Below are 85,074 nucleotides of genomic sequence, written 5' to 3'. Positions count from 1 at the left end.
ATCGGTACTGGCCTCCTCCCAGCACCAAGTTTGAATCACTGTTCGGACGGAATGGGAATCCCCTATCGATTCAAACCGCTAGAAATCTGCTCTAGCAATCGCGGTTCGCACGTGCCTCCCGGAGCGGACCTCCGAACGTTTGACGTCGCTATGTCGCTGAGTGAACCACACCCCTCTGTTTATGGGTTGACAAGCTGTCATACGTTCGTGCGAATAGCGCTGTTATCGAGGGGAGGTAAAATGCGAAGCTTGATCATTGGCGCCGCGCTGGCGAGTGGGGCTCTGGCACTATGCACCACCCAGGCGCAGGCACAAAATTTCCCATCCCATCTGAAGGGTTGCAAAAAGCTAACCCCATTCGAGCGCGTTGAGGCTGAACATGTCGTACCTTTTGCAGACGGGGGTGGCGCGGGCGTCGTTCAGGTCACCTCGCGCAACTATGAATGCAAGGACACCACCGATCGCCTCCTGACAACACATAAGATTTACGGCCTGAAGGACGCAGTGGGAAAACTGATCGTTCCTTACGACTACGCAAGGGTTCTCCCGTTTTCAACGACGGGAGCCTTGGTGATCGACCATGGCAACGGGCCTCATCCCGGCGGCCTGAAGTACCGGACCTACATTGCCGGGAAGGGCGAGGGGAAGGAGCGCTTCGAATTGCAGGAGGCAGGCATGCTTGTGCCTAGCGGCGGCTGCAAGACGATAACTACGGACACGTCCCCTCGCAGTGCTGCGGCCGTTATGGGTGAAACCTGGATTCGGGGCGGAAATGGCAGGACCGATGTCACCCTGTTTACTCCCGACGGTCGGGCGCGCAAACTTTCGAACATGGGCGGGGATAAGATCCGGCCGTCGGTGCGCCGGGTCGGCAACGTCCTGTTAGCGCGCTGGCGCGACGACCAGGGCGTGCTGCGCTCGGGTCTTCTGGACCTCTCCGGTCGCCCGGTGACGCCAGTGCTGTCCAATGCAGCCCTGTGGGTTACCTCGGAACCAGCGGAAATAAATATAGATCGAAGCAGTTGCACCTACGTGCCGACAACACTGTTCATCGAGGGACCGTCACTGGACTGGGATCCGGCACAACCCTTCTTTGGTCCATTATTGCTCCCTGCCGATGACGATGGCCAGCCCCTGCCTCTTCCCAAAGGCGCAGTCGGCATGTTCCCGGCGTTTCCGCGTGAGCATGCTTCTGCGTACAGTGACGCCGTCAAGGACTTATCCTGGACCTGGGCTGTGGTGTTCCCTAAAGGCGACGGCTTCGAATTCACCCTGCATGTCGGTACGCCAGCTGAAGCGCTTATCGCGGCCCCAACTGGAACGCGCTACACCACAATGGCGCGCGATTTCAGCAATGGCGGGCTCATTATTGCCCAAGCAGCGTTGGACGGCAAATGGCGGACATTCCGCCGAGACTCGCTCGAAATTCTGGGACAACCAGACACGGATTACGATCGCCAGCGCGACCGCGCCATCGCAATCCTGGAGGCAGAATCGGCACAGATGCAGCAGGACTTGGCAAATGCGCGCAAACAGCAGGCCACCCGCGTCGCCGAAGAGCGCCGTGCAGCGCGCGCAGCAGCTCGTGCCGCTTCTCGGGCGTCGGGACGCATATGCGACTATAGTGTCGACGCCCAAGACACGCGCCAGGACGTTGAAGACTACATGATGAACTGCGGGACTGGTCGGCTTCCGGGCCTGGTGGAGCTCGCGCGCGCCAAAGGTATACCCGAGGAGACCATACAGCAGGCGATCAACGCCGAATGGAAACGCCAAATGGATCAGGCGCGCGGTCAGGCTTTAGCCGAAGAAGAGGCCCGTTTGCGCCGTATGCAAACGGCCAACAAGGACCCTAGTGCCGGCTACATCCCCGGACAGTGGGAATCTGCGATTCGCAACGCTGGAAACAGTGCGGTCGAAGAAATTAATGCATCGTCCGATAACTGGCTTCAGCAGCGGCGCGATCAGTACCGCGCCGACTGGCAACGCTCGCAAAGGGCATATTGACGGAATCGACCTAGCTGGTTTGGTCCATGGAAATGCCGATTAGAGCACCGATCACGTGCTCGTTGCCTATGATTGGAGAGGAAGTCTGAGCTTTATTGCATAGCTTCGTACTGCGCCATTGCATCCGGGACGGTCGAAAGCAACAATGTCGCCGCTGGACGCAATAGAATTCCGGTTTCTTGAGTCTGAGGCTGCTCGTTCTCTAATTCATCCGTCAGAACCACTTCACTTGGATGATGCCCATAGTGAGGACACGCATCGAGCGACAGTCCCTCGACACATTTGCCGCTTTCTGTGACGCGGCACTCCGTGTTTGCACATATGCGTTCTTCGCCGGCGCTTATTTTCTACTAACCGAAAATAAGGAGAAGGCGTTCTCTATAGACGTATGAGTATTAATGTGTTTGCGCCATATAGCCCGCTGCTTTGGGGAGGAACATCTCGACGTATGTAGTGATGCAATCACATCACCCCATGGGCCCGTTGGAACTGAGGTCACTTCCGCTTTTTCAACGCCCATACTTGGCCACGAGTCGCCTAAGGGCCACCAGCAGACGAAAACGCCGTCACAATGTGACGGCGCTTCCATATGTTCTAAAGCTATCGGTTAGGCGTTGACCTTATCCTTCAATGCCTTCGCAGGGACAAACGTCACCTTCTTCGATGCGGCTATTTGGACTGTAGCACCCGTCGACGGGTTGCGGCCCTCACGCGCTGGGCTTTCCTTTACCTTGAATTTGCCAAACCCAGGCAAATTGACCTCTTCGCCGGCGACGGCGGCCTCGGTGATCGCCTTCAGCACGTCGTCGACGAGGGACTTTGCAGTGGTTTTCGTCAGTCCCTGGGCGGAAGCAAGTTTTTCGGCGAGTTCGGTTGTGTTCATGGGGAGGCTCCTATGTTGTCCGCGCTTTCGGCTCGGCCGAATCGCGCGTTTCCCTTATAACATAAGGCAAAGGCAAGCTACGCCAACTCCTGTTGACTACTGTCAACTGACCAAGCTTGGACGGTCACTTACCAGCGACGATAGTGATGCGGGCCGCGGTAGATGTTGCGGTAGCCGTAATGCGGGCGCGAGGTGAAATAGACGGTGACGTAGCCGCGTGGTGGCGCAGGCGGCGCGTAGTAGCCGTCGTCGTAGCTGTAATAGGCATCCTGGTAGCATTGCACGCTATCGTCACCGAGCGACCGGCCCATCATGCCGCCGATCATGGCGCCGCCCAGGGTGTTGCCGCCGCGGTCCCAACGGTTCGACAGGCCATTGCCTATCAATCCGCCTGCGATCGCGCCGTAAATGGTGCCGCTGGTGCGGGCGCTGGCCTTTCGCTGGTAGCAGTAGCCATCTGCCCGTTCACCGTCTTCGTAGGCGTCCCGACGCGAATCCCTGCGGCCCTGCGCATAGGCGCGATCTTCCGCTTCGTCGGCACGGCCGCGCTCATAAGCGCGCTGTTCCGCCCCGACCTCGCTATAAGGACGCATTTGCGGCTCGGCCTGCCTGTCTTCGGCCTGCCGCGGCTCAGCTTGATAGGATTGTGCAAGGGCGGGTTGGGCCAGCGCGACAGCGGCGCCGGCGATTAGGGCGGCCTTGGCCAACACCTTGGTCATGGGTACTCTACTCCGGAGGAACGCAACTGAGCCTTATCTATCAATGAATTGTGTCGGCAAATGGGTAACAGCCGCCTCACCTGAAATCCCGACTTGAGTGCTTCAAACTGCCGTCCTGCACGAACCCGGGCACGCGATGATCCCAGTTTGGACCGCCGTTGCGGAATTCGTCACCTGGCTGCCGCGGTGCCTTAAGGGCGATATCGCGCTTGCCGACGGTGGCGAGCATCGGCGAGAAGTCCGCGAGGCTGCGGGCGATAAGGTGCACCACCTCCCCTTCCCTTTGAATGTAGCCAGTCACCAGCATCATGGTTGAGCCATAGAGCGCGGTCTTGAATGTTTCACCCGTCTTTTCCCAGACGACGATGTTGGCGTCGCCACTTTCGTCCTCGATCGTCATGAAGACGACACCGTTGGCCGAGCCCGGCCGCTGGCGCACCAGAACCATGCCGGCGACCTGAACGTGGCGCTTGTCCTTCGAGCGCATGGCATCCTTGCAAGTGATGATGCCGCGGTCGTTAAGCTCCTCGCGCAGGAAGCTTATCGGATGCGGCCCAAGCGTCAGGCCGATATGGTTGTAGTCCTCAACGACGCTGGCGCCGGCCGTCATCGGCTTCAGGTCCATGAAGGGTTCGGTTACGCCCGGTGCACTGTGGCTCGTTCCGTCAATTAGCCGATCAAACAGAGGCAGTTCGCCGTCGCCAAGAGCGCGGATGGCAAACAAGGCGTCACGCCGCTCCAGCCCGAACGCCGGCTTGAACGCATCGCCCTTGGCCAGCCTTTGGAGCGTCGCGGTCGTTGTGCTGGCCCGGCGCCAAAGCTCAGGAATGGATTTGAAGGGCTGGTCGTCGCGGTAGAGGATCATCTGCGCAACATCCTGACTTCGAATGCCACTGATCATTCGGAAGCCGAGACGCACCGCAAACCGTCCCCCCCTGCTTGTCGGTTCCAGCGTGCAGTCCCAACGCGAGCGGTTGACGCAGATCGGCCGAACCTCGACGCCGTGCTCTTGGGCGTTCCTGACGATCTGCGCCGGCGCGTAGAAACCCATGGGCTGGCTATTCAACAGGCTGGCGCAGAACACATCGGGATGATGGCATTTCATCCAAGACGAAGCATAGGCGATCAGCGCGAAGCTGGCGGCATGGCTTTCCGGGAAGCCATACGATCCGAAGCCTTCCAGCTGGGCGAACAGCTGCTGCGCGTACTCCTCGGAATAGCCGTTGCTCATCATCCCTTCGATGATCTCATCATGGAACTTCGAGACCCCTCCGGTGTGCTTGAACGTTGCCATCGCGCGGCGGACCAGATCGGCCTTGCCAGGGCTAAAGCCGGCACAATCAACGACGACCCGCATCGCCTGCTCCTGGAAGAGCGGCACGCCCAGCGTCTTACCAAGGATGGCTTCCAGTTCGGGCTTCGGAAACGTCACATCCTCCTTACCTTCACGCCGGCGCAAATAGGGGTGAACCATGTCGCCCTGAATTGGGCCTGGCCGCACGATGGCGACTTCGATGACGAGGTCGTAGAAAGTCCTGGGTTTAATCCGCGGCAGCATGGCCATCTGGGCACGGCTCTCGATCTGGAATGTGCCTAAGGTGTCGGCGCGCCGGATCATGGCGTAGGTCTTGGGGTCCTCCGACGGGATCGTCGCTATATCGATGTTGATGCCTTTGTGCTCGGCCAGCAGGTCGAATGACCGCTTCATGCAGCTCATCATCCCCAAAGCTAAGCAATCGACCTTCATGAACTTCAGGACGTCGATGTCGTCCTTGTCCCATTCAATGACCTGCCGGTCCTTCATGGCCGCCGGCTCGATAGGTACGAGTTCGTCCAGCCGATCATGGGTCAGCACGAAGCCGCCGGGGTGCTGCGAGAGATGGCGCGGCACATTCAGCAGGTCGCGGTGAAGGGAGATAGCCAGCTGGAGGCGTCGGTCTTTTAGATTGATGCCGAGGCCGTCCGCATCCTCTTCCTTGAAGCCCCCACGGTGCCAGTGATGGATCTGGCTGGAAATCGTCTTGATGGTGTCTTCGGGATATCCCATCACCTTCAACACGGCGCGGATGGCGCCGCGGGTACGGAAGCGGGTGACGACAGCCGTCAGGGCCGCGTGGTTGCGGCCATAGGTCTTATAGACCCACTGCAAGACTTCCTCGCGGCGCTGGTGCTCGAAGTCGACGTCGATGTCCGGCGGCTCGCGCCGTTCTTCAGATATGAAGCGCTCGAACAGCAGGTCGTTGCGGTCCGGGTCGATCGATGTGATGCCAAGCACAAAACAAACACAACTATTCGCGGCTGAGCCACGACCTTGGCACAATATGTCCTTAGAGCGCGCGAACTGGACGATGGAGTTTACCGTCAGGAAATACGGTGCGTAGTCCAGCTTTTCGATCAGCTGAAGCTCATGGCGCAGAAGACCAATCACCTTGTCTGGCACCCCTTCGGGATAGCGCCATTTGGCGCCCTGCCAAGTAAGGCGTCTCAGTGCTTCGTTGGCCGATAGGCCTGGCAGTAAGCGCTCTTCGGGATACTGGTATTTGAGCTCCGTCAGCGCGAAGCGGCAGCGATCGGCGATTTCCACCGTGCGATTCAAAGCCTCCTTGTAATTCGGGAAGAGCCTTGCCATCTCATCGCCCGCCTTAAGGAACCGGTCGGCATAAAGATGGCGCAGGTCGCCCATGGTGTCGATCGTGCAGTTGTGCCGGATGCAGGTCACCACGTCATGCAGCATGTCGCGGTCGTGGACATGATAGAGGACGTCATTTGTCACCACGGTCGGCACGCGATGTCTAAACGCCAGCTGCGATAGGTCGTGCAGACGCAGCTGGTCGTTTTGCCGACGGCGTAAGGAAAGCGCCATGTAGGCCCTGTCAGCGAACAATGCCTTGAACTTGCGCAGGCGTTGGGCAAGCAGTTCGTCGGCCTGATCCGGGACCAGGACAGCGATCAGACCTTCGTGGAAATCCTCGACGTCCGACCATTGCAAGTCGCACTTGCCCTTCCCTGCGCGGCTTTTGCCCAGAGATAGCAAACGGCAAAGGCGGCCGTAAGCCGCGCGGTCGGTCGGATAGACCAGAAGCGACATGCCATCCGTCAGTTCCAGCCAGCAGCCGATGATTAGACGCACGCCGGTAGCCTCGGCCGCCACGTGAGCGCGGACAATGCCGGCCAGCGTGTTGCGGTCGGCGATGGCCAAGGCTTCCATGCCCAGCGCCTGCGCCTGGAAGAACAGCTCGTCGGGCGAGCTGCAGCCGCGCAGAAACGAGAAGTGCGAAGCGCATTGCAGTTCAACGTAACCGGCCATCGCCCTACTCGAACTTGCCGTGGAGGTACCAGCTCAGCGCGCCGGTATCCGTGTGCTGCCCGTCGCCGGTCCGAAACACCCAGAAGCGTTCACCATTTGCGACCTCGAGGATGAAGTAATCGCGAACCTTGCCGGCCTCGCCTTCGCTCTGCCACCATTCACCCTTGATGCGTTCGGGGCCGTCGGCGCGCGACACCTGGAAGCGCTGGCCGCGCCAGGTAAACTGACGTGGCGGATGATCCGGCAGTTCGGACAGCGTCTGGATGGCCTCGGGCCGGTTGAACAAACGGGTGGGGCGCCGGAAATCAATATTCCGGCGAGAGCCAGTCTCGGTCGAGGTCGGCGGCAGCCGCCTGATGGCGCGCTCCGGAATATCGGTCGCGACCGACACCGCGCGGTAGAGGCGGTCGCCGCCATAACGGTTGGCCAAAATGTCCCATAAATCTTCGACATCGGCGCGCGACGGCTCGGCGAAGGCGGCGCCGATCTGATTATAGGCCAGGGCCTCGGCATGGACCGCAACCATCACCATCTTCTCGATGCCAAAACCGGGATCGACCGTCTCGATTTTGTCGCACAGAAGCTTCTTCAGCCGTTTGGGCTCCCGCACCGGCTTGGCGGTTGCCACTGATATGGCCTCGATCCGATTGTCGATACGGACGAAGTGCAGATCCAGGCGTCTGGCGCCTTGGCCCACCTCTTCCAGGCGCTCGCACATCTGTTCGACCAGACGGCGGGTGTATTTCTCGAGCGTCTCTGGCGCGCCGATCGGTTCTGCGAACACACGAGTTATGGATATCAGTTCAGGGCACGCAACGGACATTATGGGCTCGGCCACGCGGCCGAAGGCTTGGTCGATACGCCGGAACATGCTTGGCCCATATCGCCGGGCCAATGGCGCGCGCGGCTTGGCCGCCAGCTCACCGACCGTCTCGATGCCGAGCAAAAGCAGCTCATCGACCAAGTCACGATCCAGCCGCAACGCGGCGACGGGCAACTTGATGATGCTATCACCCGTTTTCCCGGGAGGAACGATGGCGACCGCCTGATCACCAAAACGCGCCAAGGCATGGGCCGCGCCCCAGGTGTCGGCCAGCGCGGCGCAAGTGCTGACTCCAACTTCCTCCAGCCGTCGGCGGATGTCTTTGATAAGCCCTTCCTCGCCGCCGTGGAGATGGTCGCAGCCGGTAACGTCCAGAACGAGGCCGTCGCGCGGATCGACCGCGACGATCGGCGAATACCGTTTCAAGACCCATCGCGCCAGCTTCTCCAGTGCGACGGAATCGGCTTCAAGATCGGCGTCGACGAGCTGCAGATTCTCGACCAGGACCTGCGCCTTGGCGACCGGCATGCCGCGGTAAAGCCCAAGCTGACGCGCGAAGTCGTCGACTGCGGAGATAATCCGCTTCGACCCGACCTTGGTTTTCAGCGCAAGCGGCACGTCACGAGGCAGCGCGTCGCCAGTCGTCCGCCGCAGCCGGTCTGTCGGCCAAGTCGGCAGGAATAGCGATAAAACCCTTGGCATCACACGCCTCGACTTCAAACTCTGCACATTCGCCGCCGCGGCAGCGCATAAGTTCCAGGAACCATCTGGCGCGTCCGACACCACGGACCGGCAATGGAGTTGATTGTGTTTCGGTGACGCGCCAGCGGGTATAGGCAGCCGTAGGCGTCCCGAAGTCCCTGGCATCGACCTGGCGCTTCCAGCGACGCACGATAAGTGCCATAGTGCCGGTCGCCTCCGCAGCCATTTGCAGGCGCTGCGACGATACCCGGGAGAGTTTTGCAACCTCACCCACAACGGCGCTAAGTCCGCCGTGCCGCAAAGCCTCCTCGCAACAGCCCAGGATCGCGGTATCGTCCGGCGCTTCGAAAAAGACGACGCGGTCTTCGCCGAGGCCATTGCGCGCAAGCGCAGGACTGAAGAGGTCGGCCTGGCTGTAGCACCAAAGGACTTGCCCACCTGTTCTGGCAGCTATACCCGCAACAAAGGCGATCGCCGCAGCCGCATCTAACGCTCCATTGGCGCCCCCGGCCACCTCATGGACGGCGCCGATAGCAAGCCCGCCCTTCGGAAGCCGCCGGTCGATCTCGGATATGCCGAAGGGGAGAACGGTGCGTGTGCGGGTAACGACACCACTGATCCGTTCGATCTGGTCTCGGAGCTCTGTGATGCGGGCAGCATCTCGTTGTGACATAGCATGTATGATCCTTTCTGGAGCGCGCTACGGACACCTGCTGGGCGGCTTATGGAAATATGTTCTCTTTTTGTTCTCGATTTCGGCAAGGTGTCAATAGGGCATCCCTTGGCAGGCGAGTCGCGAACCTGACATTGAGGTTGAACGCCGCAGGTAAAACCACAGTCCGCGCAAGACGATAGATGCTTACCGACGACCTCAATCTGGGCCGCAAAAAATTTGTGGACGGACTAAGATCGAGCGTTACTTGTCTCCGATTGGCGGCGAGCGAGATGGTGCATGATTGGGGTGCAAGCCTTCGCGCGACAGCGATGCGATTACGTCGAATAAGCATCCCTGCCGCTTGAAAATCATGTTTTGTTCTTGTTGGCGGATTCGACGTATGATAACCTAGTGCATTGACTCCATTCGGGATTATTCGACATGGCCATCAACATCCTGCACCGTGTAGACAAGGACCGTAACATGGCCCGGCGCTATGAGTTGTCGGTCCAGCTCGGCCTTTTCGGCGACGTTGCCGTTGTCAGACATTGGGGACGCATCGGCGCCACAGGGCAGACGAAGGAATATTGGTATCCGACCGAGGGCGAAGCCGATGTCGCCGCCAATAGAGTCCTTCGCCAAAAGCAGCGCCGTGGTTATGAGCTGTTATCCCCAGGTCCGGACGCCCTCCCCGCTTGAAACGCATCACAAATTTATATGCGTTCTGACAACTATCGAAAGTGCCCCTCCGGGTGCAAAATAGACGGGCCGGTCTTCATCGCCCCCCTAGCCTAAGCCCGGCCCGTCTACTTAGGATCGCTCGCACACCGGCCTTGGCCGGTTTTTTTGTGTCGGATCAGGTACGACCATGCCCGCGTTCGTCAGAATTGCTCTGATCCTGGCCATCGCAACGATTGCGGCATCGCTGTCGGCAAACGCGCAGCGTTTTGGTCCGGATCAGGGGATCTATTGCGATATCGGCAAGATCAACGGCATCGATGTCTATTGCCCGAAGCCCAAGCTTAATGGTGGTTGGCCGGCTCCGTTTCTGTTCGATAAGCCGGGGATTTCGGTTGAGGGCAAAGTTGGTTTGCTCGAGGACGACTTTCGGCCGGGGCCCTTCGTGGCGAATGTAAGCTTCTATCTGGTCATCTTATATGCGCTCGAACGAAGCTGGATACGTGTTCGCCGCCGCCGCACATGACGCGCTTACCTTAACAGTACAATGCCATGCCACGGACTTACGCCGGCAGGCTTATCCTGATCTCCTCTCACCATCCAAGGAGGATGACATGCCTGAAGACCAGAATTCACAACGCCAATCCGGCGCCAACCCCGATCTCGTCAACCAGTTCCAGGGGCAGGCCGGTCAACAGCAGGGCAGCACGGCGCCTGACTCGGTCGATACCGGGATCGATACTGAAAATGATGGCGACATGGGCAGGGGCAACGATGTCATCGGAACCGATGGCTCGGTCCTGCAGGACGATGGTTCCGCAGCCGGCGAGAATGTCGCGGATGAGGACGACCAGGACCTGTCGGATAACAGCGAAGCAGAGGACGATCCTCAAGCCAATCTGGAAGAGCAGCAAGCGACCTGAGCAGATTTCCCGCCGAAATGAAGGCGCGCTTCGGTGCGCCTTTTTTCGTGCCCCTTTGCGCCCCACATCTCAACTCACAACTTCAGGATACCGAATGTCCGCATCAGAAAAATTCGCCAACGATCTCGAAGCGATCCTGGAGACTATCAAACAGGAACGTATGGGGCTGATGAACGGCAGCTATCCCAAGGAGATGCGGGCGTTGATTTGCGAACGCCTGCGCTACCTGGCCAATGAGGCAAAGTCGCTCCTTACGGAAATAGACCGGATCGACGAGCAAGGCAGCTAATAGCATTATGAGGCTTCTTAACCGTCAGTGCCTTCTTCCTTCCTAAGTCAATGGCCCGGAAGTCCGACTGAAATTTTACGCCTCGGCTGCTAGCCCTGTGAGTCGGTATTCACCTCGCAAAACTCGAGGGTAAAATGGCAGTACGGCCTTATTGGAGCGGCACCATCCGTGTGTCGCTGGTTTCATTGACCGTGGACATGTTCACGGCGATCGACGCGAAGGGCAAGATCGCCTTTCACCAGATCTACAAGCCGACCGGTGAGCGGGTTCGGCAGAAACTTGTCGCCGGCGGCGTCGAAGTCGAGCGCGCCGATATCGTCAAGGGCTACGAGATCGACAAGGACGAGTATGTCCTGTTCGATCCAGAAGAGATCAAGGATCTGAAAATCCCGTCGAGCAAGACCATGGAACTGGTCCGCTTCGTCCCGTACGACGCGGTCGACGCTGTCTACTACGATACCCCCTACTACCTCGCCCCTTCTGGCAAAGGTGACCTAGCGACCTTTGCAGTTATTCGCGACGCCATGCGTGAAGCCAAGGTCATGGGGCTCGGGCAGATTGTCATTTCCGGCAGCGAGCGGCTCTGTGCCGTGAAGCCCTGCGGCCCGGGCCTGCTGCTGGAGACACTGCACTATGCCGACGAGATCAAGAAAAGCGGCTTCGTGTTCGGCAACATCAAGGATGTGGCGGTGGATGATGACGAGAAGGACCTGGCCACCCAGCTGATCCGTCGCAAGATCGGGAAGTTCGTGCCCGAAGATTTCCACGATCGCTACACCGACGCCCTGAAGGAATTGGTTGAGGCCCGAATCGAAAACCGCGAACCGGTGAAGCAGGAAGAACGACCGGCGGCCAAGGTCGTCAATCTGATGGATGCCCTGAGGGCCAGCCTGAAAGAGTCCGGCGCGGCGAATGACGACGATGCGAAAAAGCCCGCGAAGCCCGCGCCGAGGGCCAAGGCGAAGCCGACCTCCCGGAAGGCCGGTTAGTCATGGATGACCAGGGTTATCGCGGCAGGAAAGCCGTCGCAAAGGCACTTTTGCAGTTTCGTGAACTTGAACTGGCAACCCTCGCCGATGCCGTCCCCGCAGGCCGCGAATGGGTGCACGAGGTCAAGTTCGATGGTTACCGCACCCTGACAGTTGTCGAGGACGGGAAGGTCACCATGTTTTCCCGCTCCGGTCTCGACTGGACGGCGAAATACGCGGAGATCGCGCGGCGGCTGAAGCGCCTGAAGGTCCGCAACGCCATTATCGACGGCGAGATCGTCGCCCTGAACGAGCACGGCGCCTCAAACTTCTCAAAGCTGAAGGACGAGCTGGGTGCCGGGCGAAGCGAAAACCTGCAATACTACGTCTTCGACCTTTTGGTAATCGACGACCAGGACATCACCGGCAAGCCGCTTATCGAGCGCAAATCGAAGCTTCACGAGATCATCACCGCCCAGGACTTCGAAAATCATATCATCTACAGTGAGCACTTCGCCGAGAACCCGGACTTTCTGCCGCACCTGTGCCGCCTGGATATGGAAGGGATTATCTCGAAACGGATAGATTCCGTCTACAGCGGCCGTCGCAGCAAGGCCTGGCTCAAAATCAAATGCCATAAGCGCCAGGAATTCGTAATCGTCGGATTCACCGAGTCGGAGCATGCGGCGCGCGGCTTCAGGTCATTGCTGTTAGGCTATTATGACGACGGCATTCTTCAGTTCGCCGGGAAGGTTGGCACCGGCTTCAACCGGGACAGCCAATTCGAAATCCGCAAAAAGCTCGATGCGCTGAAGATCGTTCCCAAGCCTTTCAAAAAATTACCGCCGGACGTCGGCCGCGGGATCTGGGTCGAGCCGAAGCTCGTCTGCGAGGTCGAATTCACGGAATGGACGCCCGAGAACCGTTTGCGTCATCCGTCCTTTCAGGGCCTGCGCGAAGACAAGCCCGCCAATGCGATCGGCCGCGACCAGGCCACACCTGTTCAGGTCGCGGAAAAGCAGGCCGACGCAGAGGTCAGAACGCAGACACCGGCAGCAAGGCGCCGGCATCCCTCAGCACCCTTGAAGCCATCGAAGGCGGGCCGCGTGGATGTCGGAGGCGTTAGCGTATCGCATCCGGATCGCGTCATCTTCCCGGAACTCGATCTGACGAAACTCGACCTCGTCCGGTATTACGAGGCTGTCGCCGAGCGCATTCTTCGGCATGTCGGCGGCCGCCCGCTCTCGCTCGTTCGGGTGCCGGACAATGTCGATGGTCAGCAATTCTTCCAGCGCCATCTCCCTGAGCATGGCGGGCTGTCGAACGTCTTAGTCGTCACGGTCCCGATCAAGAACCGCACCGAAGACTACATGATGATCGAAGACGCCCTTGGCCTATTGTCACTAGCGCAGTGGGGCGGCGTCGAGTTTCATCCCTGGGGCTGCAGGGCCGACAATCCTCTCCTGCCTGATCGCATGATCTTCGACCTCGATCCGGATCCAGGTGCGCCGTGGAAGAATGTCATCGACGGCGCGGCCGAGGTGAGAGAACGAATGACCGAACTGGGGCTTCAGAGTTTCCTCAAGACAACCGGGGGCAAGGGGCTGCACGTCGTGGTGCCGATCGAGCGAAAATTCGGATGGCCCGCCGTCAAGGCGTTTACGCGGGCGGTTGCCGAATCCATGGCGCATGACAGCCCCGACCGCTTCATCGCCAACATGTCAAAGGCCAAGCGGCAGGGCCGCATCTTCATCGACTATCTGCGCAACGACCTCACCTCGACCGCAGCTGCGGCCTTTTCGGTCCGCGCCCGTCCGGGCGCCGGTGTCTCGATCCCGCTCGACTGGAAGGAGCTCAAACCTAGCCTTCAGCCGTCGGCCTTTAATCTGAAGACGATCATGAGCCGTCTTAACGCTCAAAAGTCGGACCCATGGGCAGACTATTTTTCCCTGCGCCAAGGTCTGCGTGCGGACGTCTTGCAAGCACTTAGGATTGAGGCGCGATAAACCGGGCGATCTTAAGCGCGGTAGCTTTCTGATAACGCTGATCGGCACATTGATTTTTTATGGCCTGGCGAGACTATTTGGCGCTCTCCTAATATAGAGCAGCGTCATGCAGACACATCCCACACTTATCGAACGATCAGTTGGTTCAACTCTCTGCGCCTTTAAGGCTGGCCGCCTGACATTGGACGAGGCCGCGCTCGACCTGGTGGAGGTCGTCGCAAGCCAGATCGTCGGCCGCACCAATTACGCCATGGCCGTTATCGGCTACTACGTACGCACCGCGCTTAAGGCGCTCGCTGACAAAAAGCTCGACCTGCCTGACGTGTTCGACGCGGTTGTTGACGCAGCGATGGAAGGTCCACGTGGTCATGTCGCGGCATCTACCAGATTGGCTCAGCCGATCTCCAGACTGGCATCATAGCCTCAGCCTATTGCCTGATTATGCGCAGGTGTCTGGCAGCCCTGGATTCCATCGGGCTGATCACTTTTGACACCTCGGAAAGCACCGTCCAGCCGAGCGCCTCATAAAACGGCCGCCCCTCCGCCGTCGCCAGAAGCACGCCACGCCTTGCACCGCCTTTGCAAGCGGACGCCGCCAGAACGCCCATGACGGCCGAAGCGAGACCCTGCCGGCGCGCTGCGCGTTCCGTCACGACCTGATCGAAGACGGCATCATGGTCGCTCAGTTTGCAGACGCCTCGGGACAGCGGATGCCCATCCTCGTCGACACAGCTTGCGCGGATTTCCGTACCCTCCAAGTCCAGCAAGAGCTGGTAGCCGCCGGGCAGCATCGTCGTATAGGCCCCCGTGATGATCACAGTCATCAGATATTCCGGAGCGGCAAGACTCCAGCCCGCGGACAGGACCTGTTCAGCGACGGACCGCGCCACTGGCAACTCAAAGTGCACGGCCGTGTCTGTGACCCGCTCCGCCAGTTGCTGTAAAAGAGAAATATCGCTGTTACGCAAGATGTACCGGCCGGATTGCTGAGGCTTGCCGACGTCAATCCACCAGCCGTGCTCGAAGGGCTCAAGGGGCAGCTGTCTCAGGTCGCTATAGGCTTTCACCCATGTGGCCCAGGTCTGTGACAATTTCGTAGCTTCCGGGTCCGACATGTCTCGACACTTCGAAATCGAGGTGATCATTTGTCAGGTTCGGCGATTGCGCAATGGAAAAGTTAGGGATCGCCACAGAATCTTACGGCTTTCCAATACCTTGCCGCTTAAGTGACTCCTGACTTCTTACCACATGAAGCGCACCTTGCCCGATCGTCAAAGGAGGATTGTCATGGTCAAAGAAGGTCTTTACGTAGAACCCCGCGCCCAGGGCGATTTTGCCGTCCGCCGCGAAAATTCCAAACGCGCCAGCGCCACGGCGCCGACGCAGGCGGAGGCGATCGCCCGCGCCAAGGAAATCGAACCTGACGGTGAGATCCACGTCGCACGTGTTCGCAAGGGCGGCGACGGTCCGGACAAGTTCCGCAAGGTCTAGGTCGGTCCGATGTGCAATGACTATGAGCAACACATCAAATGGCAGCTGTACAAGGACGCGCTGGAAAAGCTGAACCTTGCGCTGCCATCCGATCAAACCGAAGCGGAAGTGCCGCAAGCTGACGACATTCGGGTTGGAGAATCCGGCCCCGTCGTCTGGGCGGCGGGCAACGGCGTCGAACTGATCCAGATGACATTCGGGTTCCCGCCGCCGAAGCCCAAGCGCCCGCGGACCTTCAACTTCATTTCCGAGAAGCGCGATTTCTCCGATAGCAAACGTTGCGGCATCCCAGCCTCGGCGTTTTTCGAGTTTACCGGCACCAAGTATCCCAAGGCCAAGCATCGCTTCACGTTGAAGGACGAGCCGTTCCTTTTCGTCGCCGGCCTCTGGCGTGAAAACGAAGGCGACTTGAGCTTCACGATGCTCACCACCTCGCCTGGCCCCGATATCGAGCCCTATCACGACCGCCAGATCGTCGTGCTACGCCCAGAAGACCTGCCCCACTGGCTCTACCTAACCAAACCACAATCTGAGCTTCTGCGTCCCCTGCCCTCAGGCTCCCTGTCACATGAGCTGGTACGCGCCGGCAGCGATTAGGGGGCGCCTCCGACCTTGCCGTTGAGCAGTCTTGCGCCTATCACTACCGTCCTTCCCGTGGACGCGTATCATGACATTCAAAACGACACTTGCTGCCTGCCTGACCTCTGTTCTGGCACTGACCACGCCCCTGGCCGCATCCGCGCAGGACGCGCCACGCCTGACCGTCATGACCTACAATGTCGAGAACTTCTTCGACGCGGTGGACGATCCGCGTATGCCCAACGCCGATAGCGCAGAGGTCATCAATTCGGAGGCCTGGGTGCAGGCCAAGGCGTCGGCCGTAGCAAGGGTCATACAAAGGTTTGATTTCGGCAAAGGCCCCGACGTGCTGGTTCTGTCCGAGGTCGAAAGCCAGCAGGCGCTCGACGCCATCAAGGCCGCCCTGCCCGATGCCGGTGCCGCCTATGTCACCGCGGTCCTCGTCGATGCCGATCCCAACCGCCCTGATCCGAAGCCCGACCGCCGTGGCATCAAAGTCGCCGTCCTGTCCAAGCTGGCCACAGCGTCTCAGGCTGTCAGCTTTCCTGTCGATCTGATAAAGGAACCGAGCTGTCTGAGCCGCGACGGCGCGCCCGGCACAACGCGGGACATTCTGCAGGTCGACCTCGCCATGCCCGATGGCGGCGAGATGACAGTCTTTGCCGGACACCTGCCTTCGGGCGGAAATCCGCTCGTCTGTCGCGAGATCGCGGCCAAGACATTGGTCGCCCGGGCGAGTACGCTGCCTGCCAATCGCCTGGTGATCGCCGCCGGCGATTTCAACTTCAATTGTGCGCCGGCGGAGCGCAAAGGCCTCCACAATGCGTTGGCGGGTTGGATCATTCCTCAGGATCTGGAGAACGGATGTCGCGGCAATGGCAGCCAGTTCTATTACAAGGAAAAGACCTGGTCCTACCTCGACGTCATTGCCGAGCGGCCGTCGAAATCAAACTGGACACTGGATCCGCAAACCTTCCGCACGGTTCTCGTCGACTTTGAACAGTTCTTTTGGGACGAACGCGACCAGGTCATGCGGCCTAAGGCGTTTCGCTTGAATACAACGACGGGGAAGGCTTCAGGGACGTCTGATCATTGGCCTGTCGCCGTCGACGTCGTTCGCAAACCATAGGGTTACGCCGCGCGGCTGATCTGGAACGCGTCGTCTCCCCACGGCGTTTCCAGTTCGAGATCGGCGCCCCCCAGCCACGCCTCAAAATCCTCCGGTTCCAACACGACCGGTTCACGATCATGGATTTCCTGCATGCGCTTGCCCGGGGCGCGGGTCAGCATGGCCGCCGACAGGATCGGACCTTCGGCAGCATAGCGCGCATAGTCCCAAATGCCTGCGACACCAAATGGCTTGTCATCCGCGCGCTTGATCGCCACGCGCACCATGCCGCGCGATGTTCCGAACAAATCCGCCCTCGCCTTCGTTTTTTCGACGAAATGCTCCAGGGGAAAGATAACCCGTCGTTTCCTCGCCCAGGCATTCTTGAAGGAGTCGAGGGTCGCAACCGTTTCGAGCCGCGCGTGCGTAGTCGATGCCGTCCACGCCGACGCGAAGCCCGCATAATGCGCGGGTATCAGGCCGAAACGCATCTCCTTGACGACGTTTTGCCCCTGTCCGTTCTTCACCAGTACGGGTGCAACCCTTGTGTCCATATCCGTTCTCAGAGTATCGATACAGGAACAAATATAGAACATCAACAGCGATCGATCAACAGGTCACTATGCTCGGAGCAAGGCCTAGCCGCTCAAATCGCTGCCACCTATCGGACCTTTGAAGCAGCAAAGCCTCCTGCCAATATCAAGCGCCCGCCAAACTATTCTCTTTGCCTAATCAGTCTTTTGCGCTTTGATTGGCCTGTGAAGTTACGAGGATCGCGATGTGTAATCTCTACTCGATGATGTCCAACCAGGAAGCCATACGGGCGTTTTCGAAGTTCCTGAAAATCGCGACCAATGCGGGCAACCTCCCGCAAATTGACGGAGTGTTCCCCGACAAAATGGCGCCGGTCGTCCGGAACACGGCCGAGGGCCGCGAACTCGCCATGGTGCGTTGGGGTCTGCCGACACCGCCCGAGAAAATCATAGGTAATTACGACAAAGGCACGACGAATGTGCGCCGAGCCTGGATCTCGCACTGGCAGCAGTTTCTCGAGGTCGAAAACCGATGCGTCGTGCCTGTGACCTCTTTTGCCGAGCCCGATCAGGCAAGCGGGACCAAGATCAATCACTGGTTTGCCCTGGGCGAAGACCGGCCGCTTTTCTTCTTCGCCGGCTTTTGGACACCACAATTCACGTCCGTGCGCGCAGTGAAGGAAGGACTGACAACCAACGACCTCTATGCCTTTATGACCACGGATGCGAATACGGAAGTCTACGCTATACATCCCAAGGCCATGCCGGTAATCCTGCGCACGCCCGAAGAGGTCGATGCCTGGATGACCCTTCCTTGGAAGGAAGCGAAGAAAATGCAGAAGAAGCTGCCTGATGGGTCGCTCAAGATAGTCGGGCGCGGCCGTAAAACCGACGCTCCAGGCATGCCATTCGAATCGCCGAGAGCAGAAAAAACCCCTGAAGAGCCCGTGCCTGTGCAAGAGCCTCCCGCACAGGGTAGCCTTTTCTGATCAACCTGCCGCCAACAGATCCAGCGTTGTCTGATCGCGCTCGCCTTGGCACCAGCGGTCCAAAGCCTGCGCGTAAATGCTGCCCGAATAATCCGCCGCCTTCTCGAATAGCGTCATAGACGATTTGAATTTCAAATCGTCTGGTGAACCAAACAAGACATTCAGGGATGTCGCAGGGGCATCGAGCGCAGCCAGCGTTATCTCTTGCAGGTGCTGACCGAGGACAGGATGCGCCAGATAGGCCTTGGCCTCATCCAGGGAAACCAAGCCGTAGTGCTGCGCCGTCGAGGAACGGCCCAGGCCTCTCAACTGGGGGAAGACGAACCACATCCAGTGGCTTCGCTTGGCGCCCGCCGTAATCTCTGCCAGCGCTTCGCGATACGATGACGCCTGCGCATCGACAAAGCGTTGGAGGTTGAAGGGGTCATCCGCCGGCATGGCGCGTCAGTCCCTGTTCAGTTGCGCCAGGCATTCCGCGCTCGGATCGTTCGCCACCACGGCAGCAATCATCTGGTGGATGTCAGCCGCGGCCGTCTCGTTCGAGATTTCGTCGCATGCGACACGGCTCAGCATGCCATCCAGATATTTGAGGAGCGCCCGAGACAAGGATTCGTCCGGGTGGTCGTCAAAGAGCATCCGTAGATCGCCTTTGGCTTCCTCTCTTGTCAATTCGTGGCGCCTGTATTCGTCGAGCGTGAGCAGAATGGCTTTGTCGTCGTCCGCGACGACCAACTGGGCGGGCATGATGGTCATTGAAAAATCCTGGGCTGGAACGGCTTCTGCCACAGGGGACACGCGCATTTTCGCGGCGCTCATCGCAAGACGGTAACCGGTGCCTCGTAAAATTTCAGTCGGGTTGAGAGCCGTGACAACGCCGGCATCTCTTTTCGCAAACTTGTGATACGATGGGCCATGGCCGAAAACGCGATCGACTTCGAAACCGGCAGAACCCTGAACGCCCTCATCCGACGCATGGGCGGCATGGACGAATGTCTGCGCCTGGGCTTTATCTATCAGGATCCAAATGGCGTGATGTCGCCTTCCGCAGCCGGCATGGCTTATCTGATGTACGTCGTTGCACGTGACATCAAGGATCCTGCGGAGGCATTTGCTGCTGGTTATGAAGCAGCCGTCGAGCTGATGGCGCCGGATGACCAATCTAGCCCCGACACGTGAGCGCCACATCTATCACATGGCGACGGCCGCCGATGAGGCGCAACGGCGATTCGGTCTGCTACCGTTCGCAATCAAAGAGACAGGATGTTATCTCGGCTCGGCTTTTTATCTTTAAAGAAAACGATCCGTTGATCAACGATGGCAGCCGTCTTGCCCGTTTTGAGGTTCACGATGTCCGCCAAGAATTGGTGATTAAGCTTCTCGCGCGTGACCCGGAGGTCGATACGGTACTCATCGTCCGCAGTGAGGAAATTCTTGTAGACAATATGCGCCTCCATCACCACGGGCAGGTAGATATTAGGATCCACGCCACGCGACCGGAGGAAGTCCAGGCGAGCGTCCTGCGTCCACACCAAATAGATCGGGTTGTTGACGCCGCCGTGCATATCGACTTCGTTGTAACGAACCCTGTCCGCCCTGGCGAACATGACCGGACTATCGGCCTGCGATACACGCATCTTTTCAGTCTTCCTATACAGTTATTCCGCCGCTTGGCGCATTTGGTGGCGCCGACGATCGATCAGCCATTCCCGGCCGGCTTCCAGACTTGTCACGATCCTGAACTCCCGTCCTGGCCATAGTTCCTGGTAGCCGTCCAATCGTTCATGGATCAAAGGATTCACAGAAAAAATCGCCACGCCGCGTCCGTCATCCTTGCGCTGGACGAGATCGGCCCAAGTGTCCGCAAATGCTTCTAGGTGCTCCCAAGGCACGAAGCCATCGAACTCCGACATGTCCGACAGAAGATCGTAATCCCAAGGCTCCTCAAGTGCCTGAAAGTTCTCCAGGATAATCTGTGGAACATTGATATTGGGATTAAGGTTTGGGAATCTCAGCTGAACAATTTTATGAATATGGTCAACCGCCACTTCATGTTTAGTGAGTTTGGAAACGTCGAGTCGCTCAGTCATAAACTTATCTCGAAAATTGCTGCCAATTTACATCTTGTTACATCTTCACTCGCCCCGAGGCGGCGTTGTGAATAACAATCAAACAGGTGGCAAAATGTTTCGTGCACCCGTTGCATGATTTCAAATGCAACTTATGGGTTTATGCGGCAATGGAACTACTTTTTGTACCCGATGCCTTGCCAGCTTTCCGGCGTTTGAGCATGTCCTGAGATGCTAACGCATAGCCTATCGGCAGGCTAATTATAGCGGATCCGGATGTCTCGACGTCGCAAACGCACATTGTGCACTCGAATGCAACTGACGGCGCCAGTTGAACGGCATCGATCGTCAGGCCGCCCCCCTTGCCAGCAGATTGAAGGTGCCAATCTGCCGTATCGTCTCTGACGATGCGGACAAACGTCCGCCCCCTCTCTTCAGCAAACTGCAGCCTGGCCGGACCAGGCGCCCAGCTAAGTTGATCGACTATCGTTCTGCCGATTTTAATCGATAGCCGGTCACCTGATCCAGTGACTTCGACCTTGGGCTTGAGATCCTCATTGCTGAGTAATTCGAACCATTCCATTCCCCACCTCTCCACGTATGCGAGCATAAATCGTGAAACACTGTAAATATCGATAATCGCTTGGGAATATCCATGTCAAGCGGTGATTGATCACGTTTGCGCTCGCTCTTGAATTGCATCCATAATGCGGTTATATGACCAAAGACGAGATGGTCAGGGAGCGCTCAGATGTCGAATTCGGAAAAGCCGGAGCTGTCCCCCGAAGCCATAAAAATGCTCAATGAAATGGCGGCCAATCGTACAGATGAGCCGGAGCTCACTCCGGAAGCGAAAGCCAATCTAGCGAAGCTTGGGAGTTTCCATCTGACGCATACTTTCAAGGCCTACAAGAACTCTTACCGCACAATTGCGATGGTGATGGCCGGGCTTGCAGTAGGCGCTCTATTGTTCGGGCTGGATTATTTAGTGAGGAACCCAAGCCATGCGAGCGAACATATGGCTGGCCTTCCTCTCCTGGCATTGATCCCGCTTGGTCTATTGGCCGGGGCCTACCATTTTTGGGGCCTGTTCCGGAAACTATAGACAACCATCGACTATTCTCCTTTCTTTTTCGTAGATCTGGCCGCTCTGCGTATGGCCGTTGCCGGACCCATGCCGGGTACGGCATAGCCGAGTGGTGAATTTGCGACTTTGTCCGCCGTTTCCATCATGTTGTCAGTCGCATACTGCTTTGTGTCGATGTCCTGGCCTTGGAGGCGGTCGAATTCAGAATCAACCCCCCAGCGACCGCTGCGAATCTCCTGACCGCGGTTTGCCATCACGCTATCAACGTTGTGAGCTACGTTCGACCAAGACAGGTCAGCTTGCCCCTCAGGGTTCTCGGCACCGGAGGCGCCGTCGTTTGCTGGACCCGTCTCTTTCTTCCGTGATTTGGCTGGCCGGCGTCGGCTAGCGCGACCTGGGTCCGCAGCCGGCATGACGATTTCGCCTGCATTCGACGTGTTACGGTCATCAAGGGTATCCGCTCGCCGCAGATCTCGAGCAATCTCATCGGTGTCGACCGCTTTTGGCGCGGGGGTGCTGCTCCAGTCGGCACGCAAACTGCTGTCGCCAAGCGCAACCGCTTTCCAGTCGAAATATTCGACGCCAAGGGCTCGGCCCGTTTGCAGTGCTTCCGGCGTGACGCCGGCAGCGATCTCGCTCGCCGCCATACGGTCTATTCCCTTCGTGTTGACCAACCAGTCGTAAAAGGCTCGGGTCTCATCGGAGGAAATCGACTGACTGTTTGACTGCACATTGGAGCGCTCCTCGCTGAGCCGTTTTCCAGCGTTCTGGTACGCGTCAGCCGTGTCGGAAATCGAGCGCGTGCTGGTCCACGTCGTGGCGTTAACGTCGCGGCCCCCCTTCCCTGACGACTTGTAAGTCGAATAGGACTTCTGTGCCTGGTCAGTGGCAATGCTTTGGAACGTATCGCTGACCGTCTGATTGAAGCGTTGATCAAGACCCGCGTCGCGGCCGCTTGACTTCGATTCCGTGCCTGTCGTCTGGCCGGTTTTGGACGCATTCGCGGTGATCGATGCGCTGGCATCGGCGCCCTTCAGTTTCCCGCCGACCGTACCGATGCTTCCTTCGGCCCCTACCCCCATTGAGCCGGCGGCGATCTGTGCCTTTGCCTCGGACTCGCTTTCACCGTACCGGGTCTGGCGGTATTTCACGGCTTCGTCAGCGACGGACAGCATTTTGCCAATCTGTGCCTGGTAGCCGGTGTTGTTGGAATTGCGCCATTCCTTGCCCTCGGCCCAGTTGGAGAAGGCCTCGCTGATATGCGATTTCGCGACCGAATTGCCGACTTGCACGGAGTGACGTAGCCCTGTTCCCGTGTCCTGGTAGGTCTGCCCCGTCTTGCCAAGGCTTTCAGACCATGCCTGGTTCGACAGCAACCCCGTCGCCATCTTCGACATATTAGCTACCATGCCGGTCGACCCATTGGCGCCGTGGAAGGTCTCATTGCCATAGCCATCGACCGTCCGCATGTTACCATGGTCGTAGCGCGCGCTGGTCACCTGCTGGTTTCCGTGGATGTTGTTGAAACTCATCGTGTCGAGGCTGACATTGCCGTAGCTGAAGTTCCCCGTTGTCTGCGACGAAGCAGCGGATTCCGCACCGGATCGGAAATTGCTAAGCAACGCTTCGCCTTGCGCGCCTACAGCCATGGCGCCCTTAGTGAGCATTCCCGCAATCACAGGGATCATCAGCATCATTGAACCGGCCAGCGCGCAGACATCATCATTCGCTTTGGACACGGCATCGAGGTTCATCAGGTTGAGCTCTGTGCCCGCCCCCGGAATGTACATTGCCTCGGCCGAGCGGTTGACCGCATTGAACATCATGATCTTGTGCAGAATGACGTACATTGGGCCCCAAAGCTGGAGATAGACAAAGCCGGACAGGTAGCCCTTGATCATGCGAGGGCCGACATCAGGAAACAGGAAAATCGGGAAAATCGTCGGGAAGATGCCGATGAACAGGAGATCGATCAGGATCTTCAGATTGACCACGGCTTTTTCCCCGATCACGCCCAGAAGCTTCTGCGCGTTATGTGTCTGGATTTCGGCCTGGGCACTCGCTAACGCGTCCGAGGTCGTCGGGCTGTTGCCCAATCCATCCTTCAGCATGTTCGCGATAACAGCCTGGCGAAGGACATCGGTCGAGTTCTGCGACGCAACCCCCATGGCCGTCAGCATTGCGCCGCTGGCGCCGGCGTTGCGTGTGGTCAAGGTCGACTCAATCGCATACGGGTCGACATTTTTCTGGATCACCTTCTGCACGTTCGTCAGATCGGCAGCGATGAGAGGTGCGAGCAAGCCGGTAGCTCCGTTGCCGACCTCATTGCAAGTCTTAATCTCGCTGGTTCCGCCTGTGTAATAGAGCATGGTGCGCGCGGGGTTGGGGCTGGAGGATATCAAAGCCCATAGATTGTTCGACTTTCTGAGGGTGTCGGGCGCAATCGTCCCATCGAGAACGTCGTAGAATACGCAGTCCTGAATGTAGGCCTTGAGGTTCACATAGAGCTGTTGGTCGATCGGCCGCGCCTCGGAGATCCGCGAATACAGTTTCGATCCGAAGACCATGCCATAGGTCGAGTACTGCAGGTCAGCTGGATCCGAGAACGCGGTTTCCGTCAGCTGGATGACGCGATCCCCAACCCGGCTGATAAGCGACGCGGTGACACCCACCCCCAACGGAACATTGGCGACATTGGCGTAGGTCACGGCCGGATTCAAACGATCCACGACCTGGACCGTCACCTTAGGCACCCAAAGTACGCCATAAATGACGGCGCACATGAGGTACCACTTCAGAATCTTTCCGATGTTGACGTCCCAGACGGCCTTGATGATGCCGAAAATCAGGCCGAGCATCATGGCCAAGGCAATCATGGAACTGGCCGCGTCCATGCTGGTCATCAATGCGACGGCGTTGAAGATGCTGCGATAAAGCTCTCCCCCGCCGTAGACGGCAACTTCCCACATTGTCTGCCCCCTAGTTCTTGAAGGTGCTGGAGAACATCAGGCTCTGCGCGATGCGCGAATTGCCTTCGGCGAAAATGATCTTCTCGACCTCACGGGTTTTGGCGATGATCGATTCCATCGCAACGATGCGGTCCTGCACGAGTGACTGCCGGTGGAAGAGTTCTTGGCGGGTGGCCTGAACGTTGTCCTGCCACTGCAGGAGCAATTGCTCATCGACGCCGGCTAGGTTCTGCGAGGCGTTCGTCATCTCCTCCATGTTCTGCGACATCCAGGTCAGGACGAGGTCGAGAGCGACGACATCGGAATACCGATCCATTTCGATGGAAGCGAAGTTGCCCTGATAGGCGACCTGGACGCTGGCCATCTTGTAGACCGGCAGGCTCACCAGACCCAGGAACGATTTCTCCTCCTCGGTCAGCGCCGAGCGCGTCCGGATCTTGTTCACGATCGAGAGCAGCATGCCGGAAACACGCTTTTTGATGCTCTTGGACGGTTCCAACGTGATCTCACGTGCGAACTGATTGACCCTGGTACATTCCGTATTGGCGCATTCGTGGACGCGGAACGTGCCGCCATCGAGCAGCTTGGTGATCATGCCGTCATTCTTGGCAGCGGCCGGTATGACCAACACACTGGGCGGGGCACCACTTTCGGCGGTGATGACCACACTTCCGGTCAACGTCATCATGGTGAGGGCAAGTTCGGTATCCGATTTGAAAAGCGGATGCTTCTGGATCGCCTCCCAGGCCACGTTCCTGTTGACCGGTCGAGTGGCAGCCGGCGCCGAGGCCGCGGTCGTTTCCGCCTGCCCGCCTGCGCCACACTGTTCCTTAGCCTTCGCCCAATCGCTGAATAGTCCGCTCGTCGTGCCCACCTCGGTGCAGGCCTTCGATTGCGCCGCCTGAATGCGGTTTACGGTGCCGGCGACCAGGTTTTGCGCCGCTTCGCAGCTGTTGATGTTGACGCCGTTGAGGTCCTGCATCTTCTTGAAGGCATCCTTCATGTTCGAACCGAGCAGTTCGGACAAGGAATCGACGGCCATCTGGAACAGCAAGCCCAGCGCATTTTGGGCGATCGCCTTCATGCTGGCGACGATCTGATCGGAATTGATGAAGCTGAACGACCCACCGTAGATGTCGATACCTCCGCATCCCGATTTCACAGACGGCATGCCGACTGAGGCCACCTGCGTATTCATCTGGGGGGCGCGATAGCTGAAATTGCCGAGTGTGTAGTAGCCGGCCGCCTGCCCCTGGTACACCGAAGGGCCAGAGCCATTGGTGGCGGACATGGCGTCGTTCCAGAAATTGTCCATGGCTCCGTCCACATTGGCGCGGGCGGGCACGGCCGTCACCAAGGCCAGGCCGAGACAAAACAGGGCACCTGAACGCTTAGACATGGGTCCTCCTAGAAATCCTGGCCGGGTTGGGTGGCAAGAGTGACGAAAAGCCGATCCGCCAGTTCGTCGACCGACAGGACACCGGCGCCGAGATAGGTCAGGCAGCCCTTCGGATTGCGGCATGGCCTCAGCGAAAAGACCTTGCCGTCAGTGACCTTGAATTTGACGGGTTTCAGCACGCCGCGATCCGAGGCGGTCGGCTTCTGAAAAATCATGTACGCCGGCGTGACACCGGAGGTCAGTCCCCACGCTTTCAGCTGTCCCTTGTCGACCTGAGCATCGGGAAAGTGCGTGTTGGCTCCGCCATCGGCCGAAATGGCGCGTACCGATACACCGTACCGTGCGGCAAACTCCTTCACGATCGGAGACGCGACGCGGCAAGGCCCGCAGTCTCCCCGGTAGATGTAGAAGATGCCGATCTGCTCATAGGCTGCGCGAAAGAACAGGTCGCGGTCTGTGTTGCGCGCCTGAAGCCACTCTGACTTGCCCGCCGCATTGATCGGCCGCTTCAGCGTGTAATCCATATCCGGATTTTCCCAGATCATCCGCCGCCATGTGTCCGCGAAGGTCCCCCCCTTCTCGAGAACCAGTTGCTGATAGGCGTAATAGCGCTGAATGTTTTCGGCCGAGGGATTCCAGACCGCAATGAGCCGCGCCTCCTCCATATCCTTCTTGAACTGTTCAGCTGCTACCAGGTCCGGATGGCGCTCCGATCCCGTGGGTGCGCCCGCCTTTGGCTTCTGCTTCGGCCTGGGTGCCGGAACAGGCGCTTCACAATAGAACCATTGCCCCAAGCGCCGCTCGCAATAATCGGTCTGTGCGGCCGCGGAGCCTACCTCCGGCGGAGTGTCCTGCGCGCGCGCCGGCATTGCGCCAAGGGCGGTCGACGCGATCAGACAAAGGGTGGCTAAAAGCTTTTTGCGGGTCATGTGTCACTTCTTCGGTGAGCCGGAGCCGTTCAGGGTTTCGATGGAGGCGGTGATGGCAGCGACGGTCGAGGCAGAGTCGGTTTCGGCAAGCTGTCCCAGCTTCTCGTTATAGAAATCGGAGAAATCGACGTTGGTCAGATCGAGCTTCTGGAAGTCCTCGACGCTGAAACCGGCGCAGTTGGGCGATTTGGCGCTGCCCCACCTGATGCCAAGCTGCGCGTGGCCGGCCTCCTGGATAATGCGCGCCAGACTGTTGCCATAGCAGCAATAGGTCATGCTTTTCTGGAGGCAACCGAACAAGCTCTTGTTGCTGCAGTAGGTTCCAACGTAATGGCAAGCCTTCTTTTTCTGGCTCTCCATCAACTTCAGCTCGTTGCTGTCACATTCGGCCAGGCCAATGTCCGTTCCCCAGCCACTGTCCTTGCAGCAATTGGCGAAACCGAGAACGGCCTTTCCGCACCGTAGGTCCTCACCCTTGAAGATCGACATTTCGGATTCGTAGCTGTTCGAGGCGCTTTTCACGGCGTTCAAAGCGGAAACCGCTGCGGCGATATCCTGGTCGGGATCGTCCTTTGCCTCGATGGTCGTCGTGCCCATGACCCAGGACGCATCGCAGACCGATGCGTCGACCGGGGTGGTCACCGCCTTCTTGCATTCGTAGGTGTATTCCCAGCTCTGGCACGATCCGTCGTCGGTTGCCGTCTCGTCGATGCAGGTCTGAGATCTGAAGCTGCAGCTCTCATCCGGTTCGCAATTGCTTCCCGTGCCTGATATGGCCTGGCAATAATAGGCGAAGCTCGTCGACAAGCAGTGATCGGGAGCAAAGCCGAAATAGGCCATGATTTCCGGGACCATCGCGGCTGTTTGCGTGCAGTTTGAGGACGAGAGCGTGCAGGTGGGATTGGCGAGCAGCTCCGCGCACCCGCTGTCAGCCGTTCCAAGGTCCTGGAATGATCCGGCATCGCATAGGTAGCTGCGCTCTTCCCGTTCACAGAAGCCGGCGCCAAAGCTGGAGGTGCAGGTGGAACTCTGCAGCGAACACGCAGCTACATCGCTGCAAGTCTCTTCATAGAGACCGACATAGGTCACTTTGGTGCGGCCGGTGATCGTCCGGTTGCAGATGGTCGACCAGTCGGGACCCGATCCATATGTTGGCAGGCACGCGCCCGACGATCGGAGATAGGCGCACCCGTTGTCCGGATCGGTAAGATTGTGGTGGGTGATCGCCCGCTGGCAGCGATAGATATATTTGTAGGCCTCGGGTACTGAGCCGTAGTGCGCCGTGTACGCGCTCGTCACGCATCCTTTTGTGACTGGATCATTTTTCCTGAAGCTGCGCGTTTGAGAGCAGCTGTAGTCGCCCTCACCTATGATATTGCCACTTTCGCAGGTGTAAAGCGTCGTCTCGGACGTAGTCGTGGTCTGCAGATGGCAGGCGTTCGATCCGCCGCCGACAGCATCTCCAGCGGTCCCATTGGGATCATTGGCGACGCCGAGGGCATTTTTGACCCACTCGGCGTTTTCGTCGATCTTGTTCGCCGTCAGAAAAGTCTGGTTCGTGGCAATGACGCCGGTGAGCGTATTGGATGATGACGCGGTATATCCCTTGGCATTGAGATCCGCTGGTGCGTCGCCCGCGTGCGCCTGCAGGTCGGGCGCATCGCCCTTGTAGCCAGGCAATGTCTCAGCGAGGTTGGAGGTGTTGATTGCCGCATTCGATGCGTTAAGCGCGCCTGCAAAGTCCTCCCGGCTTGGCGATTGTGCGCTCGCATATGCCAGTGGGAGAAGCAGGCTGACCAGAGCGGTCGACAGCAGGGCGCGCTTCATAGCGGATCCTCCAGCCGATCGAGCGCCTTGCGCGCCGCGGCCGGTGCGGCGTCACCCTTCTCGGCAATGAGCCTCAGGGCCGTTGCCAGACTGATGTTGCCCTTGACGCTATCGAACGGCACATTCGGACGCGTACACTCCAGACCACCATCTTCGCAGCTTTGGACAGGTCGCTCGGCCGCGATGAATGTGGGCACGCGCTCGACGTGGTACTGCTGGAAAACCCTGGGGTCGATGAGGATACCGGCGGCTTCCTCCTGCCTGAAGGTGCGCATGAGCACCAGCTGGGTCTTTTTGAAACTCCCGTCCAGGAAACCCCGTATGACGAGCACGGCGCCAGACTTCTGCGCATCCGCCGATAACTGTCGAAGCGCACTGCTCGGCATGGAGAGCGAAATGGCGACATAAACCACGCCGCCGTCGACGATAATGCCGTCATCAAAAAGACCGACATCGTATTCCGTGCCAAGATAGGTCAGGCCCTTGCGCAGGCGGTCCCGATTACCGTTGGCAAGAGTCGCGGCCTCGGCCGTATATCGCCGAGACTTCTCCACGGTACTTTCCTCCATTCCAAGAAGGTCGGCCTTCATCGCGTCCGAGCGCGCCTGAGCGTCTGACACCAGTTCGTCCAGGTTGAAGATACCTTGTTGTGCCGGCGTCACGTTCGCCACCGCCAGGGCACACAGGGCGCAAAGCAATCCGGATTTCAGTTTAGAGCGCACAGCAATTCCTCTTTCTCCAGACGAGATAGCCGATGTCTTCTCCCTTCACCGGAATGACCTTGAACTGCTCGTAGGGCACGGTTGACTTACCGATCGCATTGCAGCTCAGCACGTTCTTATGGGCGACGGGCGTGACCAGCTGGAACCTGTACTGAAGCTTGTCCATGGAGGGCTGCGGGATCGGCTGACACAGAGAAAGCGATCCGCGCGTCCCCCACGACAGAAGCTCGCGATGCAGCTTCGCCTGGAATTTCTCGGCGACGTGCAGAGAGCCGGTAAGCGGGCCGTAGTCCCCAGCCACCTGCCCGGTCATCGGGTAAAGGCTGCCCTGACAGCCGGCGCACCAGAACAACTGCTGGATAGGACGGCCAGTCGTCGTGGCTGCGACACAGTCGGCGCTGCAGGCGAGCTGCGCAATCGGGTTTGCGAACAGGAAGACCTCTGGATTGATAATCGCGCTCAGTTCGTCGGAATTCCACAGCGGATCGAACTCGGTCATGTAGACAATGTCGAAGCCAGAGGCCTCCATGCACACGAAGTCGGTGAGGATCTGCAGCCAGGACAATAGCGGGTAGACATAGTAGTGGGCGTGGTAGGCGGTTCGCGCGGCGCCGCTCTCCTGCCGGTATTCGCTCTTGCCGGCGTAACCGAAGCCGGGACTGATGCTGAGGCCGCCGAGATTGGGAAAACAGAAGGGCTTTTGCGTGACGTCCATGAGCCGCGACGGCTCCCAGTAGCCGATCGTCAGCCCAATACGCGGGACAGGCGTGCCACAGGCGCAGATCGGGCTCGAGGGATTGGGAGCATCCACGCGCACGCCCTTGCCCCGCCAGATGGGCACCGAGCCGATGGTCAGCGGGAAGATACAGTCCCAGCACGGGGCCGTGATAGGGTTGACGAAGCGGCCCGTGCAGTGGCGAAGCGCATCCGCTGGCGAGGCCAGCGCTGCCGGTGCCGCGAGCAGGGAAAGGATCAGAGAAAGAAAGGCTGCCAGTCTCATGGCATGACCTCCCTGACCCTGAGCAGGGTTCCCTCTTTTTGCACCAGTGCTGGGACCTGGGTGATACCGAACTTGCTGGTTAGGGTGCCCATCTGGTCAAAATAGAAGACCTGCTTGTGTGCGCGCATCGTGGCCATGGGCGATCCATTGACCAGGATCAGGACTGTCCGGTCATGACCTAACTTGCGCGCCTGCGCGACTGCGAAGTCGACTTGGCGCGGGTCGCGGCCGTCGAGAAACACCATAACCTTGTTGAAGCTTGGCAATCGTTCCAGAGGATTCATCCGTTCACCCTTCCGGGCAAACACGCGTCCCTTGTCGTCGGCATAGTCCTGGGGCACGATGATCGACGGATCGTACAGCCAGGTTCGCGCTTTCGAAGTCGTGACGATGCCGGCAACCGGTGTCGGGTTTTCGACGCGCTTCCGAGTGGCTTCAGCGAATTGCTTGTTGAGGGCGCCGATGCTTCCGTCTGCCTCGGCCTTCTTCAGCTTGCCCATTATCATCTTGAGCAGATCGGTCTCCGCTATGGGGAAGGTCTCCCCGTAGGTACCGAGATCGCCCGCGTTCGAGGTACACATGGGTCCGCCGGCAATGAGGAGGCATGCCAGAACGATAATTGGTCGTCCGCCCATCACAGCACCGGATAGGCTTTCCCGACGAGCATCTTCCTGTCGATCAGACCAATGATCGCGTAGCGGCTGTCGAATGAGTCCTTGTGCGGCGTGACGACAAAATATCTGCCTGCCGGAATAGTGCCAGGGGCAGACATCTGAACCGGCGTGCCCTGCTGATCGTGCGTCTTGGCCGTGCCCGCGAACTGACCATTGATATAGAAATCCCGCCCGCGGATGGTCACATGATCGCCAGGGACACCAACCACCTGCTTGGCGAAACGAAACGATGGCGGATAGTAGGGGTTCGCGGGCGGGACAAATGCGAAGTAGTCGCCACGCCTTGGCTCCGTGTGATTCTTGTCGACCCAAAACGCCCAGTTCGGCAGGCTGTCCGTTTCGTTGAGAAAGAACTGGTAGTCGTCGGCGATCGCTGTGCCGACCTGTGACAATGCGAGTGCAGCCGCGATCGCCCAGATGATTTGCGCGGTCTTTGAAATACGGGGCAAGACATTACTGAGCGACGACATTGGCGACCCCTTGAATCGCAGGCGATTTCGTGGCCGCCAACTGCGCGCTCAGTGAACTGGCGAATTGCTGGGTCAAATCGACGTCCTCACCCTTCAGGACACACTCCCGGGCCAGGAGGATGACGTCGCCATCGGAAGTCAGGCGGTCGATTTCCTTCTGGCCCTCGGCCATGAAGAGCTGCGTTCGGATTTGAAGAGCCTCGGGCGTGATGTTGGGGTCGTTGGCCAGCGTCTGAGCGTAGTTCCTGGCGAGGCTCGTCAAGCCGACCGTGGCAATGACAGGGCGCTTATCCGATACCACCCTGAACCAGAGCGCGCCGGTGACCAGGAGATTGATGGCCAGCAATCCCATCAAGACATGCCGTCCCTCGATGCGAGGCAGATTCGCGGGCACCGGAATGCGTATCGATTTCGCCGGACTGGGACTTGGTGCGGTGATGGGTGTCGCGTCAGCTGGCTTTTCCATCTGCGTGCCTCCTCGGGCGCCTGGCCAGCCAGATCACGGCGAACAGGCTCAGATAGGTGAGAGAAATGACAAGGTTCACGGGCGTTCGCGCTTCAGCGGACGCGGCGGAGTAGTGCTTCAGGAAGTTCGCCCATTCGTGCACCCAGGCCTCGAAACGGAACGCGAGAGCAACAAGGGTAAGCCCGACAAAGGCCGTAAACGCGATGGCCGCGGTCTCGCATTGTCGGAACAGCCACGACCACGAGGGCAGCCATGCCGGCTTGGTGAAGCGCGTCGCGGCGAGACTACTCAGCAGCCGCGACATAGCTGTCTCCTGTTTCATTGAAAAGGCGATGTGCGAAAATGCGGCGTTCCCGGCTCGTCATCGCGCCATAGCGCGCAATGAAGGGTTTCAACTCGCCGTCCCCCATCAATAGCTCGGCCTGGGCGATCTGTTCGCGCGACCAGGTGACTGGCGTCGCTTGTCGGAAGGCGACAGCGCGAACGGCCTCCTTTGCCGATTGTCCGGCAGCCATAAGGCGCTCCACGGCATCCAGCACCTCGGGCTTTGTGGAATACAAGGTCAGCGAATAGGGATCGAGGACCAGCCGCCCGATGAATTTCGTTCCGGCGCCGCGGACATAGGCTTCGGAATATTCGCCCTGGGAGGTGAACAGGGAACGGATCAACTCGAGCTCTGCCTCCGAGGCGCGCAAAATACCTTCACTGGCAAACGCATCCACGGACTCCGGCTTCAGCTTGAGGATGATGTTCCATTCGGAATTTTGGATGCAGGCGCGGCCGCCGGCGGTCCGCTGATAATCCTCAAGGGACTGGGTGCCCGTGATAAGTGCGCCCCCTTCCTTTCTGCAACGACGCGCAAAGCCTTCGATGAAGGGACCCGCGGCACCGTCGCCCAGCAGTTGCCAGGCCTCGTCGATGAAGAGCGCTTTCTTTCGGGCGCGTCCACCAAGCTTCATGCGCTGCCGGATGACCATCAACAGCGAAAGGATGACGACCGCGCGCAGGTCCTTCTTGCTTTCGAGTGGTGACAGCTCGAAGACGGTGAACGGGTTGTCGATCTCCAGGTTGGCCCGGCCATTGTAGAGCTTGCCGTAGGAGCCACGCAGCCGGTACGGCGCCATGGCTATGGCCATTCCCCGACCCGGCTCGCCAAAATGCGTCTCCAGGTACACGGCGACATCCTCGATATCGCCCTCCACGCCCTTCGTGTCGAAGACCTCTATGACCGCACGTTCGATCATGCCGAGTTCTTCCTTCAGGTAGCTGTCTTCGCCTTTCGCCATCTGGAGGACCGTATATTTGATGGCATTGACGGAGTCGGTCTTGTACTCCTCGTCCATTCCGGCCTCGTCATAGTCGACGAGCGAGAACGGATTGATGTTCAAATTGCTGGCCAAGCTGAACTCGATGAACTGACCCCCCTGGATCTTGCAGGTGTTGCGGAAGGAGTATCCGTCATCGAGGACCATGACATCGGCTCCGCTGCCCCTCAGCCCAGCGGCCATCTCCTGCAACAGCACGGACTTGCCTGAGCCGGAGGCGCCTATAACTGAAGCATTGTGATTGCCTCCGCCCATGCCCTCGTCTTCGTTCGCGAAGGGCGAGAAGAAGAACGGCTGGCCACGCCGGCCGAGGAACAGCATGTCAGGTCGCTGCAAGCCACGAAACTCTCCCTGGAAAGGCGCCAGCATTGCCATGCAGCTCGTCGGCATCCGCCGCAGCCGCTTGTGTGTCTTGAAGTCGTCTCCCAGCCCGTCACCCATCGTCAGCGGCAGAGCGGCCAGCAGCGTTTGAAGATGCAAAACGTCGGATCGGCCGAGTTCGAAACCGGCTCCACCCCATACGGCCCGCAACTGCCGTTCAGCGCGGTCAGCCTCGGGCACGGAGGTGGTCGAAATAGCAAACATACCCATGTGACAAAGCTTTGCCCCCATGGACACGGCCTGGTTCGCCGCTGCCCAGTCGTCGGCCGCACGCTGAATCGCCGGGAAGAACTTTGCGGTCGGCGACGAAGCCTGCTGGCTGGTGCGCATCGTCTTCATCTCGACCGTAGTCTTGCTGTCATCAAGCGACATCGGTGCGAAATAGAGCACCGTCAGGGTAGAGCCGACTGTCTGAAGCTGGTTGTTGAAGAAGTCGCCGATCAGCCGTGACACAATGGCCTGCGAACTGTTTTCGGGATAGCGAACGGGTGAAAAGGCCCGAAGTTCCCACTGTTCGCGTCTGGCGTCGCTCGATATTAGTGCGTGATCGTAGGCGTCGCCCGGGCATGCCGTTGTCGCGACGAGCCGATCCCGATATTGCGTGATCGTCGTGTCCTGCCGGACGATCTGCTCGTTCAGCCACCTCTCCCTGTCGTAGACCAGGCGGTCGTAGTCCATTGACGAGGTCGGGTTCAGAATAGCCGAGCAGAACGACAGCAGTTGGTCCGGCGTTAGCGTATAGGCCGCGCCCCCCATGGAGGCGAGCGTGCCTCGGATGACTTCCCGCAATTCGGACAGCTGGTCGCCGGCCCTTCCCGCAACATCGCCCTTTAGCTCCACCGCCAGGATCACGCGATAATCGCGCATCGAGAACGGCGCCGATTTTGAAAAGGAATTCCACACGCCGTCGATCAGGTGTTTGCGGCGATGGCGGGCCAGTTCGTCAAAGATCTCGCCTCCGGCCGACCGGCTCCGGGCCCACGCGTCGGTGACATAGCCACACCGCGGCGACGCGAAGTTGATGATCTGGACATGCGCACCGCCAGGCAGGCCGTCGTTGAAGACCTGGGCGAGCAAACTGTGCTGGGCTTCCGTGGCGCCGAGCAGAGGCGTCAGTTCCAGCACCAGGCCCACAGTCGTCTCCTGGACGTAGAGCTGCCGGACGTCGTCAAATGATCGATAGGGCAGATAGGCCGACAGCGCAGGCGGAAACTCGCGGCTAATGCCGGTGTCGACCGAGGGCATGTCGCCAAAGATCTTCTCTGCGATCAGTCTCTGTGCCGCCGAAAATACCTCCCGGCGGACGGCTTCGAGGTTAAGCTTCATGGCGTGTCCCCCGATTTACCGGTCGAGGTATCGCCGGCCTTCTCGGATGCCGAGCTCGAGGGCTGCGCAACGGGTGGGCTCAACCACCATTGCGCCTTGCGGACAACCGCGAAGATCTCGCTTCTGCCATGGTAATCGCCCTGGGCATCGACAAAAGGCGCGATCACAACCCGCATGACCTGGTCACTATCACGCCGAGGGTCCAAATCACGCGTTGCCGTGCCCGGAGCATTTGGCTCCCACCAGCGAGCGGGCTTGGCATCGAAGATCACGCCACCTGCATTGTGAGGCTTGTCGGTTTCCTTGGCGTCAGTCTCCGCAATGGAACTGCAGTGGTCGCCTTCCGGCATGCAAGTCCAATGTGTCGATGTATTTCTGGTTGCGCAGGCACCGACCAGAAGCGGAAGCATCAGGATCGCGAGGGGCCTAAACATTCTTGCCCTCCAGGAAGCGGACGAGCTCGGCAATGGGCAGGAAGCCTGCATTGACCGTCCCGTCGGCGCGAATGATGGCCGGCGTGCCGTTGATGCCGTTTTTCTGGGCAAAGCTGGTATTCTGCGCCACGACGGCGTCGAACCGAGAGCAGTCGCCCTTGGTCTTGATCGTGCCGCCCGCGTAGGCAGCCTCCGAGGCGGCAACCCTGTCGTCCGAGCACATCACCAGACGCGCGCGTTCCGCAGACTGGGCGCCGAGAATGGCGATTGGATACTCGGTTATCTCGATATTCGACCTGCCGGCGAGCTGGGCGAACAGCTGGTGACAGTAGCCGCAGGCGTAGTCGCCGAAGACGGTCATCTTCAACGGCGCACCGGGGTTGTGGACGACGGCATTTTCCTTGGGCAAGGTGACCGAGACCTTTTCAATCCGTGCACCCGGCGCCGCCTCGCGGACGACCTGCCCGCCCGTAAGTTTGGCGGTCGCGGAATCGACCGCGGCCAGTTCCTTCAACCGCTGATCTGTCAGATCCTTACGGGCTTCCAGGTCGAGAACGGCGCCGACGACCACGTACCTTGCGTCCTTTGTGGCGTAGAGAAGGTTCTTGCCCATCACGACCTCGCACAAGCCGATCGCGGTCTTGCACGATACGGAGCTGACAGTCGTTTTCGGGAACTGGGCGGCGATCTTCTTCTTGATCGTGGCTTCTGGCGAGAACGGCTGCATGGCTATGGCGAGCGCCAGGATGGCGACTGTGGCCACACCAAATGCCGCTGGCACAACAATATTGGTATTGGATTTTCCAAGCATGGATCACCTAGTTCTTCAGGGTTTCTTTGAAGCGGAAGCCGGTCAGGAAGACGATCTCGACATCGATGCCCGTGGGCATTTCGATGACCGGCTGGTATTGCTCCGCGCGTTTGATGTAGTAGTCGGCCAGCATCCCGGAGGCGCCGCTGATGCCCGAACCCACAGACGCCTGTCCTATTTCACTAGAGGTGAGCGGACGTGTGTTGATGATTGTGCTGGAACCCTCATCCCCGGAATAACCGGACAAGGTGTTCTGGACGTTACGTTCCATCGCCTTGCCAAGCCCCTGGAACGTGCCGGCGACAAACGCCTTGCTGGCGTAATCGCCTTCGCGCCGGACGACCGTTCCGCGCACGCCTGTCTTGCCCTTGAAGGTGACATATCCTTCGACCGGGGAGGTCAGAAACCGGCCGTTCTTGGCCTCGCACGTAATGCGCTGAAGCTTGATGTAGACCTTCTCCGAGCTCAGTTCCGCGTAGGCGGCGCCATTGACGGTGCATCCACGTAGATCGGAAGACTGGAACTTGCCGTTGGCACCAACACCCACGGCTGGACTTTTGATGCGCAGGAGGACAGGTTTTGGATCCGAGTTGCCGCTGACGCCTGTCTGCATGTCGACGCCCACGAGAACCTTCGCAGTGGCGTAGGAGTTCGGCGGCACGAATTCGTTAGGGTCGAAAACCTCCATGCGATCGGAAACGGCACCTGGCCGCTGCTGGCCTGGTTGCGACTCTGCGGTCGCGGGTGCCGCGCTGGTTTGCCCAAACGAGACCGTTCTGAAGGCGCGTTTTGGGCCTGAACGGCCGTTTGACTGATCACCTCCCAGGGTCGACGGTGCCGAATTCAAGTTCGGGGAGAACCCGGCACCGTCTGGCGTTCCCGTAGTCAGCGGGCGGCTAGGGTGCGCGCTGCCGTCACCGGAACGATCTGTATTCTGTTGGATCATGCGGTACGCGTCTTCACGGTCCTGAAGGTTTCGAGCGTTCAGGCTTTCTTTCTCGGCCTGCAGGGCTGCGTTCTCGCTTTCCAGCTGGCGCAGCCGCGCGTCGAGGTCGGCACGCTCTGTCTTGAGCTGCGCGTTCTCGGCTGTCGGCGAAATGGGAACCCCACTGGCAACAGAGGCAGTGCCCTGGATACGCACGGCGTCTTCCTTGGACAACTTTTTCTGCTGCGTGGCCTGCGGCGGAAAGACCGTACTGTAGACCGCAAAGCCGCCAAGCACCGCGGCTATGCCGATGATTGACGCCCATAGGAGCGTCGAGTTTTTCTTGGCTTCGGCATTGGGGGAGACGATCCGCTCATTGCTTGCCTCTTCGGCCTGGGGCGTCGAGATGCCATCCATCACTTCGCCTCCTCCACAATGTAAACACGAGCGTCCTCGCCAGGCGAAAGCAGCTCGTCAGTGATTCCGACAGCGAGGACCTGACGCACGAGAAATCCGTCGGCGCTCAGCGATTGCGGAACCGTCGACGTGTTGCGAAAGTGAAGTACGGTGCCGCTGATGCCCTCGGCATCACACCGCTCGATTGTCCAAACCTTGAAGTTGGTGGTCTGGGTCGCGGCCTGCCGGCCCTGCCGGCACACAACGCCTTCCGGTCGCTCGGCGTTGAACAGGAGTTTCACGAACGCCGCCATCGTTTCAGGATAGCCGTTACGTTTAAGCTGGATGGCGCCTGGGGTCGAAGCCGACAACGTCCCTTCGAGCTTGAGTTCAAACGTCTTCGCCGCGTCGTCGATCGGATGCAGGATCAATTGAACAGTCCGGCCGCTTTCGGTTGTCAGAAAGGCGGAAAACGTTTGGCCGGAAGTTTCGCCGTCGAAACCGATATAGACATCCCCCGTGCTTTCATCGCGTTCCAGAAGGAGTTCAACGCCGTCCGAACCTTGCAGGGTCCTGACTGAAGCAATTCGCTCACCGAGGACATGCACGCGTGACATCTGAGACGACGAAACTTGCAGCGTCGCCTGGTCGGACCTGACATTGACCGGTTCAGCGAAGGCAGCGTGGGAGAGCGCCAGTAAGCAAAGGCACCCGAGAAATAGGGGTTTACGCATGACCCTAACCTTCCGAATTGAGTTGAATGGGTTTGACCTTTTCACCGCGGGACTCATCGGCCGCGATTTCAGTGATGCTTCGCAGGCGGACCAGCTGCCCGTTCTTCGAAAAGGTCAGTGCGTAGATCTTGTTCTGGGCATCGACATACTGACCGCCCTGCTCGATGCGAACGACCCCGCGGATCTCAACGTAGAGGGTCTTCGGATCGACATAGAAGTCGTTCGGGAACCAGGCCTGGGACCGGTTTTCGCGCATCGCTTCCTGACGATCCTTGACCAGGATCTTGAGCATCTCCTGGTAGGCCGTTGGCTCCATGATCTTCTGGGCTTCGCGCTGGAAATAGAGGAGCGTCTCCGGCGAGCGATTGAGGAAAAGGAAGGATGCGTCGCGAGCGAATCGCTCGAGGTACAAAGGATCGGCCGCGCCATAAGCGTCGATCGACACCTCCGCCGGGATTGTCGGTACGATCAGGGTGCGCGACTGGCCGACCAGAACCATGGCCAGGCACGCATTTGTTCCGATACTGACCGCTGCGACGACCGTCATCACGGAAAGCCGGGACGCGAAGAGCTTGCGCTCCTGCTGTGTCTTGCTGAAGTCCATCTCAGCCCACCATCAGCCGGTGCTGAGCGGGCGGCGTCTTTTTCAGGCCTACCACCTCGTAAGGAAGGAGCCAGAACATCAGCCACAGGAGCTTGGTCAGTGAGCCCCCTTTCTTGAGCCGGCGCAACGCCCAGAAACAGGCGAAGCCAACAACAAGGCCAACTACAAAATTGGCGACTACAGTGAGGAGGCCGAGCGGAACGACGACGACAATCAACTCGTCGGGCGTGAAAATGAAATAGCGTTCAGGCTCGTCCAGATATTGCGGAATCCGCGTGTCCATTGATTTGTCCCTAGCAAGGTCTGAGACATCAGGGCCCCGATCGCCGCGATGGTCAGATAGCGAGTGTCCAGGCCCGGCGTGCGCTTAGGCAGATGGAGGCCGGATAGGATGGCCGGAGAAGTGCGCCCTCCCCGGCCGGCGTTGGAATGTGATGGCGTCGCGGAACGACTAGAAGATCGCGGACGTCAGGGCGGACACGATGCCCGGGCCGGTCGAGGCCGTCAGGCCAATGCCGGCGGCGCCGGCAATCAGACGCCAGTCGAACTTCATGATCAGACCGACAAGGGCCGCGGCGATGCCGGCAACCGCCGACATCTTGCCCAGTGAGCCGGTCGACCAGTTGGTCAGGACCGTGGTCGTGGCGTTGAAAGTGGTGTCAGTACCAGCTTGGGCGGCGACAACGGCGATGCCGGCCATGGCAACCAGGCCAAGGACGGCTGTCAGGTCGCTTTTGATCATCAGGTTCTTCTTCATCGGAGTTCCTTGGCGAATTGAGACAAAATCAATTGTTTGCCTGTAAGGCCGCCAAGAAATTCACTACCTGTTTACTAATGTCAAAAATGCAAAGTAGTATAAAGTGTATCAAATGATAGGAATGCTCGATCGTTTCGAATATTTTTTGCATCGATTAAAAAAGACGCTTCACTATGTCTATTTTTCGTTTCTACAATCAGAGCGCTTATTGAATTTTGTGAAACAATATTATTTTTCTTTCGGCTGATCGAGTATTTCTTTCATCGAATCGATCATTCCGGTCATTTTTCGCTAGTAGGGTCTGAATCCCAGCCAAAAAGCCGGATAAATCGCCGCTTGACTTGCCGGAAGGCTGCAAGGGCGGTAGCAGTAGCGGCCAGGACCCAACTGCCGCACGATTCTATGACCGCTACCAAGGACGATACCGACACGCCGGAAAGCGTAAGCGCAACTGCCCCCGTGAAGCGGAAGAGGTGGTCGCGCCGGGACGCAGTTGGGCCGCTCGCGAACGGTCAGCGCGTCGTCCTGAACCTTATTGGGGATGAGGAGTTTCGAAACGTCGTAGATGAAGGACTTGCGGAGTATATCGGCCGGTACCGCACCTCTGCCTCTACCAAGAGCATCCTGCCTGAAGCGCTGCAGTACATATCCAGCTTTTCCGGTGACGAAGTGTGGCATCGCGTCCACGACAAATATACCTACGATCAGCAAAAGAAGCTGGGGATCAACCTAAGCCCGGAGCTCAATGCGAAGCTCGAAGAGACGGTGGATCGTTTGAAGGACTCCAGCCGTGACACGACGGTTCGCGAACGCTGGAGCAAGCGCACAGTTGGGGTTGCCGCAATCTATCTCTACTGCCTTTATCTGATTGTCCATAACGGCAACAAGTACGTCATGCCGCACGATCAGGTTGTCGAGTACATTGGCGAGAATCGCAAAGCTTAAGATGCGGTAGCAATTACATGGCGTCCTTTCCAAGGACGCGCTTGATTTGAATCTACTTAAACATGGCGTTCGCCGTCTCGCACGTACTCCTGAAAGACTCTGAGGGCCGCTCCGCTACTTTATTTTATTTGCACAGGCCGGTTCATGCGCCGCCTTGCGGCTTCCAGTTTGCAATACCAAATCAAGCGGCGCTTGATTTGGTATTAAAGGTGTGCCAAATCTGCATGATCATACGGGGATGATCATGATGACATATGCTGTCGAGGGCGCTTTAGACGCCCAGGAATTGCAAGTCCGTTTGTCTAAGGTGTTGAAAAGTTTCATCCGAATGCGTTCAGTTGCGGATCCGAACGCAATGCGGAGCGGTACGATCTGTACAGAACTGTGTATGTCGCCGCCGACCCTGAAGAAGCTCCTCAGTGGCGATGCAGGCAAGGTGGAACACCTATTCGCCCTGACGCAGTACCTCTCCGTCTCCAACAGGGACATTTTTGAAATTGCCGAGTCCTATTCGTCGAAGGAGGATTTGGCGTATCAGGTTTCACTTCTCGTCCAGCGGCGTTTCATGACACACAACCAGGTGGCGCATGCCGTTCAGCAAACTGCCTGAGCTGCTTATGCTTTCAACGGTTGCTATGGCTCAGCCAAGCGGATCCGAAGGGTGCGGTTCCCATTGCCCGCCGCGCGACCCTATCGTCTATCAGCCGGACGCCTACGCAGCGTTCTTGAATGAAATGAGTATCGAGCCTTCGGTCCGCGTAACGATTGCCGAGGGGCGCCTGACATACCTGACGGTCTACACGGACACCGCTTCGACGCCGGCGACGGCAGCCCCGCCTTCTGTCCGCCGAACTGTTGTTTCCAGGCGCTCTGTGGCATTCAGGGATCGGCAGAGGGAAAACCAGGATCTCGTATACCGCACAGCTGTCTCGTTTGCCGTCGATCCTGCTTATTTCGTCGCACTTGCCGGCCGGGAAAGTCGGTTTGACCACCTCGCCAAGGCCCCGACCTCGTCGGCGACGGGACTTTTCCAATTCACCGAGAATACGTGGTTGTGCGTGCTAAGACAGTATGGCCGAAGGCACGGCGTTGCAGAATCCCTGCTGATCAAACGCGGCTGGGATGGGCGCTGCCGGGTCTCGAGTAAGCATTCGCGCTGGCGCTTGTTGGCCCTACGCTATGACCCGCAGCTGAATGCCACCATGGCGGCGCTGCATACCCACGATAATAGCGCCTTGCTGAGGGCCATCCTCGGTCGAGAGCCGACATCGGGGGAGCTCTACGCCTTCCACTTTTTTGGCGCCCGCGAGGGCGAGACCTTTTTACGTGCCCAGGCTGATGCCATTGGCGCCCGCGTAACGCCCAGAGCCGCGAGCAGCAATCGGTCACTCTTCTATTCGAAATCCGGCCGGCCGCTTCTGGTATTCGAGATCGAGCGCGGGCTGGCTAGCTCCTTTTCGCCCCTATGATCCCCTGCCAGAATAAAAAGCGATGCCCAAGTCCCGTCAAACCAAATCAAGCGCTGATTGACTGAGGCCGGAATCGCCACATAATCCGGCGCTCTGACCGGATGCAGCCCAGCATTTTTTGGGATTCCGCAGAATCAGAGAATAGTATCGTACATCTCAACTCCCCTCAAAACAGAAGCAAATTCGGAGGGTTGTTGGGCCAAGCTTATTGTCAAAAGTTTTTGACTTCTATCCGTCAACCGGAGGTGCCGACAAAGAGAAACCGCCACAGCAGAGCCGTGGCGGGGGAACTAGCCTAAAGTTTAAATATCACACCCTAAAATAGCTCCCCCCTCACCGTCCTGTCAATTGAAAAGCGCTCAAAATGAGCGACGGCGGAGCTTTGCCTGAATCCTCCATTCAACGAGGACACCATGAACGGCAAAACCGGGCATCGATCAGTCACGCCTAATAGTCTGAAGGGCGAGCTTCTTGCAAAGGGCTTCAAAGGTCTACCCGAGGGGATGACCTATAACCAGGCGCTCAAATTGGTGCGCAGATATATCAACGGCTGCAATGAACTGAGCCTGCGTGCCAAGTTCCTAATGCAGGCCTTCCTGCAGCTTCAGGCGAAGGCCATCGTCGAGGTTGATGGGCAATTCGACCTGGTCAACGACATGACCCAGTTCACCGTGTTCGCGAAAAACACGACCCTCCAGGACATGCTCGACATGAGCCGGCGGACTGTCCAGAAAGCCCTTGCCGAGCTGCGCGAAAAGCTGTTCGTCTGGTGCAACGACAGTCCGAGCCGGAATAGGTCGCGAGGACACGGCATTTGTCTGCTTCCCACTTTTGCGAGACTGGCCGAACTCAACGCGGCCGCTGCCGATCGCCAGGGCCGCATAGAGACGGTGCGGTTCATGCAGAGCCAATTCACATCTACGCGGATCGAGCTGGAAGGCATGAAGCGTCTATCGTTGTTCACCCACCATCCGCTTATCGACGACCTGATCAAGGTGTGCGACGTCATGCGCCGTTCCACGAACACCGAAAAAGGCCTGGAACGGCTGCTATTCCTCAAGCAATCGGTCGATGAACTGAAGGCGCTTGTCGTCCTCGACATCGAAATGGGTAAACAGGAGTCACCCCAGGGCGATCAATCGGACACCCCTATTACGTACAAACTGAATAAGATTCATAAAGATGTAGAGGCTTGGCAGGAAGTGGAGTCGGGGTCAGCCTGTGTGCCGGACCCGGAAGCGGGCGTAAATTCCAATAGTGAGGGCGTTACAGTCCTTGGACCAGAGGCCGAGAAGATCGTTCCCGTAGTCGAGGCCGCGTTCAGAGCTAGATCCTTGATCACCTATGAAGACCAGGGCCTGCCGCCGAAAAGACGGCTGAGGCTATACGGCAATTCCGCAGCCGGACTGATCAAGTTGCATAGGTCTGCGGTGTCCGAACTAAAAGTTCGCTACGGGGAGGTCGGGGCGTCCTACATCCTCATCCAGGCCGCATTCGACCCAGAAGTTAGAAATCGTGCCGGATGGGCCAGGTCCTTCCTGCGAGCCAACCTGCAGGGCACTGTCGTCGACACCAGAGGCTCGTTCCACCGGTGGAAAACATCTGTGGAATCCGACGCTTTACTGCAGTGATTTGAGATGCCGGCGGCGATGAAGAGATCAGGGATCTATGGTGAACCTAGCAGCCTCGACCGCCAGTTCGCTTCGTTCGGCTTCGGTCTGCCGGTGACGCTGGAAAGTGTGCTGCGCGGCCTGGTCGCGGTGTTCGTGTTGAAGAGGCTGAAACTGCGCAGATAGACAGTCTGCTACGCCGCTTGTAGGTGCAGTTGCAAGTCCAAGACAAGAAAATGCCCGCCTCCTGACGGACGCGGGCACCCTCATTTCAAGCCGGCTTAGTTATGACCGGCATGGCCTTCATGACCGTCCTTTTTGTCGGCGGCCTTGTCCTTGTCGCAGCAGCAGCACTTTTCCATGGCTTCGCAACAGGACTTGACGGCGTCCTTGACCGTTTCGGGCGCGGCGGCATAGGCGCCTCCGGCGGCGAACAGGGCAAGGGCCGAGACGATGATGATATGTTTCATTGGTATAACTCCATAAGATGATTGAATGTGTTCGATCTTGTGGAGCGTCAGCGTGGCGGAGGCGCCTGCGGGGAATAGGACAGGCTGGCAAAGTCGTCCTGGTGCAGGTCGAAGCGGAGCGGAATGGCGCGCACGGCATGTTCAAAGCGGAAATCAGCCTGGGCGATCATCGGACATTGCTGGCCACACGCCTTGGCCGTTGCAGGCGCCTTTTGCGGGCAGCACGGCATGTCCGCCATAGCCGCAGAAACCTGCGTCCCGTGATGCGCAGCAGACCCGGCCATGGCAGGCGCGGCCATGCACAGCAGCAGGGCCAAAAGACCCGCGATCATCGAAACGGCTTTGATCAGACGCGCGTGCATGCAGCAATGATATCGCGCGCCGTCACTGTTCGCAATCGATCAAACCCGATACGACATACAGACAGCACTCGCCGGGCACAGGCTGGCAAATTCGGCCGAAGCAGCTATGGCGGGCGGCGCGTCGGCGCGGTCGCGCACCGTCCAGCCCAGACGCGCAAAGAAGGCAGCCGCCGTATTGGTCAGCAGCCACAGCTCTGCCACACCGGCCTCGGCGACGATCTGCGCGACCAAAGCCGCTCCGTGCCCCCTGCCCTTGTGGTCCGGCAGGATGACAAGGGACCGCAGCAACGCAGCATCACCATGACGCTCTATGCCGCCATAGCCCACCGCCTTGCCGTCCACGACGTCGCACCACATCCGCTGATGATCCGCGCCAAGGTCGCTGACCGGCAGGCCTTCGTCGGCAAGGGCGGCGCGCAACCCGGCATCGAGAGGATCGACAGATATCAGCATTTGCACGTCGCCGGCGTCAGGCAGGCGACCGGCCTCGGAGCCACCTCCTTGCGCTCCGAATAGCGATCGACCAGATAGTCCGCGCTGTCGCGGGTCATGAGGGTGAACTTGACCAGCTCCTCCATAACGTCGGTGATGCGGTCATAATAGCTGGACGGCTTCATGCGGTCGTTTTCGTCGAACTCGTCATAGGCCTTGGCGACCGAAGACTGGTTGGGGATGGTGATCAGCCGCATCCACCGCCCCAGTATCCGCAACTGATTGACCGCGTTGAACGACTGCGAGCCGCCAGACACCTGCATGACGGCCAGGGTCTTGCCCTGGGTGGGCCGGATCGCGCCCAAGGCCAGAGGAATCCAGTCGATCTGCGCCTTCATGATGCCGGTCATGGCGCCGTGGCGTTCTGGCGAACACCACACCATGCCTTCGCACCACTGCACCAGATCGCGCAGTTCCTGCACCTTGGGGTGCGATGGCTCCGCGTCATCGGGCAGGGGCAGGCCGGACGGATCGAAGATGCGCGTCTCGGCGCCAAAGGCTTCCAGCAGGCGCGCCGCCTCCTGCGTCACCAGGCGACTGAACGAGCGCTTGCGCACCGAGCCGTAGAGCAGCAGGATTTTCGGGGCGTGGGTCGAACGGACGTGCGGAAACAGGGCCTCGGGGTCAATGGCGTGGAAACGCCCTGCTTCGATATTGGGCAGATCGTCAGCCACGGTTGCCCTCCGCATCGATCATGACGCCGCCATCTTCCTTGAGGAACGGCCCCTTCGGCCAGGTATCGAGCAGGTCCAACACGGCTTCGCTGGGGCGGCAGAGCTTCACGCCCCTGTTCGTCACGACAAACGGCCGGTTGACCAGGACAGGCGTGGCCAGCATGGCGGCAAAGATCGCTTCGTCGCTGACGCCCTCTTCCAGAAGCCCCAGGTCCTTCGCGGGCGATTTCGTCTCGCGCAAAGCCTGACGCGGGCTCAGTCCGGCCGCCGTCAGCAGGGTCAGCAGCAGCTCGCGCGTCCAGCCGACGCTCAGATATTCGACCACGACCGGCTGGTATCCGGCGGCTTCGATGACGGCCAGGACGTTGCGCGACGTGCCGCAGTCCGGATTGTGATAGATGACGGGCGTCATGCGGTTGCCTCCGAGGGTTTCAGGAACCACGCACAGACAATAAGAGCAACCAACGCCCCGGCGATCTGTGCGGCGATAAAGGCCGGCGCATCTACAGGCCGGATACCGGCAAAGGTGTCGGACAGCGACCGCGCCAGCGTCACGGCCGGATTGGCGAACGACGTCGACGCCGTGAACCAGTAGGCCGCCGTGATATAGAGCCCGACCGCCACCGGCACGAGATCAGCCTTGGCGCGATGGGTGGCGAAGATGGTCAGGATCAGCCCGCAAGTCGCCACGCCTTCCGACAGCCACTGCGCCGGGCCGCTGCGCACCTTGAGCGAGGTTTGCAGGATGGCTTCGCCGAACATGGCGTGGGCCAGCCACACCCCGGCGACCGCGCCCGCGACCTGGACAGCCATATAGGCAGCCGCCTCACTCACGGGCAGCTGTCGCCGGGCCGCGATCAGCAGCGTCACGGCCGGATTGAAATGCGCGCCCGATATGGGCGCCAGCATGGTGATCAGCACGACCAGCATGGCGCCGGTCGCCAGCGTATTCCCCAGCAGCGCCACAGCGACATTCCCGCCAGCCAGGCTTTCGGCCATGATACCAGAGCCGACGACGGTCGCCAGCAGCAGGAGCGTGCCGGCAAATTCGGCAAACAAACGACGATCCAGGCTATACATCAGCAGCACCGCATCTGGTCGAGCACGGGCTGGCACAGGTCCTTGCGGCCGCCGCAGCAGTCCTTCATCAGAAAGAGGAGGATGCCCTGGATCGCATCATAACTGGCGGCGTAGCGGATGATCCGGCCTTCGCGCGTGCTGGTGATCAGCCCGGCCTGGGTCAGGATCTTGAGATTGACCGACATGGTGTTCTGTTTGATCCCCAGCCGTTCGCCGATCTCTCCGGCGGGCAGGCCCTCAGGTCCGGCCTGAATCAGCAGGCGTAGGGCATCGAGGCGGGTTTCCTGGCTGAGGGCGTCAAAAGCACTGAGTGCAAAGGTCTTATCCATACATCATGATTAAATGATGTAGTTGCCTCAGTCAACTTCCCCGTACACCCCAGACGCATTGGCTCCAAAAAGGGTCATAGGAGCTCATTGCCCAGTCGATCCGTGTGCGGAAATTAAGCACGTGAAACAGTGCCATACACTGTCGGCACCGCGACTACCTGCCACCTTTAGCCTTGCTCTTGCAGAAACCGATAAAGGCTGCGTCGGCCGATTTGAATTCGGGCTTGCCCGAGCTCCGCCAGAAGTCGATCCATTCGATTTCGAGAGCGTACACGTCCAAGCCGGGCGCAGCCTTGCGCGCCTTGGCGTAGGTGTCGGGGTGAAGTTGCGGCCGGCCGCTGATTGCGTGTTCCTTGCGTGGCGTCAGTTCGGACCGCGGCTTGCGCTTGAACACCAGGCTGTCGCCTTCGATTGCGATCGAATAATCCGGGAAGTGGTCGGACTTTTCGTTATCTTCGATGATTTCCTTGACCATGCGGCGGAATTCTTTGAGCTGCCCCTTCGAGCCTGCCTTTTTCATGCAGTTCGCGAGTGTTATGACCCACTGGGGTTGCCTGCCGCAATGCTTGCGGGCGAGTTCGTACAAACGGCGCTCCAGGGGCCGTCGCAGCCGGAAGTAGTCCGGGTGGAGCGTCAGCACCTCGGAAGACGTGATCCCCTTGAACAGCCAGTCCGAAAGCTTGATCTCCAGCTCCTGCATCCGGCCGTCGCGCGTTTCGCTGACAATTTGGCCGTGTTCGATCAAGCCGAATGTCTTCCACTCCTCCTGATCTCCGGTCTTGATGTTCGTCGTGATGCGCGTTCCGCTCAGCCGGGTAAGCGTGTCGCGCAGCGTCATATACGCGACCCCTCCCCTGCTCCGATTGGCAAAGATCAGAAAATCATGGGCCGTAAGACGCACGGTTTGCGACACTGGCCGGCCTTCGTTCACCGCGCGCACGATGTGGCTGGTGCAGTAAAGGATCAGATCCTTGTCGTAGATGGTGGCGCGGCCTTTCGACGACGGCGCGATTTCGATCCAGTTCCCGTTATGCTCGTAGCGAATGACGTCCTTGTCGATCGACTTGCTCAACGAGTAGACAGGGTTCTCCATCGTGGCCATGTCATCCTTGAGGATGACTTCCAACGGCTCAATCATGAAGAACATCAGGTCTTCTTCTCGCCGGTTCGGAAGCAATGGCTGCCGTTTTACGGCCGGCGCGTCGGAATCCAGATGCCCCCCTTCTCCAACGCCTTCCGGCAGCACTTCGGCGGGCGCCGGCTCCAGGTTCGCTGCCTGGGTAGATGGAATTCGGAACAGATCGACGTTGTCATCGCCTGTGGATATCTTTTTTTTCCTTGGCGCCATTCCGCTATCCATCGGTCCACAAATTCATTCGTCAAATCGCCCACCAGCGGTTCGTCAAATCACCCACCTGTCGCGCGCATTCGTCAAAACGCCCACCCTGTCGCCACAAAGTTAATTGCGTTTCGTCAAATCACCCACCGTGCGGACGCAAATGCCGGCGACGACAGAGACTTGAGTTTCCTCGAGCAGAATCGAACGCGAGGAATCGGTTAATAGCATTCGTCAAATCACCCACCAAAGCAAGACTTTTTTCGTCAAATCACCCACCGCACGGGCCGACGTACCGTCGAGATCATGGTTAAAGGAGAGTCTTAAGTGTTGGAGTTCCTCATTTTCTCGCCTTTTCAGGCCTTTAGCTGAGGCGCTTGAAGCGGCAGGTGCGTCGAGCGTCTTCGTCAAATCACCCACCAATTGGGCTTCCCGGCCATTTCCCTGACGCGTCGCCAGCCGAGGGGCCTTTCCTGGCGCATGGATTCGTCAAAACACCCACCGGAACTGGCCAGTCTTACAGTCATGCGCTGCAAGATCGGTCCAGCGTCAAATCACCCACCCAACTTCGTCAAATCACCCATCCCGCTTCGTCAAAACGCCCACCGAGGTGTATGGCTATTCCCCGTATAATCAGTGGCTTGCAGTGGAAATCTGATACCGTAACACTATATATAACACATATATAACACAGAGGCCTGCCGGGAAGGCACCTGTGGAAATATCCAGTCAAATCAACAAAAAGCCCGCCGGACGGCGGGCCGAGGTTATGCCTTGAGATCGTAGTGCTCTATCAGCATTTCGATGACGTCCGCCTGGGACACGCCGCGCGCGATGCAGATCTCGTCGATCTTGTCCTTGATCCGCGGCTTCATCTTGCAATTGAAGTTGAAACTGCGTGTCTCCTTCGGCGGCCGGCGGTCGCGCAGGCTCATCCTGGGCTGTGCAGGCAGGAGCACAGACCGAGCCCCCTCCCCTACCCGATCGGCCTCCTGACCGGACGGTCCGCCCGAAATGCCGAACCCGCTCGATTTGGCGAGTTCGTTCAGTCTTTTTCCGTCTTCCGCCGGAGCGTCATCGGAAATACGTGGCGGACGCAGGCTTGCGCGTTGCAGTGTCATCTACCCCTCCTTATGCCGCTTGCGCTTCAAGTTTTTCATGCATGGCGGAGATCAGGATGGCGATCTCCTGCTCGGCCTTGCCTGCCGACGGGACGGCCTCGTCTTCGCGGAGCTTGTCCAGCGTGGTCTGGTAACTGAACATGGCCTTGTAAGCATCACGCTCATGGATGGTTGTCAGGATCGGCAGTCCACTCGTGACCGCCTCGTCCATGGTCGCCTTCATTTCCTTCGAACGGATGGCCGTCGGAACCCGGTTCCAGACGATCCAGCAGTGGCGGTAGCGCTTGCTTTCCTTGTTTATGCTCTCGACGTAGTTATAAACCTTCTGAGCGTCCTTCAGGTCCTGAAAACTGACGTTCGATGGCACCAGGCTGAAGTGAGCCACCTGAAGCGCTTGGGCCAGCGCCCAGTTCGCGGAGCCTTCCACGTCGATGATAATGACGTCGAAGACATCGCGGTTCTTGGAGACATCTGTTTCAACGTCCTCGACCCGTGAAGATATCACCTTAATCTTCGGGCTTAGAGTCTCGGGATTATACCACTCTTCCTGCAGGCGCTTCCGGCTATCGGCATCGACCAATAGCACCGAACTGCCATTGCTCGCGTAGACGCCGGCGATGGCAACTGCGAGGGTGGTCTTGCCGCATCCGCCCTTCGACGACGCGCAAGCGATGATGAACGCTGCCATATCCGGCTCCTTCTCAATGAACGGCGCCAAGCTGCAACATAGGGTGCATTATAAAGCGAATGCAGCGTGCTTTAGCTATCACTTGCCAAAGTGTTTGTGCCCTATAATGCGCATGTGCAAGCGCCATAGAATGACATTGTCTTCCGCCGTACCGTTATAAAGCTAAGGCGAAAGATACGCCGCGTTATAATGAGCAACTCCTTTATAAAGTCTTTATAACGTCATTAGCCTGGATAGGACCATCTAATGTGATTGCACGGGATCATGCAATAGGGCTTCCACTTTCTCATTCCCATTATCATGCGAAGGCGCAATCACAAGGTAATGAAAAGGTAATGAGCATTATAAAGTACGTTGTCATGCGGATGACATTCGCATTATAATGGCAAGATGTTGTAACTCGTATTGCCAACTGTGGCGATCGGGTTCCTCGCGCAAAGGTCAGGTAAGGGACGCCGCGGCGAAATTGCAGGAGGAAGTGATGTACAGCATCGTGCAAAAGCTCGGCGGCGACGTCTTCAACGGTGGCAACCGTGCGCTGATTCCGGGTCCAGGCCATAGCGCAAATGACAGGTCGATTTCCCTGATGCTCGGGGCGGGCGGGAAGGTGCGAATCCATCCGTTTAGCGACCATGACTGGCGAGAAATCATGGATTGGCTGAAAGCCGAGAACCTGGTGGCAGACGATCACACTTTGATTGACGACCGCCCATGGTCCTCGCGGTCGATCCGAGTGCCATCCGACACCGAAAAGAGCCGAGCGGCTCGAATGATCTGGGAGGAGGGGAGGGGGCTCGATGGCACACTCAGCCTTACCTGGCTCAGGAAGCATCGTAAGATCACCAGATCTCTCTGCTCGGATGCTTTCCGGCACGGCGACGCCGTGCCGTTGAAGGCTTATGATCAAACGTTCCGATTCCGACACGCCGCCTTCTTGGCCAAGGTTGTCGCACCATCCGGTGCGCATGTCGGGACCGAGATCACCTATCTCGACGCAAGCGCCCGCAAGGCGATGACCCTGCGCGTGCCCCGAAAACTGATCGGGTCAAAACCGCCGGGATCATCGGTCCCCATAGATCCGGTCGAGGATGAACTCGTCGTTGCCGAGGGCGTACCATCCGCGCTGTCGGCCAGCGAACACTTCTCCCTGCCATGCCACGCGCTCTTAGGCGTTAAGTCGTTCCCGTCGTGGCGGCCGCCAGCAGGTGTGCGGCGCATTGTCATCGCGGCAGAGCCTGATCCGGCCGGGCGCAAGTTCTCGGCGCGTCTGTACGACGCCCTGCGAGGCGAAGGCTATGACTGCCAGCTGGAATTCCCGCCTGGCGGTTGCAAGGATTTCAACGTGTTGTTTGGAGGACAAGGGTGACGATTTTACCGATCGCGATGCAGGAGGAGCCGCTGCACGGAGCCGGTGAGGCGATGATGCCGGCCGTGCCAGTGCGTTCGCAAGGCACGCTGCGTTCGCTGCAAAAGGCTGGGGTCGTTCCTCACGGGGTATATATCGACATCGCCTATTTGCACCTGGCAGCTCAGGTGTGCCTCTATGGCAGCCTGCCGGATGACGTTCACATGAGCCTCCTCCTGTATAAGCCCCCGTCGGCTGAGCCAGAACCCCGCATTTACCTGATGTGTGCCAGCCGGGATCCGGCCTCGCTTGAATGGGTCGAAGCGGCGAGGGCGGGGCTCGACCATTGGTTGGAAGCCGGTTTCATTGACCCATTGGAAGACATCAAACTCCAGGAGCACAAGGGGCTTCCTGTCTATGCGTCATACGACACATTGCTCCAGCATAACCTCAACCGGCTGAAGGTTCACGGCGCTCTCGACAGGTATCTCCGGCTTAAACGCCACAGCGTGCGACCGCCGGTCTGGTAAAGAAGGAGAAAGGGAGTGGTTGTTTGGATCGGACCTGGGGATGGGCCTCAGCGATCCTGGAAACCAAGACCATGACCATTATCGCCAACAAGCCGGCCATCGCCGTTGCGCTGTCCCAGCTGTCGATCTCCAGCCTGAATCTGCGTGCTGATGACGGTGCCGACAGTCGCATCGAAGACCTGGCCAGAAGCTTGGCGCCGGACGCCGCAGGTCAACTGCTGCCACTGTTCGTCAAATCCCTGGACCACGGGACACGCTTTGAAATTCTGGACGGCCGCCGTCGGTTCCTTGCCTGGTCAAGCCTGGCGGAAGCCGGCTTGATCGATCCAAATCACCTGGTCTCCGTGGTCGTTTGCGAAACCGACGATGAAATCGCACAGGCCGTGGTTATCGCCAACGATATGCGCGTCGAAGTCCAGCATGCGGACGTTCTTATCACCATAAACAGGCTGCTGTCCGAGCGATTCACGTTCGAAGACATGGCAAAGGCGCTCGGCCGGGATGTCAAGGACATCAAGCGCATGACAGTCCTCGGCCAGCTCGATATCCGCATCCTGCAAGCCTTCAAGGCGCAGCGGTTCCGGCTGGCAACCCTGCGCCAGATTGCACGGATAAAGGATGCCGAGAAGCTTCAGGCCTTCGCGGAAATGGTGGAGGAGTCGGAAGGGCCGATCCATGACTACCATATCCGCGAACTGCTTGAACCGGGCGTCTATGCGACCGACACACTCCTCAATGCGTTTCCGCTGTCGACGTATCTCCAGAAAGGCGGCCGGGTAGAACAGGATCTGTTCGAGGAACATCCGGACAAGTTGCTCGACCCCGAGATCCTCGGCGCCGCGTGGAAGGCGGCCATGAAGCCCGTCATCAAGGCTCTCAAGGGGGCCGGGTTGAAGGTGGAGTTCGGTCTCCAGGCTGGGTACGGTGCCCCGGACGGGTTCCAGTCCCTGGGATGGAACTACCCTCGTACCGGCGACAAGACGCTGGTCGCTCAACTGAAGGCGGAAGCTGAAACGATACTCGGCGACCTCAAACTGGCTGCCGAGGCATCCGAGCATGCCCGCTTCATCGAACTCGCCAAGGATTTCGTGCTCAAGGCGCTGGAAGCCTTCACCGAAGACGCCAAGCCTTTGGCGCCCAAGACGTGCAAGGCGTCGGCGGGAGCCCATGGCCACGTTAAGGTCGAGTTCTATGTCGATGAAGCCGAGTACGACGCACTGATCGAAGCTCACGAGCAGGCTAATCCGCGTAAGGCCTACTATCCCGCGCCGGTGATCTCGGACACGCCACTACCGAAGACGAACCTGCGGGCCGACGTCTCGCTCTATGGCCACTTGCATCATCTGAAAACCACGACGATCGCCGGCAAGGCGCTCGCCCGAAGCCTGGCCGAAGCCCCGATGGTCGCGCTTGACGTCCAGCTGTCTGCGCAGTTCCAACAGGTGGTGCTGGGACGCACACACGATTCCGGAAAATACGTAGTGAAGGTCTGCGCAAGCGTGAGGATCGAAGCCATTCGCGAACCCAATCCGGCGCTCGAACAACCGGTCATCGACCGCCTGAAGGCCTACAAGGCGCTTTATGAGGACAGCGGGCTTCACCCTTTCGAGTGGGTGTCATCATTGGGACCGAGCGAAAAGCTCGATCTCCTGGCCCTAATCACCGCCGCGCAAGTCGACATGTCGGAACAGAAGACGGACTGTGTGCGTCATGCCGCCCGGGCCGAAGCGGTGCTGGTCTCCGCCACGATCGGCCACGATTTCAAACACCACCTCATGGTGGATGCGGACTATTACACCGGCTTTTCCAAGAAATCGCTTCTGGCGCTGATAACGAAGATGGGGCTCGATCCGGAGGAATTCGAAAACCAGAAGCGCGGGCAACTGGCTCAGACCGTCTACGAGCTGGCGCTGGAACGCGATTTCGTGCCGCCGGCGCTGAACTTCCACGAGGACGACTATACCGTCCTGGAGGCGGTCGTAGAGCCGGAGGAGGGTGACGAACCGGGAGCGCCTGACGACAGCAAAAGTTTCGAGGCGCCGCCAGTCGACGTTGAGAACGCGGAGGCAGAGCTGGAAGCCGCCGAATAGCCGGAACCCCCGCAAGGGGGCTTCTTTCGTTGGGCCGTCCGCGGGGGAGAAAGAAGAAGGGAAGGGACGGGGAGGGTGAGCGCCCAAGCCGGGCGAAGCCAAAGGATCCTTCCATGACACTCTCCCTGTTCGCACCTCGTCAAGCTATCTGTCCCGCTACCGCTATCCTGGGGGCCGGCCGTTCCGTCTTCCCATCACTTACCCGAGGCCGAAAGCTCGACGCCTCCGACATGAGGGACGTGATGAGTTTTGCCTTTAATGGCACCGACGCCGACGGCGCCTGGACGTGGAAACAGGCCTACGAGGCGCTTGAGGTCGCCCAGGTGCTCAATGCCCGAAGACTGGGGGCGCAACTCGCGCGGCTGGAAGACTGCCCTCACGAGACCGTACGCCTCCTGGCCACCTATACGAACCTCGGCCTGACCCAGTCCCGCCGTTCCGAAGAGCAGATCGAGATGGACCAGTTCTCGACGCCGCTTGAAATCGCGGCGCTGGCGGTCCTGGCGGCCCAGATTCGCCCCGGTGACCTTGTGCTCGAGCCATCCGCCGGGAACGGCATGATTGCCGTCCTCGCCGAAGCCGCGGGAGCGAGATTGCATCTGAACGAGCTGGCGGACACCCGTTTCAACGTCCTTGCCGGGCTCTTCCCGAACGCCCAGCGTTCGCAGATCAATGCCCTGCACCTTAAGGATCGCCTTAGTACCTCGGGCAGCTTCGATGTCGTGGCGATGAACCCGCCCTTCACCGGTCTTCACGACCACATACTCGCAGCCCTGGCCTGCGTCGCGGACAATGGCCGCGTCGCCGCAATCGTGCCGGCGAGCTATTTCCTGAGCCGCAATGTGCTGACGCTGTCGGCTCAGTACCAGATCCAGGCGATGATTCTCCTGCCCGACAATGCCTTCTACAAGCAGGGCACAGGCGTGGAGACCGGTCTGTTGGTGGTCGACCGCGTCAAGTCACCCCAGCATCTGCCGGAGGTCGAGGTTACGGAAACGCTCGACCATGCGCTCATCGCCCTCAACCAGGTGCCGCCCCGCGGCAATGCCCGTGCACGCGCGTTCCGAACCGTTGCGCCGGCAGCGGCCGAAAGCTCACCCACTCGCTCGGTTGCATCCTCCGGCCGGTTGCGTTTGCTGTCGTCCGTCGCTGACCTGATCTACCAGCCCAAAGCCTGGTCGGGGCAGACCCGCGATGTCGGCTTGTATTCCGCTTATCAGGTGTCGCGTTTCGTCCCGGATCGTGACCGGCCGCACCCGGCCATGCTGGTGGAATCCTCGGCTATGGCGACCACGCCGGCGCCCGAGGTTAGCTATGTGCCACAACTGCCGGCATCGGCGATCTCAAGCCATATCTCCGAGGCCCAACTGGAAGTCGTCATCTATGCCGGCCAGGCCCACAGCAAAATCCTTCCAGGAAAGTGGAAGCTTGATGACGACAAGCAGGGCTTTTCCCAGACCAAGGAGGACGACGAGGCAGGGTTCCGACTTCGCCAGGGTTTCTTTCTTGGCGACGGCACGGGCGTCGGCAAGGGGACGTCAGTCGCAGCTGTCATCGCGGAAAACATGGCGTGTGGCCGAACCAAAGCTGTCTGGGTCTCCAAGAACGATACCCTGATCGAAGACGCGCGTCGCGACTGGACCTCGATCGGCGGCGATATCAACGACGTCGTTGCGCTGAGCAGCTACAAGTTCGGGGCGACCGTACGCATGGATCGCGGCATCCTGTTCACGACCTATGCGACGCTGCGCCAGGCTGCCAGAAACGGCAAGAAGTCACGTCTTGACCAGGTCATCGACTGGCTGGGCGAAGACTTCGAAGGCGCGATGATCTTCGACGAGTCGCATGAGATGGCAAACGCCGCCTCCGGAAAGGGCAGCCGGGGTGTCAGGAAGGCGTCACAGCAGGGGCTGGCCGGGCTTCTGCTGCAATTCCGGGCGCCTGGGGCCCGCGTCATGTATGTCTCAGCCACGGGCGCCACTGAGCCCGCCAACCTGTCCTACGCGCCGCGCCTGGGGCTCTGGGGCAGTGTGCAGGCGCCCTTCCTCACTCGCGAAGACTTCCTGACGGCCGCCAACGACGGCGGAATAGCCTTCATGGAGCTCGCGGCCCGGGAACTGAAGGCGAAGGGGCTCTATCTCGCGCGCATGATCAGCTTTGAGGGAATCGAAATCGATCCCCTGCGTCACGAGCTGACCGTGCAGGACATTGCGATCTGGGACGCGAGGGCCGCCGCCTTTCACACGATTCACAAAAACCTGGATAAAGCGCTGGAGGCGACGAACATCTGCAGCGCCGAAGGCACCAACTCCGGTCAGCACAAGGCCGCTGCCAAGTCCGCTTTTGCAACGACCAGCCAGCGCTTCTTCAACGCGTTGCTTTGCGGCCTGAAGGCGCCGACCATAATTCGGGATATCGAGAAGCAAATCGAGGCCGGCAATTGCTGCGTCGTGCAATTGATCTCGACGAACGAGGCGTCGATGGAACGCCGGCTCAACGAAGTCAGTCCCGTCGAATGGAACGACCTCAATGTCGATCTGACCCCGCGCGACTTCGTCACCGAGTACCTGTCCAACGCCTTTCCAATCCATGCAATGCAGGAGACCGAGGACGACGATGGCAACAAGACCGTCAAGCCACTGCTCGACGAGGACGGCCACGCCGTCGTCTCTCAGGAAGCCTTGGCGCTACGCGAGGAAACCCTGCTCTCCCTGGCGCTTCTTCCGGCCGTGCCCGGCGCTCTTGACGCCATCATCCATCACTTCGGGCCCGAGAAAGTCGCCGAAGTCACGGGCAGGTCGCGCCGTGTTGTCCTCAAGAACGGCAAGCAGGTCCTGGAGCGCCGCGGGTCCACGGCCAACAAGACCGAAACCGACGCCTTCAACAACGGAGAAAAGCTTATCCTGTGCTTTACAGCCGCGGGCGGCACTGGTCGCAGTTATCATGCCGACCGGCGCTTCAATAATCGCCGGCGCCGCTGCCAATACCTGGCGGAGCCCGGCTGGCGCGCCGATGTGGCCATTCAGGGCATCGGCCGCACCCATCGCACCAATCAGGTTCACCCACCCCTGTTCCGGCCCGTGACGACCGACATCAAGGGCGAGAAGCGATTCCTCAGCACCATCGCGCGCAGGCTCGACAGTCTGGGCGCTCTCACAAAGGGTGAGCGCCGCTCGACATCGAATGGCATGTTCAGAGCGGAAGACAGCCTGGAAAACGGCTTCGCCCGACGCGCGCTGGTTTCGTTCTTCCAGGCTATGGATGCCGGGCAGATCGCGTGCATGACGCTTCCGGAATTCGAGGACAAAACCGCATTGTCGCTTCGCAATTCCGAGGGTGTCTTCAAGTCCGGGGAAGACCTTCCGCCCATTTCGACCTTCCTCAACCGCCTGCTGGCACTGTGTATCTGTGACCAGAACAACCTTTTCGAGGCTTTCGAGACGCGCCTGCGGACTATTATCGAAAAGGCGGAGGCCAGCGGCAAGATCGATCACGGCGTTGAGGATCTTGTGGCCGACGAACTGGAACTCACGGACGAACAGACCATCCGGGTCGACGAAACCGGAGCGGAAACCCGTATGCTCCAGTTCAGGATCCGCCATCGCCGCGAGCTCTTCGACCTGGACTATGCCCGGAGCATCGTAAAGTCCAACGCCCTGACGGCCCGTCGGGTCGTCAATGGCAAGTCCGGAAGGGCAGGTGTCGTCGTAACCGGTCTCACCACAACGGACGACAAGGACTGCCTTGTCCCCGCCGTTCGCCTCTACCGCCCGGCTGGGACAAGAGATACTGCCAGCTTGCTGACCTACGAGGAGTCGAGCTGGCACGAGGTGGAGGAGGGCGCCTGGGAGGCCGCTTGGACGGCGGAATTTGGGAGTTTGGATCCTTGGGTTACGAACACGACCTTTCTCGTCACTGGACTCCTCCTGCCGGTCTGGAAGCATCTTCCGGGTGATTACGCGCGGGTGAAGCGGCTGAAGTCGCCAAGTGGCGAGCGCTGGCTTGGCCGAACCCTCACGGAAGCCGATGCCCTGAAACTGCTACGCACCTTGGGCCATGATGTAACCTGCAAGCTCCCGACTGATCCTGGGCGCTGCCGCGAACTCGTCCTGAATGACCGCGCAACCCTGTCCCTGGCGCCCGGGCTTATTTTGAAGGCGTCACGATTCATGGGGGAGCGCCGGCTGGAAATCGCGGGAAACCGCGCCGAGTTCGCCGCGCTGCGCACGCTTGGATGCGTGATCGAGTTGTTGCACGGCGTGCCCCGCGTTTTCGTCCCCGCCGGCGACGATGTGCTGGACCGCATCATCCGCAAATACCCGGTCACCGATGTGTGCCAGTGATGGGTGGGTTGAAAGAAGGGAAAGGGATCTCGTGGTCGAACCTCCTTGAGAGGTGAAAGCAGGAGATTTCCAAATGAAAACGACCGCCCTCGACACCCTTCTCACCAACTTGATCGACCAGATGGACAAGGGAGACCTGCCCTGGCGGCGGCCCTGGAAAAATCGGAGGCGCCCGCAGCTTCCCACACGCGCCGACGGCCAGCCCTTCTCGGGCACGAACCTTTGGATGCTGGCCATGCAGATGGCGATGCATGGATGGTCGAACCCGAGGTTTTTAACCTTCAACCAGGCGAAAGACCTGGGTGGCATGGTGCGCAAGGGCGAGAAGGGCTGTCCCGCCATCCTCTACAAGACGACGGAGATTGAAGGGGAGGGCGGCGACGACCCGAAGGTCCTCCGGTTCATGAAGAGCTACGTCTGCTTCAATGCCGAGCAGATCGACGGACTGCCCGAGGGTCATTACGAGGTTCCCGAGGATCTCCCGGCGGATCCTGATGCCTTGAACGGCTTCTTTCGAGGGATCGACTTCAAGCTCATCCACAAAGGCGACATGGCCTTCTACCTGCCCGACCAGGATACGATCGTCATGCCTGCCGCCGAGCAGTTCGTTGACCGCGACAGCTATAACAGTGTCCTCGGTCACGAACTGATCCATTGGACAGGGGCAGGGCACCGACTGGACCGCAAGCTCGAGAACTATCGTTATCGTGACTGCCGGGCGCGCGAAGAACTGGTGGCCGAACTGGGGGCACTTCAACTTGGTCTCCTGATCGGGCTTCCAGTGGAGGAGAAGCTGCTTCCTAACCACGCGGGCTATCTCCAGTCCTGGGTCCGCTTGCTGAAGGATCACCCGGCGGAACTGATCAAGGCCAGTGGTCAGGCAACGAAGGCCGTCGATTTCCTGATCCAGCAGAGCCGGCAGGTGCGCCTGCCACTCCCGTCCGCAGCCTGAACAGCAACATGCAAAGCTCCGGATCGTGTTTGTGATCACAATTTAACTTGATTCCGCTTTTTCCGTGCCATAGACGCGAAACACCGGGCTTTCATAATCTGGCGTTTGTAATACAAGTACGTCAGACCATTCCTCGCGGCGTCGCGATTCTGGGACCCCAGCGTCCCCTGTAGCAGTAGTAAGAACAAGGCATGGACGTCGCGAAACTTCGGCATTGGATCAAATACACCCGCGACTACGAGGGCGTGAACTGGTACCTTCGCGATGTCACCCAGACCCACGAGTACAATCTGATCTTCACCCTGGTCGTGTACAACGATCAGGGTGAAGTCGCGCACAAGGTCGAATTCATCGAACCGCGCCGTGGCGTGATTCCGCCGAAATTCATCATGCGGATCGCTGATGCCCGCGAATTTGCCGGCCTAAACTCGGGGTTCGCGTTCAGCCGCACCCGCGACGACAAGAACGACGCGCGCGCAATCTTCGACGAACAGCGCCGGCGGTGGCTGGAGTCCGGCAAGCAAGACTGGATCAATCAGAACTCCTTTGTGAAAGCCTGACTTTACAAGGGACTCTGATGTGCTAGACTCCAAAGCGTCAGGGAAACCAACGGCCATGCCCAAGTCCGCGCTTGCCAAAATCATCGAGGCGTCCAACGACACGGTCGCGACGATCGCGTCGGATACGGGCCTGTCGCGTCAGACCATCTATAACGCCATCGACGCCAAGTTCTGCCCGCGGCTGGACATCGCCTATACGCTTGCCGACTATTTCAAGCGGCCGGTGACCGAACTTTTCCCGCCCGCACAGATCAAGGCGCAAAGCCACCTTTGAGCCTTTACCTGGAATATACCCCCGGCCTGCGCGCGCGACGCCGCGAACGCGGTCTTCCGGACGATCATCGTTTCCTTGTGCCCTGTGCTGGATCCGTCGGCGACGGCTTCCATTTTCACGAGCTTACACCGGCTGAAGATGGCTTGATCCTGCAGGTCGCCCTGTCCAACCTGTCGATCGTGACCCTGGACGCAACAATCGCTTCGGTACCGGCAGATGTGCTCTATCGGATCGCCATGGACCTATGGCCGGGCCTTTCCTTGCCGGCCGATGACCTGCTTTCCATTATCGAAATCAAGGTGCTCGAAGTCGCGAGCGGCCAGGTCACGCGGCGGGTTTTTGCCGGGCAAGCAACGCCGGCGGAACTCTATATCGAGCATGTGGAACAGGACAGCCGGCTATTTACGGCGCCTGGCGCCAATGTCGATTTCCAATATCTTGTCGACTTCTATGGCGAGAAAATGCGTCCACACCGCATTCCGACTTTTCTCGAACTTTGCCGGCAGGCGTATCGCGAGATCATCCAGCCGCGCGCGCAAAGCCTGTTCCCCAATGCCTTGGAAACCATGGGGGCGCTTTCGATCCTATATCCAGCGTCCGTCAGAGAAGAATGAAGGGCCGATCAGGCCGTATCATAGGAGCCCGTCACCCCAGCATTATTCACCCCGCCGGTCACAGCCTTAATTGAGCGTGTTTCCCAGGTCGGCCTTACAAGCCTTTTCCATCGGTACCCGATGCCAACCTTTGTGTTAAGTTGGGTTAATCGTCGAATTTGACGATCAAACCTCGCACTGGGGGGGGACAAAGCCTCCAACTTCGCGCTTGCAAACCACCCTTCGCCGCCCTGTTGATCGTTTCTTTGGGTCGGCTAGAGGCACGAAATTTGACGAAGAGACTTCATTCGCAATAGCCACTTTTTTAGAGTCCACAACTCATTTGTATCCTTTGACATGACTCCCGCGTCTTCAGTTAGGACTGCCAGATTCGCAGTCGGTTTGCCGGCCACCGTAAAAATCGCCAGACCTTGCCTTGACCCTGTACCTACTACAGAGTTCATGGTCCGCCCGATTCTAACGCCGACCTCCCTGGAATACCATGTCTCGCACCGCTCACAATCATCGCCGGGGTAACCCGCTTCCGTCGGTTGCCTTCAGTCTGCTGTCTACCGTTTCGTTAAATTTGATGGCTTTTCCGGCGCTTGCGCAGGTAGTCCCCGCAGAGAACCACGACGAGGTGGCGGAGGAAGTAGAGGAAGACATCATCATCCAATCGACACGATCCCGGCGCCGAATTCAGGCGGAACCCCTGCGCGTCGAGGTCATCACCCGTGAAGAGATTGAGGAAAAAGCGCTGATGAAGCCGGGCAATGTCGGAATGCTCGTCAGCGAAATCGGGGGCATCCGCGTGCAGGTCACATCACCTGCTCTTGGTGCCTCCAACGTGCGTGTTCAGGGGATGAACGGCCGCTATACCCAGGTCCTGGCCGATGGCCTGCCGCTCTATGGTGGGCAAGCCTCATCCCTGGGCCTGCTGCAAGTGCCGCCCACCGATCTGGGCCAGGTCGAGGTCATCAAGGGCGCAGCGTCGGCTTTGTATGGGCCGTCGGCGCTTGGCGGCGTGATCAACCTGATTTCACGCCGCCCCGGCGAAGAACCGGAAACAGAGCTGTTGTTCAACGCCACCAGCCGCGACGGGCAGGACATCACGGCCTATACCTCGGCGCCCCTGTCCGAGCACTGGCGCTATTCGATCACCGGCGGCCTGCACCGGCAGAGCGAACAGGACATCGACAAGGACGGCTGGCTGGATATTCCAGGCTATGACCGGGTAACGGTTCGCCCGCGTTTCTTCTGGCAAGGTGACAATGGCAGCTCCGCGTTCATCACGCTTGGCGCAATGACCGAGCAACGCGATGGCGGCACGGCACCGGGTCGCACGGCGCCGGACGGGTTGCCATTCGAGCAGTCGCAGGACACGACGCGACTTGATGCTGGCCTTGTCGCCGAAACACCGCTGGAAGGCTGGGGCACGCTGCATATCCGCGCTTCGGCCATGTCGCAGGAACATGGCCACCGTTTCGGCGCCGTCATTGAAGATGATGCCCATCGCACTGCCTTTGCCGAAGCGTCGATCGCCAGGGAGGCCGAAGGGACGACCTGGCTGACTGGACTTGCCGTTCAGCTGGATGACTACAAGTCCGAAGCGTTTCCGAGCTTTGATTACACCTACACGGTTCCTGCGCTGTTTACCCAGGTCGAGCATGATTTCCGCGAAAACCTGACGGTCGCCGCCAGTGCGCGGATTGACGTTCACAGCGAATTCGGGACGAAACTCAGTCCGCGCCTGTCCGCCCTCTACCGCCCTGGTCCCTGGACCTTCCGGGGCTCGGTCGGCGGCGGCTTCTACGCGACCACGCCGTTCGTCGAAGAAACCGATGCGGCCGGCCTCTCGCGTCTGGACCCGCTCGTCAATTTGAGGGCCGAGACCGCGCAGAATGGCTCGTTCGAGATCGGCTTTGCCAAGCGGCCCTTTGAGATCAATGTGGCGTTGTTTGCGTCGAATATGACCGACACGGTGCGCCTGGAGCCGGTCGATGCGGTTGCGGGAGGAGAGCCCGAACGCGTCCGGCTGGTCAATGTCGAGGGGCAGACCCGCGTGCGCGGCGCGGAAACGCTTCTGCGCTATCGCTGGAAAGGCGTTACCGTCACGGGCAGTTACGTCTACGTCGATGCGACCGAGCCTGATCTCGCTGGCACCGGCCGGCGCGTCGTGCCGCTCACCCCGAAACATACGGCCGGTATCGTCGCCATGTGGGAAAAGCACGATGTCGGCCGGATCGGCGCGGAGCTGTACTATACCGGCCATCAGGACCTTGAAGACAATCCTTATCGCAGCAAGAGCAAACCCTATTATCTGCTCGGTCTGATGGGCGAGAAGGCCTTCGGCAATCTCCGTGTTTTCCTGAACCTGGAGAACATCCTCGATGTCCGCCAGAGCCGTTACGATCCGATGCTGTTGCAGCAGCGCTCACCGGAAGGACTCTGGACGGTTGACGCCTGGGCGCCAACCGATGGCTTCACCGTCAATGCCGGCATCCGCGTCCGCTTCGGCGGCGCTGATCACGACTAGGCATCTGCGGGCGTGAAGGCCTCGAGGATACGGCACTCGGCAACGCTGCCGCCTTTGCAGCTCGTCACCGCGTCCGTCAGTTCGCGCCGTAGTGCCACCAGGTCGTCGATCTTGCGGTCAACGTCGGCCAGATGCTTCCGGGCGATCCGGTCAACCGTGCCGCAACTGCGATCCTGCTGGCCGGAAATGCTGATAAGGGCGCGAATCTGTTCAAGCGAGAACCCCAGCTCGCGCGTCCTTCGGATGAAGCGCAGCCGCGAGACCTGTTCATCGCTATAGGATCGGTAATTGCCTTCCGTCCGGGGCGGGGCGTCGATCAGTCCGGCGCGCTCATAATAGCGGATGGTTTCGATATTGACGCCCGTGGCCGAGGCCAGACGGCCTATCGTGAGGTGTTTCATGCACTTGACCCTGTAGTTACTACAGGGTCTATAAGCTTGGCGTCGTTCAGGTTCAACAACCGGCATGAAAGAAGAGCATGAGTCAGACCGCCCGCTACCGCGTCACCGGCATGGACTGCTCGTCCTGCGCCGCCAAAATCGAAGGCGCTGCCCGCAAGATCGAGGGAGTTGATGACGTAAAGGTCTCCATCGCCTCGCAGATCATGACCCTTGACGTTGCTGACCCTCGCTGTCTGGTGCGTTTGGAAACGGCCGTCACGGACCTTGGCTATCGGTTGGACCGCCTGGGTGCTTCTGCAGAAGTTGACGATGACAAGATACCCGACCTCTCGCATGTGACGCCCGCCTACAAGCGGGCTTTATGGATCGTGGTCTTGCTCAATCTCGGCTATGGCGCGGTTGAAATCGTGGCAAGCCTGGTGTCGCAATCGCAGGCTCTGCAGGCGGACGCGCTCGATTTTCTAGGTGACGGCCTGATCTCATTCCTGGGTCTGATCGCGGTCGGCTGGGGCCTGGCCGCGCGGGCGAAGGCGGCACTGTTACAAGGAGTGTTCCTCGGTCTGCTCGGCGTCGGCGTTATCGCCTCGACATTGTACCGCGTCTTCGTCGTGCACGAACCGCAAACCCTGCTCATGGCGGGGTTTGGTCTGGCTGCCTGCGTCGTCAATGTTCTGGCGGCCGTGGTGCTGATGCCGCATCGACAGGGGGACGCGAACATGCGCGCCGTCTGGCTGTTTTCTCGCAACGACGCTATTGGCAATCTTGCCGTTGTCGCCGCCGCCGCCCTGGTCTGGTGGCTGAAATCACCGATACCCGATCTGATCGTGGCGTTTATCGTCGCGGGTTTGTTCCTGCACTCTTCCTGGTCGATTATCAGGGATGCCCGGCAGGACCTTAGGACAGCGACATAAGCACAGGCAATCTGCGAGACGCGATTGTGGGACGCGCTTCGATACCGTACAACAGCACGATGCGAGAGCGCGTGTATACAGCTGTTTCCATCATTGCAGGCCTTTTGGCTTTGCTGCTGTGCATGGCCGCACCGACGACGGCGATGCCCGTTTCGCATGATATGGTAAGCGCGCACGCTGACATGCCTTGCTGTCCGGAAAAGGCGCCGGCGGCGGCCAAGACGTGCGGTCAGCAATGCCCGCTCCTGGCCCAGGCGGAATTTCATTTCGAATATACTACCCTTACTCTGCTAATGCGTTACGTCCGACAGCATGATCATTTTGCCAGCCTGACCTATCAACCGCAGGCGCCACCGCCACGCTAACACTCCACAAATCTGAACCCCCTATTCAACCTATCGATGGAGTTATAAAATGAAGCGTATCATCCTAATATCGGCCTTTACCCTGTTTGCCGCCGGCGGCGCATATGCAGCCGCCCCCGAAGCCGTCAAAGACGCCGCAAAGTCCTGCTGCGAAGCCATTGAAAAGTGCTGCTGCTGCAAGGAAAAGGATACCGGCAAAAAGACCGGTGACCATGACGCGCATATGAACCACGACTAAGCCATCGCTGAGCGGTGAACTTGAATGCCCGCGCTAGCAATGGCGGGCATTTTTCCATATCTACAACTAAGGCTTTCTAGTTCGCCTCGTTGCTGGCGCGGGGCTCAGGATCGTCCCATTCCCGCAAGGCTTGTCCAGACGACGATGACAATCAAAAAGGCCATGGTCCCTGTCGCGATGGTCAAGGTAACATCGGGGGCGCCGGCGATGACCAGGTTGGCCATGACGACCATATAGGCAAGGCCGATCATGAGTATAGCCATCACTGCCGCCCCGAGAGCGCACGGCGGCACAGTGACACTTCCTTAGCTAGCTGAATGGCGAGGCCGGTTGCGACATAGACTCCGGCGAACCATGCAAACGTCGCCATTCGGCCGAGGATCGCGGAAGCGACGCAGTACCCGACAAACGCGACGAAGAGCATCAAAGCTTGCCAGCCAAGTGCTGCGCTGTAATGGCGTAGCCGCGATGCCAGATGGGGCCAGAACGGGTTCATCGAATGCTCCTAGCGTTGCCGCGAAGCATAGTCGAAGTCGATGACCTCGGCGTCGGATGTCAAACATATTGTCCGCGTGTGTCGCCCTGAACATAGCGGTGAACAATCACTTCATTCGGTAGCGATTTCCTTCGATCGTTCGCAATATTTCTTTCATCGCATCGACCCTCTGTTCGATTGGTTGCTGTTGTATCAACGCGTGACTTGTCCCTGGTAAACTTGGCCGCGCCTCCGGCCATCGGCGTGGCGGCGGCTGGTGTGTGATACCCCGTCGGGCAAGGCGGTTGGTTGGTTGATGCGCCGTGTAGGAACGTCCTGGAGGCGTCCGGATTGGCGAGTGCGTGGCTCAGGGAAGGCAACCGGAGTCCGGGTGAGGCGTGTCGACCTGGCCTTGAGGTCTGAACGGTTGCCACAGGTCCAATTCTTCTACGCGCAAGGGGCAAGCCGTGTCGCCTGCGGCGACCCCGTTGCGCGCGAATTGGCCGGTGGACAACGCGGTTCAGAGGCCAGGTCCGAAGGCCTCACCCCAATGGGGTTTCCTTCATTTTCAGGTTCACGCACATGTCTTTCTTCGATACGCCGATCACCAGCTACGACCACGTCACCGGGCTGGCCAACGATCCACGACCGTTTCCGTCCGAAGGGGAGGTCGAGCACCTCGGCCACGCTATCATGACCGAGATCCTCGACACCTTCGGCAAGGATGCGACCGAGGAACACGCCAGCATGATCGCCCACTGTATCATCGGTGGCATCCATGCGGCCCAGCAGCGGATCGAGCGGGAGTATGATCGCGCGACCAACGAGCTCAACAGCCTCCATCGGGAATTCGACGGGTCCGAGGTCAAGGACAATCAAATTCAGGATGCGACCGAGCGCTCCCGCTACTTCGAAGCCGTGGCTGTCGTCATCGAAACCTTCCGTCGCTCTGCCGAACGGACTTACGAAGTGCAGACCGGCGATGTCTGGACGCCCTATCGTGGATCAACGACCAACCGCCTGACGACCTATGCCGTCATGGAAGCCGGCGAAACCCTGCGTCGCAAGCGCCATCAAAGTCAGAAGGGCGCCGAGCCCACGGCGAAGTACGTCGTCTTCCGCGGTGTCCAGACTGCATCGACCCAGGCCGATGCCGAACGAATTTTCGCTGCCCTGAACTTCGCCAAGGCGCAGTGCCCGGATATGCAGCTCGCCTGCACCGGAAATCTCGGCGCCGAGAAAATCGCCATGATGTGGGCCAAGACCAACAACGTCATCGTGCACAAGACCGATTTCGCCAAATCCCACGGCCGGCGGGCGCCCTTTGTGGCCAACGATACCCTGCTGAACCTGAAGCCGGTCATGGTGTTCTACATGCCGACCCCGGTCAATCCGTTGGACGAGAAAGATGCGGAGCCTTCCGGCATCGTCCTCAACATCGCCCAGAAAGCTGCCGAGCGTGGCATCCTGACGTACAAGGTCGCCGTCGCGGCTCGGAAGGTGGCGGCCTGACGGCCGCCATTTTGACTTCACGAGCCGACCTGAATGGTTTCGCTGAAGCGAGTACAAAGGTCCTTTGTTACATGGATCAGGGTTTTGTGCGCTGACTGAATATCCAGAACGACACCTGGGCTGGGGTGCCTGTATCCGGCGTCTTGGTCGTCGGCTGCCGCGATAAAACACCTGGCAGGCAGTTGATTAAGGAGGTCAGCGTGCCAGTTCCTGTGCGAGCCATGGTGTGGCAGGAGCAGCGTGCCGACTTGTGGCGCAAGGTTCCTGTAGAAGTCCAGCCAAAGCCGGCGCGTGCGGTCATCTTTCAGTTTTGCATCGCCAGTGCCGAGCCAGCCGGTGAAATTCGGCTCAAGGCCCATGTAAGCTGAGAAAGCGGGATTGTTCCAATAGTTGTAGACCGGACCTCTGGCCTGACCTGGCCATGCCGGTCCGGAATAGAGCGACGTCGACACGTGATTATGGTTTCGGGCAGCGCCCCCGTCGATAATCGCCGAGTAGCATTCGCGCAGGGCCCGGCGGCCGGTCTTGGTCCTGAGGTGCTGGACAATCCTGTCGGCAGTCAGACGCGCATTTGCTCCTAAGTTCAGCGCCTGCCTCACCCGCGCGCGGAACTCCTTGGCGCGTTGCTGGTCGACGGGCGGCACATAGGGCACCAGAAGCCAGCTCGTCTGATTTGCAGTGACAGCCTCGATATATCCGCCGACCTGCATCTCGAAAACTTGTCCGCCGCGGGTGTGCGACACCGAAGACGAGAAGTCTTTGGACGGGATCGTTCCGTATTCCTGAAGCCGGGTCGCTCTGTCCTTTTCTGTGGCTCTTGGCCGATCGGGTTCGCGCGGGACAAACCCGTCTTCCGGAGGCCGCCCCTGATTCTGCACGAACACCACCCGTCCCACGCCGCGCGAGCCAAACCATTGATCCGGGCGCATTTCGGCTTCCAGGTAGGTGCCGGTCAGCCTGTCCTCGGCGTCCGCCTGCATCACTGCCAGGGTGCGGGAGACAACGTCGAGATAGGGCAAGTAGACGGTGTCCGTGCTCATGGTTGCGAGCAACCTGTCCAGACCGTCGACGTGGTCGCTGTCCAGATGAGAAACGAACAGGGCATGCAGGTTATCGGTTCGCTCGGTATAGTGCGAGACGATCGGCGTCAGGTGGGTGAGGTTCCGCGCGCCACAGTCGTACACGTAATGAAGGGGAGCGTCGCCGTCGGCATCGATTATCCCCGAAGCAAAGCAGCCTTGGCCGACAGGCCATTGGTCCCGGATCACCTTCATGACGTGGCGCCCCTTGTTCAATCGGATCAGATCCGTCCCATACCCCATCTTCTAACGATCCGTTGCGGGCAGATCAAACGCAGCTTAGCGCCGATTTGCCGCAGTGAGGGGAAGGGGGCGCGTCCCGTCTTCGACGGGACCGGGCTCGTCGCAAGTCAGCCCCGCTGCGCGGGTCTTCGCCCTTCGGGCCTCGATCCCTCGCGCGCTGCATTGCCTGCCGGGTGCAGCGAAAGGCAATCCGCTGTGGAACCGAAGAAAAGAAAGGAAAAGGACAGCGAATATGCTATGTTGAGCGATAGGGGAGATCACCCTCGCTCTAATTGACTTTTAACCCCCTAGGGACAATATTGAGAGCGAAGGAATACAACATGTCGCGGACGAAAATCGAAAAAACGGGCAGTGCACCAGGTGTGGTGATGCATTACGCGACGTCGTTTGACCTGAATTTGTCATCGGGCAAAGCGGCGCCCAAGGGGGCACTGGTTACGTCTCATAAGCGCAATGGCGGCAAGACCGTCACGCTGATGGATGTGCATGCAGACCTGGGGCAATATGCGCCAGAGCTGAAAAAGGTTCTGGATGCCGTCGATGCGGGGACCGCGAAGCTCAACAAGCTTCCGAAGTTTGACAGCCCCGATGATATTCTCGCCCACTACGGCGTAAAGTAGTCGTCACATGCTGGAGACCTACCTGACAGACGACCGCATCGCGGCCGTGCCGAAAGAGGTATTCACGACTGACGACTTCGATACTGCCTTCTCAGGCTTGGACAGGGCCGATGCACTCAGGGCCGCCGAGATCATCTTCGCGATCCAGCAGGGCAAGGCCTTGCCAGGGTTTGCCTACAGGCCAGGCATCGACAACCCTAATGACGTCGACGATCTTCTGAAGGCCACAGGCTGGATGCATCTGCATTTTCATAGCACGGACGACGACTGGCTCATCTACCTGAAGCAGTTCGATACCTACGTCATCCTCGCAGGCATTGCCCGACACACACCGCATTTTCGGAAGCCTTACGGGACTGAGCTGAAGCGGAAATGGGGGACGAAGGTTCCCAAGCTCCAGGCGAAGATCGAGACTGAGCGGCGAAAGCGTGCAAGCGACGAGACCGAGTGAAAGACAAAGGGGAGGGCCTGGCTTGACGGATATTCCGTCAAAAAAGGAGACCTCTGATGTCCGACACGACTCTCGCCAACACTCCAATCGCCGAGCTGGTTCCCGAAGCGGAGCGTGGGACCTTTATTCCCAAGCTTTTGCCCGGGATAAACCTGTTGATCGCAGAAGCGACCGTCTTCGACTTCATGGCGCGACTGTGCCCAGCCTATAGCGGTGGGTTCTGGAACTATTATCGCCTGTCCAATGGCGGTTACTACATGGCACCGGACAAATATGGCCGCATGACTGTGGAATGGTGGGGCAACGGCTTTTCCGGGGAAATGTCGGAAGACGCCGCGGGGATCGTCGCGACACTGTTTGCGCTATCCCATCTGTCTTTTAAGGTCCCGAACGACGGGCTCGTCGACAACTTCGAAAAGCTACGGGAATTTTCCTATACCCACCCGGAAAGTGCCCTCATTAGCCAGGCAATCGATTGATTCCGGAGAGCTCGAATTGACCGTCTGAGATCCCGCCGCCGGAAACGGTGGCGGGATTTTTGTTCGTAAAATCAATGAGCCCACTGCAAAAAGCTCATTACCTTTATAAAGCACTTTAGGTGTGCATTCCGTGATGTTTCCTAGGCGTCTTGACCCTCTGGTCGCGGATTCCTAGATTTGCGATCGACGGCCGCAAGGGGGTACCTGCGACGGGGAGGGGCACAATGAGACGTAATCCAGAAGCGGGACAGTTCGAGGGCTTGGTGAAAAGGCTTGCGAACCTACCACCCTTTGTGACGGCCCCGGTCGCCCTTGCAGCCTATATCATGTTCAATCAGATAAGCCGCCTGCAAACTGCCTCCCCCAGTGGCGCGCACGGCCCGAATGACATTCCGCTCCATGACGCCCTGTTTCTGACCTTGCTGAAGCCGTTCGCCATCGTGCTCCAGTATTTGGTTCCGCTCGTTCTCGCCTTGAGCATGGTCTTGTGGTTCATCAGGCATTTTCAGGCCAGAGGCGACCAGCACCGTTTTAAACAGGTCGCGTCCTCTCTGTTGCATTCGGCGCTGCACGCCATGACCTGGCAAGAGTTCGAACGGCTCGTAGGGAGGGCCTTCGCCTCTGTTGGATATAGCGTGACATATACCGGACGGGCAGGCCCGGACGGCGGCATAGATCTGGTGCTGACACGCGGTACCGAAGTCTCGCTCGTCCAGTGCAAGCACTGGCGCGCCCAGAAGGTAAGTGTGGAGAAGGTCAGGGAGCTATACGGGTTGATGGCGGAGCGGGGCGCGGCCAACGGCTTCGTTGTCAGTGCGGGAATTTATACCAAGGACGCTGCCCAGTTCGCCTTCGGCAAGAACCTCACCCTGGTTACAGGGGAGCAACTGCATCAGCTGATCCGGACCGGAAGCTTCGCTGAAGCACCTACGGATAGGCGTAGTCGCGCCTTTGCCTCTTTCGACAGCTCGACCTGTCCGGACTGCGGAAGTCCCCTGACGGAACGGGTTGCGCGCCGCGGCCGGTACATCGGCCAGACCTTCCGGGGCTGCACCCGATATCCCGAATGCAATGGCATCCGAAACCCAGACGCCACGGTCGAATCCTAGGACCAAAGGCAAGGAAAGGGACCAAAGGGTGTAACACAAACTTTTGGAGGTCCCTAATGGCCGACTATCACTCTCCACTGGTTATCCAGCCTGATATTCCGTTGGGTGGCGTGACAGCGTTGGAGCTTTTCCTGCTGACCCACATGCTGCAATCGGAAGTGAACGACGACGGCGTCTACCTGTTTGCCGAACTGTCCGTGGAGGAGATGCCGGCCGTGAAGGCTGGCGAACTCAGGCGAGCCTATTCAGAAAGCGCTGGCGTGGAAAGCCGCGTTCTGGTGCCGGTCGGTCAATGGCTGGACGAGGTCGGATACTGTGGAGATGACGACGGGACGCACTTCGATCTCGACGCGCATCTTGAGTATTCCGCATGGATCGTCATGCTGCAGGATATCACCAGGCGGTCCCAAACCGTCGCCTATTTCACTGTGTCCGGCGCCTACACCTGCACAAAGATGCGCTCCGATGGATTCGGCGGCTGGGCGGCGCTGATCTATCCAGAAGACGTCCGGATGCAGTCGACGAACGATCTGCTCGACACCTTCATCAACGAAGCCAAGTTCCCCCCAGAAACCTGGAAGGACCTTTGAACCGAGCGGTAGCTCCTGCGGATGTCCGGCGTTCATCCCAAGGCTGCGGCGGGCAGACAGCGATCAATATGCTTGTCCTACCCCAGCGGCTCCGCGTCTCAAGGGCAAGCCTCCTCCACTGCGTTTCGGCCCTGCGGGTGAGACCCGGCGCTTCGCCGAGGAATACGGACGCATGATCGCGGTCGAGCCGCGAGCCCAAGGGGATGAGCCCCGAGGGTCAGTCCAAGTGGAGCTACCCATGAAGTGCAAAGTTCAACTGATCGGCCGTCTCGGTGCGGAACCTGAAATCGCGACGCTGCCCAATGGCAATCAGGTCGCGACCCTGAGCATCGCAACCGAAGAGTACTGGAAGGATCGACAAGGTCAGGGCCAGAAGCGCACCACATGGCACCGCGTGAAGTTCTGGTCCGAAGGTACCATCGGTTACATCGACCGGAACGTCACCAAGGGTCAGCTGGTCGAAATCGAGGGCACCTTCCGCTACGAAGAATTCACCGATCGCGAGGGCGTCAAGCAGCGGGTCCCCCTGATCAACGGAACCAATATCCTGCCCCTGCAGCCGCTATCCCGCCAACAGGACCAGGCAGAGGAAGCCACCCGCTCACCCGCCGACCTCGACGACGAAATTCCATTCTGATCGCGGCAGGGGCCTCCCACGAGGCCCCAACCTTCCTATGAACGTTCCGATCTCTCGACCTTGACCGGTGAAAGCCGGCGAGCCTTCCCTATGGAGCGCAATCCATGTTGGTAGACCTCTATGACGACTCTGGCATTCCAGACGATGATGCAAGCATGTACCAAGACCCAGAATACTGGAAATGGCACTACGAGATTGCCGCCGCCCACGATCGTTTGGATGAGATGGCCGAAGACTGTCGCCTCGAACTGACGGAACTGGGGAATAGCAGAAGCCATACGCAACTGTGACGCCAGTTGAATTCCATATCAAACCCGTTTGCCCCTTGGATCATCGTCCGAGGGGTTTATCGTGCCGGGTCGAGCCTCGGACGGGATCGGCAGTAAACCGATTATAATTCGATTATAATCCGGCGAGGCGCGTTGCAGGTTACAGCGATGTGCCAAACCAAGTCGTCGAAGCGAGGTATGGCGGGCTCCCTGGTCTAACTTGGAAATAGGGCCGGGGAGCCTATATCGTCCGTATTGCCAGCCAAGGTTTGTACATTGTTCAAACGAATGGAGGGGCAAAAAGGATGACAAATGATCTTTTCTCGCCGCGCTATCCAGACACGCCTCGACGCCCTTCGCCAAAAAATGGATGGGAAAGTGGTGGACGGTCTCGTTGCAAAGTTGAATGGTCCCAAAGACGGCAGGTTGGGGGCGATGTGGGAGGTTGTGGTTCTTGAAGCACTGGCGCAAGGCGGCAGCGTGCAGTCGGAGCTACCACTCGAAACCGGCAGGTGCCCTGATGTTCAATTCAACGGGGCTGGGGGCGCATTTGTGGCTGACGTCACCTGTGTTTCTGACGACGGTATAGTCGAGCAGAATCCGATTGACCTGTTCATGGAGATGGTAGAAGCCGCGAAAACGAAAATGGGCATGCCGATCGGCGGATGCACTTTCAAGTTCGGGACAGCATTTCGGCCGAGGGGAAAGGGCACCCAAATGGTCGCGCATCTGCCGAAAAAATCCGAAATCGGAGCCTTCGTGAAAGATCGCGTTGCACCACAGGTTCGGGAACAACTTCGGCAGGGGCAGGACGTCATACATATCGCGTTCGATGAGCCCGCGGCCAAGGTTGAAATCACCATAGATCCAAAAAAATCGCCAATGACCCTCGCGGAAAACATTGGCTTTACAAATCCACAGTCGCTCACACGCAACCCACTCTACAATCGATTGGTTGAAAAAGCGGGCCAACTGAGCGGCGCGGCCGGGCTTTCAGGCATCATAATCGCAGATGCTGGATCTCAATCTCTTGTGATGCCACGTGCTGTAAATCCATCCGCGCAACCGAAGACAATCATCGCTGAGTTTTTCAGGAGACGCAGCCCAATTGATTTCGTCTTGGTCCTATGTGTCGAGCAAGATTTGCGTGTGCGGACAACCAATCTCGTGCATCGGGTGCGTCCTTATCTTTTCGTCCGCGATCAAGCGCAGTTTCCAGCCGAGCTAAGGATTTTACTGGAAGGTTTGGGTGACCTTATGCCGACGCCTGTGAGGGATGCAAAGAATGGTGCGTGGCTTGCGAAGAGCGAGCCATTCGATTTTGGGTTCGAGTGGACCCACGGTTTGGGAAGGGACTACATCAAAATCGGAGCACGTGACCTTGCCGAAGTTCTGGCCGGCCGGAAGAGTGTGCAGCAACTGAACGTCAATCATCACTGGTATGGTTCCAAGGACCAAGTTCAGGAAGGCCACCATCTCAACCCGTTCGAGATGATGCTAGATGAGGGCCGGCTTCCCGTCGCGATTACCGTTGAACCCTCAGTTGAAAACCAGGGCGATGACTGGGTGACAATACGGTTTGGGGACCCGGATCCGGCAATCACGGCATTCAAGTAGTTGCGAAGGTGGCGGGCTTTGCAGGCACGCCTTTGGCTTAGCCCGGCCGCCCTTCGGTCTTCGACCTTCAGGCGCGACGAGTACCGGCTGGTCGCCGGTACGGCCATCTCATCAATGATAGTCCCATCGTACCAGACCACCTCAAATGTCAACGGCTTCGCCGTTCCCCTGCGAAAACGAAAGGTCGTTTTCTCCGGTGACATGTGAGGACTCCGGTCTGGCCCTCGGTCCCATCATCGATTTCGATAGGAAGGATCAAGACCATGCAAACGCAAAACACGATCACAGACAATCAAACCAATACCGCACTTAACGACCCGGAGATCGAGGCACTGGTAAGTGCGCTCGAAGCGAAATGGGCGATGAAGAAAGCGCCGGCCAAACGCTCCAGAAAGTAAACACACAGGTCCCATCAGATCCGTCTGGTGGGACCTTTTTTGTTTTCGAGATGACACTGTCTCGGCGGGTTAGAACCCAGGCGCAGACCTTGGCCCAGTCCCGATAGATATGGCACGCGCAACATTCTTGGGACGCCCGTCCGTACCGTTGGGAGTAGGCCGGAAGCGTGGGCGAGGTGGAACCAGGCGCTTCCGGCTGGAGTCAACAGCGAAGACGGTTAGACCCGTTGGGCTGGGCCCATGATCAGACCAGATGACAGCAGAACCACCCTGGTCATGATGTGGTGGAGAGGGGTACACATTACGCACAGCTGCGCTCCTGTTTTTCCAATGCTTTCAAGGCTTTATACACCCCCCATTGGCGACACTGAGTGTCGCCAGGAAAACCTTGACTTTTTGGCCAAATAATTTAAGAAATTCAATGCGTTGGAAATTGCTGATGGCGACAGAAGTGTCACCACCTAGCAAAGCGATTTCCCATGACCCGCACCAGACGTAATCACGTCCGCGTCTACCTGACCGACGCAACACTCGCCAGATTGAGACAGGAATCTGCGCGAACCAAGGTTCCAATCACCAGCATCATCGAAACAGCGCTCGAACGAAACGCGATTTCCGTGAGCGAATACATGACCCATGCGGCCGCCAAGTACGCCTATCTGGCCGCATCACTGAGCCTGCAACAGGCTGCTTTGACCTTCGATCCCGATGACTTCAAGCGCCGGCTCGACGCCATTTCCGGCGCGTTCAGCGGCGTGTTCGGCCCCTCTCCGAACATCCCTCCCGACATCCAGAAGCGGATGGAAAAGTCGCTCGACCCATTCGTTCTCGACTTCGCCAAGGTGCTCCTCGCGCACGTCGATCCGGCCGATACCGGCACCATTCTCTAACGCTCTTTGAAAGCATTCAGTCGATGTCACAGCAAAAACCACGTCCCGAACGGACGGCCGGCGCGGCCTGGCTGCGCGGCGGCCAGACCATCTCCCACACCTTTGAAATGATCTGGGAAATCGCCAAGAAGTTCCTCATCATCCTCGCATGCTGGGCGATATTCTGCGTCTACTCCATCAACCGCCATGCCACTGATGACGAGCAGCTCTACGGCGGGTTGGCAATCCTGGCGAAGGCTTTCAAGTATTTTGGCAGCCCGTTCCCTCAAGCGATTTCGGTCAGGCAACCGGACGGTTCCGAGATTTCAGTCAGTGTGTCGGCGTACGAACAGTTGCCCTATGTGGCGGCCGTCCTGGACCGGTACGGCTACCTGATCCGCAACGGCTTTGTCCTTTTCATGCTCGGCGCCGTCGCTGTCGTAGCCCTCGCTACCATCCTTTTCATTCGTCAGGGCCAGCAGAAACTCGAAGACAAGGAACTGCGCGGCCAGACCATTGCAACCGTCTCGTCGCTGCGCAGGCAGATCCAGCGTTACAATGTTGAGGTCGTCCGGGGCATCAACCGCGCTGTTATGGAAGCGATCACTGGAGTGAAGGCGGCGCCGGTCAAGCACTTGAAGGAGACCGGTTTCGCTGCAGCCGTGCGCGATATTCTGTATCACGTCCTGCGGACGATCGAGGTCTTGCCATGGGCCGCGTTGGTGATTGCCAAGGCTCGAAACTTCGGGCGTCGCGCGGCGCCGTTGGGCGGAACGGAGATCGATGCGTTCAAGCCTCTGACTGCGCGTTATTACGCGGTCATCGACTCTCCCTTCTGGGTGAACAATGTCCTGACGCATACGGACCAGGTGATCGTCAAGCAGGCGTCCAGGCTGGCGAACAGCCATGGCGCGCCGCAATTCTTTGAGCGCTATTCGGATTACATTCATCACCGCATTGTCGGCATCGAGCTGCCAATCAATTCGCTTTACCAGCATACGCTTGTCGTTGGATCGCCCGGCTCCGGTAAGTCACAGGCTATCCACGGACTGATCGAGTCAATCATCGCCCGGCGAGAATGCGCGATCATCTACGACCCGGAGCTGGAATATATCCGCGCGCATTACAAGGAGGGGAGGGATATCATTCTGAACCCCTTCGACGCGCGCTCGCGCAGCTGGTCGCCGTTCAACGACCTGTCGGACTATGCTTCGTGGGAACAGGCAGCGGCGGACCTATTCCCGCTTCCGAAGGGCAGTCAGGACCCGTACTGGACACTGGCGTCACGGCAGATCTACTGCAATGCCGGCTACAAGCTGAGTGTCCTGAAGCAGCATCACTGCGGTGAAAAGCCGACCATCGAGGAACTGATCTGGCTGTTGATCGGCGACTTCGAGACCCTGCATTATTTCCTCAAAAATACACCCGCCGAGCGGACCCTGGGCGACCGGGAAGGGCTTCGCTCGGAGTCCTTGCGGTCGGTCATCGTCAACGGGATCACCCGCATGATGCATCTCCTTAATGGCGACGAGACCTTTTCAATCGCCGAGTGGATCAATAGTCCGCAGACCCACGGCCTTCTCTTCCTTTCGAGGCCGCAGCACCTCGAAGCGTCCTTGAGCCCGCTTATCGCGCACTGGTCTTCCATCGCCATTACGACGCTGTTCACCCGGACGCCGGCGCAATCCCGAAAGATCACCCATCTCATTCTCGACGAGTTCCACTCGCTGGGAAAGGTCGAGATCCTGGCAGACGCACCAGCACGGCTTCGCAAGTATGGCGGGTCCATGATCATGGGCATGCAGCAGGTTTCGCAGCTCGACGACATCTACGGCGACAAGAAAGCCCAGACCATCATAGGGCAGCTGGCAACAAAACTGATCCTGCGCTGCCAAGACCCCGACACCGCAAGGTTCATGGCCGAGCAAATAGGCCAGAGAGAAGTCAGCCGCACTCAGGAGAACACGTCCTACGGTGCCCACCAGCTGCGCGACGGCGTCTCGCTGAACATCAAGGAGCAGACCGAGTTCGTTTTCATGCCCGAGGAGATTATGAATTTCCCCATGTTCCAGGGCGTTTTGCGCGTGTCGAACGTGCGCGAAGGTCAACCCTTCCCCGTCGCACCAGTGAAGTTCCGTTACCGGGACAGGTCGACTGACACGCCCGGTTTCGAAGCGCGCACCGGACCAGATCCAATCGACGGCTTCATGAAAAAGGACAAGACATCATCCAAGCTGTTCTCGATCCTTGAGACGATCAAACGCGAGGGCCAAACAAACGACAATCGGGCGATGGCAGCCGGCCAGCCGGAGCCTAACGACCCGCCCAAACACGCGGTCAAGGCGGCGGCCGAACCGATGGACGATGAAAGCCCGGAGAAACGTGCCCGACTGCTGGACGGGCCTCTCGCGCCTGACAATCCCGAGCTCAATCGTACCTCCCCAGATATCGAGCATCAGCAGGCGGTTGCGAAGGACGCGGTACCGGATCCAGTGCGAGCCAATGACACAGGCATCGGGCCGAGGAAGGTTGAGAAGGATCAAACGGCCATTCCAACCTTCGACCAGAGCCTTTGACCATGCTGAAAATCACGCGGTTGAAGAGCGCGTCCAGGTCCGGCGACTACTACGGAAAGGACGACTACTACGTCACGGGAGAGGCCAACAAGCCCGGGCTCGAATGGGGCGGTGAGGGCGCAAAGCTCCTGGGGCTGGACGGCAAAGCCGACCCGGCAGACTTCAAGAAACTCCTTCAGGGCCAGAATCCCGACGGCGCCGGGCCTGCCCTGTCAAAGCGTGACGAGGCCATACGAGCCTCTGATCAGGCCAAGACCTACGCCGATGCGGCCAAAGACCTACCAAAGCACGCGCCAGGCTGGGATATGACCTTTTCCGCCCCCAAGAGCTTTTCAATCATGGCGCTCGTTGCTGGCGACGAACGGCTGCAGGACCTGCACAATCGCGCGGTCCAGCGTGCCATGGACTACGCCGAGAAGCATTTCTCGGTCACCCGCAACCGGACGGAGGAGGCAGGCATACGAGAGACAATTACCGGCACTCTCGTTTACGCCACGACGGAGCACGGAATGTCGCGTGCCGGAGATCCGGCGATGCATAACCACGTCGTGGTGATGAACACGACCCGTTGCGAGGATGGCAAGTGGCAGGCTTTGGAGACAAGGTATCTCTACAAGAACATGCAACTGCTCGGCCAAATATATCAGGCAGAGCTCCAGCATGGCGCCCGCGCGCTTGGGTATAATGTTGTCGCCGGCAAAACGCCGGGCACCTGGGAAATTGCCGAGTTCACGTCAGGCCGGTCTGCCAAGCCTCTCGACTCCAGTGCTGGTCCGGCACAGGAACTGATCGAGGCCTACTCCCGCCGGCATGCGATCATCGAGGCCAATATTGAAGCGGCCACCGCCGAGAAGGGGCGTCCGCTCACTGCAGCCGAGCGCCAGGCCGTTATACTGAAGGACCGGCCAGATAAGCTTTTGACCCCGCGTGAGCAGGTCCGCGAGGGCTGGCGCGAACTTGCGACATCGATAGGCGTCGACCTCGATCGGCTGAGAGGGGCGGCCGTCGAGCGGGAAACAGGGCAGGACCTGTCGCGCAGCCGTTTCGGCGAATTTGGTCTGGTTGGTCGTGTGCTTGGCTATCTGGATGAAAAAGTGTTCGGCAATATTCGCGATACCTCGCCTCAGGCGTCTCTTGCGTTCGGCCTGCGGGCGCAGGAAGCGCAAAGCACCATATTCACGCAACATGCGATCATCAGCGATGCCATGCGGTTCAATGGCAATCTCCATCGCATCGATGATTATCTGCAGACCGGCTTTTTTCAACGCGCTGAACTGGTCAAGGCAAACAGAAGCCGCCTCGAACACATCACTACGCAACGGGCCATCGATCTGGAGAATGCCCTGGTCGAACAGGTTTCCCGATCGAAGGTGTCGGCGGAGAGTTTTACCCCCGCCGACGTGGATCGCGCGATCTGCCAGGTCGTGGCCCAGGGCAAGGCATTCGCGCCGAACGCCGACCAGACAAAGGCCGTGAATCACGTCCTGACGGACGGCCGGCTTTTTACCATGATGCATGGCTCGGCCGGTGTCGGCAAAACGACGACCTTTAACCTCCTTCAGCAATCCCTCGACACATTGAGCGAGGGACGGCGAGAGATGTTTGCGCTGGCGCCCACGCACAAGGCCCGTGGCGAAATCCCCTCGAATATTCCCTCGGAAACCGCCCAGCTGTTCCTGCTCAGAAATACGGCCCAGACCGGACAAATCGTGCTCGGCCCCTCGGCCCAGGCGCTGAGGGGCAAGTATCTCCTTCTGGATGAAGCTTCGATGTTCTCGAACCATGATTTGAAAAGGATCATCGACCTGGCCGAGGCCGCTGGCGTCGCAAAAGTCATATTGTCGTTCGACGAGCGTCAGTTGGCGTCGATGGAGGCCGGCGCGCCGGCACGGCTGGCCATGCACCAGGGCGCCTCGACAGTCACAATGACCGACAACATCCGGCAGAAGGAGATGCCGGTCCTGCGCGACGCCGTGATGAAGCTTGCCGCCGGCAAGACCTACGATGCGCTTCCATCGTTACGGCCGTACATCATCGAGACGAAGTCTTCGTCGGACTTCGACCTCGCGGCCGCGGCGGTCGAGAAGTGGCGTGAGCTCGGTCCCGAAACAAAGGTTGTGGTCGCTACCAACAAGATGCGCGCCATGGTCAGCGGCATGATCCGCAATGAACTTCAGAAGGATGGTCGGGTTGGCACCGAAGACATCCTGCACACGATCTACACCTCTGAGGGAAAGTCGAAGGCGGAACTTGCCATCATTGGCAGCTATGCGGTGGGTCAGCATGTCATATTTCACCAGGCGGATCCAACCAATCGTATCGGCAAACACACTGTCCACGAAGTGGTCGGCGTCGACCATTTCCGCAATCGCCTGGAGCTTTGGAGTGAGAGTTATGGCAACCGCTCCGTCAGTTTGAAGGACTTGACCGAAGGTACAAAATCGCCCCGGTTCGGCATCTTTCGACAGGATCAGATACGGCTCTCTGTCGGCGACCAGCTTGCCTGGAACATCACCGACAAGAAGCGCGGGATCACCAACAATAACGAATTCACCGTAGCGCGCATCCAGGGCGATCGCATCACCATCCTGCAGGACATCGAACAGGAAGGCGGGAAGGTTCGCCAGGAGCAGGTCATCAGCTTGAAGGATGACCATGTCGCACATTTCATGAGCCACGCCTACGCGATCACCGCCAATAGGGCGCAGGGCCAGTCCTTTGGCAAAGCCATTGCGGTCCTGGGGTCTCAGATGGGCGAGTTCATCAACCACGCCCGGGCCTACGTCATGACCTCGCGCCCAAAGTATGACTTTCAGTTCGTGACGGACGATATCAAGGCATTGTTTCGCCGCCTGGCCGAAAACGACGGGATCAACCCAAGTGCGCTCGACCACATAGGAGACGCGGTCGCACGCAGTCTTGACATCAAGCAAACCGAAAAAGAGCCATCACCGGATAAGCAGAAGGTGACCAAGGAAGGCGAGCCGAAGATAGGCTCAGAGGAAGAGAAGCAACCAAAGCATGGCGCCGCAGGGACATCCGAGGACGCAAACAAGGAGAAGCAGATCGGCGAAAAGCAGATCACCGTCCGGGAGATCGGCTTCAGTCTCTGACCAGCGCTTCTGTCGCTACCCGATAACCTGCCGATAGCTACACATCAGGTGCCAGCACAAGGCGCTCGTCCTGCCCGGACCACACCACTTCGACCACGCACAGGCCGAATTGTTGGCATGCATCCCGGATGAGCAGGGCATTGCCAATCGAACGGCCGCATATTTCCGGCGCCTTGGCGGTTACGGTCGCGCCTGTCCTGACATGGGCGGCGAGGTCGGCGAAAGACGCAAATCCCGCGCTTGCCGCCAAGGTCTTCAAGGGACTTTCCAAGATGCCGAACCGATATGTAGGAAGCGCAGCGAATTATCGTGCGCCAAGTGATTGTGGTCGGTCGATGCGATCATGGCGTCTTCCCTCAGAAGTTAACGGAGTCTAACTTCAGGTGGAATCGCCGTCGATGCCCGCTGGGGATAAGTCTGGCGGCAGCGGTGCATAAACGGCGTGGACCAGTGCAGATTCATCCAGCCGTCGTCGGGCCTACTGCAGGCCGACCATTCGCATTCACGTCATTGCATGAGCGCGTCGTTGTCCATATTGGCCAGGGCCGCCAGCCGGGCCGAGCGTCTAAGGTTTTCGGTCATTGCGGCCTTCTCACCGGGTGTCGCGGTATAGGGAACAAATCCGGGCGTCCGGCTCGGATCCGGGATCGTTGGAAACGCCTGATCCGGCTGACCCGCGAAGACGCCAACGATGTGACTGTCCATGGCGCGACGCGCGCGCTCGACCCTTGTCCCTTCGATCTCAAGGCGCCCTGCACCCGGCCCGAGGCGCTCGATGCCCCTGGCATTGCAAAGCCAACCAAAATCCCTGGCGTCGAGCTTTATCGTCGTGGCCTGCAATCCGGCGCGCAATGCAAGAGCAAGCGACCGCCGCAGCCGATCTTCGACCCGCGACACGGGCGTGCCGTCGGCAGACTGCGCATCGTGGTCCGCCATCAGGTCGACGAGGATTTCAAATGGAAAGGTGGCGCCGGTCCGAGACATGGCCACAAGGATGCGCCATTTCGCCTATTCGTCAAGCGCCGCATGAGTGCCGGTCATTGGGACAACAGTCCCGGCAAGGCAGCGTTCATCAATGTCTTAGCGTTTTGGAAGGCTTTCACTTACCGAATGTTTGTGAGTTATGTGCAATACCACAAGCCACGGCGGAGTGACTTGATGGACTATTTCTATAAAGAAATCGGGGTACTTGAGACCTGGGTACTCTTCGCGAGCACGTTCGCATTGATAGTTGCCGCGCACTACATGTCATTCCGTCAGGCACTGAAAGCGGAGGCCTACGATTGGCGCAACCGTCCTCTCCGAAGTGTTCTATCCTTGGCCATTCGGCACGAGCTTTTTTATGTAAAGCACGTCCCCGTGTTGATCGGGTCAGTCTTAACACTCGTGACGGTCACAGTCGCTCTGTAGCCAAACCTGCGACCATTTTCGTCCCGTCAGTATGGTGCTGAGCCGCCATTTTTGCTGCCTTACCTGATACGAAAAGCACGAACCGCTTGCCTGTTAATCCCCGATTGATTTAAATCAAGCGGCGCTTGATTAGCGAGAAACGGGCTGTCGGTTCGTGGGGCCAAGAGGGGGAGGACAATGGCGACTTTCAGCGTGTGCGGCGAGTTGCAGTCGGATGAGGACGACAATCGGTTCCAGGCCGCACTTGCGGACCACTACCACAACCGCAAAGGCGAGCAGCCCGCGTGTCACTGCCAGGATCCACCCATTGCGCTCTATATCGCCCGCACGGGCGATCGCTATGTCCTGAAACGCTGGCCCAATACCGGTTGGCAGCACAGGTACACCTGTCCCAAATATGAACCGCCGGCCGAAGCGAGTGGGTTGGGCTCGCTGCTGGGCGGCGCAATTCGCGAAGAGCCGCTTACCGGCCTGACGTCTCTCACCGTTGATTTTTCTCTGAAAAAGGTGAAGCGCGCAGATGGCGCGGCCTCTGCATCCCTATCTCCAGACGAGGCCGCGAATGACGGCCCGTCCTCGGACAGCGGTAACAGCCGGAAACTCACCTTGAAATCCATTCTGCACTATCTCTGGGACAAAGCGGAATTTTGCCGTTGGGTTCCGATGATGGCGGACCGGCGCAACTGGGCGGTTGTTGCCAAGCATGTGCAAGAGGTCGCAAACGGCACGCAGATCAAGCAGCAAACACTCGGCCACCTTCTCTATATTCCTCCAGTGTGGAACCAGGCTGAAAGCGATCGTCTCAAGGCGCGGAGGCAGGGCTTTTTCGGCGCCTTTTACAGCCGCACGGGTCCTAAGCGTCTTGTGATGGTTCTCGGCGAAGCCAAGGAGTTGTCGCCGTCCCAGTTCGGCCAGCGACTCGTAATCAAGAGCATGCCGGAGACACGCATATTTCTCAGCGATCAAAAATACGCGCAATTTGCAAATCGGTATGGATTCGAGCTCACTTCGTGGCGGGAAAATGCCAACGGCTCCGAAAGTTCGAAAGGCCATCATCTGGTCGTGCTGGTGACGGCGGCGGTCAGCGAGAGCGGGGCACTGCTCGTCGAGGATATCGCTGCCATCGCCGTCAATTCGCAGTGGATCCCATATAGTTCATTGCACGACCGACTGGTCATCGACTCGGCCGTGGCGCTACGCCGGAAATTCCTGAAGCCCATGACCTACAATCTTGGCAAGGGACGGACGCTGCCGTCGATTATCCTCGTTGACACCAAACCCCTGCAGGTAAACATCTTCGTCAAGACCGCATTCGACAGCGAGATTCTCAACCGTACCCGGGATGAACTTATCAATGCGTCACGCGGCCACTCGCTTGTTTGGGAAACCGAGAGCGGGCAAGGGGTCTACGACCTGATCGAGGGTCTCGGCAGAACCGCACCGGAGCTGGCGGAGTGAGTGCAAAGCAAATTGCTCTTCTCCTATTCCTCTGGACGCCAAACCCGACCCAGCCGGGAGTCCTCAGCGTCGTTTTTTCATTGATCAGGATGGCGTTTTTGAGCGCCGTTCTGATCATACCCGCAATTCTTCTCGGACTTGATCCAGACGGGCTCGCCGGCGGCGCCATCGTCTGGGCAATTTTTGTCCTGTTCGAAGAGCTTGCAAGGCTGTCGATCGTCATCGGGGCGCACAATCGGTGGCGAGCAGGTTCGATCTTCACAATAGTTGTTGTTCTGGTCGAAACGGCTGGCCTGTATCGCCCCGAGCTCGGCCTGATGGAGTACGCGCTCATCCGGTTACCTACCATCATGCTCCACGCCCTGTACACGGTCGCGATGATCGGACTATTGGCGAAGCGCGAGTGGCTCCCGATCGGGTTTGCCAGTCTGGTACTGTTGCATTGGATGTACGACGTCATAGCCTCAGGTCTCGTGCCGTAAACCCTTACCTA

At 59.0% G+C, this 85,074-nt stretch carries 91 protein-coding genes; 45 read left to right on the top strand and 46 right to left on the bottom strand.

Features of this window, described 5'->3' with window-relative positions; translation table 11 throughout:
* Window positions 1–240: 240 nt before the first annotated feature.
* Entirely contained in the window at window positions 241–2,007 is a 1,767-nt protein-coding gene (locus J2X24_RS15810; RefSeq protein ID WP_209723822.1) for a hypothetical protein, read from the top strand.
* A 607-nt stretch (window positions 2,008–2,614) separates the two neighbouring features.
* Here the strand turns inward: J2X24_RS15810 and J2X24_RS15805 are convergent.
* The 5 genes from J2X24_RS15805 to J2X24_RS15785 form a co-directional block, all read right to left on the bottom strand.
* Window positions 2,615–2,890 (bottom strand): HU family DNA-binding protein, encoded by a 276-nt coding sequence (locus tag J2X24_RS15805; protein WP_209723820.1) that lies wholly within the window; start codon window positions 2,888–2,890, stop codon window positions 2,615–2,617.
* A gap of 128 nt (window positions 2,891–3,018) precedes the next feature.
* Window positions 3,019–3,609 carry a glycine zipper 2TM domain-containing protein gene (locus tag J2X24_RS15800; protein ID WP_209723818.1) on the bottom strand — a complete coding sequence of 197 codons (591 nt, stop codon included), beginning with the start codon at window positions 3,607–3,609 and terminating at the stop codon, window positions 3,019–3,021.
* Between the two features lie 76 nt (window positions 3,610–3,685).
* Complete coding sequence (locus J2X24_RS15795; protein WP_209723816.1) at window positions 3,686–6,916, bottom strand: error-prone DNA polymerase; 3,231 nt, start codon at window positions 6,914–6,916, stop codon at window positions 3,686–3,688.
* 4 nt (window positions 6,917–6,920) lie between these two features.
* Window positions 6,921–8,357 carry a Y-family DNA polymerase gene (locus tag J2X24_RS15790; protein WP_310004177.1) on the bottom strand — a complete coding sequence of 479 codons (1,437 nt, stop codon included), beginning with the start codon at window positions 8,355–8,357 and terminating at the stop codon, window positions 6,921–6,923.
* A 1-nt stretch (window position 8,358) separates the two neighbouring features.
* Window positions 8,359–9,114, bottom strand: a complete 756-nt coding sequence (locus tag J2X24_RS15785) for an ImuA family protein (RefSeq protein ID WP_209723812.1) — start codon at window positions 9,112–9,114, stop codon at window positions 8,359–8,361.
* A gap of 423 nt (window positions 9,115–9,537) precedes the next feature.
* On the opposite strand from J2X24_RS15785, the gene J2X24_RS15780 reads away from it, so the two are divergent.
* The 7 genes from J2X24_RS15780 (at window position 9,538) to J2X24_RS15750 (ending at window position 14,381) form a co-directional block, all read left to right on the top strand.
* Window positions 9,538–9,795, top strand: coding sequence for a WGR domain-containing protein (locus J2X24_RS15780; protein ID WP_209723810.1), 258 nt, complete (start codon window positions 9,538–9,540; stop codon window positions 9,793–9,795).
* 169 nt (window positions 9,796–9,964) lie between these two features.
* Window positions 9,965–10,300, top strand: coding sequence for a hypothetical protein (locus J2X24_RS15775; RefSeq protein ID WP_209723809.1), 336 nt, complete (start codon window positions 9,965–9,967; stop codon window positions 10,298–10,300).
* A gap of 88 nt (window positions 10,301–10,388) precedes the next feature.
* Window positions 10,389–10,697, top strand: coding sequence for a hypothetical protein (locus J2X24_RS15770; protein ID WP_209723807.1), 309 nt, complete (start codon window positions 10,389–10,391; stop codon window positions 10,695–10,697).
* Between the two features lie 94 nt (window positions 10,698–10,791).
* Window positions 10,792–10,986 carry a hypothetical protein gene (locus J2X24_RS15765; protein ID WP_209723805.1) on the top strand — a complete coding sequence of 65 codons (195 nt, stop codon included), beginning with the start codon at window positions 10,792–10,794 and terminating at the stop codon, window positions 10,984–10,986.
* Between the two features lie 134 nt (window positions 10,987–11,120).
* Window positions 11,121–11,975, top strand: coding sequence for a non-homologous end joining protein Ku (ku, locus tag J2X24_RS15760; protein ID WP_209723803.1), 855 nt, complete (start codon window positions 11,121–11,123; stop codon window positions 11,973–11,975).
* Window positions 11,976–11,977: 2 nt separating this feature from the next.
* Window positions 11,978–13,960 (top strand): DNA ligase D, encoded by a 1,983-nt coding sequence (gene ligD / locus J2X24_RS15755; protein WP_209723793.1) that lies wholly within the window; start codon window positions 11,978–11,980, stop codon window positions 13,958–13,960.
* A gap of 106 nt (window positions 13,961–14,066) precedes the next feature.
* Window positions 14,067–14,381, top strand: coding sequence for a hypothetical protein (locus J2X24_RS15750; RefSeq protein WP_209723791.1), 315 nt, complete (start codon window positions 14,067–14,069; stop codon window positions 14,379–14,381).
* Between the two features lie 7 nt (window positions 14,382–14,388).
* Here J2X24_RS15750 and J2X24_RS15745 read toward each other — a convergent pair whose 3' ends face one another.
* Entirely contained in the window at window positions 14,389–15,075 is a 687-nt protein-coding gene (locus J2X24_RS15745; protein ID WP_209723789.1) for a GNAT family N-acetyltransferase, read from the bottom strand.
* Between the two features lie 172 nt (window positions 15,076–15,247).
* On the opposite strand from J2X24_RS15745, the gene J2X24_RS15740 reads away from it, so the two are divergent.
* From J2X24_RS15740 to J2X24_RS15730, 3 genes are all read left to right on the top strand, one after another.
* Window positions 15,248–15,451, top strand: a complete 204-nt coding sequence (locus J2X24_RS15740) for a DUF2188 domain-containing protein (protein ID WP_209723787.1) — start codon at window positions 15,248–15,250, stop codon at window positions 15,449–15,451.
* Between the two features lie 9 nt (window positions 15,452–15,460).
* Window positions 15,461–16,048: an SOS response-associated peptidase family protein gene (locus J2X24_RS15735; RefSeq protein WP_209723785.1), complete on the top strand. Its 588-nt coding sequence runs from the start codon at window positions 15,461–15,463 to the stop codon at window positions 16,046–16,048.
* Between the two features lie 70 nt (window positions 16,049–16,118).
* Window positions 16,119–17,159, top strand: coding sequence for an endonuclease/exonuclease/phosphatase family protein (locus J2X24_RS15730; RefSeq protein WP_209723783.1), 1,041 nt, complete (start codon window positions 16,119–16,121; stop codon window positions 17,157–17,159).
* 2 nt (window positions 17,160–17,161) lie between these two features.
* Here the strand turns inward: J2X24_RS15730 and J2X24_RS15725 are convergent, their stop codons facing one another.
* Window positions 17,162–17,692: an SOS response-associated peptidase gene (locus J2X24_RS15725; protein WP_281064968.1), complete on the bottom strand. Its 531-nt coding sequence runs from the start codon at window positions 17,690–17,692 to the stop codon at window positions 17,162–17,164.
* Window positions 17,693–17,916: 224 nt separating this feature from the next.
* Here J2X24_RS15725 and J2X24_RS15720 point away from each other — a divergent pair, with 224 nt between their 5' ends.
* Window positions 17,917–18,660, top strand: coding sequence for an SOS response-associated peptidase (locus J2X24_RS15720; RefSeq protein ID WP_209723771.1), 744 nt, complete (start codon window positions 17,917–17,919; stop codon window positions 18,658–18,660).
* Here J2X24_RS15720 and J2X24_RS15715 read toward each other — a convergent pair whose 3' ends face one another.
* Together J2X24_RS15715 and J2X24_RS15710 are read right to left on the bottom strand one after the other, a co-directional pair.
* Window positions 18,661–19,098, bottom strand: a complete 438-nt coding sequence (locus J2X24_RS15715; RefSeq protein ID WP_209723769.1) for a DUF1810 domain-containing protein — start codon at window positions 19,096–19,098, stop codon at window positions 18,661–18,663. It lies immediately after the preceding gene.
* Window positions 19,099–19,104: 6 nt separating this feature from the next.
* The gene (locus J2X24_RS15710) at window positions 19,105–19,413 is read right to left on the bottom strand and encodes a hypothetical protein (protein ID WP_209723767.1); all 309 of its coding nucleotides are present in this window, start codon (window positions 19,411–19,413) and stop codon (window positions 19,105–19,107) included.
* 159 nt (window positions 19,414–19,572) lie between these two features.
* Between J2X24_RS15710 and J2X24_RS15705 the strand changes: the two genes are divergently transcribed.
* Window positions 19,573–19,836 (top strand): hypothetical protein, encoded by a 264-nt coding sequence (locus J2X24_RS15705; protein ID WP_209723765.1) that lies wholly within the window; start codon window positions 19,573–19,575, stop codon window positions 19,834–19,836.
* Between the two features lie 71 nt (window positions 19,837–19,907).
* On the opposite strand, the gene J2X24_RS15700 is transcribed toward J2X24_RS15705, so the two are convergent.
* The 3 genes from J2X24_RS15700 to J2X24_RS15690 form a co-directional block, all read right to left on the bottom strand.
* Complete coding sequence (locus J2X24_RS15700; protein ID WP_209723763.1) at window positions 19,908–20,294, bottom strand: acyl-CoA thioesterase; 387 nt, start codon at window positions 20,292–20,294, stop codon at window positions 19,908–19,910.
* Window positions 20,295–20,315: 21 nt separating this feature from the next.
* Window positions 20,316–20,747, bottom strand: coding sequence for a hypothetical protein (locus J2X24_RS15695; RefSeq protein ID WP_209723759.1), 432 nt, complete (start codon window positions 20,745–20,747; stop codon window positions 20,316–20,318).
* A gap of 139 nt (window positions 20,748–20,886) precedes the next feature.
* Window positions 20,887–21,309 carry a hypothetical protein gene (locus tag J2X24_RS15690; RefSeq protein ID WP_209723755.1) on the bottom strand — a complete coding sequence of 141 codons (423 nt, stop codon included), beginning with the start codon at window positions 21,307–21,309 and terminating at the stop codon, window positions 20,887–20,889.
* A gap of 168 nt (window positions 21,310–21,477) precedes the next feature.
* Between J2X24_RS15690 and J2X24_RS15685 the strand changes: the two genes are divergently transcribed.
* The gene (locus J2X24_RS15685) at window positions 21,478–21,831 is read left to right on the top strand and encodes a hypothetical protein (RefSeq protein WP_209723752.1); all 354 of its coding nucleotides are present in this window, start codon (window positions 21,478–21,480) and stop codon (window positions 21,829–21,831) included.
* 11 nt (window positions 21,832–21,842) lie between these two features.
* On the opposite strand, the gene J2X24_RS15680 is transcribed toward J2X24_RS15685, so the two are convergent.
* The 18 genes from J2X24_RS15680 to J2X24_RS15595 all read right to left on the bottom strand — a co-directional run bounded on the left by J2X24_RS15680 (window position 21,843) and on the right by J2X24_RS15595 (window position 39,962).
* Window positions 21,843–24,782 (bottom strand): conjugal transfer protein TraG N-terminal domain-containing protein, encoded by a 2,940-nt coding sequence (locus tag J2X24_RS15680; RefSeq protein WP_209723722.1) that lies wholly within the window; start codon window positions 24,780–24,782, stop codon window positions 21,843–21,845.
* Between the two features lie 10 nt (window positions 24,783–24,792).
* On the bottom strand, window positions 24,793–26,181 hold the full coding sequence (locus J2X24_RS15675; protein ID WP_209723719.1) for a conjugal transfer protein TraH: 1,389 nt from the start codon (window positions 26,179–26,181) through the stop codon (window positions 24,793–24,795).
* A gap of 8 nt (window positions 26,182–26,189) precedes the next feature.
* The gene (locus J2X24_RS15670) at window positions 26,190–27,110 is read right to left on the bottom strand and encodes a conjugal transfer protein TraF (protein WP_209723716.1); all 921 of its coding nucleotides are present in this window, start codon (window positions 27,108–27,110) and stop codon (window positions 26,190–26,192) included.
* Window positions 27,111–27,113: 3 nt separating this feature from the next.
* Window positions 27,114–28,937 (bottom strand): conjugal transfer protein TraN, encoded by a 1,824-nt coding sequence (gene traN / locus J2X24_RS15665; protein ID WP_209723713.1) that lies wholly within the window; start codon window positions 28,935–28,937, stop codon window positions 27,114–27,116.
* On the bottom strand, window positions 28,934–29,659 hold the full coding sequence (gene trbC, locus J2X24_RS15660; RefSeq protein WP_310004161.1) for a type-F conjugative transfer system pilin assembly protein TrbC: 726 nt from the start codon (window positions 29,657–29,659) through the stop codon (window positions 28,934–28,936). The genes traN and trbC overlap by 4 nt, the downstream gene beginning before the upstream one ends.
* Entirely contained in the window at window positions 29,649–30,659 is a 1,011-nt protein-coding gene (gene traU, locus J2X24_RS15655; protein WP_209723710.1) for a conjugal transfer pilus assembly protein TraU, read from the bottom strand. Before traU ends, trbC begins: the two co-directional genes overlap by 11 nt.
* Window positions 30,656–31,240 carry a type-F conjugative transfer system protein TraW gene (gene traW, locus J2X24_RS15650; protein WP_209723707.1) on the bottom strand — a complete coding sequence of 195 codons (585 nt, stop codon included), beginning with the start codon at window positions 31,238–31,240 and terminating at the stop codon, window positions 30,656–30,658. The genes traU and traW overlap by 4 nt, the downstream gene beginning before the upstream one ends.
* A 53-nt stretch (window positions 31,241–31,293) precedes the next feature.
* Entirely contained in the window at window positions 31,294–31,803 is a 510-nt protein-coding gene (gene lepB / locus J2X24_RS15645) for a signal peptidase I (RefSeq protein WP_209723704.1), read from the bottom strand.
* Window positions 31,787–32,269 (bottom strand): TrbI F-type domain-containing protein, encoded by a 483-nt coding sequence (locus tag J2X24_RS15640; RefSeq protein ID WP_209723701.1) that lies wholly within the window; start codon window positions 32,267–32,269, stop codon window positions 31,787–31,789. The genes lepB and J2X24_RS15640 overlap by 17 nt, the downstream gene beginning before the upstream one ends.
* Window positions 32,253–32,573, bottom strand: a complete 321-nt coding sequence (locus J2X24_RS15635) for a purine-cytosine permease-like transporter (RefSeq protein WP_209723698.1) — start codon at window positions 32,571–32,573, stop codon at window positions 32,253–32,255. The genes J2X24_RS15640 and J2X24_RS15635 overlap by 17 nt, the downstream gene beginning before the upstream one ends.
* Complete coding sequence (gene traC, locus J2X24_RS15630) at window positions 32,554–35,301, bottom strand: type IV secretion system protein TraC (RefSeq protein WP_209723695.1); 2,748 nt, start codon at window positions 35,299–35,301, stop codon at window positions 32,554–32,556. The genes J2X24_RS15635 and traC overlap by 20 nt, the downstream gene beginning before the upstream one ends.
* Complete coding sequence (locus J2X24_RS15625; protein WP_245344735.1) at window positions 35,298–35,651, bottom strand: TraV family lipoprotein; 354 nt, start codon at window positions 35,649–35,651, stop codon at window positions 35,298–35,300. Before J2X24_RS15625 ends, traC begins: the two co-directional genes overlap by 4 nt.
* A gap of 76 nt (window positions 35,652–35,727) precedes the next feature.
* Window positions 35,728–36,546 carry a DsbC family protein gene (locus tag J2X24_RS15620; RefSeq protein ID WP_209723689.1) on the bottom strand — a complete coding sequence of 273 codons (819 nt, stop codon included), beginning with the start codon at window positions 36,544–36,546 and terminating at the stop codon, window positions 35,728–35,730.
* Between the two features lie 7 nt (window positions 36,547–36,553).
* Window positions 36,554–37,888 (bottom strand): TrbI/VirB10 family protein, encoded by a 1,335-nt coding sequence (locus tag J2X24_RS15615; RefSeq protein WP_209723686.1) that lies wholly within the window; start codon window positions 37,886–37,888, stop codon window positions 36,554–36,556.
* A complete protein-coding gene (locus J2X24_RS15610) occupies window positions 37,888–38,601 on the bottom strand; it encodes a type-F conjugative transfer system secretin TraK (protein ID WP_209723683.1) in 714 nt (237 codons plus the stop codon). Before J2X24_RS15610 ends, J2X24_RS15615 begins: the two co-directional genes overlap by 1 nt.
* Window positions 38,602–38,605: 4 nt before the next feature.
* Complete coding sequence (locus J2X24_RS15605) at window positions 38,606–39,205, bottom strand: type IV conjugative transfer system protein TraE (RefSeq protein ID WP_209723681.1); 600 nt, start codon at window positions 39,203–39,205, stop codon at window positions 38,606–38,608.
* A 1-nt stretch (window position 39,206) separates the two neighbouring features.
* On the bottom strand, window positions 39,207–39,488 hold the full coding sequence (gene traL / locus J2X24_RS15600; RefSeq protein WP_209723679.1) for a type IV conjugative transfer system protein TraL: 282 nt from the start codon (window positions 39,486–39,488) through the stop codon (window positions 39,207–39,209).
* A gap of 168 nt (window positions 39,489–39,656) precedes the next feature.
* Complete coding sequence (locus J2X24_RS15595; RefSeq protein WP_209723677.1) at window positions 39,657–39,962, bottom strand: hypothetical protein; 306 nt, start codon at window positions 39,960–39,962, stop codon at window positions 39,657–39,659.
* A 402-nt stretch (window positions 39,963–40,364) separates the two neighbouring features.
* Here J2X24_RS15595 and J2X24_RS15590 point away from each other — a divergent pair, with 402 nt between their 5' ends.
* From J2X24_RS15590 to J2X24_RS15570, 5 genes are all read left to right on the top strand, one after another.
* Entirely contained in the window at window positions 40,365–40,907 is a 543-nt protein-coding gene (locus tag J2X24_RS15590; protein WP_209723675.1) for a hypothetical protein, read from the top strand.
* Between the two features lie 244 nt (window positions 40,908–41,151).
* A complete protein-coding gene (locus J2X24_RS15585) occupies window positions 41,152–41,517 on the top strand; it encodes a hypothetical protein (protein WP_245344734.1) in 366 nt (121 codons plus the stop codon).
* Window positions 41,495–42,376 carry a lysozyme family protein gene (locus tag J2X24_RS15580; protein ID WP_245344733.1) on the top strand — a complete coding sequence of 294 codons (882 nt, stop codon included), beginning with the start codon at window positions 41,495–41,497 and terminating at the stop codon, window positions 42,374–42,376. Before J2X24_RS15585 ends, J2X24_RS15580 begins: the two co-directional genes overlap by 23 nt.
* 413 nt (window positions 42,377–42,789) lie before the next feature.
* Window positions 42,790–44,007: a helix-turn-helix domain-containing protein gene (locus J2X24_RS15575; RefSeq protein WP_209723673.1), complete on the top strand. Its 1,218-nt coding sequence runs from the start codon at window positions 42,790–42,792 to the stop codon at window positions 44,005–44,007.
* A gap of 18 nt (window positions 44,008–44,025) precedes the next feature.
* A complete protein-coding gene (locus J2X24_RS15570; RefSeq protein WP_209723670.1) occupies window positions 44,026–44,172 on the top strand; it encodes a hypothetical protein in 147 nt (48 codons plus the stop codon).
* A gap of 95 nt (window positions 44,173–44,267) precedes the next feature.
* Here J2X24_RS15570 and J2X24_RS15565 read toward each other — a convergent pair whose 3' ends face one another.
* The 10 genes from J2X24_RS15565 to J2X24_RS15520 all read right to left on the bottom strand — a co-directional run bounded on the left by J2X24_RS15565 (window position 44,268) and on the right by J2X24_RS15520 (window position 50,538).
* Complete coding sequence (locus J2X24_RS15565; RefSeq protein ID WP_209723668.1) at window positions 44,268–44,456, bottom strand: hypothetical protein; 189 nt, start codon at window positions 44,454–44,456, stop codon at window positions 44,268–44,270.
* A gap of 47 nt (window positions 44,457–44,503) precedes the next feature.
* Window positions 44,504–44,818, bottom strand: a complete 315-nt coding sequence (locus tag J2X24_RS15560; protein WP_209723665.1) for a hypothetical protein — start codon at window positions 44,816–44,818, stop codon at window positions 44,504–44,506.
* A 39-nt stretch (window positions 44,819–44,857) separates the two neighbouring features.
* On the bottom strand, window positions 44,858–45,271 hold the full coding sequence (gene arsN2, locus J2X24_RS15555; RefSeq protein ID WP_209723662.1) for an arsenic resistance N-acetyltransferase ArsN2: 414 nt from the start codon (window positions 45,269–45,271) through the stop codon (window positions 44,858–44,860).
* A complete protein-coding gene (gene arsH, locus J2X24_RS15550) occupies window positions 45,265–45,999 on the bottom strand; it encodes an arsenical resistance protein ArsH (RefSeq protein WP_209723659.1) in 735 nt (244 codons plus the stop codon). Before arsH ends, arsN2 begins: the two co-directional genes overlap by 7 nt.
* Window positions 45,977–46,396 (bottom strand): arsenate reductase family protein, encoded by a 420-nt coding sequence (locus J2X24_RS15545; RefSeq protein WP_209723656.1) that lies wholly within the window; start codon window positions 46,394–46,396, stop codon window positions 45,977–45,979. The genes arsH and J2X24_RS15545 overlap by 23 nt, the downstream gene beginning before the upstream one ends.
* Window positions 46,393–47,064: an aquaporin gene (locus J2X24_RS15540; RefSeq protein ID WP_209723653.1), complete on the bottom strand. Its 672-nt coding sequence runs from the start codon at window positions 47,062–47,064 to the stop codon at window positions 46,393–46,395. The genes J2X24_RS15545 and J2X24_RS15540 overlap by 4 nt, the downstream gene beginning before the upstream one ends.
* The gene (locus J2X24_RS15535) at window positions 47,064–47,393 is read right to left on the bottom strand and encodes an ArsR/SmtB family transcription factor (protein ID WP_209723649.1); all 330 of its coding nucleotides are present in this window, start codon (window positions 47,391–47,393) and stop codon (window positions 47,064–47,066) included. The genes J2X24_RS15540 and J2X24_RS15535 overlap by 1 nt, the downstream gene beginning before the upstream one ends.
* Window positions 47,394–47,547: 154 nt before the next feature.
* Window positions 47,548–48,741, bottom strand: a complete 1,194-nt coding sequence (locus tag J2X24_RS15530) for a replication initiator protein A (protein WP_209723646.1) — start codon at window positions 48,739–48,741, stop codon at window positions 47,548–47,550.
* A 755-nt stretch (window positions 48,742–49,496) separates the two neighbouring features.
* Entirely contained in the window at window positions 49,497–49,850 is a 354-nt protein-coding gene (locus J2X24_RS15525) for a hypothetical protein (RefSeq protein ID WP_209723643.1), read from the bottom strand.
* Between the two features lie 10 nt (window positions 49,851–49,860).
* Window positions 49,861–50,538, bottom strand: a complete 678-nt coding sequence (locus J2X24_RS15520) for a ParA family protein (protein ID WP_209723640.1) — start codon at window positions 50,536–50,538, stop codon at window positions 49,861–49,863.
* 481 nt (window positions 50,539–51,019) lie between these two features.
* Between J2X24_RS15520 and J2X24_RS15515 the strand changes: the two genes are divergently transcribed.
* The 9 genes from J2X24_RS15515 to J2X24_RS15475 all read left to right on the top strand — a co-directional run bounded on the left by J2X24_RS15515 (window position 51,020) and on the right by J2X24_RS15475 (window position 63,761).
* Window positions 51,020–51,904, top strand: coding sequence for a DUF7146 domain-containing protein (locus J2X24_RS15515; RefSeq protein ID WP_209723637.1), 885 nt, complete (start codon window positions 51,020–51,022; stop codon window positions 51,902–51,904).
* Window positions 51,901–52,413 carry a hypothetical protein gene (locus J2X24_RS15510; protein WP_209723635.1) on the top strand — a complete coding sequence of 171 codons (513 nt, stop codon included), beginning with the start codon at window positions 51,901–51,903 and terminating at the stop codon, window positions 52,411–52,413. The genes J2X24_RS15515 and J2X24_RS15510 overlap by 4 nt, the downstream gene beginning before the upstream one ends.
* 23 nt (window positions 52,414–52,436) lie before the next feature.
* Entirely contained in the window at window positions 52,437–54,503 is a 2,067-nt protein-coding gene (locus J2X24_RS15505) for a ParB/RepB/Spo0J family partition protein (RefSeq protein WP_245344732.1), read from the top strand.
* 242 nt (window positions 54,504–54,745) lie between these two features.
* Window positions 54,746–58,846 (top strand): strawberry notch-like NTP hydrolase domain-containing protein, encoded by a 4,101-nt coding sequence (locus tag J2X24_RS15500; protein WP_245344731.1) that lies wholly within the window; start codon window positions 54,746–54,748, stop codon window positions 58,844–58,846.
* 73 nt (window positions 58,847–58,919) lie between these two features.
* A complete protein-coding gene (locus J2X24_RS15495; protein WP_245344730.1) occupies window positions 58,920–59,798 on the top strand; it encodes an ArdC family protein in 879 nt (292 codons plus the stop codon).
* Between the two features lie 191 nt (window positions 59,799–59,989).
* The gene (locus J2X24_RS15490; RefSeq protein ID WP_209723626.1) at window positions 59,990–60,358 is read left to right on the top strand and encodes a hypothetical protein; all 369 of its coding nucleotides are present in this window, start codon (window positions 59,990–59,992) and stop codon (window positions 60,356–60,358) included.
* 55 nt (window positions 60,359–60,413) lie between these two features.
* Window positions 60,414–60,632 carry a hypothetical protein gene (locus J2X24_RS15485; protein ID WP_209723623.1) on the top strand — a complete coding sequence of 73 codons (219 nt, stop codon included), beginning with the start codon at window positions 60,414–60,416 and terminating at the stop codon, window positions 60,630–60,632.
* Entirely contained in the window at window positions 60,629–61,246 is a 618-nt protein-coding gene (locus J2X24_RS15480; RefSeq protein WP_209723620.1) for a hypothetical protein, read from the top strand. The genes J2X24_RS15485 and J2X24_RS15480 overlap by 4 nt, the downstream gene beginning before the upstream one ends.
* 619 nt (window positions 61,247–61,865) lie before the next feature.
* Entirely contained in the window at window positions 61,866–63,761 is a 1,896-nt protein-coding gene (locus J2X24_RS15475; RefSeq protein WP_310004131.1) for a TonB-dependent receptor plug domain-containing protein, read from the top strand.
* Here the strand turns inward: J2X24_RS15475 and J2X24_RS22805 are convergent.
* The gene (locus J2X24_RS22805) at window positions 63,758–64,162 is read right to left on the bottom strand and encodes a MerR family transcriptional regulator (RefSeq protein ID WP_209723614.1); all 405 of its coding nucleotides are present in this window, start codon (window positions 64,160–64,162) and stop codon (window positions 63,758–63,760) included. The two genes, J2X24_RS15475 and J2X24_RS22805, sit on opposite strands and share 4 nt — an antisense overlap.
* Window positions 64,163–64,239: 77 nt before the next feature.
* On the opposite strand from J2X24_RS22805, the gene J2X24_RS15465 reads away from it, so the two are divergent.
* Window positions 64,240–65,073 carry a cation efflux transmembrane domain-containing protein gene (locus J2X24_RS15465; RefSeq protein ID WP_209723611.1) on the top strand — a complete coding sequence of 278 codons (834 nt, stop codon included), beginning with the start codon at window positions 64,240–64,242 and terminating at the stop codon, window positions 65,071–65,073.
* 414 nt (window positions 65,074–65,487) lie between these two features.
* On the top strand, window positions 65,488–65,676 hold the full coding sequence (locus tag J2X24_RS15460; RefSeq protein WP_209723608.1) for a hypothetical protein: 189 nt from the start codon (window positions 65,488–65,490) through the stop codon (window positions 65,674–65,676).
* Between the two features lie 104 nt (window positions 65,677–65,780).
* Here J2X24_RS15460 and J2X24_RS15455 read toward each other — a convergent pair whose 3' ends face one another.
* Window positions 65,781–65,939: a hypothetical protein gene (locus J2X24_RS15455; RefSeq protein WP_209723606.1), complete on the bottom strand. Its 159-nt coding sequence runs from the start codon at window positions 65,937–65,939 to the stop codon at window positions 65,781–65,783.
* Complete coding sequence (locus J2X24_RS15450) at window positions 65,939–66,172, bottom strand: hypothetical protein (protein WP_209723603.1); 234 nt, start codon at window positions 66,170–66,172, stop codon at window positions 65,939–65,941. The genes J2X24_RS15455 and J2X24_RS15450 overlap by 1 nt, the downstream gene beginning before the upstream one ends.
* Window positions 66,173–66,733: 561 nt before the next feature.
* On the opposite strand from J2X24_RS15450, the gene J2X24_RS15445 reads away from it, so the two are divergent.
* Window positions 66,734–67,663, top strand: a complete 930-nt coding sequence (locus J2X24_RS15445) for a DUF2493 domain-containing protein (RefSeq protein WP_209723600.1) — start codon at window positions 66,734–66,736, stop codon at window positions 67,661–67,663.
* Between the two features lie 17 nt (window positions 67,664–67,680).
* Here J2X24_RS15445 and J2X24_RS15440 read toward each other — a convergent pair whose 3' ends face one another.
* Entirely contained in the window at window positions 67,681–68,937 is a 1,257-nt protein-coding gene (locus tag J2X24_RS15440; protein ID WP_209723597.1) for an MBL fold metallo-hydrolase, read from the bottom strand.
* 368 nt (window positions 68,938–69,305) lie between these two features.
* Here J2X24_RS15440 and J2X24_RS15435 point away from each other — a divergent pair, with 368 nt between their 5' ends.
* From J2X24_RS15435 to mobF, 12 genes are all read left to right on the top strand, one after another.
* Entirely contained in the window at window positions 69,306–69,605 is a 300-nt protein-coding gene (locus tag J2X24_RS15435; protein ID WP_209723594.1) for a hypothetical protein, read from the top strand.
* A gap of 7 nt (window positions 69,606–69,612) precedes the next feature.
* A complete protein-coding gene (locus J2X24_RS15430; RefSeq protein WP_209723591.1) occupies window positions 69,613–70,056 on the top strand; it encodes a hypothetical protein in 444 nt (147 codons plus the stop codon).
* Window positions 70,057–70,112: 56 nt separating this feature from the next.
* A complete protein-coding gene (locus J2X24_RS15425) occupies window positions 70,113–70,535 on the top strand; it encodes an antirestriction protein (RefSeq protein ID WP_209723589.1) in 423 nt (140 codons plus the stop codon).
* Window positions 70,536–70,759: 224 nt separating this feature from the next.
* On the top strand, window positions 70,760–71,644 hold the full coding sequence (locus tag J2X24_RS15420; RefSeq protein ID WP_209723586.1) for a restriction endonuclease: 885 nt from the start codon (window positions 70,760–70,762) through the stop codon (window positions 71,642–71,644).
* A 56-nt stretch (window positions 71,645–71,700) separates the two neighbouring features.
* Window positions 71,701–72,234: a hypothetical protein gene (locus J2X24_RS15415; RefSeq protein WP_209723583.1), complete on the top strand. Its 534-nt coding sequence runs from the start codon at window positions 71,701–71,703 to the stop codon at window positions 72,232–72,234.
* Between the two features lie 238 nt (window positions 72,235–72,472).
* Window positions 72,473–72,871 carry a single-stranded DNA-binding protein gene (locus tag J2X24_RS15410; RefSeq protein WP_245344729.1) on the top strand — a complete coding sequence of 133 codons (399 nt, stop codon included), beginning with the start codon at window positions 72,473–72,475 and terminating at the stop codon, window positions 72,869–72,871.
* 104 nt (window positions 72,872–72,975) lie between these two features.
* A complete protein-coding gene (locus J2X24_RS15405) occupies window positions 72,976–73,161 on the top strand; it encodes a hypothetical protein (RefSeq protein ID WP_209723580.1) in 186 nt (61 codons plus the stop codon).
* A gap of 291 nt (window positions 73,162–73,452) precedes the next feature.
* Window positions 73,453–74,757, top strand: coding sequence for a hypothetical protein (locus tag J2X24_RS15400; RefSeq protein ID WP_209723577.1), 1,305 nt, complete (start codon window positions 73,453–73,455; stop codon window positions 74,755–74,757).
* A 263-nt stretch (window positions 74,758–75,020) separates the two neighbouring features.
* Window positions 75,021–75,155: a hypothetical protein gene (locus J2X24_RS22800; RefSeq protein ID WP_281064965.1), complete on the top strand. Its 135-nt coding sequence runs from the start codon at window positions 75,021–75,023 to the stop codon at window positions 75,153–75,155.
* Between the two features lie 479 nt (window positions 75,156–75,634).
* A complete protein-coding gene (locus J2X24_RS15395) occupies window positions 75,635–76,045 on the top strand; it encodes a hypothetical protein (protein WP_209723574.1) in 411 nt (136 codons plus the stop codon).
* A gap of 23 nt (window positions 76,046–76,068) precedes the next feature.
* Complete coding sequence (locus tag J2X24_RS15390; protein WP_209723571.1) at window positions 76,069–78,600, top strand: type IV secretion system DNA-binding domain-containing protein; 2,532 nt, start codon at window positions 76,069–76,071, stop codon at window positions 78,598–78,600.
* A gap of 2 nt (window positions 78,601–78,602) precedes the next feature.
* Window positions 78,603–81,713: a MobF family relaxase gene (gene mobF, locus J2X24_RS15385; protein ID WP_209723568.1), complete on the top strand. Its 3,111-nt coding sequence runs from the start codon at window positions 78,603–78,605 to the stop codon at window positions 81,711–81,713.
* Between the two features lie 37 nt (window positions 81,714–81,750).
* Here the strand turns inward: mobF and J2X24_RS15380 are convergent, their stop codons facing one another.
* Together J2X24_RS15380 and J2X24_RS15375 are read right to left on the bottom strand one after the other, a co-directional pair.
* Complete coding sequence (locus J2X24_RS15380) at window positions 81,751–81,972, bottom strand: hypothetical protein (protein WP_209723565.1); 222 nt, start codon at window positions 81,970–81,972, stop codon at window positions 81,751–81,753.
* A gap of 248 nt (window positions 81,973–82,220) precedes the next feature.
* Window positions 82,221–82,703 carry a hypothetical protein gene (locus J2X24_RS15375; protein ID WP_209723562.1) on the bottom strand — a complete coding sequence of 161 codons (483 nt, stop codon included), beginning with the start codon at window positions 82,701–82,703 and terminating at the stop codon, window positions 82,221–82,223.
* Window positions 82,704–83,300: 597 nt separating this feature from the next.
* Between J2X24_RS15375 and J2X24_RS15370 the strand changes: the two genes are divergently transcribed.
* Window positions 83,301–84,581, top strand: coding sequence for a DUF1173 family protein (locus J2X24_RS15370; protein WP_209723560.1), 1,281 nt, complete (start codon window positions 83,301–83,303; stop codon window positions 84,579–84,581).
* 98 nt (window positions 84,582–84,679) lie between these two features.
* Window positions 84,680–85,063: a hypothetical protein gene (locus J2X24_RS15365; protein WP_209723557.1), complete on the top strand. Its 384-nt coding sequence runs from the start codon at window positions 84,680–84,682 to the stop codon at window positions 85,061–85,063.
* The last annotated feature ends 11 nt before the right edge of the window (window positions 85,064–85,074 follow it).

This window comes from Asticcacaulis solisilvae (assembly GCF_017875235.1).
GTDB classification, from domain to species: domain Bacteria; phylum Pseudomonadota; class Alphaproteobacteria; order Caulobacterales; family Caulobacteraceae; genus Asticcacaulis; species Asticcacaulis solisilvae_A.
The sequence above is the reverse complement of the archived record's forward strand: the minus strand, read 5'-3'. Positions and strand labels throughout refer to the sequence as shown.

Bases quoted from the DNA above. Each gene is read 5' to 3' on its own strand.
- J2X24_RS15810 (WP_209723822.1), top strand. From the start codon at position 241: ATGCGAAGCTTGATCATTGGCGCCGCGCTGGCGAGTGGGGCTCTGGCA.
- J2X24_RS15805 (WP_209723820.1), bottom strand. From the start codon at position 2,890: ATGAACACAACCGAACTCGCCGAAAAACTTGCTTCCGCCCAGGGACTG.
- J2X24_RS15800 (WP_209723818.1), bottom strand. From the start codon at position 3,609: ATGACCAAGGTGTTGGCCAAGGCCGCCCTAATCGCCGGCGCCGCTGTC.
- J2X24_RS15795 (WP_209723816.1), bottom strand. From the start codon at position 6,916: ATGGCCGGTTACGTTGAACTGCAATGCGCTTCGCACTTCTCGTTTCTG.
- J2X24_RS15785 (WP_209723812.1), bottom strand. From the start codon at position 9,114: ATGTCACAACGAGATGCTGCCCGCATCACAGAGCTCCGAGACCAGATC.
- J2X24_RS15780 (WP_209723810.1), top strand. From the start codon at position 9,538: ATGGCCATCAACATCCTGCACCGTGTAGACAAGGACCGTAACATGGCC.
- J2X24_RS15775 (WP_209723809.1), top strand. From the start codon at position 9,965: ATGCCCGCGTTCGTCAGAATTGCTCTGATCCTGGCCATCGCAACGATT.
- J2X24_RS15770 (WP_209723807.1), top strand. From the start codon at position 10,389: ATGCCTGAAGACCAGAATTCACAACGCCAATCCGGCGCCAACCCCGAT.
- J2X24_RS15765 (WP_209723805.1), top strand. From the start codon at position 10,792: ATGTCCGCATCAGAAAAATTCGCCAACGATCTCGAAGCGATCCTGGAG.
- ku (WP_209723803.1), top strand. From the start codon at position 11,121: ATGGCAGTACGGCCTTATTGGAGCGGCACCATCCGTGTGTCGCTGGTT.
- ligD (WP_209723793.1), top strand. From the start codon at position 11,978: ATGGATGACCAGGGTTATCGCGGCAGGAAAGCCGTCGCAAAGGCACTT.
- J2X24_RS15750 (WP_209723791.1), top strand. From the start codon at position 14,067: ATGCAGACACATCCCACACTTATCGAACGATCAGTTGGTTCAACTCTC.
- J2X24_RS15745 (WP_209723789.1), bottom strand. From the start codon at position 15,075: ATGTCGGACCCGGAAGCTACGAAATTGTCACAGACCTGGGCCACATGG.
- J2X24_RS15740 (WP_209723787.1), top strand. From the start codon at position 15,248: ATGGTCAAAGAAGGTCTTTACGTAGAACCCCGCGCCCAGGGCGATTTT.
- J2X24_RS15735 (WP_209723785.1), top strand. From the start codon at position 15,461: ATGTGCAATGACTATGAGCAACACATCAAATGGCAGCTGTACAAGGAC.
- J2X24_RS15730 (WP_209723783.1), top strand. From the start codon at position 16,119: ATGACATTCAAAACGACACTTGCTGCCTGCCTGACCTCTGTTCTGGCA.
- J2X24_RS15725 (WP_281064968.1), bottom strand. From the start codon at position 17,692: ATGGACACAAGGGTTGCACCCGTACTGGTGAAGAACGGACAGGGGCAA.
- J2X24_RS15720 (WP_209723771.1), top strand. From the start codon at position 17,917: ATGTGTAATCTCTACTCGATGATGTCCAACCAGGAAGCCATACGGGCG.
- J2X24_RS15715 (WP_209723769.1), bottom strand. From the start codon at position 19,098: ATGCCGGCGGATGACCCCTTCAACCTCCAACGCTTTGTCGATGCGCAG.
- J2X24_RS15710 (WP_209723767.1), bottom strand. From the start codon at position 19,413: ATGACCATCATGCCCGCCCAGTTGGTCGTCGCGGACGACGACAAAGCC.
- J2X24_RS15705 (WP_209723765.1), top strand. From the start codon at position 19,573: ATGGCCGAAAACGCGATCGACTTCGAAACCGGCAGAACCCTGAACGCC.
- J2X24_RS15700 (WP_209723763.1), bottom strand. From the start codon at position 20,294: ATGCGTGTATCGCAGGCCGATAGTCCGGTCATGTTCGCCAGGGCGGAC.
- J2X24_RS15695 (WP_209723759.1), bottom strand. From the start codon at position 20,747: ATGACTGAGCGACTCGACGTTTCCAAACTCACTAAACATGAAGTGGCG.
- J2X24_RS15690 (WP_209723755.1), bottom strand. From the start codon at position 21,309: ATGGAATGGTTCGAATTACTCAGCAATGAGGATCTCAAGCCCAAGGTC.
- J2X24_RS15685 (WP_209723752.1), top strand. From the start codon at position 21,478: ATGTCGAATTCGGAAAAGCCGGAGCTGTCCCCCGAAGCCATAAAAATG.
- J2X24_RS15680 (WP_209723722.1), bottom strand. From the start codon at position 24,782: ATGTGGGAAGTTGCCGTCTACGGCGGGGGAGAGCTTTATCGCAGCATC.
- J2X24_RS15675 (WP_209723719.1), bottom strand. From the start codon at position 26,181: ATGTCTAAGCGTTCAGGTGCCCTGTTTTGTCTCGGCCTGGCCTTGGTG.
- J2X24_RS15670 (WP_209723716.1), bottom strand. From the start codon at position 27,110: ATGACCCGCAAAAAGCTTTTAGCCACCCTTTGTCTGATCGCGTCGACC.
- traN (WP_209723713.1), bottom strand. From the start codon at position 28,937: ATGAAGCGCGCCCTGCTGTCGACCGCTCTGGTCAGCCTGCTTCTCCCA.
- traU (WP_209723710.1), bottom strand. From the start codon at position 30,659: ATGAGACTGGCAGCCTTTCTTTCTCTGATCCTTTCCCTGCTCGCGGCA.
- traW (WP_209723707.1), bottom strand. From the start codon at position 31,240: ATGTGTACCTCGAACGCGGGCGATCTCGGTACCTACGGGGAGACCTTC.
- lepB (WP_209723704.1), bottom strand. From the start codon at position 31,803: ATGTCGTCGCTCAGTAATGTCTTGCCCCGTATTTCAAAGACCGCGCAA.
- J2X24_RS15640 (WP_209723701.1), bottom strand. From the start codon at position 32,269: ATGGAAAAGCCAGCTGACGCGACACCCATCACCGCACCAAGTCCCAGT.
- J2X24_RS15635 (WP_209723698.1), bottom strand. From the start codon at position 32,573: ATGTCGCGGCTGCTGAGTAGTCTCGCCGCGACGCGCTTCACCAAGCCG.
- traC (WP_209723695.1), bottom strand. From the start codon at position 35,301: ATGAAGCTTAACCTCGAAGCCGTCCGCCGGGAGGTATTTTCGGCGGCA.
- J2X24_RS15625 (WP_245344735.1), bottom strand. From the start codon at position 35,651: ATGCCGGAAGGCGACCACTGCAGTTCCATTGCGGAGACTGACGCCAAG.
- J2X24_RS15620 (WP_209723689.1), bottom strand. From the start codon at position 36,546: ATGCTTGGAAAATCCAATACCAATATTGTTGTGCCAGCGGCATTTGGT.
- J2X24_RS15615 (WP_209723686.1), bottom strand. From the start codon at position 37,888: ATGGATGGCATCTCGACGCCCCAGGCCGAAGAGGCAAGCAATGAGCGG.
- J2X24_RS15610 (WP_209723683.1), bottom strand. From the start codon at position 38,601: ATGCGTAAACCCCTATTTCTCGGGTGCCTTTGCTTACTGGCGCTCTCC.
- J2X24_RS15605 (WP_209723681.1), bottom strand. From the start codon at position 39,205: ATGGACTTCAGCAAGACACAGCAGGAGCGCAAGCTCTTCGCGTCCCGG.
- traL (WP_209723679.1), bottom strand. From the start codon at position 39,488: ATGGACACGCGGATTCCGCAATATCTGGACGAGCCTGAACGCTATTTC.
- J2X24_RS15595 (WP_209723677.1), bottom strand. From the start codon at position 39,962: ATGAAGAAGAACCTGATGATCAAAAGCGACCTGACAGCCGTCCTTGGC.
- J2X24_RS15590 (WP_209723675.1), top strand. From the start codon at position 40,365: ATGACCGCTACCAAGGACGATACCGACACGCCGGAAAGCGTAAGCGCA.
- J2X24_RS15585 (WP_245344734.1), top strand. From the start codon at position 41,152: ATGATGACATATGCTGTCGAGGGCGCTTTAGACGCCCAGGAATTGCAA.
- J2X24_RS15580 (WP_245344733.1), top strand. From the start codon at position 41,495: ATGCCGTTCAGCAAACTGCCTGAGCTGCTTATGCTTTCAACGGTTGCT.
- J2X24_RS15575 (WP_209723673.1), top strand. From the start codon at position 42,790: ATGAACGGCAAAACCGGGCATCGATCAGTCACGCCTAATAGTCTGAAG.
- J2X24_RS15570 (WP_209723670.1), top strand. From the start codon at position 44,026: ATGAAGAGATCAGGGATCTATGGTGAACCTAGCAGCCTCGACCGCCAG.
- J2X24_RS15565 (WP_209723668.1), bottom strand. From the start codon at position 44,456: ATGAAACATATCATCATCGTCTCGGCCCTTGCCCTGTTCGCCGCCGGA.
- J2X24_RS15560 (WP_209723665.1), bottom strand. From the start codon at position 44,818: ATGCACGCGCGTCTGATCAAAGCCGTTTCGATGATCGCGGGTCTTTTG.
- arsN2 (WP_209723662.1), bottom strand. From the start codon at position 45,271: ATGCTGATATCTGTCGATCCTCTCGATGCCGGGTTGCGCGCCGCCCTT.
- arsH (WP_209723659.1), bottom strand. From the start codon at position 45,999: ATGCGGAGGGCAACCGTGGCTGACGATCTGCCCAATATCGAAGCAGGG.
- J2X24_RS15545 (WP_209723656.1), bottom strand. From the start codon at position 46,396: ATGACGCCCGTCATCTATCACAATCCGGACTGCGGCACGTCGCGCAAC.
- J2X24_RS15540 (WP_209723653.1), bottom strand. From the start codon at position 47,064: ATGTATAGCCTGGATCGTCGTTTGTTTGCCGAATTTGCCGGCACGCTC.
- J2X24_RS15535 (WP_209723649.1), bottom strand. From the start codon at position 47,393: ATGGATAAGACCTTTGCACTCAGTGCTTTTGACGCCCTCAGCCAGGAA.
- J2X24_RS15530 (WP_209723646.1), bottom strand. From the start codon at position 48,741: ATGGCGCCAAGGAAAAAAAAGATATCCACAGGCGATGACAACGTCGAT.
- J2X24_RS15525 (WP_209723643.1), bottom strand. From the start codon at position 49,850: ATGACACTGCAACGCGCAAGCCTGCGTCCGCCACGTATTTCCGATGAC.
- J2X24_RS15520 (WP_209723640.1), bottom strand. From the start codon at position 50,538: ATGGCAGCGTTCATCATCGCTTGCGCGTCGTCGAAGGGCGGATGCGGC.
- J2X24_RS15515 (WP_209723637.1), top strand. From the start codon at position 51,020: ATGTACAGCATCGTGCAAAAGCTCGGCGGCGACGTCTTCAACGGTGGC.
- J2X24_RS15500 (WP_245344731.1), top strand. From the start codon at position 54,746: ATGAGTTTTGCCTTTAATGGCACCGACGCCGACGGCGCCTGGACGTGG.
- J2X24_RS15495 (WP_245344730.1), top strand. From the start codon at position 58,920: ATGAAAACGACCGCCCTCGACACCCTTCTCACCAACTTGATCGACCAG.
- J2X24_RS15490 (WP_209723626.1), top strand. From the start codon at position 59,990: ATGGACGTCGCGAAACTTCGGCATTGGATCAAATACACCCGCGACTAC.
- J2X24_RS15485 (WP_209723623.1), top strand. From the start codon at position 60,414: ATGCCCAAGTCCGCGCTTGCCAAAATCATCGAGGCGTCCAACGACACG.
- J2X24_RS22805 (WP_209723614.1), bottom strand. From the start codon at position 64,162: ATGAAACACCTCACGATAGGCCGTCTGGCCTCGGCCACGGGCGTCAAT.
- J2X24_RS15465 (WP_209723611.1), top strand. From the start codon at position 64,240: ATGAGTCAGACCGCCCGCTACCGCGTCACCGGCATGGACTGCTCGTCC.
- J2X24_RS15460 (WP_209723608.1), top strand. From the start codon at position 65,488: ATGAAGCGTATCATCCTAATATCGGCCTTTACCCTGTTTGCCGCCGGC.
- J2X24_RS15455 (WP_209723606.1), bottom strand. From the start codon at position 65,939: ATGGCTATACTCATGATCGGCCTTGCCTATATGGTCGTCATGGCCAAC.
- J2X24_RS15450 (WP_209723603.1), bottom strand. From the start codon at position 66,172: ATGAACCCGTTCTGGCCCCATCTGGCATCGCGGCTACGCCATTACAGC.
- J2X24_RS15445 (WP_209723600.1), top strand. From the start codon at position 66,734: ATGTCTTTCTTCGATACGCCGATCACCAGCTACGACCACGTCACCGGG.
- J2X24_RS15440 (WP_209723597.1), bottom strand. From the start codon at position 68,937: ATGAAGGTGATCCGGGACCAATGGCCTGTCGGCCAAGGCTGCTTTGCT.
- J2X24_RS15435 (WP_209723594.1), top strand. From the start codon at position 69,306: ATGTCGCGGACGAAAATCGAAAAAACGGGCAGTGCACCAGGTGTGGTG.
- J2X24_RS15430 (WP_209723591.1), top strand. From the start codon at position 69,613: ATGCTGGAGACCTACCTGACAGACGACCGCATCGCGGCCGTGCCGAAA.
- J2X24_RS15425 (WP_209723589.1), top strand. From the start codon at position 70,113: ATGTCCGACACGACTCTCGCCAACACTCCAATCGCCGAGCTGGTTCCC.
- J2X24_RS15420 (WP_209723586.1), top strand. From the start codon at position 70,760: ATGAGACGTAATCCAGAAGCGGGACAGTTCGAGGGCTTGGTGAAAAGG.
- J2X24_RS15415 (WP_209723583.1), top strand. From the start codon at position 71,701: ATGGCCGACTATCACTCTCCACTGGTTATCCAGCCTGATATTCCGTTG.
- J2X24_RS15410 (WP_245344729.1), top strand. From the start codon at position 72,473: ATGAAGTGCAAAGTTCAACTGATCGGCCGTCTCGGTGCGGAACCTGAA.
- J2X24_RS15405 (WP_209723580.1), top strand. From the start codon at position 72,976: ATGTTGGTAGACCTCTATGACGACTCTGGCATTCCAGACGATGATGCA.
- J2X24_RS15400 (WP_209723577.1), top strand. From the start codon at position 73,453: ATGATCTTTTCTCGCCGCGCTATCCAGACACGCCTCGACGCCCTTCGC.
- J2X24_RS22800 (WP_281064965.1), top strand. From the start codon at position 75,021: ATGCAAACGCAAAACACGATCACAGACAATCAAACCAATACCGCACTT.
- J2X24_RS15395 (WP_209723574.1), top strand. From the start codon at position 75,635: ATGACCCGCACCAGACGTAATCACGTCCGCGTCTACCTGACCGACGCA.
- J2X24_RS15390 (WP_209723571.1), top strand. From the start codon at position 76,069: ATGTCACAGCAAAAACCACGTCCCGAACGGACGGCCGGCGCGGCCTGG.
- mobF (WP_209723568.1), top strand. From the start codon at position 78,603: ATGCTGAAAATCACGCGGTTGAAGAGCGCGTCCAGGTCCGGCGACTAC.
- J2X24_RS15370 (WP_209723560.1), top strand. From the start codon at position 83,301: ATGGCGACTTTCAGCGTGTGCGGCGAGTTGCAGTCGGATGAGGACGAC.